The following is a 115,049-nucleotide window of genomic DNA, read 5'->3' on the forward strand; positions in this document are numbered from 1 at the left end:
CGCGTCGACCAGGCGCTCATGGACGACGCCGCCGAGCTCCTCGGCCGCGCCGGCCAGCGGCTGCGGCTGTCCGGCGACCACACGATCGTCGCGCTCGCCGGCGGCACCGGCAGCGGCAAGTCGTCGCTGTTCAACGCCGTCTGCGGGCTCGAGCTGTCCCCCACCGGCCTGCGCCGGCCGATGACCTCCGCCGCGCACGCCTGCGTCTGGGGCCTCGACGGCGCGGGGCCGCTCCTGGACTGGCTCGAGATCGACAAGCGGCACCGCTACGCCCGGGCCAGCGCGCTCGACCAGACGACCGGCGACGGCGCCGGCTCGCTGGAGGGCCTCATCCTGCTGGACCTGCCCGACCACGACTCCATCCGATCCGAGCAGGTCGCCGAGGTCGACCGGTACGTCGGCATCGCCGACCTGCTGATCTGGGTGCTCGACCCGCAGAAGTACGCCGACTTCGCCGTGCACCGGCGCTACCTCGAGCCGCTGGCCGGGCACGACGGCGTGAGCCTCATCGTCCTCAACCAGGTCGACCGCCTCGCGCCCGAAGAGATCGACGAGTGCGTCAAGGACCTGCGGCGCCTGCTGGAGGCCGAGGGCCTGCGCGACCCCCGCATCCTGACGACCTCGGCCAAGTCCGACGCCGGGATCGACGACTTCCGCGAGGTCGTCGCGGACACCGTGGCCGCGCGGCGGGCCCGCACCGAGCGGCTCATCGCCGACCTGGACCGGCTCATCCAGCGGTTCGAAGGCGCCTTCGGCGACATCGAGCCGCCCACCACGGTCGACGCCAAGCGCACCGCCGCCCTCGTCGAGGCGCTCGTGGACGCCGCCGGCATCCCGGCCGTGGCCGAGGCGATGGAGAGCGCGTACGAGCTCCGCGCCCTCGACTACGTCGGCTGGCCGCTCGCCCGCCTCGCCGCCCGGCTGCGCAGCGATCCGCTGCGCCGCATGCGCCTCGTCGAGCTCCGCGACGAGCTGCGCTCGGCGTTCACCACCCCCGTCAACGCCCAGCAGGCCCACGTCGACAACGCTCTGCAGGACGTCGCCGAGGACGTCGTACGCGACCTGCCGGCCTCCTGGCGGCGGTCGGTACGCGAGGCCGGCCGCTCCAACGCCGAGGAGCTCCCCGAGGCCCTCGGCACCTCGCTCCGCGACGTCGTCCCCGCGTTCAACCAGGTGCCGGCCTGGTGGTGGGCGGTACGCGTCTGGCAGTACCTCCTGCTCGTCGTCGCCGCCGTCGGCCTCGTCTGGCTCGGCGCGATCGGCGCCTTCGCCGGGCTGAAGCTGGCCCACGCGCCGACCCGCCTCCTCGGCGAGGCGGACGTCGCACCGTACGTCGGGCTGGTGTTCGTGTGCGTCCTCGGCCTCGGCGCGCTGACCGCCCTGGCCGCCCGGAACATGATCGCCATGACGTCGGTGAAGCACAGCGAGCGGATGGAGCAGCAGATGCGCGAGGGCGTCGTCACCGCCGCCCGCGAGCTCGTCATCGGGCCCATCGAGCAGGAGCTCGCCGTGTACGCGCGGTTCCGCGACGAGGCGGGCCACGCGATCCGCGACGTCGCGCCCTAGGGGTGGCACGGGGAGTTATCCACAGTTCACAGAGGGGCCTGGTGGGCGGGGTCTCGGATCCTCGACGGTGGGTGTGACGGCGGCGGCGTAGGGCCGCCGCGCACGCATCCGAGGAGCCTTCGTGAACGACGCGCTGATCACCGTCATCGGTTTCGTGGCAGCCGAGCCCCACTTCGAGGTCCTGTCCAGCGGCACCGCCCTGATGTCGCTCCGCATCGGCAGCACCCCGCGCCGCTTCGACCGCGACCTCGGCCAATGGCGCGACGAGGATCCGATGTTCCTGACCGTGACCTGCTGGCGGTCCCTGGCCACCAACCTCCAGGAGGTCGACCTCAAACGCGGCGATCCGGTCATCGTCACGGGCCGGCTCCGCCTCCGGGAGTACGCCAAGGACGGACAGACGCGCTTCTCCGCCCAGATCGAGGCGACCACCGTCGGCCACGACCTCAGCCGCGGCGTCGCCCGGCTTCAGCGGTCCCAGCGCTCCGCCGTCAACCTCGCGGAGGACCGCCGCCAGGCCGACGACCTCGCCGACCGCTGGATCGAGTCGGAGGAGCGCGCCGACGGCACCGAGGAGCTCACGCCCCAGGCCGCCGGAGGAGCCGACGACTCCGACGAGACCACCGAGCCGGCCGCGTTCCGGGTGGTGGCCTGATGCGCCCGGCCGGCGTCTCCTGGGCCCGCACCGTGCAGCGCGCCGCGCCGCGGCCCGGGTAGACCGACCGGGAGCCTGGCACAGGGCGGAGCGCCATCCCGACGCACCGCCCTGTGCAGGTCCCCGCCGGGTGCCGTCAGGGGATGAGGATGGTCTTGCCGCTCGCGCGGCCGGCCTCGGCGTCGCGGTGCACCGCCGGGAGCTCGGCGAGCGGACGGGCCGCCGTGATGTCCACGCGCACCGCGCCGCTGTCGACGAGGGCGACGAGCCGGGCCAGCTGGGCGGGGTCATTGCGGGTGACGAAGTGCGTCCCCGTCACGCCGGTTCCCGCCGGCGGCTCCACAGGGCCGGTGATCGACACCAGCGCACCGCCAGGCCGGACGACCCGGCAGAGTGCCTCCACGGCCTCGGCCGGTATCGGTACGAGGTTGAACACCAGATCCACCAGGTGGTCGAGCGCTTCGTGCGGCGAGGCGCGCGTGTAGTCGATGATCTGTTCGGCGCCGTAGCCGCGGACCCGGTCCGCGCTCCGGGGCCCGGCGGTGGCGATCACGTGTGCGCCGGCGTGACGGGCGAGTTGGACGGCGAACATCCCCACGCCGCCCCCCGCTCCGTTGATGAGGATCCCGGTACCCGGTGCGAGGTCCGCGTGTTCGAACAGCCCCTGCCAGGCGGTGAGACCGGCGACCGGGATCGCCGCCGCGTGGGCGAGCGGTATGGCGGCAGGCGCGCGCACCAGCCCGCCGGCCGGAGCCGTGAGGTAGTCGGCCGCCGCGCCGCCCTCGTCGACACGGCCGACGACGTGATCGCCGACGTCGAGGCCTTCGGCGCCGTCTCCGAGCCCGACCACCGTTCCGGAGGCCTCGGACCCGAGGGTGAACGGCAGATGCAACGGGACGACGTCCCGCATGAAGCCGTTCCGGAAGCCGACGTCCGAAGGGTTGAACCCGGCCGCGGCCACCCGGACCAGCACCTCACCCGGTCCAGGGACGGGACGGGCCATCGGCTCATGGCGGATCACCTCGGGCCCGCCGAAGGCATGGACACGCGCGGCCATCATCGTCGCGTTCGCGTTCGCGTTCGCGTCCGGGTCCTGGCGCGCGTCCGAGTCAGCGTTCGCGTTCGGGTCCGCGGACTGCGGCCTCGATGCCGGTGCTGCTGTCATGAGCCGTCCTGTCTCAACCGATGCTTCGACCGCCGCGTCCCGTACAGGGGTGGCGATCCTCGAGTGACTCGACGGTACGAGCGGCGTGTGAGACGGCCAATGCGTGTTCGTCTCGGATCCCTACGAGATCGTCTCGTGGGAGCCGTCGTTAGCATCCGGTGGATGGACGTGCTGAGCGATGTGATCGCCGTGATGCGCACCGGTGCGCCCCGATCGGCCTGGGTGGAGTGGCAGGCGCCGTGGGGACAGCGGTTTCGGACGGTGCCGGGAGCGGCGGGCTTCCAGATCGTCCTGCGCGGGCTCTGCTGGTTGATCCCAGAAGACGGGGATCCCGTACCGCTGTCCGCCGGCGATGTGGTGTTCCTGCCGCACGGAGGGTCGCACGGTCTGGCCGACGTGCCCTCCACGCCCTTGGCCGAGCACACCTGCGATCCGCAGGACGACTCCCGGTTCGAACGCAGGTACGCGGCCCCGCCCGCGGGAAGGCGCGGAGACTCACCGACCACGGTGACGTTGTGCGGGGCGTACCAGCTCGACGCCGCTCGCGTCCACCCACTGTTGAGCGATCTGCCGCCGCTGCTGCACCTGCCCGCCCGGCTCGGACGTCATCCCCGACTGCGCGCCGCGGTCGACCTGCTCGGCGCGGAGCTGGAGGAGCCACGGCCGGGGACCGACGCCCTCGTGCCCGCACTGCTGGACACCCTGCTCGTCTACATCCTGCGGGCCTGGTTCACCGAGCAGCCGGTGCGCGGCGGAACCACCGGGTGGGCGGCGGCCCTCGCCGACCCGGCCATCAGCACCGCCCTGGAGGCGATCCATCGCGAGCCCGCGTATCCCTGGACCGTCGCCGAGCTGGGCGCGCGGGCCGGGCTGTCGCGGGCCGCCTTTTCCCGGCGCTTCACGGCCCTGGTCGGGCGGCCGCCCCTGGCGTACCTGACCTGGTGGCGGTTGACCACCGCGATGCGGCTGCTGCGCAGCTCAGACGCCCCGCTGCACGCCGTGGCCCGACAGGTCGGGTACACCTCGGAGTTCGCCTTCGCCAACGCGTTCAAACGCGAGTTCGACGTCGCCCCCGGACGCTACCGGCGCGACGGCCGCTCGGGAACGCCGAGCGGCCGTCGCCTCGGTCGACGTCAGCCGGAGCGGATCGGATAGACGTGGACGCCGGCCTGGTCGCTGTTCGTGGACGTGTGCGACAGGCCCTTCGGTGCGGTGTCGAGGAAGGACCCGGGCACGCGGGATCCGGGGACCTCGAGGTACGTGCCGGGATCGCCCGAGCCGTTGGCGTAGCCGACGCCGGCCGAGGTGCCGCCCAGACCGCTGTGGCCTCCGCTGAGATCGCCGCTCTCCCAGCGCAACTGCTGGTAGCGGAACACGATGTCGAACGCTCCGTCGCCGGCGTCGCCCCGGTCGACGAGGTAGAGCTCGAAGGAGTTCAGCGGGTCGGCGTGGGTGTCGTAGTAGCCGACCCCGTCGTACAGCACGCAGAAGGCCCGCCGTCCCTGCACCGTGCCCATCCCGTACCGGACCGGCTGCGTTCCCCGGGCCCGGGTGTCGACGTCGGCCCACCACGGCGCGATGATCGGCTCCGTCATGTCCTTGAAGGGCTCGGGGGTGAAGTCGGAGAACGCCCTCTCACCGAAGCTGACGTTGCCGTTGTTGTTCACCCAGAGCTCGGAGAACCGCCGCCCCTTGAAGTTCAACGTGAACGGCAGGCTCACCTTCGGCCCGGACTGGTCGTCGTTCGGCACCACCCGGTTGGCGTCGCAGCTCACATCGGCCTGATCGCCGTCGACCTGCAGCTCGTACCGGCCGGTGAAGCCGCCCGAGTCGAACACCCGGACCTCGTACCGCCCCGATTCGCGGAGCCCGGTGAAGCCCACCGAACCGCACCCCGGTCCGCGGGTACGGCCGAGCGGCCGGCCGCTGGGCGCGACCAGCGTGATCGCGAAGGTGCCGTGACCGGGGCAGGCACCCGGCGTGGTGATCCGCACCGACTGCCCGGCCTTGAGGTCGACGAGATAGCGGTCGGTGGCGTACGGCTTGTCCAGTGACCCCGACACCCGGTGGCCGAGTTGGAGCTGAGCGGTGTTCTCGATCGGGCCGCCCAGCGCGGAGAGGTCGACCGTGGACCGCATTCGCTGGGCGACGACCGCCGCGTTGTCGGCGAACCGCAGGTCACCGGCGAGGGCGACGTCCAGGACGCACTGCTCCAGCGCGGCGCCGGGCGCCACGCCCTCGTCCCGGCAGGTCTTCTCCGCCGCGGCCCGGACGGCCGCCGGAAGGTCGGCCACCGACGCCCGCTTCGGCGGCTCGATCGGCAGCGCGCCATCCTGCGGAATCGTGCTGCGGAAGAACGATGTGTTCCCCTGTACCCGCCAGCTCGCGCCGAACTTCCCGTACAGCTGCTGGAAGTCGAGCGGGTCCTTGACCGGCGTGCCGTCCCGGGCGGTGAGGTCGTTGGTCGGATCGCTGTCGGCGTTGCCGAGCAGGCCCCGCACCTTCCCCCACCGGCTCTTGGCCAGCGTCAGGAACGCGTTGTCTGCGATCCAGCGACCGGCCATCAGTTCGGTGCCGTCCGGCCACCGGACCACCGCTCCGCGTACCTTGCCGAACGTGAGCATGGCGCCGCCGGGCAGCTTGGTCGTCACCCCTTCCTTGAGCGGGAGTCGCCTGCCGTCGAGGGTGGCCACCTGCGGATCCAGCGGCTCGGAGGTCGTGTCGTCGCCGAAGGCGATCACCGAGCCGCCCACCCGCGCGGCCACGCCACGGTTGACCGACATCGACGTCGACCTGTGCGGCAGCCGGGTGTAGCGCCCCTGGACCATGAAGTTGTCGGTGGTCGACTCGGCCAGCACGTAGTCGCCCGCGCCCTGGAAGTCGACCGAACCGCCGTCGAAGCTGATGAGGTGCGGGTCGCCGTACGATCCGCCCGTGGCCGGGGGCAGCGGTCCCTCGTCCCGGGTGGTGCCACCGTCGCTGCCGCCACCGCCGCTGCCCGGCGGCACACCGCCCGGCGGCAGGTCGCACTTGTCGGGCCCGGCGCCCTTGGTGGCCTTGAGCTGAGCCTTACAGGAGTTCTGGCAGGCGTCGCCCTCCCCGTCACCGTCCTGGTCGGCCTGGTCCGGGTTGGCGACCTCGGGGCAGTTGTCGAGCTTGAAGGTAGCCCCCGACCACGGCTGGGCGTCCGGTACGCCGTCCCTGTCCCTGTCGTTGTCGGGGTAAAGCCGGCTGATGTCGCGCTTGATCGTGGGGAGTTCGTCGTTGACGCGGAAGAGGAAGGGCTTACCGGCCACGGCGCCAGGAGGGCCGCCCGGCTGCGGAGTCGCCTCGAGCCTGCTGAGCCCGATCGTGGCGCCCGCCTGGGCCGACCATGAGCCGGGGTTGCCGTCACAGAAGTCGACCGAATCGAGCACCTCGAGAGTGGGCTTGGTGATGAGATCCACACGCTTCCGCACGCCCCGGTCGGTGACCTCGGGCACGAACCGGATGGGGCCGGTGAAGTTCCGCTCATCCGGGAAGGTCGTCGGTCCCGGAGGAAGGGTGACCTGCCCGGGCCCACCGGCGATGACCCCTGGAACCCTGGTCGCGTCCGACCATTCGATCTGCACGTCCTTGCTGATCTCGCCGAAGTCCGAGAACTGCTTGGTGGTCGGCGTCTGCGGGGCCGCGAGCGCCGGCGGCGCGGCTTTGATCGCGTTGATCACCTTCGTGATCGCGTCGTCGATCGCGAACCTGGTCTCCACCGCGTCGCGGAACTGGGCGAGCGCGCCGGCGTCGGTGACCTCGACCCGGTCGTGGTTGCGCAGTCCGCCCAAGATGAATCTTCTGAGCATTTCGGTCGACGTCGGGCTGGGGTCCGGTGGCTGGTTGCTCGTGGCGTCCAGGTACGGCAACAGCGCGGACGTCAGCCACTGCCTGGCGAGCCGGACCTCGGACGGAGTGAACGGCTTGCACCAGTACTTCGGGTAGTCCGGCAGGTCTTCCCGCACCTCGAGGCCCCGCAGCCGATCGAGCTGGAACGTCAGTTCCGTCCCGACGACCTTGGTGCGCGGCGTCGTCACGGTCATGCGATCGGGATCGAGGCCCCTGATCATCGTCTTCGCCGGATCCAGCCCGACGACGCCTGGCTCGACGGCCACGGTGATCGGCTTGGCGAAGCGCAGGCCGCTCGGCGACAGATCGAGGACGCCCGTGCCGAACGCGTCTTTCGTCCCGGTGGCCTTCAGCGGGGTCAGGTTCAGGCTGGTCGACGTGCGCACCGCTCCCGCCGGAACGGTCACCCGCCATCCCTTCCCGGTGTACGAACCGCCGCCCGGACCGACCCGTACGGGCTTGGCGAGGTTCTGCACGGGCGTGTCGATGACCTGGCCGCGCCCGGCGGCCAACCGGGCGACCGCCAGGCCGGCGAGGCGTCCCGGCGCGCGGACCGAGACGGCGAGGCTGCCGTCGGGCAGCCCGGTGAGGGTGTACCGGCCGTTGCCGTCGGTCTTCGCGGTCCGGGATCCGTAGCTCGCCGTGGCGCCGGCGACCGGTTTGTGCGTGCCGGCGTCCAGGACCCGGCCGGTCACCTTCCCGCGGGCCTTGCCCGATCGCTGCTGTACCGTGACCCGCTTGGTCAGGCGCCGCTCACCGGAGTACGCCGTGACCGTCAGGCGGTTGCGGCGGGAGGGGCGCAGCAGCACCTCCACCGAGAACGTGCCCTGCCGCCCGGTGACGGCCATGGCTGGGAGGACGCCTCCGCCGACCACGACGACGCTCCGAGCGGCGGCGCGCCCGCGAAGCGTGACGCTGCCGGACCGCGTCCTATGGGGTGCGGACACCGTGAATCCGGTGTGCACGCGGGCCGCGGGACGTGCGGCCGGCGCCGCCTCCGCGGCGGGTGGTGCCAGGCCGAACGCCATGGCGATCGCCGCGGTGACCGCCGTCGCCCGGACGGCCGCCCACCCGACGATCGACGGCCGGGTTCGCCGATTACGCATTTAGCAACTCCCCGCTAAAACCGTAAATGATTGACTAATCGGACGTTATTAACGCCGCATGCCCGTTTGCGTAAACAACGCCACAGAAATGCCGATGCTAGCCAGTGTCGCGGGATTCGGTAGGTGAAATTATCGATATTCGTAACCGAAGCTCCCTGAGTGACTTCGAGGTGATCGCCCGACCACGGGAGCGGGCGGACCTGCGCGGAGTGGGGCATGCTGGGGCGTCAGCGCACTGGTCCGCCGCCCTTGACTCTCACGCTAAGAGTTGTGGCGATAACCCCGGTATCCCAAGTTTTGGGGGGTAGGCAGGCGGAAACTCCGGAAAGCGCGAGTTGCGGCCGGTCGGCCACCGACCAAAAAGGCGAGCGAGAGCCGCGCCAAGGGCATCTGCTGATCCCGGCTCGACTCAGCCGTTCTGAGGCGCCATCGCGGGCCGTCGGAGCGAGCGGAACGCCGGGAGAGGGCGGAACGCCGGGAGAGACCGGCACGCCGGGAGAGAGCTGCGTTGCCAACGCCTGCCCGGCGGGCGGTTTCGTCCACCGGGCTGAGGCGGCGTGTCGTACGGCGCCGACCGGAGAGTGTCCGGCCGGAGTTGCTCGTCAGGGGGTTGGCCGCAAGCGGACAGGACCCCGTGGCGGTGCCGCGTGGGCAGGGGAAGGGGACGTGGTGGTCGTCAGATCCAGGAGATGCCGCGCATCGTGCGTTCCTTCCGAGATGGCGCGTCCGCCGACGTGGGGAGTCGGCGGTGCGAGCACGTCAGGTGCGGCTCGGCGCGGTGCCCACCGACCCGGGTGGCCGCCGCCCGCCACCGGGCGCCCTAAGAAGGTACCGAATTTGTTGCCCACTCCGCACACATTGCAACTATCCTATTACTGAACGTGATTCGATCAAGAGTGCGCACGAGCCGCCGTCCTGCGTCGCGGGGGCCGCCCTGACGGGCGGTCACGGCCTGACCCGTAGGGGGATGAATGACGGCACTGCAAGCCTCCGGCGACGGAGGCGGTGACGTCGCCGCGATCCCGCGGCGATGGCCGTTGCTGGAGCAGCCGCCACTGCTCGCCCCGTACGTCTTCGTGGTCGTCGCGCTGCACGCCGTGCTGATCGCCCTCGCGGCGACGCACACGACATGGTGCGCCCGAGCGCTGATCGTGTTCGGGGCGCTGTTGACCTGCGGGGCTATCAGCATCGAGGCGTCGCGGCGGCTCGGCATGCCGGCCGGTGTCTCGCGTGACCTGCTGTCGGCGTGGTGGCTGCCCGCGGCGCTGCTGCTGCCGCCGGTGTACGCGCTGCTGATGCCGATCCCGTTGCAGGTCCTGCTGCAGCTGCGGGTGCGCCGCACCATGCTGCATCGCCGGGCGATCGTCACGGCCGCCCACGGGCTCGCCGGCGCCGCCGCCTCCGTGGCGTTCCATGCCGTCATCCCGCACCCGCTCCGCGACGCGCACCAGTGGCTCATCGACCTCAACGCCATGATCCCCTCGGTGGTCGTGTGCGCCGTGCTCTTCACCCTGATCAACACGGCGATCGTCGTCGTCGCGGTGCACATCGCCAATCCCGAGTTGTGCTGGCGCGACGCCCTGTGGGACCGCGAGATCCTCCTGCTCGACACGGTCGAGGTGTGCGTCGGGATCCTCATCACCATCTCCTGCGCGCTCACCCCGCTGCTGCTGTTGATCGCGCTGCCTCCGGTGATGCTGCTCCAGCGCAGCCTGATCCATCACCAGCTGCGGAACGCCGCGCGGCACGACTCCAAGACCGGCCTGCTGAACGCCGCGACCTGGCAGCTCGAGGCGGACACCGAGATCACCCGGGCCGTCCGCACCGACGAGTCGATCGCCCTCCTCCTGATCGACATCGACCATTTCAAACGGGTCAACGACGCGTACGGGCACCTGACCGGCGATCAGGTGCTGCACGGGGTGGCGACCACTCTGGTCCAGCAACTGCGGGAGTACGACGTCGTGGGCCGGTTCGGCGGGGAGGAGTTCGCCGTGCTGCTCCCGCACGCCGACATGCTGGAGGCCTGCCGGGTGGCCGAACGGCTCCGCAGTCGCGTGGGCCGGATGTGCGTGCCCGCCGACGACGCGACCGTAACGGTGACCATCTCGATCGGGGTGGCCCTGTTCCGCACGCACGGACACGACCTGATCGAGCTGCTCGCGTCCGCGGATCTGGCGCTATACCGGGCCAAGGAGTCCGGCCGCAACCGGATCTGCCTGCCGGCGACGAAGAAGACCGGCGAGCGTCGCCAGATCACGGCGAGGCCATCCCCCCGAAGGCTCTAGTCTTGAGGACATGCCGGAGTACATCTATACGATGCAGCGCGTGCGCAAGGCGCACGGCGACAAGGTGATTCTGGACGACGTCACGCTGAGCTTCCTGCCCGGAGCCAAGATCGGTGTCGTCGGGCCCAACGGCGCCGGTAAGTCCACGCTGCTGCGGATGATGGCCGGCCTCGAGCAGCCCTCCAACGGCGAGGCCCGGCTCATGCCCGGGTTCACCGTCGGCATCCTCGCGCAGGAGCCGCCGCTCAACGAGGAGAAGACCGTCCTCGGCAACGTCGAGGAGGGCGTCGCCGAGACCAAGGCGATGCTCGACCGGTTCAACGAGATCGCCGAGAAGATGGCGACCGACTACTCCGACGAGCTGCTCGAGGAGATGGGCAAGCTGCAGGAGCAGCTCGACCACCGCAACGCCTGGGACCTCGACAGCCAGCTCGAGCAGGCGATGGACGCGCTGCGGTGCCCGCCGGGCGACGCCGACGTGACCAAGCTGTCCGGTGGTGAGCGGCGCCGTGTCGCGCTCTGCAAGCTGCTGCTGGAGGCGCCCGACCTCCTGCTGCTCGACGAGCCCACCAACCACCTCGACGCCGAGAGTGTGCAGTGGCTGGAGCAGTACCTCGAGAAGTACGCCGGCACCGTGCTGGCGGTCACCCACGACCGCTACTTCCTGGACAGGGTCGCCGGCTGGATCTGCGAGGTCGACCGGGGCCGTCTCGTCGGCTACGAGGGCAACTACTCCACCTACCTGGAGAAGAAGGCCGAGCGCCTCAAGGTCGAGGGCCAGAAGGACGCCAAGAAGAAGAAGCGCCTGGAGCAGGAGCTCGAGTGGGTCCGCTCCAACCCGAAGGCCCGCCAGACCAAGAGCAAGGCCCGTCTCCAGCGCTACGAGGAGATGGCGGCCGAGGCGGCCAAGTACCGCAAGCTGGACTTCGAGGAGATTCAGATCCCGCCGGGCCCGCGCCTGGGCACCACGGTGATCGTCGCCGAGCACCTCACCAAGGGCTTCGACGATCGTCTCCTGATGGAGGACCTGTCCTTCAACCTGCCGCCCAACGGCATCGTCGGCGTGATCGGCCCGAACGGCGTCGGTAAGACGACGCTGTTCCGGATGATCGTCAACGCGGCCGGCTCGGGTGCGCCCGACGGCGTCACCGCGGACGAGAAGCCGGACGAGGGCAGCCTCAAGGTCGGCGACACCGTCAAGATCTCCTACGTCGACCAGAGCCGGGGCGGCATCGACCCGAAAAAGAACGTCTGGCAGGTCGTCTCCGACGGCCTCGACCACATCAAGGTCGGCCAGGTGGAGATGCCGAGCCGCGCGTACGTCGCGGCGTTCGGCTTCAAGGGCCCGGACCAGCAGAAGCCGGCCGGCGTGCTGTCCGGCGGTGAGCGCAACCGCCTCAACCTCGCACTCACCCTCAAGCAGGGCGGCAACGTGCTGCTCCTCGACGAGCCCACCAACGACCTCGACGTCGAGACGCTGAGCTCGCTGGAGAACGCCCTGCTGGAGTTCCCCGGCTGCGCCGTGATCACCTCGCACGACCGGTGGTTCCTCGACCGCATCGCCACCCACATCCTGGCGTGGGAAGAGGGCTCGAACTGGTTCTGGTTCGAGGGCAACTTCGCCGACTACGAGAAGAACAAGATCGAGCGGCTCGGCGCCGAGGCGGCCCGCCCGCACCGCGTCACCCACCGCAAGCTGACCCGCTGAGCGGGTAGACGAAAAGCAGCCCTCCCCCGCTAAAGGGGAGGGCTGCTTTTTCGTGATCTACGGGAGACCCCACGGCGGGGCGGGTGCGGCGGTCACCGGCGCGACCCGGGTGTCCGGCCGCGTGCCCGCCGGGTAGATGAGCGCCTCGTCGCCCTTGTGCAGCTCGATCTCCAGGACACCGCCGCTCTCGTGCCACTTGGCGGCCTTACCGTTGCGGAGCACCTCGTACGGGCCGGTCATGCCGCCGGGGATCAGCCGCAGGGGTTCGCCGGCCAGGCTGCGGATGCTGATGAAGGCCGTCCGGCCGGCGCGCCGTACGGCGGTGACGAGGAACGCGCCCTCCGCGCGCAGGTCCTGCATCGCCACGTCCGTCCAGCCGGACGGGATCGCGGGGAAGACCCGGAGCGTGCCGCCCCAGCTCTGCAGCAGCATGTCGTGCAGTGACTGGGCACCCGACAGCGGAGTCTCCATCACCGGACCGGACTCGGCGTACATCGTGTTCGGCTTTACGTACGTGGTCAGGAGCGTGCTCAGGTTGGTGAGGGCGGAGTCGCCGTCGCCCAGCAGCGCGTTCATGGACGCGGCTCCGGTGAACGTGTAGCCCTGCTGCGCGCCCGGCAGCCCCAGCCAGTGGGCGAGCGAGCGTTTCAGCAGGTCCCGGTTGGCCGGGTCGGTGACGTCCAGCACGTGCAGCGGATGGAACCACAGCATGTGCGAGAAGTGCCGATGGCTGGTGGTGAGCTGAACGTCGGCGCCGATCCACAGCCCGTCGTCGCCCTGCGGCGGCGGGACGAGACGCTTCAGGACGTCGTGCCACTTGGGGATCAGCGGATCGTTGATCTTCAGGCGCGCCGCCGCCTCCAGCAGGGCCTGACAGCCCCAGGTGAGCAGGGCCAGGTCGTAGTTGCAGTCCCGGGTGGTGGCGTACTCGGGGGAGTACGTCGCCGGCAGGTGGAGGCGGCCGTCCGCACCCTCCGTCAGGAAGTGCAGGTAATAGTTGATCGCGCGGCGCAGCAGCGGGAACAGCATCGTCCGCAGCAGCGAGTCGTCCATGGTGTGCCGGTAACGCATCCAGACGTCGTGCAGCGCCCAGGGCAGGTTGCCGACCTCGGGCACGCCGTAGTCGCCGCTCGGCACCTGCCCGGGGACGCCGAACGCGTCCGACAGGAGATCCTCCTGCGTGACCCGGCCGATCCCGGCCGAGTCGGACCGGTACTGCTCGGCCGTGTTGGCGACGAGGTTGTCGCGGTACCGGTCGAGCGAGCGGGTGAGCGAGTCGAGCTCGGTATGGCCGGTCGCGTTGATCAGCCAGTACTCCAGCTGAACGTTGAGGTTCCACCAGGTGCCGGGCCACGGCGTCGGTTGCAGCCACTGCGCCGCCGTGCCGATCACCGGCCGGTCGACGCGTGTCGCGCAGGCCATCTTGTACAGCTGGATCCAGTAGAAGGCCTGCAGCCGGGCGTCCGGCAGCGACAGGAAGCTCTTCGGGTAGAAGCGGTGCCACCAGCGGCGGTGCTCGCGGGTCAGCTCGTCGAGGGGCGCGGCCCGCTTCAGCCGCTGGGCGGCGACCTCCGTGGCGGTCCGGTCGGGGAAGGTGTGGGCGACGGTGGCGAGCAGCGTATGCCCGTCGACGTGCCATGCCGTCGTCGTCCGGCCGCCCGCGACCAGGTCCTGGTCGCAGTGGTCGGCCGCGAGCACCGGGTCGGGGTTGTCCTTCAGCCCGGCCGGGCGCGGCTTGGAAGCCAGCCGGGGCGACACCGCCGGGAAGGGCGTGAAGCTCCAGGCCACGGTCTCCCCGCCCGTCGGCGCCGCGTCGATGACCAGCAGGTCGCGGGTCGCGTGGACGAACGACCGCAGCGTGACCGTGCCGGCCGTCGTGGTGATCGTTCCGGAGAGCTCGGCGTCCCAGAGGGAGAGCCGCAGGTCGACCCCTGTGACGTCGCCGGTGGTCTCCAGGGTCAGGTACCCGATGCGCAGCCTCGAGTGCCCGAACAGGGCGCCGACACCGTCCTGGTGATCGCGAACGCGGCTGTCGCCGAGTTCGAACGTGAGGCGCTGCCGGGTCGGATGGCGGTAGGCGGCCGCGCCGAAGGCGCCGTTGCCCAGGAACGGCCCTTCGTAGAAGGTGCCGGGCATGCGCTTCCAGCTCAGGTCGGATCCGGCGAGGAACGCGGCCCACTCCCGCTCGGTCCGCATCCCTCGCGGCGCCGAGGCGGCGGCCGTTGTGGACCCGGTGGGGAGGGCGTCGGCCGTCGCGGACCCCAAAGCGGTCGTGCCGATCGCGGTGCTGCCGATGGCGGTGGTGCGGAGAAAAGTGCGGCGAGAGGGAGAGGACACGGCGGGCTCCAGGAGGTCGGATGACATAGAGGGAACACGTCGCCGTATGCAACGTCAAGGGGTGGATTGGGTCTTTGAGCCATAAAGAGGTCGGACCTATCGGCCGATGACTCTTGGTCGGCGACACTCCCGAGCCCCCTGAAGGCCGCCCCGCGCGCACCACGCGGTGACCGGACCGGGAGACTGGTGCCGCTCCCGCAGCCTCACGAGATGGATGACCGATGACCCAGCCCGCCGTCGACTCCGGTCACGTCGGACCGTCGAGCGCGCATGTGCATGAGTTCCACGTCCGCTTCAGCGACATCGACTCGCTGGGGCATGTGAACAACTGCCGATACCTGACCTACCTCGAGGACGCACGGGTGGCGATGTTCTTCACCGACCCGCAGCGGGAGGGCCGCCGTCCGCTGCGCGGCATCGTCGTGGCGCGGCACGAGATCGACTACCGGCGGCCGTTGCTGCTGCGGCCCGAACCGGTCCGGGTGGAGACCCGGGTGACCGAGATCCGCGCCGCCAGCTTCGGCCTGGCGTACGAGGTGCGGGACGACGAGCACGTGTACGCGTGGGCCACCTCGGTCATCGTCGGCTACGACCTGAAGGCGGACCGGACCCGGCGGTTCGACGAGCGCGAGCGCGCCTTCCTGCAGGCGTACGCCACGGTCACCTGACGGCCGTTTGGCGAACGGAACACCGGCGGCCGCCGCGGAAAGAGACGCGGTGGCCGCCGGTGTCCGGGTCCGTGGTCAGGCGTCGCGCCGGTGGATGAGGACCATCGCCGCCGTCAGCGCCACGGCCGGGTACACGGCGATCACGAGGAACGCGTGTGTCATCGACGGAGCGCCGTGCTCCACGTGGAGGGACACGAGCCGCCGGATCGCGTTGCCGGGCAGGGCCTGCTCGATGTCGATCACCCACTGGGCGCTGCCGTGGATGAGCTGCGGCGCGAGGAAGAGCAGCGCGACCAGCACGCCGATCGCCGCGGCCGCGTGCCGCAGGAGCACGCCGAGGCCCGCTCCGACCAGGGCGACCGCGACCAGGTAGAACGTCGCCGCGACGATCGAGCGCACGGCACCCGGATCGGTGATCGACAGGCCGATGTGCCGCCGGGCGAAAATCGCCTGGCCGGCCAGAAAGGTCGTCGTCGCGGTGACGGCTCCGATGGGCACGCTGACCGCTGTGATCACCGCGGCCTTGGCCGCCAGCACCGTACGCCGGCCGGGCACCGCCGTGAACGTCGTGCGGATCAGGCCGCTGGAGTACTCGCCGGTCACGGTCAGGACACCGAGCGTCGCGACGATGAGCTGGGCGATCATGAAGCCGATGTAGGGATCGGCCAGCGGGTCGACGCCGGCGCGCTGGGCCGCTGACATCCGCGGCCATTCGCCGACGTCGGAGTCGGCCATGATGACGCCCACGGCCACGGCGGACGCGAACGCGCACGCCAGTACCCACGCGGTGGAGCGCAGCGAACGCAGCTTGATCCACTCGGCCGCGACGACGTCGGTGAAGCGGGACGGGCGCGTCCTCGCGCCGGTCGGCAGGCTGACGGTGGTCATCGGAGCGTGCTTCCCTCCTGCTCGGCCCCGGCGCGGTACTCGACGCTGCCGGCGGTGAGTTCCATGAAGGCCTCCTCGAGGGAGGCGTTGCGCGGGGCGAGTTCATGGACCGCGACGCGGTGTTCCAGCGCGAGGTCGCCGATCCGCGCGGCCGTGAGGCCGGTGACCTCCACGGCGCCGTCGTCGCCCGGCTCGACCCGGGCTCCCGCGCCGATCAGCACCCGGGCGAGCTCGCCGCCGTACGGTGTCCGCACCCGGACATGACGGCGCGAGGCGCGTTGGACGAACTCCGTCACGCCCATGTCGGCGATCAGGCGTCCCCGGCCGATGACGATGAGGTGGTCGGCGGTGTGCTCCATCTCGCTCATCAGATGGCTGGAGACGAGGACGGTGCGGCCCTCGCCGGCGAGCCGCCGGAACAGGTTCCTGATCCAGCGGATGCCTTCCGGGTCGAGTCCGTTGACCGGCTCGTCGAAGATGAGGATTTCCGGGTCGCCGAGCAGGGCGGCTGCGACGCCGAGGCGCTGCTTCATCCCCAGGCTGAACCCGCCGACCCGCTTGCGCGCGACGGTGGTCAGCCCGACCTCGTCGAGGGCCTCGGGCACCCGGTTCGCCGGGATGCCGTTGCTGCGGGCGAGCGCGGCGAGGTGCCGGTCCGCCGTCCGCCCCGCGGGCACGGCGGTGGCGTTCAGCAACGCCCCGACGCGCAGCAGCGGCCGGTGCAGCGTGCGGAACGGGCGACCGCAGACGGTGGCCGAGCCGCTCGTCGGCGCGTCGAGGCCGAGGATCAGCCGCAGCGTGGTGGACTTGCCGGCGCCGTTCGGGCCGAGGAATCCGGTGACCCGGCCCGGACGCACCTCCATGGACAGAGCGTCGACGGCGGTCGTCCCGCCGTACCGCTTGGTGAGCGCAGTTGTCTTGATCATGCCTTCCCCTGAGTTCGACGTGCCCTCCACGGTGCGGCAGGTCCCCGCGCCACCGCGTCGGGCCGTGGACCGCATTCGCGTGCTCGCCTGTGGCAGGGGAGATCGGCGTCCGTTCAGCCTGGAGGCGGAGTCGGCGGCTCAGCCTGGAGACGGACGACCGGGACACCGTCGGCGGGTTACGGTCGGCGCGTGGACCAACGGCCTCCGTTCACCCGGCGGCTGACCTTCGCGCACTGGGTCGGCCTCGACGTAGTGGTCGCGCTGCTGCTCACGGTCGCCCTGGTGTCGAGCGCGTGGGACGTGCGGCCGTACTTCGGCGTGCCGATGGTGATCGGCGTCGGGCTGGCCTGCGCGATCGCCGCGACGGTGGCGATCCGGCGGTGGCGGCCCGTCCTCGCGCTCGCGATGGCCGTCGGCGGGAGTGTGGCGTCGGCGTTCCTCGGGTTCTCCAAGGACCCGATGGTCGCCCTCGCGCTCATCGTGTACATGGTGGCGCTGCTCAGGCCGGCCCGGACGGCGGCGGTCGCGCTCGTCGTCGTCGAGGTCGCGATGGCCGTCGACGCGGTCGCCGTTCGCGCCGCCATACCGTTCACCGGTCCGAACTCCCTCACCTCTCAGGTGGTCGCGACCGGCGTCGTCCAGCTCGCGGCGTGGTGCGCGGGCGTCGCGATGCGCCAGGCCCGCGCGTACGGTGAGGGACTGCGTGAACAGGCCGAGCGGCAGGCGCAGATCAAGGTGGAGCAGGCCCGGCGTGCGATCAGCGAGGAACGCCTGCGCATCGCCCGGGAGCTGCACGACGCGGTCGCGCACAGCATGAGCGTCATCGCGGTGCAGGCCGGGGTGGGACACTACGTGATCGGAACCCGCCCCGACGAGGCGGCCAAGGCGCTCGCCGCGATCGAGACGACCAGCCGCGCCGTGCTGCAGGAGATGCGCGGACTCCTCGGTGTACTCCGCGACGAGACGCCCGACGGTGACGTGGCGCCGCCCGCGCGGGGCGTCGCCGACCTGCCCGCACTGGCCGAGCAGACCGGGCGCGCGGGCGTGCGCGTGGACCTTCAGGTCCGTGGGCGGCCCCGCGACCTGCCGTCCGGGATCGGCCTGACGGCGTACCGGATCGTCCAGGAGGCACTGACGAACGTGGTGAAGCACGCCAGAACCGACAGCGGCCGCGTCCTGCTCACCTACGGCGCGGAGGACCTGTGCATCGAGGTGACCGATGATGGAGCCGGGTGTGACGGGTCCGGCGGCGGACACGGACTGATCGGGATGCGCGAGCGGGTGGCGGCGTACGGCGGGGAGTTCAGCGCGAGACCACTGCCGCTGCGCGGGTTCCGGGTGGCGGTCCGCCTGCCCATCGGTACGCCGGAGTGAGCGTCCGCGTGGTCGTCGCGGACGACCAGGTGCTGGTCCGGGCGGGCTTCCGGGTGCTGGTGGAGACCGCACCCGACCTGTCGGTGGTGGGGGAGGCCGGTACGGGCGTGGAGGCGGTGGAGCTGATCCGCCGGGAGCGGCCCGACGTGGTCCTCATGGACATCCAGATGCCCGAGCTGGACGGGATCGAGGCGACCAGGCGGGTGCTCGCCGGGCCCGACCCGGTCGCCGTGCGGGTCCTGATCCTCACGACGTTCGACCTCGACCGGTACGTGTACGCCGCGCTGCGGGCGGGCGCCAGCGGGTTCCTGCTCAAGGACACGCCCCCCGCGGACCTGCTCGCCGCGATCCGGGTGATCGCGGCGGGAGAGGCGCTGCTCGCTCCGAGCGTGACCCGGCGGCTCATCGCCGAGTTCACCCGCCGGCCCGCGATCCACGACCACCGTGCGCTCGACGAGGTGACCGACCGGGAGCGCGAGGTGCTCCTGCTGGTGGGCCGGGGCCTTTCCAACGCCGAGATCGCCGAGCACCTGCACGTGTCGATCGCGACCGCGAAGTCCCACGTGAGCAGGCTGCTCATGAAGCTTCAAGCACGAGACCGGGCGCAGTTGGTCATCGTCGCGTACGAGTCCGGTCTCATGGGGTGACGGCCGGCGTACGGCGGGTCCGATCGCGGCCGTCCATGGCGTTCGGCCGGGTGGCGACAGTTCCGTAACGAAGCAAGCGTAGATCGCATTTCTGACCCCTTTGACCCCTACTGTCACGGTTGCATTCTCGCGATCCGACACAAAAGGGGTAGGAATGCGCAACCTCTCTCGAGGAATGCTGGCGCTGCTGCTCGCCGCCGGGCTGGGCGGTGTCGGCGGCGCCGCGCACGCGGCGGCGCCCGTACGGGCGGCGGGCGACGACGTCCTTGCCAAGCTCAAGGCGATTCCCGGTATGACGGTGGCGGAGAAGACCTCCACCCTGACGGGATACCGCTGGTTCTGGCTGAACTACCGGCAGCCCGTCGACCACCGGCACCCGGAACGCGGCTGGTTCGAGCAGCGCGTGCTGCTGGAGCACAAGTCCGCCGACCTGCCGATGGTCCTCTACACCAGCGGCTACAACACGCCGGAGACGATGTTCCTGTCGGAGCCGACGGCGCTCGTCGGCGGCAATCAGATCTCGGTGGAGTACCGCTTCTTCACGCCGTCCCGGCCCGAGCCGGCGGTGTGGAAGAAGGACACGATCTGGCAGGCCGCCACCGACGAACACCGGTTGATCAAGGCTCTCAAGACCATCTACCACGGCAAGTGGATCTCGACCGGGGCGAGTAAGGGCGGTATGACCGCGACTTACCACAAGCGTTTCTACCCCTCGGACGTCGACGGCACGGTCGCCTACGTCGCGCCGAATGACGTCAACAACAAGGACGACAGCGCGTACGACCGGTTCTTCAAGAAGGTCGGCACCGACCCCAAGTGCCGGACCAATCTGGAGAGCCTGCAGCGCGAACTGCTCAAGCGCCGCCCGCAGATGCTGGCGCGGATGAGCGCCGACGCCAAGAAGGCCGGCAACACCTGGAAGATCATCAAGACCGTCGACCGGGCCTTCGAGAACTCGGTGATGGACTTCGAGTGGGCGTTCTGGCAGTACCACCTGCAGTCGGAGTGCAAGGACATCCCGGCGACGACCGCCTCGACCGACGCCATCTACTCCTACTTCGACAAGATCTCCGGCGCGCTGACCTACACCGACCAGGGTCTCGAGCCGTACATCCCGTACTACTACCAGGCGGGCACGCAGCTCGGCTGGCCGTCGCCGAAGTTCACGCACCTGCACCCGCTGCTGCGCTACGAGAGCACCTACCAGCCGCGGACGTACGTCCCGGCGGACATCCCGATGCGGTTCGACCCGTCGGCGATGAAGGACATCGACCGCTGGGTCCGCACCCGTGCGACCCACATGGCGTTCATCTACGGCCAGAACGACCCATGGGGCGCCGAGCCGTTCCGCGTCGGCCCGGGCAGCCGCGACTCCAGGGTGTACGTCGCGCCGGGCATGAACCACAGCGCCCACCTGATCGCCGCGCTGCCCGACGCGCAGCGTGCGCGGGTGACCGCCGACCTGCTCCGCTGGGCCGGCGTCTCCTCGGCGCAGGCGAGGACCCTCACGGTCCCGCAGGTCGCCGAGGACCCGATGCTGGCGCAGCGCCCGCCGCTGTAACGCGTCACCCGTCGCCCTGAGCACCGCGCTCGGGCGGCCCGGCGGGCCCCGTCGCCGATCCGGCGGCGGGGCCTTCGCATGTCGATGATCGTCTCATATTTCAAGACGCTAGTATCAGAATATGAGCAGACGGTGGTCGGTCCTCGTTGTCGGGTTGTTCGCCATGGTCGCCGGGTGCGCCTACCAGTACGGCCTGCCGTACCTCATCCCCGCCCTCCGGGCGGACGCCGGAATCTCCCTGAGCCAGGCCGCGACGCTGATCTCCTGCCCGGTGGCGGGGCTCCTCGTCTCCCTCGCCCTGTGGGGCGTGGCCGCGGACCGCTGGGGCGAGCGGGTCGTCCTCGCCACCGGCCTGACCGTGGCCGGCGGAGCGCTGCTGGCCGCCGCCACCGTCCACCACCTGGTCGCGCTCGGAGCGTGCTTCTTCGTCGCCGGAGCCGGTGGCGCGTCCATCCACGCCGCCAGCGGCCGGCTCATCCTCGGCTGGTTCGCCGCCCACGAGCGCGGCCTGGCCATGGGCGTACGCCAGACCGGACAGCCGCTGGGCGTCGGCCTCGCGGCGCTCGTCCTGCCGCCGCTCGCGGCGGGCGCCGGACTCGCGGGCGGCCTGGTGTTCCTCGCCTGCTGCTGTCTCGCCGCCGCGCTGCTGGTGGCGCTCATCGTCCGCGACCCCACACGTACGGGAGGGCACGAACCGCACGGCGGGCACTCCCCGTACGGTACGCCGGTGCTGTGGCGGATCCACGCGGCGAGCGCGCTGCTCGTGGTGCCGCAGTTCGCGGTGTCGGCGTTCGCCCTCGTCTACCTGGTGGACGCGCGGGGCTGGGACGCCGCGACCGCCTGGCTGCTGGCGGCCGCGCAGGTCGGCGGCGCCGCGGCGCGGCTGGCCGTCGGCCACTGGTCGGATCGCGCGGGCAGCAGGCTGCGGCCGATGCGCCTCCTCGCGTCCGGGATCGGCGTCGTCATGCTCGCGCTCACCGTGGGCGCGCTGACGGGCTGGGGCGGCGCCTCCGTCGTGCTCGTCGTCGCGGCGGTGATCACAGTGACCACCAACGGGCTGGCCTACACCGCCGTGGCGGAGTACGCCGGGCGCGCCTGGGCCGGCCGGGCGCTCGGCATCCAGAACACCGGGCAGAACCTGCTCGCGGCGGCGACCCCGCCCGTGCTCGGGTCTCTCGTCGGCGGCTCCGACTACGGGACGGCCTTCGCCGTCGCGGTCGCGTTTCCCGTCGTCGCGGCCCTGCTGATCCCCGTACGGTCCGAACGCGCACCGGACCGCTCGGCGACACCGGAACCGACCCGCGCGCAGAGCTGACCGGCGCGGAGCCGGCTGCAGCCGGGGGCGTTGATCAGGCTGTTGGCCGCCATGACGAGGTAGTCCCAGAGCATGGTCTCGAGCGGCTCGGGCAGCTCGAGCTCGTCGACGGCGTCGCGCATGTGGCCGAGCCAGGCGTCGTGCTCGGCCTTGCCGATGCGGAACGGCACGTGCCGCATGCGCAGCCGCGGATGGCCGCGCCGCTCGCCGTACGTGCGCGGACCGCCCCAGTACTGGATCAGGAACAGCCGGAGACGCTCCTCAGCCGGTCCCAGATCCTCTTCGGGATAGAGCGGACGCAGCACGGGGTCCGCGGCCACCCCCTGGTAGAACCGGTGCACCAAGCGGCGGAAGGTCTCCTCGCCGCCGACGGCTTCGTAGAAAGTGACCTCTTGTGCCATGACGGGCCCCAGCCTACGCGGCCGAGGTGTCCTCCTTGAACGTCGCGACGGCGACGCCGGCCGAGTCGAAGGCCTTCTTGACGCGTTCGCGCAGCTCCCGGGCCGTGTCGGCCTGCTTGCCCGGTGCCGTCTTGCAGACGACGCGGACGACGATCGCCTCCCCGGAGAGTGCCTGGACGCCCCAGACCGTCGGGTCCTCCAGGATGATCTCGTCCCACGGCGGCTCGGCCGCCAGCGCCGACGCCGTCTCGGTCAGGATCGTACGGACCTTGTCGAGGTCGACGTCGTACTCGACCGGGACGTCGAGGACCACGCGGGCCCAGTTCTGCGACTCGTTGCCGACCCGTTTGATCTCCCCGTTGGGGACGTACCAGACGATGCCGTTGACGTCGCGCAGGCGGGTCGTGCGCAGGGTGACCGCCTCCACCGTGCCCTTGGCGGTGCCGACGTCGATGACGTCCCCGACGCCGTACTGGTCCTCCAACAGCATGAACATGCCGGTGAGGAAGTCCTTCACGAGGTTCTGGGCGCCGAAGGCGACGGCGACGCCGATGATGCTCGCGCTGGCCAGGAACGGCGTGAGGTCGAGCCCGAGGTAACCGAGCACGGTGAGGGCCGCAGCGCCGAGGATGATCATCGAGGAGATGCTCCGCAGCACCGACCCCATCGTCTCGGCCCGCTGCCGGCGCCGTTCGCTGACCAGCACGGGGCTGCCGTCGAAGATCGTGCGGGTCCTCTCGCGGAGCCGCTCCGACATCGTGCCCTCGGCCATCCGCAGGGTGATCTTCGTGATCAGCTTGTGCGTGAGCCTGCGCAGCACCAGCGCGATCACGATCGTGAGGATGAGCTTCACGGTCCACGTGATCGGGCTCGTCCCGTCGAGCCACTGGTGGTACCACCTGGCGACGTGCTCGTTGTGCGTGATCTGGAACGTCCAGCGGCAACCCGTGCTGGGCGTGGCCGGGCTGGTCGTGTTGGTCGCGGTGGCGCCGTCCGTGCAGGCTTTGAGGAGGTCTTCCCTGGAAGCGCTCTTGAACGGCAGCAAGCCCGTCAGTGTGTGACGCGCGAACACGAGACATCCTCCCAGGTGGTCCCCCTAAGCTGGGCGACCACGTTGACCGGCGAACCTACCCGATGGATGGTAGGCGACGGTGGGACGTCCCTCATGCGATCTTGGTGAACGGGCCCCGCGGAGCCGGTCAGTCCGCGCCACTGGCAACAGGCTCCGCGGGGGGACTAGCTAGGCGCTGTGCGCCTCCAGGACCCGGGCCACCTTCACGGCCGCGCCGCACGGGTCGTCGACCTCGTGCATCGGCTCGCCCCACGACCACCAGAAGTACCAGGACCGCTGGTCGATCGTGCCGGGCGCCGGCGCGCACATGACGTTCTCGGACAGGCTCGCCGCGTCCGGGTTGACGACCCGGCAGAACGCCGGGCCGGAGCGGCTGCGGACCACGCGGGCCACCAGGCCGCGTTGGCCTAATTCACGGACCAGACCTTCGAGATATCCCAGTCGACGTTCGTCGAACACGTGTTCCTCCCTCACCAACTGAACTCACCTCGCTACGCGGTGCGAGAATCGCAAGCCGTCGACGGACGGTCAAGGTCGGGGCTGAGGGCCTGGAGACCATCTTCTGTCCACATGGGTAGAGGTTTTTCCACTGACGTTGGATCTTTTTCTGCTCCGGTATGGGGAGAGGGACCGTATCGCTTGCGTTTCTGACTGATTCGGTTGGCGTATCGCGATGCCAGAGTTACGCTGCGTACGCGAGATTTCATCTCCGTGGCCATGAGTTATCCGGTCGGACCTTTCCCCCCAAGGAGGCCGGGAAGTGACAGATCCCCCTCAAACGGAAGTGCCGGATCCCCGTAAAAAGGATCCACCTCGCAAAGAAGCCGATACTGCACGTTGTATCCGTGCTCGTGGGCTGGCACAGGGTCATGCGCCGCCCGACATTGCGAGGGAAATTCACGATCAATGCGGGCCGATCTTCGGAACGAGTCAGATCAAAGCCCAGCGACTCGCGCACGGCATCGCGCTGTCCGATGTCGTCGCGCAGGTCAGAGCGCTTTACGAGCTGGAGGGAAAAATCCGCCCCAAGCTCGGTGAGACGCTGCTGTCGGCGTACGAGAGCGGCTATAAGCGCCCGGGCCCCGAATATCTGCACTACCTGTGCAGCGTCTACCGCGTCGAGCCACCGGACCTCGGCTTTCAAGGGCCGTGCGTCTGCGGCCACCGGCACGAACGCCCACGGGCCGGCGGTCAGGACCCGTCGGCCCGCGAGCCCGACAGTGTGATCAGGCCGCGCGCCGTCATGACCGACAGCAGCGAGTGGGTGACCAATTTCGAACGTACCTCCGGTCCGCGCATCTCCCGGGTCCACTACCGCGCCGAAGACCCGGGCGGCAAGGACGGAGACGAGGAGGACATAGTGCTTCGTCGGACTCTTCTACAACTCCTGGCCGGAGCAGGCGTGGTGCTCGACGGCCAGATCCTGGGGGCGGTGGACGGCATCCGCCGCCGGATGGACGACACCCTCGTCAACGCGACGGTGTCGCCGACCATGCTCGATCAGTGGGAGGAGACCGTACAGGGATACGGGCAGCAGTACATGTCGACGCCGCCGCTGCGGTTGCTCTGCGACGTCCTGCTGGACTTCAGCGAGGTCCGCCGCATGTGCGAGCAACGGCAGCCGATCGAGCTCCAGGAACGGCTGTGCCGCATCGCGGCGCAGCTGTCCGGTATGGCCGGCGTCATCATGATCGACCTCGGCGACCACCGTCTCTCCCGCTCCTTCTTCCGGACCGCCCGCACGGCCGCCGACGAGACCGGCGACCGCGCGCTGCGCGCCTGGGTCAGCGTGCGCGAGTCGCTGGTGCCGATGTACTACGGAGACCCGCGCGAGGCCCTGCACCTGGCGCGCCGGGCGCAGGACCTGGCCGGTCGCGCGCCCAGCGTGGCCGGCGCGATGGCGCCCATCGTCGAGGCACGCGCCCTCGGCATGCTCGTCAAGCGGGGGCGGGCCGAGGCGGTGCCCAGCGCGAAACGCGCGCTGGCCCGCGGCCAGGCGGTCTTCTCCCAGCTCGGAAAGGACCAGGTCAGGGACACCGCCTTCGGCTACACCGAACGCCAGCTCGCCTTCCACATGGGCGACACCTACACCAACCTCGGCGACCACGGGAACGCCGAGGAGACCCTCCGGAAGGCACTGACCCTCTATCCCTCCACCGAAGAGCTCGACCGCACCCTGATCTGGCTCGACCGGGCGTCGTGCCGGCTCCAGGAAGGAGAACCCGAAGAGGCGTTGCGCACCGCGAAGGAGACCATCCTCGCGGTGTCCGCGGCGCACCGTACCGACATCGTGATCCACCGGGCCCGCCAGCTCGCCAGCGCCGTGGTCGCGCAGTACGGCGACATCCGGGCGGCCCGCGAGTTCCGTGACGCGCTGGCCGCACCGGCGACGGCGGGGATCACCAGGAAGCAGGCCTGACCGGTGGGCCGTCCACCGGTCATCGCCTCGGCGCTGGCCCGGCGGCTCTGCGCCGAACCCCCCGTCTGGGAGTTCGCGGGCCTCCGCATCCGGCGCTACACGCCCCGCGATCATCGGGCGGTGTTCGCCCTCCACCAGGAATGCCTGTTCCAGGTGGGGCTGCGCCCCGGCGACGGCGTGTACTACGACGACGACTTCACCAACATCGAGGAGGTCTACCTCCGAGGCCGCGGCGAGTTCCTCGTCGGGGAGGTGGGCGGGCAGGTCGCGGCACTCGGCGGGCTCCGGCGCGTCGACGACCTGACCGCCGAGATGGTCCGCCTCCGCGTCCGTCCCGACCTGCAGGGCCGCGGATACGGCGCGGCGCTCGTCACCGTCCTGGAACAGCGCGCCGCCGAGCTCGGCTGCCGCCGGCTCCGGGCCGACACCACCGTCAAGCAACGCGTCGCGATCGCCCTCTACCGCTCGTACGGCTGGCGGGAGATCGCGCGCGAGGCGACGGGAGACACCGTCACCGTCTACTACGAGAAACGACTGGGATAGGGGGCCGTGAGCGGCGGCGGTGCCGGTTTCGCCGCCGCTCACGACACACCGGCCGATCGGAGTCGACGGTGAGCGGACCGCTCAGCTCACGGCGGACGCGGCAGGCCGCGTCCGCCGTGAGCGTGGCGGGGCCGGACGCGTTCATCCGGACGCGGTGCCGCCCCGCAGGTAGGCGAGCACCGCCAAGACTCTGCGGTGCGTGTCCTCCGCCGGGGGCAGGTCGAGTTTGGTGAGGATGCTGCCGACGTGCTTGCCGACGGTCGCCTCGGAGACGACGAGGATCCGCGCGATGGCGGTGTTCGAGTGGCCCTCGGCGATGAGGCCGAGCACCTCCCGTTCGCGCGCCGACAGCCTCGACAGCGGATCGCGCTGCCGGCGCAGCAACTGGCGCACGACCTGCGGATCGACCACGGTCCCGCCGTCCGTCACCCGGCGCAGCGCGCCGACGAACTCCTCGACGTCGACCACCCGGTCCTTGAGGAGATACCCCACCCCACGGCCGTCTCCCGAGTCGAGCAGGTCGGCCGCGTAACTGAGCTCGACGTACTGACTCAGCGCCACCACGGGCAGGCCCGGGTGGGCGCGGCGCAGCGCGACGGCCGCGCGCAGGCCCTCGTCGCTGAACCCGGGAGGCATCCGGATGTCGGTCACCACCAGGTCCGGGCGGTGCTCGGCCACGGAGGCCACGAGCGCGTCCGCGTCACCGGCCGTGGCCACGACCTCGAAGCCGAACCGGTCGAGCAGCCCGGCCAGCCCTTCCCGCAACAGCACCCCGTCCTCGGCGAGGACCACCCGGATCGTTACCGCAGGTCGCACGGAAGCTCCACATGGACGACGGTCGGCCCGCCCACCGGGCTCGACAGGAGCATTCTGCCGTCGATCACGGCCACCCGGTCCGCCAGGCCCGTCAGCCCGCTCCCGGCGCGCGGGTCGGCTCCGCCGTCCCCGTCGTCGCGGATCTCCACGGTGAGCAGGCCGGCCTCCCGCCGTACGGTGACGGCCGCCTCCGAGGCGCCGCTGTGCTTGGCGACGTTGGTGAGCGCCTCCGAGACGACGAAGTAGGCGGTGCCCTCGACGTGGGCCGGCAGGCGGTCCGGCAGTTCGGCGTCGACCGTCGCCGGGATGGGGGACCGGTCCGCGATCTCGCGCAGCGCGGCGGCCAGCCCCCGGTCCGTGAGCACGCGCGGGTGGATGCCGCGGATCAGCTCCCGGAGCTCCGTCATCAGCCGTTTGGCCTCGTCGTGGGCCTCGGCCACGCTCCGGGCGGCGGGCGAGTCGGGCGGGACGTCCAGCCGGGCCAGGCCGAGCTGCAGGGTGAGGCTCAGGAGGCGCTGCTGCGCGCCGTCGTGCAGATCGCGTTCGATGCGCCGCCGCTCCGCCTCGAACGCGTCGACCAGCCGGGCGCGCGACCGCGACACCTCGACGAGCTCGGCGCGCAGCCGCTCGTCGGGCCCATGCCGCAGCAGCGAGCGCGCCACGGCCGCGTGGGCACCGGCGACCACCGCGAGCACGTACGGGAGGGCGGGGAGCAGCGCCAGACCGGCGAGCGCGTACGGGAGGGCCTGCCACGGGTCGTCGACGCTGGTGAACCCGAGCGCCACGGTGCCGTGGCGCGCCAGCAGCGGACTGGCGAGGAACGCGCCGACCAGCAGCGCGAACAGCAGCAGCGCCAGGGACAATACCGGGGCGAGGGCGACGAACAGGCAGAGGTAGCCCAGCTCGCGCCAGGTCGCCGCCTCGGTGTACCGGGTCCGCAGCCACGACCACGGGCCGCGGGCCGTACGGTGCCCGGACGCCACGGGCCGTATGTCCACGAGGCGCAGCCGTCGGCGTTCCAGCTCGGCCAGCGGAACGGCGATCAGCGGGCCGGCGCTGGCGACGAGCACCACGCCGAGGAGGGCGAACAGCGCGACCGCGACCGGTGCGGGATGGGCGTCCGCCGCCCGCCGCGCCGCGACCACCCACGGCACGGCGAACACACCCACCGGCACGGCCGCCACGGCCAACGGCAGGGCCGCCGTCAGTAGGTACGCCAGGCACCGCCACGGCCAGCCGCCGACCAGGAAACGACGCCGGAACATCGCCTCGAACGCGGTGCGGGGCACAGGGGACACGCACGTACGGTAACCGCGCCCCGGCACTGTTCGGGCGGAGATACGCCCTGGCCCTGACCGCACCGTTCGGGCGGAGATGGGGCCTGGCCCTACCTGGATCCGGTGGCCCGCCGTGATGTCCGGAGTGCGGGCCGGGTGGTTCCGTGGCCGCGGAACTGATCGATCGACGGAAGGTTCGCCACGTGGTCACGGCACACAGGAGGGGAGTGGCGGCGTTCCTACTGATCGCGTTCGGCGTCACTTGGGCGTATCTGTTCACCGCCCGGCTCGCGCTGGGACTGTCCCTCGTGAACCCGCTCGTACAGCTCCCGATGGGCTTCGCCCCCGCGATCGCCGCGGTGATCGTACGCCGCTGGATCACGCGGGAGGGGTTCGCCGACGCGGGCCTGGCTCCGCGGTGGAGGAAGGCCTGGCCTTCCTTTCTCGTGGCGTGGCTCGCACCGCCGGTGTTCGTCGCCGTCGGCGTCGGCGCGGCGGCGGTCGTCGGACTCTGGCACCTCGACCTGTCCCCGCTGAACCGCGTCGTCTCCGGCCTCCCGGGCTGGGCGGTCCCGCTCGTGCTGATGGCGGTCGCGGTCGTGCTCACGCCGGTGTACTGGGGCGAGGAGTTCGGCTGGACGAGCTACCTGCGGCCGCGGCTGTTCCCCGACCGGCCCGTCGCGTCCGTGCTGACGACGGGTCTGATCTGGGCGGTCTGGCACTACCCGCTGGCGGTCCTCGGCTACGTCCGCTACGGCCACCTCGCCGTCGGCCTTGCCGTCTGGACGGTGTCCTTCATCTTCCAGGAGGTGCTGCTCGCCTGGCTCTGGTCCCGCAGCGGCGGCGTCTGGGCCCCGAGCCTGGCGCACGCGGGGAACAACATGGTCCTGTCCCTGCTGACCGGGCAGCTGCTGTCCGCGGACGGGCTGGGCGCCACGGCCAGCACGGCGATCATGTCCGTGCCGATCGTCGCCGTCGGCGGCTGGATCCTCCTGACGGGCCGTCTCCCCGCGAGCCGCCCGGCGGCGCCCGCTCGCCCGGTGCGTGCCAAGGCGCACCACTGACGGCGGCGCCGTCCGCCGGGAGAGCTTCCGCCCGCGTCACGGGGGATTCGATAATCGGGTGATGGTGCGATTGGGATCGATCGTGATGGGCGTGTCGGACGTACGGCGGGCCATGGAGTTCTGGGGCCGGGCGCTGGATTACGTGCCGCGCGAGGAGCCGACGGAGACGTGGGGGGTGCTCACGCCGGCGTCCGACGACGGACCGCGAATTTCGCTCGGGCTGTCCGAGACGCCGGCACAGGACCGGCCGCGGGTGCACCTCGACCTGTACACCGCCGACCAGGCCGGCGAGGTCGACCGGCTGGTCGGCCTCGGCGTGTCGCACGTGGACTGGCAGGACTATCCGGAGGACGCGGACTTCGTCGTACTCGCGGACACGGAGGGGCAACCGCTTCTGCGTGATCGCCCACGGCTGACCCGGCGGGGGTAGGGCCAGGCATACCTCGGGTTGGTGTCCTGGGCTGATGTTCCCGGCTCCTCCGAACGATGAGATCTCCTCATGACGGAGGGACAGGCGATCGGACCGGCGCGGCCGGCCGCGCCCGCGGTGGAGTTGCGCGAGGTCAGCAGGGAGTACGGGCGCGGGGACGCGAAGGTCCGGGCGCTCGACGGAGTGAACATCGGCTTTCCCGCCGGGTCGTGGACGGCCGTGATGGGGCCGTCGGGGTCGGGGAAGTCGACCCTGCTGCACTGCGCGGCCGGGCTGGAGAAGGCGAGCGGCGGGCGGGTCCTGCTGAGGGGGCAGGACATCACCTCCGCGCCCGACAGCGCCCTCACCGCCCTGCGGCGGCACACCGTCGGGTTCGTCTTCCAGACCTTCAACCTGGTCGGCTCGCTCACCGCGGAGCAGAACGTCGCGCTCCCGCTGAAGCTCGCGCGGCGCACGGTCTCCCGCCAGGCCGTACGCGAGGTGCTGGAGGCCGTCGGCCTGGGGGACCGGCTGCGCCACCGGCCCCGGGAGCTCTCGGGCGGGCAGCAGCAGCGGGTGGCGATCGCGCGGGCGATGGTGACACGGCCCGCGGTGCTGTTCGCCGACGAGCCGACCGGCGCGCTGGACTCGGCGTCGGCCCGTACGGTGCTCGAGCTGCTGCGGACCATGGTCGACTCGGCCGGACAGACGATCGTCATGGTCACCCACGATCCCGCCGCGGCGGCGCGGGCCGACGCGGTGGTGTTCCTGTCGGACGGCAGGATCGTCGACCGGGCGTTGCGCCCGTCGGCCCGGGAGGTCGCCGACCGGCTCGCGCGGCTGGAGGGCTGAGCATGCCGGGGATCGCCTTCAGTAACTTCCGGGAGCACCGGCGCCTGTTCACCGGCGCCATCCTGGCCGTCGCCCTGGGCGTCGCGTTGATGCAGTCCTCACTGTCGGTGATGGCGGCGGTGTCCGAGGCCCGGATCCCGGCGGGGCTGTCCGGCCAGGCCCGGGAGCGGATCCAGGACGCCTACGCGGGGGCCGCGACGCTGCTCGGCATGACGGTCATGCTCGCGGGGTTCCTCGCGCTGTTCATCGTCGGCTCGACGTTCGCCTTCACCGTCGCTCAGCGCCGCCGCGAACTCGCCCTGCTGCGGCTGGCCGGCGCGAGCCGTCCGCAGATCGTCATGCTGCTGGTCGCGGAGGCCGCGCTGCTCGGCACGGCCGGTGCGACGGCCGGGGTGCTGCTGGGGGTGCCGGGCACGTGGGCGCAGTCCTGGCTGCTGGTGGCGTTCGGATTCCTGCCCGGCGGGGTCTCCCCCGACCTGAACGGCGGGATCATGCTGGCGTCCGCCTGCGTCGGGCTCACCGTGGCGCTGCTCGGCGTGCTGACGGCCGCGCGCCGGGCCGCTCTGGTACGGCCGCTGGAGGCGCTGCGGGACACCGGGCGCGCGGCCCGCGTCATGACCGTGGCCCGCTGGGTGTTCGGTCTGTCCTCGCTGGCGTTCGTGATCTGGCTGGTCGCCGCCGCGCAGACCGGCCGCGTCGACGTTCTGGGCGCGATGCTGATCGCGATGACCGTCTCGGTCGTCGGCGCCGTGGCCCTGAGCCTGCTCAGCCCCCTGGTCGTGCCGCTCGTGGGCGGCCTCCTCGGCCTCGCCGTGCGCCGCAGCACCTTCGGTGAGATCGCCCAGGCCAACCTGCGCGACAGCGTACGACGCAGCGCGTCGACCGCCGCGCCGCTGATCGTGCTGGTGTCGCTCGTGGTCGGCCTCATGGGCACCCTCGCGTCGCTGGGCAGGATGGCGGGCGAGGAACAGAAGCGCATCGTCGCCGGCGATCTGGTCGTCGACTCCACCGGCGCGGAGGCGCCCCGCGTCGCGTCCGTTCCCGGGGTCGCCGTCGCGTCACCGCAGGCCACCGTCCCGATCGCCGTGACGGTCGGGCACGGCGCGTACCGGCGGACCTACTACTCGGGGATCGTCGCGGTGGATCCGGCGGCGTACCAGCGGACGTACCGGCGGCCGCCCCGCTCCGGCTCGCTGGCGGCCCTGCGGGGGCGGACGATCGCGGTGGGGCCGGGCCTGAGCGAGGAGGGCCTGCGGCGCGGGGGCGTGGCGGTCGCCCGGATCGGCGAGCGGCGGGTACGGCTGCGGATCGTCGCCGTCATGGCCCCCGTGCTCGAGAACGGCGCGGACGGCTTCATCCTGCCGCGCGAACTGATCCCGGAGGACGTCATCGCCAAGGCGCCGACCCGGACGGTGGTCCAGGTGGCCCCCGGCACCGCGCCGTCGGCCGTCGCCGAGCGGATCCGCGCGGCGCGGATCGGAACGGTCCGCACTGTGGCGAAGTGGGCCGACGCCGAGGCCGACGAGCAGCAGAAGGGCAACGAGGCGATCTTCGCGGTGCTCGTCGGCCTCGGCGGCCTGTACGCGGCCGTCGCCGTCGTCAACGCGGTGGTCATCGCCGGTGCCGAACGCAAGGTCGAGTTCGCGGTCGTCCGCCTCACCGGGATGAGCCGGCCGCAGGTCGTACGGATGGCGCTGATCGAGGCGGCGGCGGTCACCGCGATCGGGCTATTCCTCGGCCTCCTGGTCGCGGCCGGGGCACTGGCGGGGATCGGCGCGGCGGCCGTCCGGGCCGTCGGCACGCCCCTGGTCGCGGTGCCGTGGGAACTACTGGGCCTGCTGGTGCCCGGCGCGTTCATCGTGACCGGTGTGGCCAGTGCGTGGAGCACGCTGTCGGCGACCCGGGTGCCGCCGGTGACGCTGGCGACCGCTCGGGAGTAAGGGCGGTGGGCGTGCGTCAACGGCGCTCAGCCGCAAGTGGCGCTGTGAGCTGCCCGTCGGCGGGGCTCAGCGCAGGTGGCGCTGTGATCCGTCCGTCAGCGGGGCTCAGGTGGCGATGTGACCTGCCCGTCGGCGGGGCTCAGCCGCAGCAGCCGCCTCCGCAGCAGCCCCCGCCGCCGCTGGGCGGGGTCGCGGTGCCGCCGCCGGTGACGGCGACCGTGGACAGCAGCTTCACCGTGTCCTCATGGCCGTCGGGGCATGCGGCCGGCGCGGACGCCTCGGCCATCGGGCGGGACACTTCGAACGTTGCGCCACAGGCGCGGCAGCGGAAGTCGTAGCGTGGCACGGCCATAGCGTACGACGTCACCGCCCGAACGCCGCAACCCGATCGCGATCAGGCGGGTTCAGGCGGCGGGTTCCGTGACGTACGGCGCCCACTGAGGGTCGCCGTCGTTGACCAGGCCGATGAGCCGCCAGTGCGCCCCGCGCGGAACGGCCGGGACGACGCGCGACTTCCACCCGATCTCTTCTAGTAGCTTGTCGGCCTTGCGGTGGTTGCAAGGCATGCAGGAGGCGACGCAGTTCTCCCAGATGTGCATTCCGCCGCGGCTGCGCGGGATGACGTGGTCGATCGTCTCCGCGCGGAGACCGCAGTAGGCACACCGGAAGTTGTCGCGCCGCATGAGGGCCGCCCGGGTGAGCGGCACCCGTTGTCGGTAAGGGATGCGGACGTAGCGCAGAAGTCGGATCACCGACGGCATCTCGACGACGACCGAGGCCGAATGCAGCTGGGCGCCGGATATGTCATGATGCACGATCTCGGCCTTCTCCCGGAGGACCAGGCAGACCGCACGCCGCAGCGGAAGGGTTGTCAGGGGTTCGTACGTCGCGTTGAGCAGTAGGACCTGTCTCATCAGACGGCCTCCGTGCGGCAAGCGCCGGCCGCCTCACAGGCCACGCTCCAGCGTGCCTCGGCATGAGGCATAACGATCTTTCTCACCAGCGCACCCGACACGAGGACCTCCTCACGGGTGATACCCGAGTTGGAATTCAGTGTGGCTGCTGAGATGCTGATCCCGCTACCCCATATCCGTGGTATTCGCTGGAAGCGGGCCCGTGAAGGCGGCCGGACGGCTCAGTGCCCCGGGTGACGCCCTTCCGTCTCGGCCCCGGCGTGTGACGCGGCCTCCTCACCCGGCCGCTCGCGCCACGTCATCCTGGCGTCGAGACGAAGCGGGCCGCCCTTGAGGCTCCCCGAGGTCTTGACCCAGCCCGTACGTTTGTCGCCCGCGCCCATCGTCTCGTACCGGCAGACGATGGTCTCGTGCTCCGTGGCGCAGGGCTTCGACTGCCCCAGGATCTTGTGACCGGACGTGATCTTCTGCGTCGCGACGACGTCATCGGCCGGCCGGGATCCCTCGTTCACCACGGTCCAGCGCCAGATGACCCCGGAACCGCCCTGGGCCTCCTCCGGCCGGTCATAGACCAGCCGCGGGCCCGCCGCCTGCGCCCGGTGCCCTCCCTGCGCCTCGCGAGAGTGCTGCGCGCCCTCGTGCGACGCCGCACGGGGCGCTTCGGTCGCTCGCGGCTCGTGCCCCTCATGCGAACCAGGGGTCCCGTGCTGCTGGGCCTCACGAGTCCCGTGACCTGGCAGCTGGGCCGCGTGCTGTTGGGCCGCTCGCGCCTGCTGGGCCTCGTGAGCCTGCTGAGCCTGGCGCTGTTGGGCGGCCTGCTGCGCCTGGCGCTGTTGGGCGGCCTGCTGAGCCAGGTGCTGTTGGGCCGCTCGGGCCTGCTGGGCCTGCTGGGCCTGCTGTGCCGGGTGCTGCTGTGCCGCTCGTGCCTGTTGGGCCTGCTGCTGTTGGGCGGGTCGCACCTGGGCCTCATGGGCCCGCTGAGCCGGCTGTTGCTGGGCGGCGTGCGACGGCTCCGCGGAGTGCTGTGTTCGATGCGCCGGCCGCTCGGCGCGCTGCGACTCCTGTGGTGACGCGGCCGGGTGCGGCTTTGGTGCGAGCGCCTGCGCGGACGAGCCGGCCGACGCGCCGGCCACCAGAGCGACCGCGGCCAGCGCCGGTGCGGCGACCAGAGCCGTACGGCGGCCGTACCGGCTCGTGCGTGCGGCCGTTCTGTGCGGGTCGATCGTGTCTTCCATTGTTCCCCCCGAGTGACGTGGAAAGACGCGCCCCACATCTTTCTCGGTGCGACGACCGGGGGGAAACCGCCACGCCCGGCGCGGGCCGGTACGGCGACCTCGTTAAAGTGCGGTCATGAGCCGACCGCAGTACCCGTCCGCGCATCGTCAGGACATCGTCGAGGAGATCCACGGTCATCGGGTCGCCGATCCTTACCGATGGCTTGAGGATCCGAACGCCGACGACACCAAGAAATGGCTGACGGCCCAGGACGAGCTGTTCCACCGCGAGGTCGACGACCTGCCCGGCCGGGACCGCCTCCGGGCGCGGGTGCGCGAGCTGCTCGGCGCCGGGAGCGTCGGCGCTCCGGTCTGGCGGGGCGAACGCCGTTTCTTCATGCGGCGCACCGCCGAGCAGGAGCACGCCGTCCTCTACACCGTCGACCCCGGCGAGACGAGCGAGCGGGCACTGATCGACCCGATGGCGCTCGACTCGACCCACACGACGACGCTCGACTCCTGGCAGCCGGACAAGGAGGGGCGCCTGCTGGCGTACCAGCTGTCCCACGGCGGCGACGAGGAGTCCAAGCTGTACGTGATGGACGTCGCCACCGGCGAGACGATCGAGGGGCCGATCGACCGCTGCCGCTACACGCCGATCGCCTGGCTGCCGGGCGGCGACGCGTACTACTACGTCCGCCGGCTCGCCGCCGACCAGGTTCCCGCCGGGGAGGAGCAGTACCACCGCCGCGTCTACCTGCACCGGGTGGGGACCGACCCCGAGACCGACGACGTGATGATCTTCGGTGACGGCCGGGAGAAGACCAACTACTACGGCGTCGGCGTCAGCCGCGACGGCCGCTGGCTCACTCTCTCCTCCTCGCAGGGCACCGCGCCGCGCAACGACCTGTGGATCGCCGACCTGAGCACCTCCCCGCTCGAGACCCCGGAGCTGCGGGTCGTCCAGGAGGGCGTCGACGCCGAGACCGGCGTACACGTCGGGCGTGACGGGCGCGCGTACGTCTTCACCGACCGGGACGCCCCCCGCGCCCGGCTGTGCGTGGCAGACCCGTCCGATCTGTCGCCCGGCACCTGGCGCGACCTGATCCCCGAGGACTCCGAGGCGGTCCTGTCGGACTTCGCGATCCTCGACGACCTCGACCGGCCCATCCTCCTCGCCGGGTGGACCCGCCACGCGATCAGTGAGATCACCATCCACGACCTGGTGACCGGCGAGCGGATCGGCGAGGTCCCCGTTCCGGGCCTCGGCACGATCGGCGGGATCACCGATCGTCCCGACGGCGGTCACGAGGCGTGGTTCTCCTACGTCGACCACACGACCCCGACGTCCATCCACCACTTCGACGCCAGGACCGGCGAGACGAAGCTGTGGGCGTCCGCGCCCGGCACGGTCGACGTGCCCGACGTCGAGGCGCGCCAGGTGACCTACGCGTCGAAGGACGGCACCGAGGTGCGCATGCTCGTCGTCGCCCGGGCCGACGCGGTGCCCGGCGACGGCACGCCCCGGCCGACGATCCTCTACGGCTACGGCGGTTTCAACGTCCCGCTCACGCCCGCGTACTCGGCCGGGACCCTCGCCTGGGTGGAGGCCGGCGGCGTCTACGTCGTCGCCAACCTGCGCGGCGGCTCGGAGGAGGGCGAGGAATGGCACCGCGCCGGCATGCTGGGCAAGAAGCAGAACGTCTTCGACGACTTCCACGCCGCGGCCGAGAAGCTCATCGCCGACGGATGGACCACCGCGGACCAACTCGCGATCTCCGGCGGATCCAACGGCGGCCTGCTCGTCGGCGCGGCGATCACCCAGCGGCCCGACCTGTACGCCGCGGCGGTGTGCTCGGCGCCGCTGCTGGACATGGTGCGGTACGAGAGGTTCGGCCTCGGCCAGACGTGGAACGTCGAGTACGGCTCGGCTGAGGACCCGGAGCAGTTCGGCTGGCTGTACGCCTACTCCCCGTACCACCACGTGCGTGAGGGCGTCGCCTACCCGGCGACCCTCTTCACGATCTTCGAGAGCGACACCCGTGTCGACCCGTTGCACGCCCGCAAGATGTGCGCGGCGCTGCAGCACGCGACCACCGACGATGGCGGCCCCATCCTCCTGCGCAACGAGGCCGAGGTCGGGCACGGCGCCCGCGCGGTCAGCCGCTCGATCGAGCTGAGCGTCGACACCCTGTCGTTCATGGCCGCCCACACCGGCCTGACAGTGGACGAGGAACTGCGGCGCGCATGAGCGAGCGTAGCGAGCGAATCGAGAACACAGCGCGCCCGGCCGCTCCTCCGACGAAGGAGGCCACTTGACCGAGGGAACCAGAAGCACAGCGCGCTCGGAGGAAGGAGGTCACTTGACCGCTCTCGAACGCGTGCTGCCCCTGCTCGACACGCCGCCCACCGAGCCGGATGCGTCGCGCGGCTACCTCGATCTCCTCGGCGAGGAGCCGCGGCCGCACGACACGCTCGCGCAGCGGCTCATGCGCTCCGGATTCCTCCCGAAGATCTACGAGGACGTGTGGCGGCCGGTGCTGTTCGGGCTGTCGAAGGGGCCGCTCGGGCCGAGCCTGGACGAGGAGTACGCCCTCGCCCGCGACTGGCTGGACCTCGCCGCCGTCCCGGACGGCACCGTGCTCGACGTGGCCTGCGGCCCGGGCAACGTCACCCGCGCACTGGCCGCCGGGATGACGGGGCACGGGCTCGTCGTCGGCATCGACGCCTCCTCGACCATGCTCGACCGGGCGGTGACCGAGACGGTCCGGCCGACCGGCCGGGGCGAGAACGGCGCCGCCGACGTCGCCTATGTCCGCGGCGACGCGACGGACCTGCCGTTCCTCGACGGCGCGTTCGACGCGGTGTGCTGCTTCGGCGGGCTTTACCTCTTCGCGGACCCCTGGTCCGCGATCGACGGCATCGCCCGCGTGCTCAAGCCGGGCGGCCGGGTCGTGTTCCTCACGACCCGGAGGCCGGAGATCCCGCTCGTCGGTCCGGGCAGCGCCGTGCTCGGGCGGCTGACGGGCATCCGGATGTTCGGCGCCGACGACCTCTGCCAAGCCCTGCGGGCCCGCGGCTTCACGGCCCTGCGCCAGCGCGCGTACGGCCTGATGCAGTTCGTCGCCGGCACCCGCGCCTGAGATGCCCGAACCGCCACCGCCTCCGGTCTCCTTTCGGTCGGCCGCCCTCACACGGCCGCGGACCGACTGCGATGAGGACGAGAACGCGGCGTACGCGGGATGGCGTCTCTTCGCCGTCGTCGAGGGCTCGTGTTCCCTCGGCCTGAGGGGAGGACGCGTGGCCGCGACGGTCGTCGACGCCCTGCGGCCCCTCGACGGACCGGAGCCGCTTGGCGAGCCGGGGGAGGCGCTCACCGGCGCGTTCACGGCGGCGAGCCGGGCGCTGCGGGTCCTCTGCGACGAACACTCGTCGGCGGGCGCCGCCTCGTTGACCGTCGCCGTCTGGTCGGGTGGCCGCTTCACCATCGCGCACGTCGGCCGCTCGCGTGGGTATCTGTTGCGCGATCACGTACTCGTGCGGATCACGAAGGATCACACCCTCGCGGCGCTACGCGTCGAGGCGGGCGAGATGCCCCCGCGGCAGGCGGCCGAGAGCCGGGACCGGCGCCTTCTCGTGAGATGGCTCGACGGGCGTGCCGGCCATTCCCCTGACGTGTCGCCGTACGACGTCCATGCCGGGGACCGGATCCTGCTGTGCACCTCGGGTCTCGAGACGGTCGACGCGCCGGCGCTCCAACGTGTCCTCGGCGATGTGCGAGATCCCGCGACGACCGTGGCGGAGCTCATGGATCGGGCCGATGACGCCGGGCGCACGGACGACGTCGCCTGCGTCGTCGTGGACGTGCCGACCGGGATCGAGTGATCCGGCGGGCGGGTGGCGCCCGCCGGATCCGTACGCGTCAGCCGCCGAGCTGGGAGATGTCGCGGGCCGCGCCGGTGGAGGCGGAGGTGGCCATCGCGGCGTAGGCCTGCAGGGCGGCGCTCACCGGGCGGTGCCGGTCGCGGGGCCGGTGGGAGCCCAGCTCCTTCAGGAGGCGCTCGCGGCGGGTCTTGAGCTCGTCGGCGGGCACGTCGAGGCGCAGCTCCCGGCGCGGGATGTCGATGACGATGCGGTCGCCGTCCTCGACGAGGGCGATGTCACCGCCCGCGGCCGCCTCCGGGGAGGCGTGGCCGATGGACAGGCCGCTGGTGCCGCCGGAGAAGCGCCCGTCGGTGATCAGCGCGCAGGCCTTGCCGAGCCCACGGCCCTTGAGGAACGACGTGGGGTAGAGCATCTCCTGCATGCCGGGGCCGCCCTTGGGGCCCTCGTAGCGGATGACGACGACGTCACCGGGCTTGACCTTCTTGCCGAGGATGCCCTCGACCGCGTCCTCCTGGCTCTCGAAGACGACCGCGGGGCCTTCGAAGGTCCACAGCTCCTCCTCGACGCCGGCGGTCTTGACGACGGCGCCGTCGACGGCCAGGTTGCCGTACAGCACGGCGAGGCCGCCGTCCTTGGTGTAGGCGTGCTCGGCGTCGCGGATGCAGCCCTGCTCGCGGTCGAGGTCGAGCTCCTCCCAGCGGTTGTCCTGGCTGTACGGCCTGGTCGTTCGGACCCCGCCCGGCGCGGCGTGGAACATCTGCACCGCCTCCGGCCGGACGCCGGGGGAGCGGACGTCGTACGCCTCGAGGAACTCGCCCAGCGACGCGCCGTGGATCGTGTGGACCGTGCGGTTGAGCAGCCCGGCCCGGTCGAGCTCGCCGAGGATGGCGGGGATGCCGCCGGCCCGGTGAACGTCCTCGATGTGGTACTTGGCGGTGGCCGGGGCGACCTTGCAGACGCAGGGCACCCGGCGCGACAGCTCGTCGATCTCCTTCAGGCCGAAGTCGACGCCGGCCTCGCGGGCCGCGGCGAGCAGGTGCAGGATCGTGTTGGTCGATCCGCCCATCGCCACGTCGAGCGCCATGGCGTTCTCGAACGCGTCGCGGGTCGCGATGTTCAGCGGCAGCACCGACTCGTCGTCGTCGCGGTAGTAGCGGTTCGCGATCTCGACGACGCGGCGGCCGGCGTCCTCGAACAGCGTCTTGCGGTCGGCGTGGGTGGCGAGGATCGTGCCGTTGCCGGGGAGGGACAGGCCGATCGCCTCGGTGAGGCAGTTCATCGAGTTGGCGGTGAACATGCCCGAGCAGGACCCGCAGGTCGGGCAGGCGTTCTCCTCCATCTGGGCGAGGGTCTCGTCGGAGACGGACTCGTCCGCGGCGGCGATCATCGGGTCGATCAGGTCGAGCTTGGTCGTGCCGTCCACCGGCTTGCCCGCCTCCATCGGCCCACCGGAGACGAACACGGTCGGGATGTTGAGCCGCATGGCCGCGATGAGCATGCCCGGCGTGATCTTGTCGCAGTTCGAGACGCAGATCAGGGCGTCGGCGCAGTGCGCGTTGACCATGTACTCGACCGAGTCGGCGATCAGCTCCCGCGACGGCAGGGAGTAGAGCATGCCGCCGTGGCCCATGGCGATGCCGTCGTCGACGGCGATCGTGTTGAACTCGCGCGGGATGCCGCCCGCCTCCTTGACCGCGGCGGCGACGACCTGGCCGACCTCGCGCAGGTGGACGTGGCCGGGGACGAACTCGGTGAAGCTGTTGGCGACCGCGATGATGGGCTTGCCGAAGTCCTCACGCGCTACGCCGGTGGCCCGAAGAAGGGCCCTGGCTCCCGCCATGTTCCTGCCGTGCGTGACCGTTCGTGACCTCAGCGGGGGCATCTGCCTCTCCCATCGATTCGTGCTCAGACTTCGATCGTATGGGGTCGGCGGCGCGCATGAGACGCCGGTCTCATGTTACGAGACGTCGACCCCAGGATCCGGGCACGCGAGGGGAGGCCCCGGCCGGTCAGGAGCCGGGGTACTTCGGGGGCAGCACGCGCTCGGCGGCGTTGAAGATGCGCTCGACGTCGACCGCGGTGAGGATCTTGGGCCGGCGCCGCAGGTAGTTGCGCGCCCGCCCGCCCGAGTAGACGTCGACGTTGCGCACCATCAGCACCTTCCAGGAGATCGCCGGGCCGTAGATGGCCAGTGACGGCTGCACGGGCACCTCGTACCCGAGCTCCGCACTGATCAGCTTGCTGGCCTGGTCGGACTCCCAGCGGGCCTCGTCCAGCCGCTCCTTCTTGTTGAACGGCCCGAGGAACAGCTTGCGGTGCGACAGCGCGCGCACGGGGAGCCGCTTGTCCCACTTCTCCGAGTCGACGGCGTACACGCCGGTGGGCCCGATCACCAGGTGATCGATCTGCCCGTCGCTCACGCCGTCCTCGTCACGGGGAACGGCCCGGGCGTGGAGGGTGCGATAACCGGCCTTCTCCATGCCGCGCAGCTGCCGCTCGGTCCTGCGCTCGGCGACCGACGGTTTGCGCCAGGCCTCCACGCTGGAATGCTGTCTCGATCGTCGGACGACATCGACGATCACGGTGAGCACCGCTACGGCGAGACCGATCCGGATCTCGAAGACGATCGCGAACAGCAGGCCGAGGACGGCGGCCGCGCCGATCCGGATCATCCAGCGTTGGATCTGCGGATCGCTGATCCGGGCGCCGATCGCCTGCTCCTTACGCCGCCTGGGCGGGCGCTCCTGGTCAGGACGTCCGGCCGAGCCGTCTTCGCCGGGCAGCTCGAACGGGCGTTCTTCGTCAGGGTGCTCGCGTGTGGACGTCTGAGTGGACTCGCCTCGCTCCACACTGGCCATTGTTGACACTCCGTGCTCGATTGACGGCAGCACATGATCTTCCCGTGCGAAGCGTAACCAGAGCCCGAGCGGAGTGCATAGTCGTGTCCGGTTGATACTTTTGTCCCCGCCCTTGAGCGGTTCGGTGGCATCCTACCAGGGTAGATAAATTCCATCCCCCGCTGCGCCGCTGCAACTTTCGGTGGGCGTACCGTTTTCACTTGTGACGCATATTCACCATCTCAGCATGCGGGACCAGGCGGCCGCGATCCGGAGCCGCGAACTCTCACCCGTCGACGTCGTCGAGCATTACCTCGAGCGCATCGACCGCCTGGGGGACCAGGTCGGCGCCTACGTCACCGTCACCGCCGATCTGGCACGTGACCAGGCCAAGGCCGCGGAACGGGCGGTGATGGCGGGCGACGGTGCGCCGCTGCTCGGCGTTCCCCTCCCGGTCAAGGACCTCAACATGGTCAAGGGCGTACGGGCGACGCTCGGCTCGGCGGCCTATGACGACTTCACGGCATTCGGCGACGACAACGTCGTCGCTTTTCTGCGTGAGGCGGGCACGATTCTTCTGGGGAAGACCAATACGCCGGAATTCGGACTGCCCTGTTATACCGAGAACGCCGTCGCACCGCCCGCGCGCACACCCTGGGACGTCGAACGCTCCGCGGGAGGCTCCAGCGGGGGCGCCGCCGCCGCGGTCGCCGCCGGGCTCGCCCCGGCCGCGCACGGCAGCGACGGGGGCGGGTCCATCCGGATCCCGGCCAGCGTCTGCGGCCTGTTCGGGATCAAGCCGACGCGCGGCCGCATCAGCCAGGGACCCTTCGTCCCCGACCTCGTCGGCCTCGCGACCAGCGGGCCCATCGCCCGGACCGTACGGGACGCCGCCCTCCTCCTCGACGTCATGGCCGGGAACGCTCCAGGCGACATGTACCGCGCGGCGCCGCCCGAGGGGACCTTCCTCGAAGCCGCCGACCGGGCGCCGGGACGGCTGCGCGTCGGCCGCAGCGCGGTGCCCCCGGTGCCGGGCGCCGAGGTCCACCCCGACTGCCTCGCCGCCTACGAGGACGCCGGCACGCTGCTGGCGGATCTCGGCCACGAGGTCGAGGACATCGACCCGCCGTGGAACGGCGAGCTGATGCCGCACTTCGAGACCCTCTGGGCGGCGATGGCCACCCTCACCCCGGTCCCGCCCGACCGCGAGGACCGGCTGCGCCCGCTCACCCGATGGCTGCGCGAACGCGGCCAGGCGATCAGCGCGTACGAACTGCTGCGCGCCCAGGCGACGCTGCAGGCGGCCGTACGGGGACGGCTGCCCGTCCTCGAAGGCTACGACGTGATCCTGCACCCGACCCTCGCGCAGCCGCCCGTCCCCATCGGATACTTCGAGGAGGTCGACCCCGCGGAGAACTTCGAGCGGCAGAAGCGCTTCACCCCGTTCACCTCGGTCTACAACGTCACCGGCCAGCCCGCGGTGAACGTCCCGCTGCACTGGACCGACGGCGGCCTGCCGATCGGCGTCATGCTGGTCGGCCGGGGCGGCGACGAGGCGACGCTGATCGCGCTGTCGGCGCAGCTGGAGGAGGCCCGCCCGTGGGCGGACCGCCGTCCGCCGATTTGGGACTGATCCCCCCGGGCATAGCGACGTGGCAGGAACCGGACACGGGACCGAGGACAGGGGACGTCGTGGGCGAGGACATCGAGAATCTGAACGCGCTGGCCGCCGCGTACGGCGTCGAGACCTCCTATACGGACTGGCGCGGCCGGCCGACGTCCCCGTCACGACGATCAGTGCCGTCCTCACCGCCCTGGGCGCGGACGTCTCCTCGCCGGAGGCCGTACGCCGCGAGCTGGAGCGGATCGAGGCCGAACGCCGCGCCCGGCTCCTCCCGCCGACCGCCGTCGTCTTCGCGGGCGAGGACCTGCTCGCGGCGGACGACGCCGAGGTATGGATCGAGCTCGCGACCGGCGGCGAGCTGCCCCTGGACCCGGCCGGACCCGCGTCGTCGGCCTCGGCGTCTCCGGGAGGTGCGGAGGCGGGAGGGGCGGACGGTCCGCTCGCGAGCGAGGCGGAGGCGTCGGCGGACGGTCGGGAGACGGCGTCTGGAACTGAAGGTCCGCCGCCAGCCGCTCCGGCGGGTGATGCTTCGGCAGGCCTGGGGCGGCCATTCGCCGCGTCGCCGGGTGACGCCTCGGCGGCGGAATCGGTGGCGGGGCCGGCGGGCGGCCGGGAAATGGCATCCGGGGCCGAAGGGGCGTCATCCGTCGCTCCGGCGGGTTGGGGGCAGCCGTCCGCCGAGTCGGTGGCTGACGCTCCGGCGGATCGGGGGCAGCCGCCCGCCGCGTCGGCGGGTGACGCTCTGGCGGGCCTGGGACGGCCGTTCGCCGTCTCGGAGGGTGATGCTTCGGCGGGCCTGGAACGGCCGCTCGCCGCGTTGGCGGGTGATGCTCCGGCAGGGCGGCCGCCTGCGACGTCGGCGGAGGTGGCCGGGTTCCGCGCGGCGTACCGGCTGCCGCCGGAGACGCCGCTCGGGTGGCATCGGGTACGGGCCCGGCGCGGCGGCCGGGAGGAGGTCGCGCCGCTGCTCGTCGCGCCGTCGCGGGCCCCGGACCCCGGCGAGCGCTCCTGGGGTCTGATGGCCCAGCTGTACTCCGTACGGTCGAGCCGCTCGTGGGGGATCGGCGACCTCGCCGACCTGCGGGAGCTGGCGACGTGGAGCGGCGGCGCGCTCGGGGCGGGGTTCGTCTTGGTCAACCCGCTGCACGCGGGAGAGCCGGCCCCGCCGATCCGGCCGTCGCCGTACCTGCCGATGAGTCGCCGCTTCACCAACCCCCTGTATCTCCGGCCCGAGGAGGTGCCCGAGTACGCCGCGGCCGTCCCCGAGACGCGACGCCGGATCGAGGAACTGGCCGCGCCGGAGAGGGCCCGGTCCCGTACGACCGGCGAGATCGACCGCGATGCGGCGTGGACGGCCAAGCGGGCGGCGCTGGAGCTCCTCGCCGAGGTGCCGCTCGGCCCGGAGCGCGCGGCGGCGTACGCCGCGTTCCGGGAGCGCCAGGGCGAGGCGCTGACCGTGTTCGCGACCTGGTGCGCCCTGGCGGAGGAGCACGGGGCCTACTGGCCGTCCTGGCCGGCCGACCTGCGTGACCCTCGCTCGGCGGCGGTCGCCGTCGAGCGCGAGCGGCGCGCCGACCGTGTGGAGTTCCACCGCCGGCTGCAGTGGTGGCTGGACGAGCAGCTCGGCGCGGCGCAGGACGCGGCTCGCGAGGCGGGCATGGGGCTGGGAATCGTTCACGACCTGGCCGTCGGGGTCGACCCCGGTGGGGCGGACGCGTGGGCGTACCAGGACCTGTTCGCGGCGGGGATGAGCGTGGGCGCGCCGCCGGACGAGTTCAACCAGCGCGGCCAGGACTGGGGTCAGCCGCCCTGGCACCCGAAGCGGCTCGCGGCGGCGGGCTACGCGCCGTACCGCGACATGCTCCGCCATGTGCTCCGGCACGCCGGCGGGCTCCGCCTCGACCACGCGATGCAGGTGTTCCGGCTCTGGTGGGTGCCGCGAGGCGCCTCCCCGGCCGACGGGACGTACGTCTCCTACCCGTACGGCGACCTGCTGGGCGTGCTGCTGTTCGAGGCGCACGAGGCCGGAGCGGTGGTGATCGGCGAGGACCTCGGCACCGTGGCGGACTACATGCGTGACGTCTTCGCCGAGCGCGGGGTGCTCGGCACGTCGATGGCGTGGTTCGAACGCGACGAGAGCGGCGCGCCGCTGCCGCCGGAGGAGTGGCGGGAGCCGTGCCTCGCGACCGTGGGCACCCACGACATGCCGCCGATCGAGGGCTACCTGGGCGGCGACCACATCGCACTGCGCGAGCGCCTGGGCCTGCTCACCCGGCCCGCGGAAGAGGAGTACGCCGAACTGGACCCGTCGCTGCGGGAGTGGAGAAGGCTGCTGACCTCGCTCGGCCTGGACACGGCCGACATGACGGCGGCGCTGCACGCCTTCCTCGCGCGGACGCCGGCGAGGCTGGTCGGCGTGTCGCTGGCGGACGCGGTCGGCGAGCGACGCACGCAGAACCAGCCGGGCACGGTCGATGAGTACCCGAACTGGCGGATCCCCCTCGCGGACGCCGCCGGCCACCCGGTGCTCCTCGACGACCTTCCCCGCCACCCGCGGCTGATGACGGCTCTCGGCCCGGTGCTCGGCTGACCGTCACCCGTGCGGGCGGGCGGTGGAGTCCTTTGACGGCTCTCGGCCCGGTGCTCGGCTGACCGTCACCGCGCGAGTGGCTGGGGGCCTATCGCTCCAGGATGTCCACGATGCGCTCGGCGACGTCGTACAGCAGCGTGTCGGGCAGGATCGGGCGCCCGGCCGCGGCGGAGAACACCTCGGGCAGGCCCGGCAGGCAGTAGACGGTGCTGGGCTCGGCCACGGCCCGGCCGAGCGGCTGGTTGCCGACCGACCTGCGGGTGCGTGACCAGGCCTCCTCGACCTCCTCCTTGCTCGGCACGCCGAAGCCGTGCCCGACGGGCGCGGCGTGGCGCAGGCGTACGAGCGCGCCGTCGGAGAACTCCTGCGCGAGCCGGCAGCGGGCGGACAGGGCGTCCAGCACGTCGGGGGACAGGCGCGTGACCACGTCGCAGGGAGTGCGGCACGACGCGGCGCAGCGGCCGAGGGCGGACGCCAGCGTGCTGTGCTGGCGGTCGAGGTAGGCGCGCCAGCCGGGACCGGGCTCTCCGGCCACGCGCAGTGCGCGTTCGGCGGCGGACTGCTCGGGGCGCGTCAGGTCGCACTCACGGGGCTTGCCCGGCTCGGGCATCACGCCGAACCGGCTGCCGGCGCCGCCGACCGCCGCGGGCAGCAGCGCCGGGTCGCCGGCGTGACCCAGGACCGGCTCCCAGGCCAGGAGCGGGAGGTATTCGGCGGCGATGTGCACCGCGGCGACCAGACCCGCCATCTCCTGGCGCAGCCACCGCGCCTCGATCACCTCGAGCAGCAGCCCGTACGCGGGGCGGAGCGTCCGCAGCGCCCCGCGGGTGCGCTCCTTGGCGGACTGCGGCATCCTGCTGGCCCGGGCCCGGCCCAGCAGATCGTCGGGCACCTTGTGGGCGTCGACGACCGGGTCTCCGGTGCGTTCGGGCACGCCGAAGTCCTCCGCGTCCAGGTCGATCAGCCGTTGCCCGAACGAGCACAGCAGCCGGACCTCGGCGGTGACGTCCGGTCGCAGACCCGCCGCCCCTGCCTCGCACAACGCGGCGAGGTCTCCGAAGGCGTAGCGCCGGGCGAGTGTCGTGAGTACTTCGCGTGCCGTCTCCACCCGTTCACTCTGCCACGCGTCGCCGACAACCGCCGCCCGCGCCCGTACGACCCGGGGCGCGGCAGGCGGATCTGTGTCCGGCTGCCCGACGCCCAGAGCGCGCTACGAACAAGACCCACCGGACACACCCCAGCCCGCCCGCACGCGACGGCTTCACGCGTATTCGCTCAGGACGTGCTCGACCATTGTCACGAGGGCGTGCTTGGCGGACTCGCGGCTCCGGACGTCGCAGAGGATCAGCGGCACGTGCTCGTCGAGGTCGAGGGCGATCCGGACGTCGTCCGGGTGCTTGCGTTCCGCGCCGTCGAACTGGTTGACCGCCACGATGAACGGAGTGCCCCGATTCTCGAAGTAGTCGATGGCGGGGAAGCAATCGGCGAGGCGGCGGACGTCGGCGAGGACGACGGCTCCGACCGCTCCGTGGGCGAGTTCGTCCCACATGAACCAGAACCGCTGCTGCCCCGGCGTGCCGAACAGGTAGAGGATCAGGTTGTCGGCGAGAGTGATGCGGCCGAAGTCCATGGCGACGGTGGTCGTGGTCTTGGCGTCCACGCCCTCCGTGTCATCGACGCCGATCCCGCGGTCGGAGAGGACCTCTTCGGTGCGCAGTGGACGGATCTCGCTGATGGCGCCGACGAGCGTGGTCTTGCCGACCCCGAATCCGCCGGCGATGAGGATCTTCGCCGTGATCGGCCGTGCGGGGTCCGAGGTCTGGGGCGACACGGCCCTCCCGGAACCGGCCGTGTCAGAAGGCGCGTAGTCCATGCAGCAGTTTCCTCAGTACGAATTCGTCCGGCCGTCGGCCGGTCGGAGTGGGCTCAAGGACTTTGACCAGGCGTTCGTCGCGCAGATCGTCGAGAAGGACACGGACCACGTCGACGGGGAGATCCATCTCCGACGCCAGGTCGGCCAGGGCGATCGGCTGCCGGCAGAGGACGAGCAGGCGGCGATGTTCGGGGCTCAGCCGCAGCCGCACGTACTCCCGGGCATCGGTCGCCTCGATGACGGCGATGAGGTCGATCGGCTCACCGCGAGGCCGGGTCCGTCCACGCGTGAGTGTGTAGGGGCGGACGATCGGTCCCGCGTCCTGGTCCAGCCATCGGTGTTCCGGCGAGCTCATACGGGGCTCATCCCACGCCGGAACCCCGGCCGGGCAGGCGGGGCTCGACCGGCAGCCCATCGCCGAGCCGTTCGGCGAGCTCCGTCATCTCGAACGCGACGACGCCCGCGTCGGCGTCGGCGTCGGCCAGCGCGGCGAGGCAGGCGTCCTCACCGACGGGCAGCACGAACAGGAACACCGAGTCCATCTCGATGACGGTCTGCATCAGCTCGCCGCCCTCGAAGTGCCGGCAGGCGCCGCGGGCCAGCCCCTGGACGCCGGCCACCAGGGCGGCCAGATGCTCGGCGTCCTCGCGCTCCATGCCGGACGATCCCGTGACGACGAGACCGTCCCGGGACAAGAGCACCGCGCGGTTCACCGCCCCGACCCTGCGGACCAGGTCATCGACCAGCCGGCGCACGTCGCCTGCCGTGTGCGTCTGTGCCATCACTCACCTTCGTGGTCGCCCGGCGCGGGGGTACCGCCGTCCGAGGTGTCCTTCGCGGGATCTTCGGCCCGCCCGCGACGCCAGCCGTTCTGCATCGACGACATGATGGAGCGCGCCCGTTCCGGGGACCGGCCGCCGCCCGAACCCGGCCCGCCGCCCGACGCCGGCCGACTGCTGGAGACCGGCCGACGGTCGTCCGAGGCCGGCCGGACGGTGCCCGGCCGGACGGTGTCCGAGGCCGCTCGGTCGCCGCGGGACGCGGTGGGGGCCGGGCCGCCGAGCTCGGGCGGCAGGCTGGCCTGCCGGATGCGGCGCGGCATCCCGGCGTGCGTTCCGGCGGTCGGCACGCCCGCGTGGTCCGCGTTCACCGCACCGCCCCGATCAGCGGTGCCGCCTCGGCCGGTCTCCGGGTACACCGGTCCGGGCGCGGGCGAGCGGGCCGGCCCGTGGAACCCGACCGGTGTCCCCTCGATGACAGGCTCGACGGGCACGTCCCCGGCCGGAAGCTCGAGGGGCCTGTCTCCGGCAGGGAGTTCGGCGGGAGCGTCCGTACCAAGGGGCTCGGCGGGAGTGTCCGCGAGGGGCTCGACTCTCTTCAGCCGGCGCCGTGATCCGCCGCGCCGTGGCCCGGTCTGCTCCAACGGGTCGTACCGGTCCTCCAGCGGCCGTACGACGGAGTCTCCCAGGAGCGTCGCCGCACTTGCGATTTTCTTGCCGCCATGCCGTTCAAGGCCGTCGGCCGCCCCGTCCCCGCCATGATCGTTGACCATATCGTGCGCCGGGGCCTCGTGCTCGGCGACGACAAGGCCGTGCGGCAGGAGCGCGATCGCCGTGAGACCGCCGTACGGGTTGGGCGCCAGGGAGACCTTGATGCCGTGGCGCGCGGCCAGGATGCCGACGACGAACAGGCCGAGCTGGTCGCCGTCGGCCACTCCGGGCTCCGGAGGTTTCGCGAGCCGTTCGTTGATCGCCGCGAGCTTCTCCGCGTTCATGGCGAGCCCGCGGTCGACGACCTCGATCACGAATCCGTTCCCCGCGAGCCCGGCGCCGACCTCGACGGGGGAGGTGGGCGGGGAGAAGGAGACGGCGTTCTCCACCAGCTCGGCCACCAGGTGGATGACGTCGGCGACGGCCGCGCCGACGATCGATTCGCCCGCCATCGTGACGACCTCGACGCGGGTGTAGTCCTCGATCTCTCCGATGGCCCCGCGGAGTACGTCCAGCACGGTCACCGGGTGGCGCCAGCCTCGGCCCGGGGCCCCGCCGGAGAGGATGATCAGGCCTTCGGCGTGCCCGGCGCATGCGCGTCGTGAGGTGGTCGAGCCGGAACAGGTCCTCGAGCGAGTCCGGGTCCGCGGCTTTGCGCTCGAGCGCGTCGAGCATCGCCAGCTGGCGGTGCAGCAGTGCCTGGTTGCGCCGTGCGAGGTTGAGGAACACCTTGTTGACCGCCTTGCGGAGCGCGGCCTGGCCGACGGCGGCCTCGATGGCGGTGCGCTGGGTCGTCGAGAAGGCCTCGGCGACGTTGGCGACCTCGGCGGTCCGGCCGATGTCCAGCGGAAGCGCCTCATCGGCGACGTTCACGTCGTCCCCTCGCCGTAGCCGGCCGACGATGTCGGGCAGACGCCGGTCCGCGAGGTCGCTCACGGCCTTCTGGAGGCCGACGAGCTCCCGCGTCATCCGCCGGCCGAAGCGGAGCATGAGGAAGGCCGACAGGAGGACGGCCGCCAGGCCGACGCCTCCGACGAGCGCGAGACGCCTGATGAGGGTGTCGCCGAGGTCCTTGGATCTGCGGGCGACGACCGGCCGGGCCTGGTCGATGGCCGTGTTCATCCAGCCGATGAACGTGTCGGCGGTGGAGTGCCAGGCGACCGAGTCCATCTTCAACGGTCTCCTGCCGCCGGGGCTCACGAGGATCCGGTCCTCCATCGCCTTGAAGTCGGTGTAGGCCGCGGAGTCCAGCAGTCGCCGGAACGGCGCACCGACCTCGGGGTCGAACTGGGAGAGCCCGTCCTTCTCCAGGTAGCGCTGCTCGATCACCATGGTGGCGAAGACGCCGTGCTCCGCCCTGCTCATCCGGCCGCCCGCCAGGAGCACTCCGGTGACGAGCGTGAGCTCCCGGGCGGCCAGCTCCTGGGCGCGCGAGAGTTCGATCACCTGGTACGCCTGCCGGTAGATCGTCGGATCGCTGACGGCGACGACCAGATACGAGAGCTCGAACTGCGCGTCGTACACGGCGTCGTACGCGTTCAACGCGGCCAGCCTGTCCATCGCGCCGGAGTCGATGGCGGACCTGATGGTCTGCAGCTCGCCGGTCTTGTCCAGGAGTGCGGCGAGACGCTGCTTCATCTGGGCGGTCAGCGTACGGCGGAACGATCCGGAGCCGGTCGTCCGCACGAATCGAGCGACGGAGGCGTCCGTCTGCTGGCGTTGCGCGTCCAAGGCGGCGCGCGAGGCCCTGCGGCCGCCGCTCAACCAGACGATCGCCTGGAGTCGCTCTTGCGCGAGGTCGATCGACAAGGGCTGGATGGCGCCGCCGTACCGCCGGTTGATGATGTCGAGATTGCGCTTCTCGATGGCGTCGTGAGCGGTGTTCTGCGCGGCGAATCCCCACAATGCCGCCAGAGACGCCAGCGGGACGACGAGCAGGCCGAGGATGGCGAACCGGATCGACCGTCTGCGCGTCCTCATTACGCCGAAGTCCGTTCGGCCCGGAGGGCCGGGCGGGTGTGACAGTCCGTCATAGCGCCATCTTTCACGTCTAATAGCAACAAGTAAGACGAAACCACCGCAACGTTAGTGCGGTAGTTACAAATCCGTACTCCGTTTCCGGGATCTTGTTCTGCTCTCGGTGGGATCATGGCGACGGACCGCGATGACCCCGGTCCACGCGCCTCGGGATGGACAAGGAGATCCGTTGGAGGAGTTCGATCACATCGTCGTGGGGGCGGGGTCTGCCGGATGCGTGCTCGCGAACCGGCTGTCCGAGGATCCCGGCACCCGCGTCCTCCTGCTCAAGGCCGGCGGGCGGGACCGCCACCCGCTGATCCGCGTGCCGAAGGGGTTCGGCAGGCTGATGGACCACCCGCGCGCCGTGTGGCACCACCCGATCCGTCCCATCGGTCCGTCCGGGCGCGTGGAGGACTGGGTGCGCGGCCGGACGCTGGGCGGATCCAGTTCGATCAACGGCACGGTGTACAACCGTGGGAACCGGGCCGACTACGACGAACTCGAGAGCCTGGGCAACCCGGGCTGGGGCTGGGACTCCATCCTCCCGATCTTCAAGCGCATCGAGGACAACACGTTCGGGCCCACGGAGACCCGCGGGGCCGACGGGCCGCTGAAGATCTCCACGGCGGCCGAGTCCGAACCGCTGTGTGAGGAGGTGATGGCCGCCGCCGGCGAACTCGGCTGGACGCGCGAGGAGGACCTCAACGAGAGCGACGACGAGCGCATCGGCTACGCCATGTCCACCACCGAGGACGGCCGCCGCGTCAGTGCGGCACGGGCGTTCCTCCACTCCGTCGAGGATCGTCCGAACCTCACGGTCGCCGTCGACACCCTGGCGGTCCGCGTCCTGACGGACAAGGGCCGGGCGGTCGGCGTGCGGACGCGGCAGAAGGGGCGGACGGTCGACTACACAGCGGCCGCCGAAGTGATCGTGTCCGCCGGCAGCATCGCGACGCCGAAGCTCCTGCAGCTGTCGGGGATCGGCCCCGCCGCCACGCTGCGGTCGGCAGGCGTCGACGTTCTCGTCGACAGCCCCAACGTCGGGGCGCGGATGCGGGAGCACCGCTGCTTCAAACTACAGTTCCGGCTCACCGAAGACCTCGGGTACAACCGGTTGCTGAGCACGCCGCCCCGGCAGGCGGTGGCGGGCGTGAAGTACCTCATGACCCGGGGCGGGCCGCTCGCCGTCCCGGCGTACGACGTGATCGGCTTCTTCAAGACGCGCCCCGAACTGGACCGCCCGGACGCGCAATTCCTGTTCGCGCCCTTCTCCGCGGCCCCGCAGGTCCCCGGAAGGGCGCTCCGGCTCGAACGGGAGCCTGGCATGAGCGCGCTCGGCCACATCCTGCGGCCCGACAGCGAGGGCAGCGTCACGATCACCGCCGCGGACCCGGAGGCACCGCTCGACATCGACGCGGGTTATCTCACCTCCGAGCACGACCGCCGGGTCTTCGTGGAGATCGTCCGTGAGATGCGGGAGTTGTTCGCGCAGGACCCCATCGCACGGCGGGTCAAGGCCGAGATCAATCCCGGCCCGGCCGTCCAGGACGAGCAGGACATCATCGACGCGGCGCTCGATCAGGGCTACTGCGGTTATCACGCGATCGGTACCTGCGCGATGGGGCCGAACGACGACGACGTCGTGGACGCGCGCCTGCGCGTCCGTGGCGTGGAGGGCCTGCGGGTCGTCGACTGCTCGGTGCTGCCCGTCATGGTCTCGGGCAATCTCAACGGGCCGATCATGGCAATGGCCTGGCGGGCGGCGGACATGATCTTGGAAGATGGCTGACCACGACGATGATCCGTGCAACGAGCCGGGCGACGAACCGGCGGAGAACGGCAGGAAGAGGAGAATGCTAGTGACGCCCCAGCGGGCTGATTCGGCCGGCACTCTCGACTGGCTGATCGACGGGCTGGTCGAACGCGTGCCCGAGGTGAGACGAGCGGCGGTGCTGTCCACGGACGGTCTGCTGATGGGCGCCTCCGCCGGGCTCACCCACGCCGACGCCGAATACCTCTCGGCGCTGGCGGCCGGCTTCCAGAGCCTCGCCCAGGGCGCGCGACGTCAGTTCGATGGCGGTAATGTCCAGCAGACCATCATCGAGATGCGGGACGCCTTCCTGTTCGTCACCGCGGCCGGTGATGGCGCCTGCCTGGCCGTTCTCAGCGACACGGATGTCGACCCCGGAGTGATCACCTATGAGATGGCCGTCCTCGTGAAACGCGTCGGCGAGCACATCTCATCGCGGCCCCGCCAGGGCACGCACTAAAGCGAAGGCGCGTACTCAGATGCAGATGGGAACCCAACTCGCGGTCAAGGTGCTGGTCGCGGGCGGATTCGGCGCTGGCAAGACCACCATGGTCAACACGGTCAGTGAGATCCAGACGCTGCGCACCGAGGAGATGCTCACCTCGCAGAGCGTCGGCGTCGACGACACCTCCGGCGTGGAGCAGAAGACCACCACGACCGTCGCGATGGACTTCGGCCGTATCACCCTCGGCGACGGACTGGTCCTCTACGTGTTCGGCACCCCGGGACAGAAGCGGTTCTGGTTCATGTGGGACGAACTGGCCGTGGGCGCGATCGGCGCGGTCGTCCTCGCCGACACCCGGCGGCTGGCCGACTGCTTCTCCTCGATCGACTTCTTCGAGCGGCGCGGCATGCCGTTCATCGTCGGGCTGAACCGCTTCGAGGGCGCGCCCCAGCCCGACATCGAGGCCGTCAGGAGCGCGCTCGACCTCGAATCCCACGTACCAGTGATCGCCTGCGACGCCCGGGAGAGGGAGTCGGTCAAGCAGGTGCTCATCACGCTCGTCGAGCACGTCCTTGGCACCCGGCAGCGCCAGCGCTCGACCGCCCTCTACTGAGAGGTACCGAAAAGGCCCGGCCGGAGACCGGCCGGGCCTTTGTCGTCCCGGGCCCCGGGGGGCCCGGTCCGTCTCACTCGCTCGCGCGGTCCTTCTCCCGGGCACGCAGGGCGCGGGCCACGCCGTCGCGGCCCTCGACGAGGAGCCGGCGCAGGGCCGGCGGCGGGTTCTCCGCGTCGATGTAGGCCGTGGTCCGGTCGATGGTGGCCGGCGCGATCACCAGGAACGGGTAGGCGCTCTCGGCGAACGTGCTGGCCATGTCGCTGGACCAGGACGACCAGACGCGGCCGACCTCGGCGAAGTACTTCTCGACGTACGGCTCGAGCAGCGAGATGTCGTCGGTGTCGACGAAACCGCCGAGCGTGGCGCGGTAGACGGCGTTGGGCAGCTCGCCCCCGATGATCCGCTCCCACGCCGCGGCCTTGGCCTCCGGCGTCGGGACCGCGGCCTGGCCGGCGGCCGCCTGCCGCTCGCCCGCGGCGGTCGGGTCGCGGCGCAGCTCCGCGGCGATCTCGTCCGAGCCGAGGACACCCCGGACGACGAGGCGCCGCAGCAGGGACCAGCGCAGGTCCGTGTCGACCACCAGGCCCTCGAGGACCGTCGAACCGTCGAGCAGGCCGTGGACGTACGCGACGTGCTCGTCGGAGGTGGCGACCGAGACGAACGCCTGGGTGTAGGTGAGCTGCCAGTCCGAGCCGGGCTCGGCCTCGGTCATCAGCGTGTGCAGCGCGTCGGCCAGCAGGCGGTAGCCGGTGTCGCGCCACGCCGGGTCGGCGTACTGCGAGGTCGCCAGGCGGGCCTGGCGGAGCAGCGTCTGCGCCACCGAGATGTCGGTGACGCCGCGGATGCCGGACAGCACCAGCCGGACGTAGTCGCGGGCGGCGAGCTCGGCGTCACGGCACATGTCCCACGCCGCCGACCAGCACAGCGCCCGCGGCAGACCATCGGTGATCTCGCCGATCCCGTCGACGAGCGTGCGCAGCGAGTGCTCGTCGAGCCGGACCTTGGCGTACGTCAGGTCGTCGTCATTGACCAGCACCAGGTCGGGACGCCGCTCGCCGGCCAGCTCGGCGACCTCCGTACGGCCGCCCACGATGTCGAGCTCGACCCGCCTGCGGCGGACGATGCCCTCGTCCGTCCGGTCGTACAGGCCGATCGCCACCCGGTGCGAGCGGAGCGTCGGGTGGTTCTCCGGCGCCTCCTGCAGGACCGCGAAGGAGGTGAACCGGCCCTCGCCGTCGACCTCGTACGACGGGCGCAGCGTGTTGACGCCGGCCGTCTCCAGCCACTCCTTGGACCAGGAGGTCAGGTCGCGGCCCGAGGTCTCCTCGAGGGCGTCGAGCAGGTCGGACAGCGAGGTGTTGCCCCACGCGTGCCGGTCGAAGTAGCTGCGGACGCCGCTGATGAAGTTGTCGCGTCCGACGTAGGCGACGAGCTGCTTGAGGACGCTCGCGCCCTTGGCGTACGTGATGCCGTCGAAGTTGACCTCCACCGCCCGGATGTCGGGGATGTCGGCGGAGATCGGGTGGGTGGACGGCAGCTGGTCCTGGCGGTACGCCCAGGCCTTCCACAGGTTCGCGAAGGTCGTCCAGGCGCCCTTCCACCGCGTGGCCTCGGACTGGCAGAGCACGCTCATGTACGTCGCGAACGACTCGTTCAGCCACAGGTCGTCCCACCAGCGCATGGTGACGAGGTCGCCGAACCACATGTGCGCCATCTCGTGCAGGATCGTCTCGGCGCGGCGCTCGTAGGCGGCGTCGGTGACCCGCGACCGGAAGACGTAGTCCTCGAGGAACGTCACGCAGCCGGCGTTCTCCATCGCGCCGGCGTTGAACTCCGGCACGAACAGCTGGTCGTACTTGTCGAACGGGTACGGCCGCGCGAAGACCTTGCGGAAGAAGTCGAAGCCCTGCTTGGTGACCTCGAAGATCGCCTCGGGGTCGAAGTGCTCGGCGAGGCTGGCCCGGCAGTAGGCGCCGAGCGCGATCCGCTGGTCGTCGGCGGCGTACTCGTCGCGCGCCACGTGGTACGGACCGGCGACCAGGGCGGTGATGTACGTGGAGATGCCCGGAGTCGCCGGGAAGTGCCAGCGGCCGTCCTCGGACCGGTCGGGCGCGTTGTTCGTGATGACCTGCCAGTGCCCGGGCGCGGTCACGCTCAGCTCGAACTTCGCCTTCAGGTCGGGCTGGTCGAAGCAGGCGTACATGCGGTGGGCGTCGCAGGTCTCGAACTGCGTGTAGAGGTACACCTCCTGGTCGACGGGGTCGACGAAGCGGTGGAGTCCCTCCCCGGTCCGGGAGTAGGCGTTGTCGGAGACCACGCGCAGCTCGTTCTCGGCGGCGAGCCGGGGGAGCGGGACGCGGCCCTTGTCCGGGTCGTACGATCCGGGGTCGAGCGGCTGACCGTTGAGGGTGATCTCGCGGACGGTCGCGCCGTGCAGGTCGACGAAGCTGGCCGCGCCCGGCTCGGCGCACCCGAACCTGATGGTGGTGTCCGAGACGAACGTCTCCGCCCCCGCCGTCAGGTCGAGGTCGACGTTGTACGACTCGACGGTCAGCAGCCGAGCGCGGTCACGCGCCTCGTCGCGCGTCAGATTGCCAGCCAAGTGAACTCCTCGCCTCGTATCACGACGTCATTGTCTTCCCACCGTACGGCCCGATACCCGGCCGTACGACCGGCGGAGCCGTGTCAAGTCACATCTAACCGCGAGATGATGATCATGCCCCGGGATCTGGGAGAACTCTCATGTTGGAATGCTGACCGAAATGCCTTGGTTGCCGGGTAAAGGGCACGGCGTCGACGTGACGGCCGGGGCCCGGCAGACGGTCCGGCGGCCTCGGTGCGAGGTCTTCCGGCCATTCGGCGGCGGTCCGCGAGGACGCGCCGGGAGATCAGGGAGGTTGCGGTGACCGACACCGAACGCACACCGGTGGATTTCTGGTTCGACCCGAAGTGCCCTTGGGCCTGGATGACATCGCGGTGGATCCTCGAGGTCGAGCGGCTCCGGCCGATCGAGGTTCGGTGGCACGTCATGAGCCTGTCCGTGCTCAATGAGGGCCGCGACCTCTCGGAGAAGTACCAAGAGCTCATGAAGCAGGCGTGGGGGCCGGTCCGGGTGGCCATCGCGGCCGAGAAGAAGTACGGGTCGCAGGTGCTCGGCCCGCTCTACACCGAGCTTGGCACCCGCATCCACAACGAGCGGCGATCCGACACCCGCCAGGTCATCGAGGACGCCCTCGAGGCGGCGGGCCTGGACCGCGCCCTCGTGAACGCCGCCGACACGGACGAGTACGACGAGGCGCTGCGCGCCTCGCACGCCGACGGCATGGACCGGGTCGGCTACGAGGTCGGCACGCCGGTGATCTCCGTGGAGGGGGCGTCGTTCTTCGGCCCCGTCGTGTCGCCGATCCCGCGCGGGGAGGCCGCCGCGAAGCTCTGGGACGGCGTCCGCCTCGTCGCGGGAACGGACGGCTTCTTCGAGCTCAAGCGGAGCCGCACCCGGGACCCGATCTTCGACTGACGTCGCCGACGCACTGATCGTCCACTCCGGTCGCCCGCACCGGGTCGGCCGAGTGGACGATCCGCCAGGGCCGGTGCGGCGAGCCTGCCGGCGGCCCGAGGGGCAGGCGGAGCGGCATATCCGTCCCTCCAGAGCGAGACGCGAGGTGGTGACCGCGCCGGTCACTCGTCAGCGAAGAAGATCTCTCGTGCTTCGCGGACGGCGTAGAACACGAGGAGGTATCCGGCCAGGGGATCAGACCACCACCAGCCAAGTCCGGCGTTGAGGACCAGGCCGACAAGGACCGCGGCCGCAAGAACGCCATCGATCAAGGTGACGCGTCCCTCGGTGCGCAGCACCGGATTGTCCAGGGCCGCACCGGTGCGGGCTTTGCCGGCGGCGAGGGCGAACATCGCCAGTGCGGTGATGGAGGTCCAGGCGATACCTGGCAGTGAGTGGCGAGGGTGGTAGCCGGCCACCAGCACCCAGGTGGACTGGATGAGCAGGTAGACCGCCAGCGCGGCGAACGCCCCACCGATCAAGCGCAGGGCCCGGCGCGTACGGGCCTCACCGGTCCCCGACAGCTCCCAGATCACTACGGTCGATGCGCCGATCTCGATGAGAGAGTCCAGCCCGAACCCGGCGAGTGCGACCGATCGGGCCGACCATGCGGCGACTCCGAGCACGACAATGCCGATCACGTTCCAGCACAGCGTGGCGTACTCCAGAGCGAAGCCACGGCGAAGCAATGCGGCGCGAGCCGAGTCGTTCACAGCGGTCACCAGCGGATTGTCTCAGGACGGCCATGCGTCAGCGTCGGCGTCAGTGACGGCAACGGTCGGCCGCCGTGCTCTTGAGGAGCGTCGCGTGCCGAGTCCGGCGTCACCTCCGCGAGGGGCGCGTCACCGGGCGTCGGGCGCGGTGGGTCCGGAGGTCTGAGGTGTGTCGGACACCGGGCGAACGGTTCAGTCGGTGAGCGGCATCGTCATCGTCGGGTTCACCGGACGGGCGTCGGGCCGGAAACGGCTGACCGCCGTGCCCATGCAGAAGAACTCGACCGCGTGCTCGCCCCATATCCAGTCGTCCTCCGAGACTGTGACGCCGACGACGCCGTCACCGCTCACCTGCTGGCACTCGTACTGCAGGCGGGCCATCGCGAGCTCGCGGGCGTCGTAGATCGCCTGGGTGTAGATCCCGAGCTCGGTGTTCTGCCCGGCGGCCTGGAGCACCTGGCGGAACGACATGTGGGCGACGTGGTAGACGCAGGTGCCCAGCACCATGGCGCGGGGCGCCCAGCCGTGCTGGACGAGGGTCCAGAAGTCCTGACCGGACAGGTGCGACGTGAAGGGCCGGCCCGCGGGGGTGCGCAGGGCGCGGTCGCCGCGGATGGCCGTGCCGACCGCGACGAACTCCATGACGTCGGCGGACAGCGCGTACCTCCGTGACCGGATCTCGACGCCGATCACGCCGTCGGCCCCGAGGACGTCGGCTTCCGATTCCATGCGCGCCATGGCCAGCTCTCGCGCGTTGTACATGGCCTGAGTCAGGACGGGGAGCTCCTGGCTGACCTTCCACCGGGTCGGCTGCGTCCCGATGTGGTAGATGCACGTGCCCATCACGAGGCCGAGCGGCTCGAACCCCGCCTGGGTGGTGAGCACGAACTCGTTCACCGACAGGTCGGAGGTGAAACAGCGGTGGCCCTGCGTTGAGGCGGCGAGGCGGGACTGCGCGGACTCCGGCAGTGGCTGTGCCTGCTGTGACTCGGGGGTACTCACGATAGCCGAGCGTAGGGGCCCGAGATCGGCCAGTACATAGGCGGATGACTAGGACAAAGAGGTCTTTACCTTCGGGGGCCGGGCGTGGCGTCCCCGAAGGCGTCGGCTCCGGGCCCCTGCGGCTCAGGCGTCGCTGTCCTGCAGGGCGGCGGACCAGCGCTGCTCGATGCGGCCGAACTTCCAGACCGCCAGGGCCCCCACCCAGATCACCAGCAGCAGGCCGGTGACCACGAAACCCGCCGTGTTGAGGTCCAGGGCGGCGATCCAGTCCCAGAACGCCCCGTGCAGCCCGAACCGGTCCTGGGCGACCTGCAGCAGCTCGGTGCCGCCGATGACGAGGGCGAACGCCACCGAGATCCCGGTCAGGACGATGTTGTAGAAGATCTTGCGGACCGGGTTGGAGAACGCCCAGCCGTACGCGAAGTTCATGAACGTGCCGTCGATGCTGTCCCACAGCGACATGCCGGCCGCGAAGATGATCGGCAGGCAGAGGATCGCGTACCAGGGAAGCGAGCTCGCGGTCGCGGCGGAGCCGGCCAGGGCCAGCAGGCCCACCTCGGTGGCGGTGTCGAAGCCCAGCCCGAACAGGAAGCCCAGCGGGTACATCTGCCATGGCTTGGTGATCGCCCTGGTGAAGCGGCCGAGGAAGCGGTTCATGAAGCCGCGGTTGTTCAGATGTTCTTCCAGCGCCGCCTCGTCGTAGGCGCCGCCCCGCATCTCGCGGAACACCTTCAGGATCCCCAGGAGGATCACGAGGTTGATGATCGCGATGATGGCGAGGAATGTTCCGGACACGGTCGGGCCGATCGTCCCGGTGATCTGGTGCAGCCCGGAGTGCTCGTCGGAGACGCCGTTGGACAGCGCCTTGATGCCGAAGCCGAGCAGCAGACAGGCGATGAACACCACCGAGGAGTGCCCGAGCGAGAACCAGAACCCGACCGACACCGGGCGCTGGCCGTCGGACATCAGCTTGCGGGTGGTGTTGTCGATGGCGGCGAGGTGGTCCGCGTCGAACGCGTGCCGCATGCCCAGCGTGTAGGCCGTCAGCGCGATCCCGACGCCGAACATCTTGCCGTCGCCGAGGCGGTAGTGCCCCGGTACGACCAGGAACAGCAGGATCCCCCAGCCGACCACGTGCAGCAGCGCCACGAAGCCGGTCATCCCGGCGAGGCGTCCCCACTCCGCCCGCCCAAGGCGGGTGCGCGTCGCGGACTGCACCGTCGTCATGGATTCTCCTCGCTCGGGTCCGTGGCCTACCGCCATTGAATCCTTGTTGCAAAGTACTTGCAACAGTGGGGTGGCATCGAGACCACCGCCGTACGAGCGCGGCGGCTACGACCTGGAGGAGTTCCTGGAGGTCAGAGCCCTACGCTTCGGAGGGCTCTCGATTCCGGAGTGGACTCGCGGCCGGGAGTTCCGGCGCGACGCGAGGCCCCGGCCGTACGCCCGGCGGCGCCGACCTGACAGACTTTGCGCCATGCGCGTCTATCTCGGTTCCGACCACGCGGGGTACGAACTGAAGCAGCACCTGATCGGGTGGCTCGCCGAGCAGGGGCACGAGGCGGTCGACTGCGGCCCGAAGGAGTACGACGGGCAGGACGACTACCCGCCGTTCGTCATGGACGCGGCGGCACGGACCGCCGCCGACCCCGGCTCGCTCGGCGTCGTCATCGGCGGCTCCGGCAACGGCGAGGCGATCGCCGCGAACAAGGTCCCCGGCGTGCGCGCCGCGCTGGCCTGGAACGACGAGACCGCCCGGCTCGGCCGGGAGCACAACGACGCGAACGTCGTCAGCGTCGGTGCGCGGATGCACACGATCGACGAGGCCACCCGGTTCGTCGGGATCTTCGTCGACACGCCGTTCTCCGGCGAGGAGCGCCACGTCCGGCGTATCGCCATGCTGACGGCCTACGAGCAGACGGGGGAGCTTCCCCGCCTGCCGGACTGACACATCTCAGAGCCGCGCGGCGGCGCGGCGCTTGGCCAGCCGCCGCTTCTCTCCCCTCCGGGGCTTGACCGGCTCGGGCGCGGCGGCCGGAGGGCTCGGCGCCTCGTCCTCCGTACGGACGCGTGAGACATCGCGGGCCCGCATCGCCGCGTCGACCGTGAGACGCATGCCCTGTCCCATCCGCCACCTCCGAAAGATCCGATGATCTTTTAGGTCTTCCCCCCGATACCCGGCCGGAAAACACGCGCAGGGCGGACGGCCGTTCCCCGGGGGCGATGCGCGGCGCCGACGGGCGATCCAGCGGTTTTCGGACGGCCGAGACCTCGATCCGGCCCAGTGGCTCTGAGCGCGGACCAGGCGATGCTCGATACAGTGCCCGCATCATGCTTAGCCGCCTGGTCCAGCTCCTGCCGCTGAGGGTCCGTCGCTTCCTGCGCCGGATCCCCGTTCTCGTGCGGTTGTACCAGTGGCTTCAGCGCGGTCAGCTCATGCAGGACCGCAACGCCCTGATCGCCCTGGTCACCGTCACGGTGGTCATCGGGATCTCCGCGCCCGCGTCGCAGACCTGGTTCTCGCCCAGCGCGGTCGTCCTGACCGTGCTGGCCGGCGGTCTCATGCTGCGCGTCCGCAGCCTCGGCGTCCTTCTCGGCGTGGTCGCCGCCGCGCTGCTGTACGACGCGATCGCCATGGGGTTCTCGCGCGTCGGCCCGGGCGTCATCGCGACGATCATCGTCACGGCCGTCCTGGCGACGGTGCTGGCCCGCAGCCGTGAACAGCTCGGCGTGAAGGGGTTGCGCGGCGAGCAGATGCTGCTCGAGCTGCGCGACCGGCTCCGCCGCCACGGGGAGATGCCGAGTCTCCCGTCCGGCTGGGATTCGGCGGTGGTGCTGCTCCAGGCGGGCGGCTCGTCGTTCGGCGGTGACTTCTTCGTCTCGGTCTGCGACGAGCAGACGCTCGAGGTGGCGCTGGTGGACGTGTCCGGGAAGGGCGTCGACGCCGGCACCCGCGCGCTGATGCTGTCCGGCGCGTTCGGCGGGCTGCTCGGGTCGGTGGACTCGGAGCGGTTCCTGCCGGCCTGCAACGCCTACCTGCAGCGCCAGCGATGGGACGAGGGGTTCGTCACCGCCGTCCACCTCACCATCAATCTGGAGACCGGCGAGTACACCGTCGCGTCGGCCGGCCATCCGCCCGCCGTGCAGTTCAACGCGGGCAGCGGCACTTGGCGGGTCAGCTCCGCCAAGGGCGTCGTGCTCGGCGTCGTTCCCGAGATGAGCTCCGAACCCGAGCACGGCGTGCTCGGCCCGGGCGACGCGCTGCTGCTCTACACCGACGGCCTCGTCGAGGCGCCGGGACGCGACCTGGACGCCGGCATCGACCGGCTGCTCGGGGCCGTCGAGGGCCTCGTGCCCAGCGGCTTCAAAGAGGGGGCGACCGAGCTCGTCACCGAGATGGCCGCCGCCCGCGACGACGACTGCGCACTGGTCCTGATCTGGCGGAAGTGACGGCTCACAGGCCGTGTCGCCACGTCACCGCGCCCGGCACCTGGCAGGCTGCGAGTATGAGCACTGTCACACTGCAACCGGTCGATGAGAACCTGTTGCCGAGGCTGCTCGACCTGGCGGCCGTCGACACCGAGCCGCACGAGGTGATGCCGAGCCTCCCCGGAGCGCCGCGGTGGACGGACGCGCGCCGGGCCGCCTTCCGCGAATATCACCGGCCGGCGGACGGGGCGGCCTACGCGGTGCTGGTCGACGGGCAGCTCGTCGGCGCGGCGCGGATCATCCCCGCCGAGGCGCCCGGCGCCGTACAGGCGACCATCTGGCTGGGCCGCTCCGCTCGCGGGAAGGGCTACAGCACCGAAGCGTTCCGGCTGCTGATCGACGAGGCGCGGACCCACGGCGCGCACGCGATCATCGCGGAGACCCATGTCTCGAACGCCGCCGCCGTGGCGGCCCTCCGTACCCTCGGCGCCATGATCTGGGAGGACCCGGACACCGGATCGGTGCACGCCACCCTCCGCGTCGGCCAGGACTGAGGTCAGGGCTGCGCCGGTTCCGTCGTCCCCGCGTGCATCCGGGTCGCCGGGCGCTCGCGCGGCCGCGCTCCGCGTCGGGCAAGACTGAGGTCAGGGGCGCGCCGGTTCCGACGTCCCAGCCCCGATCCGGTCCGCCAGGCGCTCGCGCAGCCGCGTCAGCCGGGCGATCTCCGTATCGAGGGCGTCGAGCCGGCGCTGCGCGATCCCGAGGGGACGCGCGCAGGCTCCCGGCCCTCCGTACGGCGGGAGCGTGTCCCCCACGATCAGATCGAGGCGATCCCGGCAGTCACGTACGTCCGCGACGGTCAGCCCCACCGACAGCAGTTCGCGGATCACGCGGACCCGGGCCACGTCCCGCGGGCCGTACTCGCGCTGCCCGGTCGCGCTGCGCCGCGGCGGCGGCAGCAGGTCGTTCTGCTCGTAGAAGCGCAGTGCGCGGGGCGTCGTCCCCGCCGCTGCCGCCGCGTCGCCGATCCGCATTCGTCCTCCGCTCCTAAAGGGCCACCACGACGGTGCCCAGATGCCGCCCGGTCATTGTCTCGTGCAATGCCCGGGGTGCCTGCTCGATGCCCTCGACGCGGACGTACGGGAAGGCGATGGCGCCGGATCGCAGCCACCCGGCGAACCGGTCGATCCACTCCGGCTGCACCTCCGGGTCGCCCATAGCGCTGTACCCGCGCATCGTGATCTGCTTGAGGATCAGATGGTAGGAGTCCAGCTCCACAGGCGCCGTGGTGCCGGAGCCGTCCTTCGCCAGCTGCCCCGACAGCGCACCGACCAGCACGAACCTCGCACCCGTACGGGCCGCCGCGACCGCGGCGCGCAGGTCCTCGCCACCGACGTTGTCGAAGAGGACGTCGATGCCACCGGGCGCCGCCGCGGCCAGCTGCTCGGCCAGAGGCCCCTCCCCGCGGACGAGGGCCGCGTCGTAACCCAGCTCGGCGACCATCCGCTTAGCCTTCTCCGGCGACCCGGTGCTGCCGACCACCCGCTCGGCCCCCAGCAGCCGCGCGATCCGCCCGGCCAGCGACCCCACGGACCCGGCTCCGCCGGAGACGAACACGGTGTCGCCCGGCTCGACCTTCGCGCCCCGGGTCAGCGCGCCGTACGCGGTCCGTCCCTGCGCCAGATGCGCGACCGGATCGGGCAGCGCGTCGCCCAGAGGGGCGCAGTCCGCGGCGGCCAGGACGGCGTACTCGCGCCAGCCCAGCCAGTGGGAGACCAGGTCGCCGGGCCGCAGGCCGCTGCCGTCCGGGGCGGTGACGACCTCGCCGATCGCCGCCCCGAACAGCGTGTCCCCGGGCAGAATCGGCGGGAACGGCGTTCCCTCCACGCCGCCCCCGAGCAACGTCCGCAGCGCCGCGAACACAAGGAAGAACCGGTTCCGGACGAGCACCTCGCCGTCGCCGGGCACCGGCAGCGGCACCTCGACGACCTCGAAGTCCTCCGCCCGCGGCAGCCCGGACGGAACAGTCGCGAGGCGGACCTCACGGGACGTTTGTGTCATCAGACGCTCCTCGAACGAGTGGATGCGATAAGCCACAAGGCGCCGCGACGCTAACCCTTGACCCATACGTCAGAGGCAAGCCCGCTCGCTGTAGACAGGCAATTAGCTAATTGCCATACTTCCTTCGTGATCGACGTGGAACTGGTCAAGGCGCTGGCCAACGACAAGCGCCTGCTGATCCTGGAGTGGTTGCGGGACCCCGAGCGGCACTTCCCGGCGCAACGCGACGGCGACCTGGTGCGTGACGGCGTGTGTTCGCTGTTCATCGCCGAGAAGCTCGGAGTGAGCCAGCCGACCTGCGGCGGACACCTCAAGATCCTCAGCCAGGCCGGGCTGGTCCACGGCAAGAAGATCAAGCAGTGGGTGTTCTACCAACGCGACGAAGCCCGCATAGCGGAGGCGAAGGAGCTGTTGAGCGGTGACTGGTGACCTGCCGGCCGACGTCGCGGTGCCCGTACCGGCGCCGGACCTGTACGAGCGCCTGATCACGGATCTGGAGAGCGCCGGAGCGCGCTACCGGCTGATCGACCATGCGCCCGAAGGCCGCACCGACCTGGTCAGCGCCCTTCGCGGGCACGACGTCGCATCGGCCGCCAAGTGTCTGATCGTCATGGTCAAAATCGGCAAGAAGCAGACCCGCTACGCCCTGGCCGTGGTGCCCGGTGACGCCCGGCTGGACCTGCAGGCGGTCAGGGCACTCCTGGGCGGGACGTATGTGACCTTCGCGAGCAAGGACAAGGCGGAGGAACTGGCCGGCAGCGTGAGCGGGACCGTCCTTCCGTTCAGCTACAACCCCCGATTGGAGCTCATCGCGGATCCAGCGCTGATCGACGCGCCGGAGCTGTTCTTCAACGCCGCCCGCCTGGACCGCTCGATCGCCTTGGCCACCGACGACTACGTGCGGCTCGCCGCCCCTCGGCTGGCGCCCATCACCACGACATCGTGATCCGCCGTCCCGGCCGGCCCGCGACACCGCCCCATCGTCCCGGTCCGCAGCGCCGTAGTAATGATCGAAAAGCCGGCGTCAACGCCACCGGCGACCGTCCCCTGCTCCGGGCTCTGGTCCGATGGAGTCGGCGCTGAAGATTGATGACGTGAGCGGAGTCATCGTGCCAAGCCTGAATAGCCGCTTCCCGTTCCCTACCTGGTCGCTCCCTGCCCGGAGACGGTCCGCTGACGGTCGGCCTCGCGAGCGAGCACGGTGATCATGTCGTTGACCGCGGCGTCGCCGTGCCGCTGCTTGAGTCTGAGCAGGACGCCTTTGCGGCTGGCTTCGGCGAGCATGCCGGTGAGAGCGACGCAGGGGACCTCGCGACCGGCCGTGTAGTCCTCGTGAACGGCCTGGGCGACCTTCTGGAGATCCGCGTACGGCGCCGCTTCCAGGAGGACCATGCGCGATGCGTCTTTGAGATCCATACGCGGATCCTAGAGCGACGCCGTCGTCGGGGTCATGGATACTGCCGCCATGCCGCACCCCCGGGAGCGAGCCATCACCCACGTTACGTCGCTGGCGATCGGCGAGCCGGTAGATCCGCCGGTGCGGGTGACGTTGCACTTCCACCCTGACCGACTCGTGGCAGGGGTGCCGATCCTGGACCTTATGGCCCGTGACGGGTTGTACCGGTCGCAGTTCGAGACCGGGACCAGCAACGGGGGTCTGACGGCTCACCCTGGCGGTGATCGCTGGCGGTGGGAGAGCCGGATCTTCGCCGGGGCCTATGACGACGGGCCGGCGGCCGACCGGCCCAAGTACGGGTCGTTGAACTTCCGTCGACGCCTGGTCGGCGGCTCACCACGCTTCGGCTCGGCCTACCTGCGCCTGGCCGAGCACACTCTGGCCCGTACCACGTTCTGTTACCCGGACAGCTTCTTCCAGCCCCAGCACTTCGGCGTGGTGTCGAGACTGTCGACGCTGATCGCGTTGGCCGAGGCCGACGATAAGGACTTGCTGGACGACTACATCGAAGCCCACGTACACGGTGTGGTCGACTTCAGCCGGGACGCCGAAGCCCTGGTGCTCGACCCCTGCTATCGCGACACATCGATCGAGAAGGCGGCCCTGCGACTGCCCTGCCCGGTCGAGTGGCATGGCGGCTTCACCCTGACCACGGCGGAACTGCGCCGATATCCGGAGTACCGGGGCCCGGAGTTCGTAGACCTTGGTGCGTCTCTCGCCCAGGCTGGTCGTCTCGATCCACGAATCCTGGGCGACGCCTCTCGCACCGGCCGATATGACGAGCAAGCCCTCAAGCGTGTCTGGCATTGCGTGGCGAGATTCGGCAGCCCCGAGATGCACGCATAGCCATGTACCGCGGACGGATCGACGATCGAAGGCCCAGGTTCCGGAACCTGGGCCTTCCTGGTCGGAGCGGTGGTCGGTGACGTCGGCGTGAGGCTCAGCCCGGTGATGTCAGCGTGAAGCGGAGCGCGGCGGGGAGTGGTGCGTCGAGCCCGGGAGAAGCGACCCGTACGCCGTCCGAGGCGGCCGTGGCGCTGAGCGGGCCGCCGTCCAGGCGGGCCGCGGTGGCCGGGTCGAGCAGGCCCGGCCGGGTCTTGAGCAGCGCCTCGCCGCCCGGCGCGCCGGCGACGAACGCGTAGGCGTGCCGGTCGTCGCGGGTCCAGCGGATCCAGGGTGGGCCCTCTCCATCGGCGGTCTCGCCGCCGGGAACCGCGTCGCCGGGCTCCAGGGGCCTGGTCGCGTGGACGGCGGCGGCGTGGTGCGTCATCCAGGACGCGATGCCCTCCAGGACGGCGCGCTGCTCTGCCGGCAGGGTGCCGTCGGCCTTGGGGCCGACGTTGAGGAGCAGGTTGCCGCCGCGCGAGACCACGTCCACGAGCAGCCGCACCGCGCCCGCCGTGTCGAGCAGGTGTTCGGGGCCCTCGTTGCGGTTGTAGCCGAAGGACAGGCCGACGCCCCGGCAGTTCTCCCAGGCGGAGGCCGTCTCATTCTCGCGGCCCGCCTGGTACTCGCTGGTCAGGTAGTCGGCGTGGGTGCCGTCCCAGCGGTCGTTGACCACACCTTCCGGGACGGCGGCGTAGTAGTCGGCGAACAGGCCCGGCAGGTCGGCCATGCCCAGGTCAGGCCAGCCGATGTCGTTCCACAACACGTCCGGCCGGTAGCGGTCGATCAGGTCGCGCACCTGGCGCAGTGCGTAGGCGGCGTAGGCGGCCTCGTGGGGACGGCCGTAGTCGTCGATCAGGTCCTCGTGGCGGATCACGGCACGGCGTCCGGCGTACCAGTCGAGACCGCCGGAGTAGTACACGCCGAAGCGCAGTCCTCGGGCGCGTACGGCGTCCGCCAGGTCGGCGACCAGGTCGCGGCGCGGGCCGCGGTGGACGGTGTTGCGGGTGCGGGTGCGGGTGCCCGGCGCGTCCCACAGCGCGATGCCGTCGTGGTGCTTGGTGGTCGGCACGACGTAGCGGGCACCGGCGCGGGCGAACAGGTCCGCCCAGTCACCCGGGTCGAACGACTCGGCCCGCCACAGATCGAGGAAGTCGTCGTACGGGCGGCCCCCGTACACCGCGCGATGGTGCGCCCAGGCGGGGCTGCCCTCGATCTGGCTGGTGTTCCAGTACCACTCGGCGTACGGGTTGTGCGCGAACCACACCTCGGGATCGGTGGCGCCCAGCTCGCCGGTCGGCTCCGCCCAGGCGGGTACCGAGTATGCGCCCCAGTGGACGAAGACGCCGAACTTGGCATCGGTGAACCACGCCGGGACCGGCCGGCCGGTCAGGACGTGCGAGTCGTCGGTCATGGCACACCTCGGATGAGACATCGGACTACTTATCGGACACAACCCTAGAATCGGCCCACCTCACGACGCTATAGGGGACATACATCCGATCTCGGGCCTTCCGCGACCTAACCCTCCGGGTAGAAGAGGAACAGCGTGCAGCCGGTCGTCGTCTGCGGGACGTGCGAGGACCCTGCGGGCGCGTGGATGAAGGAGCCGGCGGGGTAGTCCCGCTCGCCGTCGTTGAAGACGCCGGAGACCACGAAGACCTCCTCAGGGCCGGGTTCGTGGACGTCGACGCCCTGCCAGCACGTGTTCGCGTCCATCTCCAGCACATAGGCCTTCGCGCCATTGTCGCCACTCCACAACGGGCGCAGGCGGATGCCCGGGAAGAGGTCGCGGACCGGGGCGTCCTGGACGGCGGACCACACACAGGCAGGCGCGTTCTGCTCTGTCGTCATGGGGTCAGCCTTGCGGTCGGCCGTTGCTCAGCCGAGTGTCAGGAAAGACATCATGCGTTACTTTCCTGCCATGCATCGCGTAGTGGCGCTCGTCCGCCCACCGCAATCGACCTTCGAACTCGCCTGCGCGGCCCAGGTGTTCGGGATCGAGCGGCCAGAACTGCCGACGCGGTACGCCTTCGGCGTGTGCGCGGAGCGCCCCGGCCCGGTCGCGACGCGCGCCGCGTACGACATGCTCGTGACCGACGGGCTGGACGCACTCGACCGAGCGGACACCGTGGTCGTCCCCGGCTGGCTGCCCACCGAGGAGCCCCCCTCACCCGCGGTCGTACGGGCGTTGGGCCGCGCGCATTCCCGCGGAGCGCGGATGGTCAGCATCTGCTCCGGCGCGTTCGCGCTGGCGCACGCCGGCCTGCTGGACGGACGACGGGCGACCACCCACTGGGCGCTGGCGGACGAGCTCGCCGCGCGCTTCCCGCACGTCCGGGTCGACTCGGACGTGCTGTACGTGGACGACGGTGACGTGGCCACCAGCGCGGGCGCGGGGGCCGGCATCGACCTGTGCATGCACCTGGTCCGCAGCGACCAGGGCGCCCGGTACGCCGCACATATCGTACGGACCATGGTCATGCCGCCCCACCGCGAGGGCGGGCAGCTGCAGTACTCGGCGCCGCCGCACCCCGCCCAGATCGACGGCACGCTCGCGCCGTTGTTGGAGTGGGTCACCGGGCGACTCGGCGAACCGGTGACCACCGAGAGCCTGGCCGCGTACGCGGGCGTCTCAACGCGTACCCTCGCCCGACGGTTCGCCGATCAGCTCGGCACCAGCCCGGGGAAGTGGCTGCTCGCCCAGCGGATCGCCACGGCCCGGGACCTGCTGGAGTCCTCCGACCTCCCCTTGGACGCCGTCGCCCGCCGCGTCGGGCTCTCCTCGGCCGCCAATCTCCGCAGGCGCTTCATCAACGCCCTGGGCACAACACCGGGCGCTTACCGCCGGGCGTTCCGAGCCGAGCCACGATGAAAGGCCGGGTCAGAAGCCGCGGACGCGGGTGAGGTGGATGCGGACCGGAATTGCGCCAAGTCGGGCCTGTGCCCGGCTCCACCGATGCGGCCTGGCCGAAGAACGCGGGCCGGGTCGTACGGGCGCCATCCGGCGGGTATGTCCCTGAACAGGGACTCTGTGAGGAGGCGTGACATGGCGCTGTTCGTGGCCCTCATCCTTGTCGCGGTCGCACTTGGTATCACCGGGTGGGTGGTGAAAGGCCTCTTCTTCCTGCTGATCATCGGGATCTTGGTCTTCCTTGCCGACTTGGTGTTCGGCGGAATCCGGATCGGCCGCCGCCACGGCGGCCCCCACGCCCAACACTGACTCGTTGGGCCCCGGCGAACGCGGACCGGTCAGGCCACCTCGTTCCCCTGTTCGGCCGCCCGAGCGGCCCGTCTTCGGGCCGCCTTGATCTGGCACGAACGCTCGAGAGGACTGGTTAGAGACCGCTAGGAGGCGGGCAGATCGGCGAGGATCGAGCGCAGGATCCTGGCGCGCCGCCGCTCGTCGGCGTCCTGCCAGGCGTGCCCACAAGCCGGGCAGCGCCAGTTCGGGTCATCGGGACGGACCTCGCAGCCTCGGTCGGAGGCCTCCACCAACCCCAGATCCAGCGCGCGCATCGTGGCCGATCCGGGGAAATGGAGCCCGCGGACCAGGGGCACCGGCACTTGGGCGCAGCGCGGACACGGCGGTGGTGACGGGGGCGGCGGAGGCGGAGGCAGCTTGCGGTGGGGGAGCATGAAGGCGTACGCGCGCTGCTTGGCACAGCCCCGGCACCTGCCGGTGAACAGGGAGACCAGGTGGTCGTCGGCTTCGCTGAGGTGATTGCTCCACCGGCTGCGGAACTCTCCGCACGCGCAGGTCCTGTGGGCGACGTCGGTGAGGGCGTCGATGTTGGAGTCGTGAGCCTTCTCGATCGGCGGCATCCGGAAGGCGTCGGGGCCGTCGGCGTCAGCGTCCGGGGCGTCGGCATCAGCGAAGCCGTAACGCCTCAGAAGATGCCACGGCGACGACTCGGTGATCTCCCCCGACAGACCGCATTCGATGCAGGCGCCCGGTCCGCCCTGGCCGCCGTGGCACCAGCAGCGCCCATAGCTGCCGGTTTCCGTGCTGCGGCCGGTGCCGTCACAGTCGAGGCAGGCTGCCCAACCGCGGCACTCGCGGCACAGCACCCCGTAGACCGTGCTGAGGGTGTGTCGGGGCTGCCGCAACTGCCGCCCAGTCGTGAACACCACTGGCGTCCAGCCGGTGAACGTCAGGACTCCAGGTCCGGCACCCGCATCGATGCTGGTCTTGAAGTCGTCTCGTCTGGCCTTCGCCCAGCCCGTGCCCGGCTCGCGCCCGTGCCGGGGCTCGTGAGCCTCCCACCCCGCCGCTCTGAAGGCGTCCACGACATCGTCGATGTCGGGAGAAGCCGGGCGGTCGTCCCCGCCAACAGCGACCAGGAAGAGAAAGCGATGACCGACCGGTTCGGGATCATGGAGGCGCACCGGGTCGGTCCACTGGCGGATCATCACCGGGCGGCGATCCGAGTAGAGCGTGGCACCGATCTCCAGCAGCGTGTTCCTCAGCCACACGGCCTCCTCGCAGTCGAACCCGACCTGCATGGCGCCACCTCGCCGTGCCAGGCGATACCCCTGGCCAGATATGTAGACATTCGTGTCTGAGTAAACGCTAGCTGATGCGGCTGGTGGAGCCCGCGCAGTCCTCGCCGGCGGCCTGATCTGGCACGCATCGGGCACGAACGCTCATCGGGGCCGGTGAGCAGTCGAAGGCCCAGGTCCCGGGATCCCGGATGACCTGGGCCTTCGTGGTTGGAGCGGGCGACGGGAATCGAACCCGCGTAGCCAGTTTGGAAGACTGGGGCTCTACCATTGAGCTACGCCCGCGTGCGCCGGAGAGGGGCGGACGAGCGCCCACCTCACAACGTCCCTCGCGTAGCGTACCGGTTCCCGAGACCCTCTTGTGCACGCATTCCGGGTGACCGTGTCCACGGTCCGGCGGCGGGTGTCAGCGTCGTTGCGTGTGCTTGCGGCGCCGTCGCCGGTCGCGGGCGGGTGGCCGGGTCGTGCCCTCGTCGGCGAACAGCTGGGCGAACTGCGCGGGCAGTCTCCGGAACAGCCGGGGCGTGCCGAGCGTCAGGACGTACCCCCAGAGGATCATCAGGTTGCGGCACCGGTCGTGCACCTCGGCGTCGCCGACGTTGACGATCGCCAGGACGAACAGGGTCAGCTCCCCGAGAAGGAGGAGCGCTCCCCAGCCGGCCAACCCGACCAGGCCCCAGATCGCGACGGACGCCGGCACGCGGAGGCCGGCGAGGCCCAGGCCCTCGTGTCGTGTCTCGGACAGCCACCATCCGGTCCCGCTCGCTCCGAAGACCGCGCCTGCGACGTACAGCACGCTGCGGGGCCGCCGGGGGCTCTGCCGGGCGTGCCGGTGACGCACGGGCGAGGGTGCGCCGTCTCCGCGCGGCGCCGGCGAAATTCTCTCATCCATGGTGGCCGCCGATGGTCGTACGCGGCCCGCCTGGGCCGGAAGCACCAAACCGCCGACCGGCCGGCCGCCGGTGGCGTACGGTAGGACGCGATGGCAAGCTGTGACCGCCGTGAGGCCTGCTCAATGGCGGCAGAACACGCGAAATAGCCATTTCAGAGACTCCCGCGAGCCTTGTCTGTTTCCCCAAACCGGCAGGTTCGATGGAGGAGGGGGCCGCCCGCGTCTACCGCCGGCTGCGCCAACAGTCCCCGGTCGGGAGATGGGGGCGGCCCTGATGCCTTTCTGTTGTACGGCGTCCGCGGACGCCGGTGACGTTCTTCGCCCGCCGTCGTCTCGGCGAGTGGAAACCCGCCGTGGCCGCCGACGAAAAAATGATCTAGAGCGTCCTCGGGACGCCGTTCTTCATTACTCCCGGTGACGTCCGAGAGGCGCTGAATCCCCGTCGGCGACGGGCCTCCGGGCCTCCCGAACGTGTGACATGTGCAATAGAGTAGCTGATCAGAGCCGCATTGCGGCCATGCATGACGCATTAATTGATCGCACTATTAATAAGATCACTTTTCGCACTGAGACGATTACTGACCGTGAATATCGGCTGGTCGCAATCCGGGCGAACCGTCTCAGTGGAGAGGTGGAGGCGTCACGGAAAGCCGCTAGGGCGCATTCCTGAATTAGCGCTATATCCGAATTAAGGGGATATTTTCCGGGTCGCTCGGCGCGTCGCGGCGCGCCACGCTCCCGGCGCGCTCCGGATCGAGCCCGGCGTGTTTCGCGGCCGTCACCGTACGTGAGAAGCGTCCGGCAGCCGGGAACGGCCGCTTTTCGGTACACTCGATGACTCACGGGCTGTAGCGCAGCTTGGTAGCGCACTGCGTTTGGGTCGCAGGGGTCGGGAGTTCGAATCTCCCCAGCCCGACATTCCGTTCGCGTCAGACAGAACCCCCGGGGCCGAGCCCCGGGGGTTCTGCCTTGCGCCTGCTCACCTGCCGTAGACGCCGACGAGGGTGCCGGCCGCGATCACCTTGTCCTCGAGCGCCTCGTCCAGATCACCGGCCGAGAACCCCTCCGGCAGGCCGGACGGCTCGGCCAGGGCTCGCAGCCCGAAGAAGTACCGGTGCGGCGGGTCACCGGGAGGCGGATGCGGACCGCCGTACCCGAGGCGTCCGTAGTCGTTGCGTCCCCGGATCGCCTCGGGCGGCACGTCGCCCGCCTCCAGTCCCTCGGTCTCCGGCGGGATGGCCGCGAGCAGCCAGTGGACGAACGTGCCGACCGGGGCATCGGGGTCCTCGCAGGTGAGGACGAGTTCGACGGCCTCCTCGGGCACCTCCGACCACCGGAGCGGCGGAGACACGTCCCCGGCCTCGTGAGAGTGCTCCTTCGGGACCTTCGCGTGGTCGTCGAACGCGGGGCTTCGTAGCGTGATCTCATCCATGGGGGCGTCCTGCCCGCTCCAAGCCGTGACCCACCGCGTACGAGCGGCCGATTCTCCCGGGAACTCCCGGGCTTCGAGCGTCGGGCGACGGGGAATCGCTACAGACGGAATCGCGGAAGATGCGACGTCATGACGAGAATCGGGGGATCTCTAATGGCTCACTGTGATGTCTGCGGCAATGAGTACGACAAGGCGTTCACCGTCATCACGGCGGACGGGGTCTCACGGATGTTCGACAGCATCGAGTGCGCCGCCCACGCGATCGCTCCGGTCTGCGCCCACTGCGGATGCCGGGTTCTCGGGCACGGCGCCGAGGCGGACGACCGGATCTTCTGTGGCGCGGCGTGTGCCCGTGCGGTCGGCGTCGAGCACGCCCGGGCCTGAAGCCTTCAGTGCCTTTCACTCGAAGAACCGAACCTCAAAGGTGCCGCCCGCTCGAAGCGCAGACCACGTCCAGGCCCGAGCCGGCCTCCGTCAGGCCGCCTCGGGCAGGCGGCGCCCGGAGATGAGTTCCGGCCTGATGGCGATGTAGTAGTCGTGCTCGTTCGGCGTCCAGGTGCGGAGCGGAAGGTCGCGCAGGTGCGAGATCTCGCCGTTCTCCGACACGACGCGCGCGTGCCCGACGATCACCACCGACCAGCCGGTGTGGATGGCAGGGTCGAATTCGTCGACCTCGAACGCCACTACGGCGTTGCGGGCCGCCGCGGCCAGTTTGGACCCGGACGACGTCCGGATGACCACCTCGCCGCGGGCGACGACGAAGTTGACCGGCTGGATCGCCGGCAGCGCACGGTCCGTGAACACGATCCGGCCGAGAGGCGCCGCGGAGATCAATCGGCGGCACTCCTCTTCTGACAGGATCTCCAGGCCTCCGGAGTCGTACACGGCCGCCGTCCTAACAGGATCCAGGGTCCAGGGGTGCTAGGTGCCTTCACCTACGACGCTAACGACAACGGACGCGGGCGCGGCGGGGGCGAAGATCCTCGGATCCTGGGACCAAGGTCCCTGCGATCACGGACCACCGGCCCGCTGCGGCACGTCAGCCGGCGTTGACGACGGGGATCTTCGTGTTACAAGCTCTGCGAACCATTCCGAGTCGGATGGCACGCGGGAGGGGCGGCGGTCCCGGGGCGAACCGCTCGCGCACCGCCCGACGCTCCGGAGGAGGCCCCTGTGTTCGTCGGGATCGATGTGGGCACGTCCGTCGTCAAGGCTTCCGCGTTCGACGAGGACGGCACCGTGACCTCGGTGGTGTCCGAACCGACGCGTCTGGACGTCCGCGACGGGCGCGTCGAACAGGACGTCGACGAGGTGTACGACGCGGTCGGCACGGTCCTGGGCGCGCTGACCGCCGACGCCGTGCCTGCGTTCGTCGGCCTCACCGGCCAGGGGGACGGGGTCTGGCTCGTCGACGAGCACGCCCGCCCCGTACGCCGGGCCCTGTCCTGGATGGACGGGCGGGCCGTCGACGTCGTCGCGGAGTGGACGGCCGACGGGATCGCCGAGAAGGTCTTCCGGCGCACCGGGAACACGATGTTCCCCGGCTGCCCCGCGCCCGCCCTGGCCTGGCTCGACCGCCACGAGCCGGAGGCGCTGGACGCCGCCGCCACCGCCGGCTACTGCAAGGACGTCGTCTTCCAGCGCTTCACGGGCGTACGGGCGACGGACGTCTCCGACGCCTCTGTGCCGTTCCTCGACCCGCGGACCCGGACGTACGACGAGGGCGCGATCGCCGCGTGCGGGCTCGGCCACCGGCGGGACCTGCTCGCGCCGATCGGCGATCCGCTGCCGGTGGGGGAGAGCGCCGCCTTCGGCCTGCGCCCGGGCACCCCGGTCGCCGGCGGCCCGTTCGACCTGCCGGCCTGCGCGATCGGCGCCGGCGTCACCGAACACGGCGACGGCCTGCTCATCATCGGGACGACGCTCGCCTGCCAGGTCGTGGTCGACTCACTGGACCTGTCCGGGGATCCGACCGGGTTCCACCTGGCGATGCCCGCGCCCGGCCGGTGGCTGCGCGCCATGCCCGCGATGGTGGGCACCGCCGCGCTGGACTGGGTCCTGGCGACGACCGGGGTCCGCCACGATGAGGTGTCCGACCTGCTCGGGCAGTCCCCGCCCGGCGCGCACGGCGTCGGCGTGCTGCCGTACTTCGCGCCGTCGGGGGAGCGCGCGCCGTTCGTCGAGCCGCGGGCGCGGGCCGAACTGTCCGGAATCAGCCTGGAGACCACCCGCGCGGACCTCGTCCGGGCGACCTGTGAGGGCATCGCGTACGCCGCGCGGCACTGCCTGGAGGCCGCGGGGCTCACCGGCGACCTCGCGGTGTGCGGCGGCGGCACGAAGAGCGACGCGTGGCTGCGGCTGTTCGCCGACGTCCTCGGCCGCCCGCTGCGCATCGCCGGAGGCGAGGTCGGGGCGCGCGGCGCCGTGCTGGCCGCCGCCGACCGCTTCGGCGTCGGGCTGGACGTCGCCGCCTGGACCCGGCCCACGGGCGTCCGTGAACCCGACCCCGGCCGTTCCGCGTTCTACGCCGAGGGCTACGCGGCCTACCTGGAGCGGGTGTCGGAGGCCCGCGAGCGCTGGGCGGGCCGAGGAGACAGGCCTACGACCCGCCGCAGGTCCGCTTGAGCTCGGTGGTGGCGCTGATCAGCTCGGAGGAGTCGACGCCGGAGCCGGTGCCGTCGGCCGCCGCTCGTACCTGCCCACCGAGCCGGTCGAGGGCGCCGGCCGCTTTGTCCGCGGACTTCTTCAGCTTGCCGTCGGTGCTCGCGGCCTGGTGGCGGAGGGTCGCGGCGCCGGAGGTGTACGCCTGCGCGACGCGGGCCGGATTATCGACCTGGCCCATCGCCTGCTGCCTGATGTCGGCGAGCGTCCTCTCCAGCCGGCCGCACGCCTTCTTGTCCACGCCGCCGCAACCGGCGGTGGTCAGGGCCAGCACTGCGATCAGGCATGCGCCGACGACCCGCGTCTCGAGCATCGGAGCATCATGGCATGACATTTGCCAATCCGTGGCTGATCCCTGGACTCCACGGTGGAGATCCCCGAGCTGAACGCCTCGAAGACGGCCCGTCGTGCTTCCGGCAGAAGCGCCCTTTCGCAATACTTGGGCCCGCATTGCCGCCCCGACTGTCCGCAGACGTGCTCGAACGCCATAGACTTGGCGCGCGAAGGCGCGCGGTGCCCGCATTCGGCGTGCCCGCGTCCGGCTGGAGAGAACGCAGCCGCCCACGACATCCAACGTGAAATCCGTGCCGCGGCCGGATCAAGGAGACCGCCCCAGTGAAGACCGATGTTGAGGAGCTGAGCCCGACCCGGGTCAAGCTCACCGTCGAGGTGCCTTTCGACGAGCTGAAGCCCAACCTCGACAAGGCGTACAAGGAGCTCTCGCAGCAGGTTCGCCTGAAGGGCTTCCGCCCGGGCAAGGTGCCGGCTCGCCTGATCGACCAGTACGTCGGGCGAGGCGCGGTCCTGCAGGAGGCGGTCAACGACGCGCTGCCGGACCTGTACGGCCGCGCGGTCCAGGAGAGCGAGGTCTTCGCCCTCGGCCAGCCCGACGTGGAGATCACCGAGCTGGAGGACAACGCGCAGTTCGCGTTCACCGCCGAGGTCGACATCCGGCCGAAGTTCGAGGTGCCGGAGTACGACGGCCTGGAGATCACCGTCGACTCGGTCGACGTGACCGAAGAGGAGATCGACGAGACGATCTCCAACCTCCGTGAGCGGTTCGCGACGTTGACGAACGCCGACCGTCCCGCGCAGGAGGGTGACTTCGCCTCCATCGACCTCGCCGCGAAGATCGACGGCGAGGACGTCGAGGACGCCCGGACCAGCGGCTACTCGTACGAGGTCGGCAGCAACTCCTCGATCGACGGGCTGGACGAGCAGCTGACCGGCATGAACGCCGAGGAGTCGAAGACCTTCACCTCCACCCTGGTCGGCGGCGAGCGCGCCGGCGAGGAGGCCGAGGTCACGGTCACCGTGCAGAGCGTGAAGATCAAGGAGCTGCCCGAGCTCGACGACGAGTTCGCCCAGCTCGCCAGCGAGTTCGACACGATCGATGAGCTCCGTGCGGACGTCCGCAAGCGCCTGGAGGGCCAGAAGCGCGCCCAGCAGCTCGGCCAGGCGCGCGACAAGGCGCTCGAGGCGCTCATGGACAAGATCGACATCCCGCTCCCGGACAGCGTGATCGAGGCCGAGATCGAGCGCCGCAACGAGCAGCTCGACCAGCAGCTGCAGATGTACGGCCTGGACCGGGAGAAGTACCTCGAGCAGCAGGAGCAGAGCGCCGAGGAGTACGACGAGGAGCTCGCGAAGGACGCCCGTGACGCGGTCAAGGGCGGCTTCATCCTCGACCAGCTCGCCCTCCAGGAGGAGCTGACCGTCGAGAACGAGGAGCTCACCGAGTACGTCGTCTCCAACGCCCTGCAGATGGGCGTGCAGCCCGACGTCCTGGCCCGGCACCTGACCGAGAACAACCAGATCCCGGCCGTCGTGTCCGAGGTCCTGCGCAGCAAGGCCCTCAACCTCGTCGTCGAGCACGTCAAGGCCGCCGACGAGAACGGCAACGAGGTCGACCTGGCGGCGCTGCAGCGCCAGCTCTCCGGCGAGACCGAGGACGACGCCGAGGCCGAGAGCGCGGAGGCCGTCGAGGCCGCCGCCGACGAGGCCGGTGAGAAGGCCGAGTCGGAAAGCGAGAAGACGGACGCCTGATCGGTCCGAATCCCTGGACGGGCCGGTGCCATGGGCACCGGCCCGTCCGTATTCCCGTAACCGGCCTCCACGCCGACAGCGAACAAGCCACCCTCGCGGCTTAAGCCCCCGCTCCAGCGCGTTAATGTCGCAATCAACCGACCACGAACAACGAACCGGAGCAGGTGACGCAGTGACCACGCCTCCGACCTTCGACCGTCCGGCGCGCGTAGATGCGCGTACGGCCGAGGCGCCCCTTCTGCCGTTGGGAGACCAGCTTTATCAGCGGCTGCTGCGCGAGCGCATTGTCTTCCTCGGTCAGCAGGTCGACGACGACATCTCCAACCGCATCTGCTCGGAGCTGCTGCTGCTGGCGGCCGAGGATTCCCGGCGCGACATCTACCTTTACGTCAACTCGCCGGGCGGCTCGGTGACCGCCGGCATGGCGATCTACGACATGATGCAGTACGTCCCGAACGACGTCGCGACGGTCGGCATGGGCCTGGCCGCCTCGATGGGGCAGTTCCTGCTCTGCGCCGGCACGGCGGGCAAGCGCTACGCCCTGCCGCACGCGCGGATCATGATGCACCAGCCGTCGGGCGGCATCGGCGGTACGGCCGCCGACATCAGGATCCAGGCCGAGCAGATGCTGTACGTGAAGACGACGCTCGCCGAGCGCATCGCCTTCCACACCGGTCAGCCGATCGAGCAGATCCAGACCGACTCCGACCGCGACCGCTGGTTCACCGCGGAAGAGGCGAAGGACTACGGCTTCATCGACCACGTCGTGCACAACGCCAACCAGGTCGCCTCGGAAGGCGCGGTGTCATGACTTTCGACCCGAGGGGACTGAACACCGTGAGCCAGGAGATCCGGGCGGGCCTGCAGCCCGCGGAGAGCCGCTACATCATCCCGTCCTTCGTCGAGCGCACCACGTACGGCGTCAAGGAGATGAATCCGTACAACAAGCTCTTCGAGGAGCGGATCATCTTCCTGGGCGTGCAGATCGACGACGCCTCGGCCAACGACGTGATGGCGCAGCTGTTCACGCTCGAGTCGATCGACCCCGAGCGTGACATCAGCATCTACATCAACTCCCCGGGTGGCTCGTATACCGCCATGACGGCGATCTACGACACGATGCAGTTCGTCCGGTGCGACATCCAGACGGTCTGCATCGGCCAGGCCGCGTCGGCGGCGGCGGTGCTGCTGGCGGCCGGGACTCCCGGCAAGCGCGCCGCGCTGCCGCACTCGCGGATCCTGATCCACCAGCCGGCCACCGAGGGCGGCTACGGCCAGGCGAGCGACATCGAGATCCAGGCGAACGAGATCCTCCGGATCCGCGAGGAGATGGAGACCATTCTGGCCAAGCACAGCGGCCAGGACGTGGAGAAGGTTCGCCGCGACATCGAGCGCGACCGCTTCCTGACCGCCGCGGAGGCCAAGGAGTACGGTCTGGTCGATGACATCATCGCCAGCCGCAAGAAGCGCGCTTCCGAGGTAGTGTCGTCATAAGCGGACCTGTGGGTGATCCGACGGTGTCCGCCAGATCGACCATGCCAGAGGGCTCACTCACGGTCCAGGAGACGGTAACGTCGAGACACAACGTCGAGAGCCTCAGCACGCTCCCTCGCCCCGCTCTCAGCGGGTGAGCGGCCCCACGAAAAGGAGACAGGGTGGCACGCATCGGCGACGGTGGTGACCTGCTCAAGTGCTCGTTCTGTGGCAAGAGCCAGAAGCAGGTCAAGAAGCTCATCGCGGGTCCGGGCGTGTACATCTGCGACGAGTGCATCGATCTTTGTAACGAGATCATCGAGGAGGAGCTCTCCGAGTCCTCCGATCTCAAGTGGGACAACCTGCCGAAGCCACGGGAGATCTTCGAGTTCCTGGACTCGTACGTGATCGGGCAGGACAAGGCGAAAAAGGCCCTGTCCGTGGCGGTGTACAACCACTACAAGCGGATCCAGTCGGGCAGCGGCGGCAGGGACGAGGGCGTAGAGCTCGCCAAGTCGAACATCCTGCTGCTGGGCCCGACCGGTTCCGGAAAGACGCTCCTCGCGCAGACGCTCGCCAAACTGCTCAATGTTCCGTTCGCCATCGCCGACGCGACCGCCCTGACAGAGGCCGGTTACGTCGGGGAGGACGTCGAGAACATCCTGCTGAAGCTGATCCAGGCCGCCGACTACGACGTCAAGAAGGCCGAGACCGGCATCATCTACATCGACGAGGTGGACAAGGTCGCTCGCAAGAGCGAGAACCCCTCGATCACGCGGGACGTCTCGGGGGAGGGCGTCCAGCAGGCGTTGCTGAAGATCCTGGAGGGCACGACCGCGAGCGTTCCGCCGCAGGGCGGCCGCAAGCATCCCCACCAGGAGTTCATCCAGATCGACACGACGAACGTGCTGTTCATCTGCGGCGGCGCGTTCGCCGGCCTGGAGAAGATCGTCGAGCAGCGCGTCGGCAAGCAGGGCATCGGGTTCAACGCGGTCCTGCGCACCAAGGACGACGGTGACGACACCGCCGACCTGTTCGCCGACGTCATGCCCGAGGACCTCCTCAAGTTCGGCATGATCCCCGAGTTCGTCGGCCGGCTGCCGGTGATCACGAGCGTGCACAACCTCGACCGTGAGGCGCTGATCAGCATTCTCACCGAGCCGCGCAACGCCCTGGTCAAGCAGTACCACCGGCTGTTCGAGCTCGACGGGGTCGACCTGGAGTTCACCGACGACGCCCTCGAGGCCATCGCCGACCAGGCGATCCTGCGCGGCACCGGCGCCCGTGGCCTGCGCGCCATCATGGAGGAGGTCCTCCTCTCCGTGATGTACGAGGTGCCGAGCCGCGCCGACGTCGCCCGCGTCGTGATCACCCGCGAGGCGGTCCTCGAGCACGTCAACCCGACGCTGGTCCCGCGCGAGCGTGCCAAGCGCGAGCCGCGCGAGAAGTCGGCCTGATCGGGCTCACCGGCGGCCGGGCACGCCCCGCGCCCTGGTGACTGCAGCAAGGCCCGACCGCCTCTCCGTCTTGCGGAGAGGCGGCCTCGGACCGTACCCGTGCCGCGAGGGGCTGCCGCGCGTCATGCTGAAAGATCCGGATCTGCGGGGTGCGGCCACAGGACCGCCCGAACGTCTCTAGACCTTTTCCTCGTGACTTCGCGTGCTGACCTGCCGACTCAATACACCCCGGCCGACGTCGAGGGGCGACTTTGCGAACGCTGGATCGACGGCGGCCAATTCACCCCGGACGCCGTACCCGGCAAGCCGCATTTCTCGATCGTCATCCCGCCGCCGAACGTCACGGGTTCGCTGCACGTCGGCCACGCGCTGGACCACTCGATCCAGGACGCGCTGATCCGCTGGCAGCGGATGCGGGGCGTCGCGACGTTGTGGCTGCCCGGCATGGACCATCAACTGGTGCCCGAGCTGCCTAACGGCGCTCTCCGACATCGAGGTCGAGCACTCGGACGACGAGGGCGAGCTCGTCTCCATCCGCTACGGCGAGGGCGACGCGTCGATCGTCGTCGCGACCACGCGCGCCGAGACCATGCTCGGCGACACCGCTGTGGCCGTGCACCCCGACGACGAGCGCTACGCCCACCTGGTCGGCACCGAGATCGAACTCCCGCTGAACGGCCGCCGCATCCCGATCGTCGCCGACGCGCACGTCGACCCGGCGTTCGGCACCGGCGCCGTCAAGGTGACGCCCGCCCACGACCCGAACGACTTCGAGATCGGCCGCCGGCACGACCTGCCCTCCATCACGGTGATGGACGAGCGCGGTGTGATCACCGCGCACGGCCCGTTCCTGGGACTGGACCGGCTCGAGGCGCGCCCGGCGGTCGTCGCCGCGCTCCGCGAGCAGGGCCGGATCGTCGCCGAGAGGCGCCCGTACGTCCACGCGGTCGGCCACCGCTCGCGCTGCAAGACGGTGGTCGAGCCACGGGTGTCGCTGCAGTGGTTCGTCAAGGTCGCGCCGCTGGCCAAGGCCGCCGGCGACGCCGTCCGCGACGGCCGGGTCCGGATCGTGCCGGAGGAGATGGCCCCGCGCTACTTCGAGTGGGTCGACAACATGCACGACTGGTGCATCAGCCGCCAGCTGTGGTGGGGCCACCGCATCCCGGTCTGGTACGGCCCCGACGGCGAGACGATCTGCGTCGGACCCGGCGAGGAGGCGCCGGCGGGCTGGACGCAGGACACCGACGTGCTCGACACGTGGTTCTCTTCGGGGCTGTGGCCGTTCTCCACGCTGGGCTGGCCCGACGACACCCCCGAGCTGCGAGCGTTCTACCCGACGTCCGTGCTGGTCACCGGGTACGACATCCTGTTCTTCTGGGTCGCCCGGATGATGATGTTCGGCCTGTACGCCATGGACGGCGTCGAGCCGTTCAAGGTCATCGCGCTGCACGGCATGGTGCGTGACCAGTACGGCAAGAAGATGTCCAAGTCGTTCGGCAACGTCGTCGACCCGCTCGGCTGGATCGACCGGTACGGCGCGGACGCGACCCGCTTCACGCTCCTGCGCGGCGCCAACCCCGGCAGCGACGTCGCGGTCAGCGAGGAGTGGGCGCAGGGCTCCCGCAACTTCTGCAACAGGCTCTGGAACGCCACCCGGTTCGCCCTCATCAACGGCGCGACCAGCCCGGCCGGCGGCGTCGGCGTGGTCGGCGAGGGACTGCCCGCGGACCTGACGGTCGCCGACCGCTGGATCGTCTCCCGCCTCTCGTCGGTGGTCTCCGACGTGGAGGCGCACTTCGAGCGGTTCGAGTTCGCCAAGGCGTGCGAGACGCTGTACCACTTCGCCTGGGACGAGTTCTGCGACTGGTACGTCGAGCTGTCCAAGGTGCCGGGGATGAGCACCGACGCCTCCGCCGTCCTCGGGCACGTGCTCGACGTCCTGCTGCGCCTCCTGCACTCGCTGACGCCCTTCGTCACCGAGAAGCTGTGGACGGCCCTGACCGGCGGCGAGACGATCGCCGCGGCGTCCTGGCCGCGGCCCGGCACGTTCTCCGACCCCGGTGCCGAGGCGGAGATCGCCGGGTTCCAGCGGCTCGTCACCGAGGTCCGCCGCTTCCGCGCCGACCAGGGCCTCAAGCCGGGCCAGCGGGTCGCGGCCGCGCTGGAGGGCATCGACCCCGCGTACGAGGAGGCGGCCCGGACCCTCCTGCGCCTCACGCCCCCGGAGGACGGCTTCAGCCCGACGGCGTCCCTGCCCGTCGACGGTGTCACCGTCCGCCTGGACACCCCGCGGCGTGATCGACGTCGCGGCGGAGCGCGCACGCCTGGAGAAGGATCTCGCGGCGGCCCGCAAGGAGATCGCCCAGGCCGAGGGGAAGCTCGGCAACGAGCAGTTCATGGCGAAGGCACCGGAGAAGGTCGTCGCCAAGACCCACAGCCGCCTCAAGCAGGCCCGCGCCGACGTGACCCGACTCGAGGCCCAGCTGGCCGCTCTGCCGTCCGCCTGAACGCCCTGCGGGCCCTTCGCGGCCCGCTCACACCGCGCCGAGGCCGGCTCACCCTGACCGCCAGGTCGGGATGAGCCGGCCTCATCCGCGTGTCGCCTCGGGCGACGGCCTGAGCCTGACCACCGGCCGCGGCGAGACCGTGGCGCTGCCGGCACCGAACGGCGCCGGGAAGTCCACCACCATCAACAGACTGCTCGGGTTGCGCCTGGCCGTGGACTGACGTCCCGGGGCGTGGCCTCCGGTGGCGGTCCGGTCTCGGGGTGAGATCTCAGCCGGCGTCGGTCGGTGAAGTACGCGGCGGGGTTCGTCGGTGACCTTGTTGTCCATCCACAGGCTCATGCCATAGCCGAGCGGGTGGTCGGGGTAGAGCGCCGGCAGGTCGCTCTCGGTGGAAACGAAGTCCCGTCGAACGTCCAGCGGCCGCAGTTCCTCGCCCCTGCGCAGCAGCGGCCCCCGCAGGGTCGCGGGAACGGCGGCGTCGAAGGCCTGCCAGTCGATCCGCCCTTCGTCGTCCCCGGGATCGAAGACGTCGGGGACGTCGATGAGGGGACGCAGATCGAGGTGGTGGGTGAGACGACCGCCTTCGATCACCCAGAGATCGCTCGTTGTCGACGTGGTCGATCCGGGTGCTCTCGACGCGATCCGCATCCTCAGCGTCGAAGAAGAACTACGAATGCGGGGCGAACCGTCGGTCTGGCGGAGCTGGAGTGGCGATCTACCCCGCTCGGCGGGTGTTGGAGCCACATGACACCCGGTCACATGACACCCGGCCACATGACACCCGGCCGCGTGACCGGCTGGTCGCCGGGGAGGGGGCAGATGCCACTCGCCGTCGTGCAACGGCCCGTTCTGTACGGGATGGCGGTGCCGATGATGTTTTTCGTGCCGACGGTTTCGTCTGCTGGTTACAGGGGAACAAGAGAGGCAACGAGTCTGACCTGTACTTCCATACGTGCTGGCGGCGGGATTTGACCTTGCTGCCGCAGACACGTAGAGTTCTTCTTGCCCGCAAGGGAGCGGGACGCCGAGAGGCGGCCGGCCCCGCGGAAGACACTCCACGAAGCTTCGTGACAGAGCAATCTGGTGCGAGGTGTCTTGGATGTCCAATCCGGTCGAGTACGTGACGCCATCTGGTGGCGCGGTCGCCGGGACCTTCTCAGTAACAGTTTCAGGAGTTTTCGGACTTCGGGTGCTGTGCATTGGGGAGGGGCCGAGAAGTACCCCCGAGTCGGTCGATTCGACAAAGGGAAACGGATCGGTAAGATTGAGGAAACAAGCCCCAGACGGGAGCTGGAAACAGTCTCCTAGACGGTGTGTGTCCGTTTCTTGAGAACTCAACAGTGTGCTAAAAGCCAGTGCCTTTTGGTCCTCGCTTGGCTGGGCTGATCTTTCGGGGTTGGTCTGGTCGGGTTTGGATTCCTTTGGCAAGTATGATTCTTGCCGGGATTTTCTTCAAGGTTTGGCGACTGCTCATGAGGGTGGTTGTCGTTTGGCCTTAACGGAGAGTTTGATCCTGGCTCAGGACGAACGCTGGCGGCGTGCTTAACACATGCAAGTCGAGCGGAAAGGCCCTTCGGGGTACTCGAGCGGCGAACGGGTGAGTAACACGTGAGTAACCTGCCCCTAGCTCTGGGATAAGCCCGGGAAACTGGGTCTAATACCGGATATCACACACTTTTGCATGATGGTGTGTTGAAAGTTTTTCGGCTGGGGATGGGCTCGCGGCCTATCAGCTTGTTGGTGGGGTGATGGCCTACCAAGGCGACGACGGGTAGCCGGCCTGAGAGGGCGACCGGCCACACTGGGACTGAGACACGGCCCAGACTCCTACGGGAGGCAGCAGTGGGGAATATTGCGCAATGGGCGGAAGCCTGACGCAGCGACGCCGCGTGGGGGATGAAGGCCTTCGGGTTGTAAACCTCTTTCACCACCGACGAAGCTAACGTGACGGTAGGTGGGGAAGAAGCGCCGGCTAACTACGTGCCAGCAGCCGCGGTAATACGTAGGGCGCAAGCGTTGTCCGGAATTATTGGGCGTAAAGAGCTCGTAGGCGGTCTGTCACGTCTGCCGTGAAAACCCGAGGCTTAACCTCGGGCCTGCGGTGGATACGGGCAGACTAGAGGTAGGTAGGGGAGAATGGAATTCCCGGTGTAGCGGTGAAATGCGCAGATATCGGGAGGAACACCGGTGGCGAAGGCGGTTCTCTGGGCCTTACCTGACGCTGAGGAGCGAAAGCGTGGGGAGCGAACAGGATTAGATACCCTGGTAGTCCACGCCGTAAACGTTGGGCGCTAGGTGTGGGGTCTTTCCACGGATTCCGTGCCGTAGCTAACGCATTAAGCGCCCCGCCTGGGGAGTACGGCCGCAAGGCTAAAACTCAAAGGAATTGACGGGGGCCCGCACAAGCGGCGGAGCATGTTGCTTAATTCGACGCAACGCGAAGAACCTTACCAAGGTTTGACATCACCGGAAAACTCGCAGAGATGCGGGGTCCTTTTGGGCCGGTGACAGGTGGTGCATGGCTGTCGTCAGCTCGTGTCGTGAGATGTTGGGTTAAGTCCCGCAACGAGCGCAACCCTCGTTCCATGTTGCCAGCAACACCTTCGGGTGGTTGGGGACTCATGGGAGACTGCCGGGGTCAACTCGGAGGAAGGTGGGGATGACGTCAAGTCATCATGCCCCTTATGTCTTGGGCTGCAAACATGCTACAATGGCCGGTACAGAGGGCTGCGAAACCGTGAGGTGGAGCGAATCCCTAAAAGCCGGTCTCAGTTCGGATTGGGGTCTGCAACTCGACCCCATGAAGTCGGAGTCGCTAGTAATCGCAGATCAGCAACGCTGCGGTGAATACGTTCCCGGGCCTTGTACACACCGCCCGTCACGTCACGAAAGTCGGCAACACCCGAAGCCCGTGGCCCAACCCTTGTGGGGGGAGCGGTCGAAGGTGGGGCCGGCGATTGGGACGAAGTCGTAACAAGGTAGCCGTACCGGAAGGTGCGGCTGGATCACCTCCTTTCTAAGGAGCAGTTACTGGCCGCATCCACCACTGTGGTGGGGGTGTCGGTCCAGGCGGCTTTCACTATCACGGGCGAATGTCTCGTGGGTGGGCCTGCTCACTAGTGGAGCACTGGCTATTCAGACCGGCCGGTCACGGCCGCCTGCTAGTACCGCCCGGGTTTCCTGGGAGTGGGAACGCGAGCTGGTTGGGGTCGTCTGGTTTGGGCACACTGTTGGGTCCTGAGGGAACGGGCGTTCACGCGCTTGGGCTTCTCAGGCGGGGTCCCGGGTTCCGGGGCCCTCGCACACAGGCTGATCTGGTCGCCATACCACACCGTTGTTCCTCGTTGAGGATCTGCTGGTGGTTTGGTGGTGGCTGGGGGTTGGTTCTGTCCGTGTTTTGAGAACTGCATAGTGGACGCGAGCATCTTTGTTCTTGTCGAGTGTGTTCAAGTTTTTTAGGGCACACGGTGGATGCCTTGGTACCAGGAGCCGATGAAGGACGTGGGAGCCTGCGATATGCCCCGGGGAGTTGGCAACCGAGCGTTGATCCGGGGATTTCCGAATGGGGAAACCTAGCACCTGTCATGGGGTGTTGCCTCCGTCTGAATTGATAGGGCGGTTGGTGGTAACGCGGGGAAGTGAAACATCTCAGTACCCGCAGGAAGAGAAAACAATAGTGATTCCCTGAGTAGTGGTGAGCGAAAGGGGATGAGGCTAAACCATGCGCGTGTGATAGCCGGCGGGTGTTGCGTGTGTGGGGTTGTGGGAGTGCCTTTGTTCCGGCCGCCGCTGGGACGTGGAGTCAAAAAACAACAGGATAGTCGAATGATCTGGGATGGTCGACCGTAGTCGGTGAGAGTCCGGTAGGCGAAATCTTGTTGTCTTCATTAGGTGTTTCCCGAGTAGCACGGGGCCCGTGAAATCTCGTGTGAATCTGCCAGGACCACCTGGTAAGCCTGAATACTCCCTGGTGACCGATAGCGGACTAGTACCGTGAGGGAAAGGTGAAAAGTGCCCCGGTGAGGGGTCGTGAAAGAGTACCTGAAACCGTGTGCTTACAAGCCGTCAGAGCTCCCGCATCTCTTTGGGGGTGTGGTGTGATGGCGTGCCTTTTGAAGAATGAGCCTGCGAGTTATGGTGTGTGGCGAGGTTAACCCGTGTGGGGGAGCCGTAGCGAAAGCGAGTCTGAATAGGGCGTTTTTAGTCGCATGCTGTAGACCCGAAGCGGAGTGATCTACCCATGGGCAGGTTGAAGCGCGGGTAAGACCGTGTGGAGGACCGAACCCACCAGGGTTGAAAACCTGGGGGATGACCTGTGGGTAGGGGTGAAAGGCCAATCAAACTCCGTGATAGCTGGTTCTCCCCGAAATGCATTTAGGTGCAGCGTTGCGTGTTTCTTGCCGGAGGTAGAGCTACTGGATGGCCTAGGGGGCCGACAAGCTTACTGAAGTCAGCCAAACTCCGAATGCCGGTAAGTGAAGCGTGGCAGTGAGACTGCGGGCGATAAGGTTCGTAGTCGAGAGGGAAACAGCCCAGATCACCGGCTAAGGCCCCTAAGCGTGTGCTAAGTGGTAAAGGATGTGGAGTTGCCGTGACAACCAGGAGGTTGGCTTAGAAGCAGCCACCCTTGAAAGAGTGCGTAATAGCTCACTGGTCAAGTGATTCCGCGCCGACAATGTAGCGGGGCTCAAGCACACCGCCGAAGCCGTGGCATCCCAGCGATACCCAGGCACCGTAAGGTGTCCAGGGGTTGGGATGGGTAGGGGAGCGTCGTGTGGGCTGTGAAGCGGCAGCGTGAGCTAGTCGTGGAGACCACACGAGTGAGAATGCAGGCATGAGTAGCGAATGAGGGGTGAGAAACCCCTCCGCCGGATGACCAAGGGTTCCTGGGGCAGGCTAATCCGCCCAGGGTAAGTCGGGACCTAAGGCGAGGCCGCGAGGCGTAGTCGATGGACAACGGGTTGATATTCCCGTACCCGCTGACACGCGCCCATGCTGAACCCACTGACACTAACCGTTCCAATCGTTGCTTGGTTCCTTCGGGGACCTTGTGACGGGCGGCCGGGACCTGAGGTGGTAGTAGGCAAGTGATGGGGTGACGCAGGAGGGTAGCTCAGCCCAGGCGATGGTTGTTCCTGGGGTAAACATGTAGGGCGTGTCATAGGTAAATCCGTGGCACATGTGCCTGAGATGTGATGCCGAGCCGATTTAGGCGAAGTGAGTGATCCCATGCTGTCGAGAAAAGCCTCTAGCGAGTGTGTCGGCGGCCCGTACCCTAAACCGACTCAGGTGGTCAGGTAGAGAATACCGAGGCGATCGGGTGAACTGTGGTTAAGGAACTCGGCAAATTGCCCCCGTAACTTTGGGAGAAGGGGGGCCCCTGCTGGTGACCGAACTGGCTTCGTGAGCTGGTGGGGGTCGCAGATACCAGGGGGAAGCGACTGTTTACTAAAAACACAGGTCCGTGCGAAGTCGTAAGACGCTGTATACGGACTGACGCCTGCCCGGTGCCGGAACGTTAAGGGGACCGGTTAGTCCTTCGGGGCGAAGCTGAGAACCTAAGCGCCGGTAAACGGCGGTGGTAACTATAACCATCCTAAGGTAGCGAAATTCCTTGTCGGGTAAGTTCCGACCTGCACGAATGGCGTAACGACTTCCCCACTGTCTCAACCACAGGCCCGGTGAAATTGCACTACGAGTAAAGATGCTCGTTACGCGCAGCAGGACGGAAAGACCCCGGGACCTTCACTATAGCTTGGCATTGGCGTTTGGAGCGTCTTGTGTAGGATAGGTGGGAGACTGTGAAGCCATCACGCCAGTGGTGGTGGAGTCGTTGGTGAAATACCACTCTGGTCGTTTCGAGCGTCTAACCCGCGCCCGTGTATCCGGGTGGGGGACAGTGCCTGGTGGGTAGTTTAACTGGGGCGGTTGCCTCCCAAAGAGTAACGGAGGCGCCCAAAGGTTCCCTCAGCCTGGTTGGCAATCAGGTGTCGAGTGCAAGGGCACAAGGGAGCTTGACTGTGAGACAGACATGTCGAGCAGGTGCGAAAGCAGGGCCTAGTGATCCGGCACCACCGTGTGGATGGGGTGTCGCTCAACGGCTAAAAGGTACCCCGGGGATAACAGGCTGATCTTGCCCAAGAGTCCATATCGACGGCAAGGTTTGGCACCTCGATGTCGGCTCGTCGCATCCTGGGGCTGGAGTAGGTCCCAAGGGTTGGGCTGTTCGCCCATTAAAGCGGCACGCGAGCTGGGTTTAGAACGTCGCGAGACAGTTCGGTCCCTATCCGCTGTGCGCGCAGGAGACTTGCGAGGGTCTGTCCCTAGTACGAGAGGACCGGGACGGACGAACCTCTGGTGTGCCAGTTGTACCGCCAGGTGCATGGCTGGTTGGCTACGTTCGGTCGGGATAACCGCTGAAAGCATCTAAGCGGGAAGCCTTCCTCTAGATGAGGTCTCCCAACCCTTTGTGGTTGTAAGGCCCCCAGCTAGACGACTGGGTTGATAGGCCGGAGATGGAAGCACCGCAAGGTGTGGAGTTGACCGGTACTAATAGGCCGAGTGGCTTGACACACACTTTCGTTCAAGAGCTGCGTTAAGCAAGAGATGTTCGCGTTCACTATGCGGTTCCCGGGACACGGCCGGGAACATCCCCCGGAATCCCGTAAGGCGTTTCGGTGGTTTTGGCGAAGGGGAAACACCCGGTCCCATTCCGAACCCGGAAGTTAAGCCCTTCAGCGCCGATGGTACTGCACTGGAGACGGTGTGGGAGAGTAGGACACCGCCGGACATTCACATATATCAGGAAAGCCCGCCAGGCCACACGCCGGCGGGCTTTCCTGCGTTTCCGGACCTTTTCCGCGGCAACGGATAGGGGAACTGGTGACCGAGGAGTCCTCGGCCGGTGATGTCACCGGTTGGTTGGCCCGGAATGCCGTGCCGCTACGCGGCCTTGTCGCCGGCGCCCCCACGACGGACCTTCAGCCCCTGACAGACGTCCTTCAGGACGTGCGCGTGGTCGGACTCGGCGAGGCCACCCACGGGACCCGGGAGTTCTTTCAGCTCAAGCACCGCCTGCTGGAGTTCCTGGTCACCGAGCTGGGGTTCTCGGTGTTCGCCATGGAGGCGAGCGCGTCCGCCGGGCCGGCCGTCGACGCCTACGTCCGTCACGGCGTAGGGAACGCCGCGGAGGTGCTCACGGGGCTCGGCTTCTGGACGTGGCGCACCGAGGAGGTGCTCGCCATGATCGAGTGGATGCGCGCCTACAACCAGGGTCGGCCGGAGAACGACAAGGTCGGCTTCGTGGGGATCGACCCACAGCAGTGCGGTGCCTCCATCAAGGTCCTCGGGGCGTTCCTGCGCGACACGGCCCCGGAGCGTGCCGCCGCCCTGCGCGCCGCGCTCGGCGTCCTCGGCAGGGCCTATCCCGGATCGCACCCCGATCCGGAACGACGCCTCGTACGCGAGGCCGAGGACCTCCTTGAGTTCGTCCGCACGCAGGACCCCGGCGCCACCGAGGCGATGCGGCACGCCGCCATCCTCGTGAGGGCCGCCGACCTGGTGACCCGCGTACGGCGGCATGCGGATCCGGAACAGACGGTCTTCGCCGCGCGTGACCGGTACATGGCCGACGCGGTGGGGGCCCTGCTGGACGACCCGTCCGTACGGGTCGCGCTGTGGGCGCACAACGGACACGTCGCGAAGCGCCGCTTCGCCGGCGGGGTGCCGACGATGGGGAGTCACCTGCGCGCGCGGTACGGCGACGCGTACTACGCGCTGGGCCTGCTCTTCGGCCGTGGTGACTTCCGGGCCCGCCGGGGATGGCCCGGTCCATGGCAGAGCAGAAGGGGCCGCGAGCCCGTGCCCAACACCGTCGACTCCGCTCCCTCAGCGACCCTCGAGGCACAACTCGCGGCCGCGCAGCCAGGTGATCACCTCGTCGACCTGCGTGCGACCGCCGACGCACCGGAGGCGGTCCGTACGTGGGCGCGAGACCGCTACCCGTCCCGGACGTTCGGTGCCCTCGTGCCCCGCTGGAGCTACCGGTTCGCCTTCGGCCAGGTCGAACCGGCCGAGGACTACGACGGACTGGCCTACGTGGCGGTCTCGAGCTCCTCCCGGCCGGTCCCACCCGCCTGAACCACGCCGGACCGCGTAGCACCGTGCGCGCCCCGACGGCCGCGTGACACCTCGCCTGCCGAGCGGCGCGGTGCCACGGGCCTCGACGGTCAGGAGGCCTTGGGCCGGAGGGTGTCGACCGCGGTCCGTAGCTCCTCGACGCGCTGTTCGAGCGTTGCCACCACCTTGGCGGCCTCCTCGTCCTGGGCTGCGAACGGGGCGAGTGTGCCGAGCTGCTCCTCCACCGCCGCGACGCGCCGCTGGAGCTCTGCGGCGAGCTCCTCGGACGGCGCCGCCGCGAACTGCGTGCGCAACAGCTCCGACTGCTCGCGCAGCTGCTGGTTCTTCCGGTAGAGCTCCACGAAGACCGAGACCTTCGTCCGCAGCACCCACGGGTCGAACGGCTTGGAGATGTAGTCGACCGCCCCCGCGGCGTACCCCCGGAACGCGTAGTCCGGATCCGCGTCCGCGGCGGTCAGGAAGATGATCGGGACCTCGCGCGTCTTCCGGCGCCGTTTGATCGCGCGGGCGATCTCGAAGCCGTCCATTCCGGGCATGACGATATCGAGAAGGATCACCGCGAACTCGTTCGTCAGCAAGGCTCGTAGAGCCTCTTCCCCCGAACGCGCACGCATCATGTTCTGATCAAGTGAAGAGAGGATCGCTTCAAGCGCGACGAGGTTCTCCTCTCGGTCGTCGACCAGAAGAATGTTCGCCTTCTCGGCCACGGGTGTCAGCCCTCCATCAGTTGCGTGGCCGACTCAGCCACGCTCTCATGATGTCAAGAAGGTGGTCGGCGTCGACAGGCTTGGGTACATAGTCCGATGCGCCCGACTCGATGCTCTTCTCTCGATCGCCCTTCATGGCCTTGGCCGTGAGGGCGATGATCGGCAGGTCGGCGAACTGCGGCATCCGCCGGATGGCCTCGGTCGTGGCGTAGCCGTCGAGCTCGGGCATCATCACGTCCATGAGGACCAGGTCGACGTCCTCGTTGCGGTCGAGTGTGTCGATGCCCTCACGGCCGTTCTCGGCGTACAGCACCTCGATACCGTACTGCTCGAGCACACAGGTCAGCGCGAAGATGTTGCGCACGTCGTCGTCGACGATGAGGATCTTGCGGCCGGACAGCACCTCGTCGTCGATCGGCGTCGCCTCGAACGCGTCGTCCGCTGCGGGAGGCTCGAACGACGCCTCGAACGTCGCCTCGACGGCCGTGGCCGGCCGCGGCAGGCCAGGCTGCGGCCGGCGCCTCTCCTTCTCCCGTACGGGCGTGGAGGAGCCCTCGCGGCCCTCGAGGTAGCGGGCCGGCATGAAGAACGTGAACGTGCTGCCCTCGCCGGGGCGGCTGGCCACGTGGATCTCTCCGCCGAGCAGTTGGGCGATGTCGCGGCTGATGGACAGCCCGAGGCCGGTGCCGCCGTACCGCCGGCTAGTCGTGCCGTCGGCCTGCTGGAAGGCCTCGAAGATCGCCCGCAGGTTGTGGTCGTCGATGCCGATGCCGGTGTCAGTGACCGCGAACCCGAGGACGTCGGGCGTACGGGCCAGGACCGGGTCGGTGAACTCCACTCCCTCCGCCCGCCGGATGGTCAGCCGCACCTCGCCGGAGGAGGTGAACTTCACCGCGTTCGACAGGAGGTTGCGCAGCACCTGCTGGAGCCGCTGCTCGTCGGTGAAGAGGTGCTCGGGCAGGCCGGGCTCGGCGTACACGTCGAAGCTCAGGCCCTTGTCGACGGCCAGCGGCCGGAAGTTCGCGTCGACGAAGTCGACGACGTCGGCGAGGGCCACCTGCTGTGGGACGAGGTCCATCTTTCCCGCCTCGACCTTGGACAGGTCGAGGATGTCGTTGATCAGCCGGAGCAGGTCGCTGCCCGATTCGTAGATCGTCTTGATCAGCTCGACCTGCTTGGGCGTGAGGTTCTTGTCCGGGTTTCCGGCCAGGAGCTTGGCCAGCACCAGCAGGCTGTTGAGCGGCGTTCGCAGCTCGTGCGACATGTTGGTGAGGAACTCGGACTTGTAGCGGGAGGACTGGGCGAGCTGTTCGGCGCGCTCCTCCAGGGTGCGGCGGGCCTGCTCGATCTGGAAGTTCTGCATCTCGATCGCGCGGTTCTGCTTGGCCAGCAGCGCCGCCTTCTCTTCCAGCTCGGCGTTGGACCGGCGCAGCTCCTCCTGCTGGCGCTGCAGCTCACTGGAACGGTCCTGTAGCTCCCCGGTGAGCCGCTGGGACTCGCCCAGCAGGGCCTCGGTACGGGAGTTGGCGGTGATCGTGTTGATCGTCACACCGATCGTCTCGACGAACTGGTCGAAGAACGCCAGGTGGACCTCGCTGAACGGGCTGAACGAGGCCAGCTCGATAGCGCCGAGCACGCGGTTCTCGAACAGGATCGGCAGCACGATCAGGTTGACCGGCGACGCCTGGCCCAGGCCCGTACCGATCTTGATGTAGCCGGGTGGCAGGTCGTGGATCAGGATCGGCCTGTGCTGCAGGGCGGCCTGCCCCACGAGGCTGTCGCCGAAGTGGAACCGCACACTGTCGATCTTGTCCTGGCTGAGGCCGTACCCGGTCTTGAGCACGAGCTCGGGCTCGCCGTCCTCGGGCTCCTCCACCAGGTAGAACGCGCCGTACTGGGCGGAGGACAGCGGCGTGACCTCGCTCATGATCAGTCGGGCGACCTCCATGAGGTCACGGTGGCCCTGCATCAGCCCGGCGATGCGGGCGAGGTTGGTCTTCAGCCAGTCCTGCTGCTGGTTGGCGCGGGTGGTCTCGCGGAGGTTCGCCACCATCAGGTTGACGTTGTCCTTGAGCTCGGCGACCTCGCCGCGGGCCTCGACCGAGACCGATCCGGTGAGGTCGCCGCGCGCGACCGCGCTCGCCACCGACGCGATCGCGCGGACCTGCGTGGTCAGGTTGCTGGCGAGCTCGTTGACGCTTTCGGTGAGGCGCTTCCACGTGCCGGACACGCCCTCGACCTCGGCCTGGCCGCCGAGGCGGCCCTCGCTGCCCACCTCACGCGCGACACGCGTGACCTCACCGGCGAACGCCGACAGCTGATCCACCATCGTGTTGATCGTCGTCTTCAGCTCGAGGATCTCGCCCTGGGCGTCGACGTCGATCTTCTTGGTGAGGTCGCCGTTGGCGACGGACGTGGTGACCTGGGCGATGTTGCGGACCTGGCTGGTCAGGTTGTCCGCCATGGAGTTGACGTTGTCGGTGAGGTCCTTCCAGACCCCGCTGACCCCGCCGACCTTGGCGCGCCCACCCAGGCGGCCCTCCGTACCGACCTCACGGGCGACCCGCGTCACCTCGTCGGCGAACGAGGACAGCCGGTCGACCATGGTGTTGAGAGTGTCCTTGAGCTGGAGGATCTCGCCCTGGGCGTCGACGGTGATCTTCTTGGACAGGTCGCCGCCCGCGACGGACGTGGCGACCTGCGCGATGTTGCGGACCTGGCCGGTGAGGTTGCCGGCCATGGAGTTGACGTTGTCGGTGAGGTCCTTCCAGACCCCGCTGACGCCGCTGACGCGGGCCTGACCTCCGAGGCGGCCCTCCGTGCCCACCTCGCGGGCCACCCGGGTGACCTCGTTCGCGAAGGCCGACAGCTGGTCGACCATCGTGTTGAGGGTGTCCTTGAGCTGGAGGATCTCGCCCTGGGCGTCAACGGTGATCTTCTTGGACAGGTCGCCGTTGGCCACTGACGTGGCGACCTGCGCGATGTTCCGAACCTGGCCGGTGAGGTTCCCCGCCATGGAGTTGACGTTGTCGGTGAGGTCCTTCCAGACCCCGCTGACGCCGCTGACGCGGGCCTGGCCGCCCAGGCGGCCCTCCGTGCCCACCTCGCGGGCCACCCGGGTCACCTCGTCCGCGAACGAGGAGAGCTGGTCGACCATCGTGTTGACGGTCTCCTTGAGCTCCAGCAGCTCACCCGTCGCCTCGACCGTCACCTTGCGCGTCAGGTCGCCGCGCGCGACCGCCGTGGTGACGAGGGCGATGTCGCGGACCTGCCCGGTCAGCCGGCTCGCCATCGCGTTGACCGCCCCGGTGACGTCGCGCCATCGGCCGGACATCTCCCGCGGCGTGGCCTGCCCGCCCAGCCGGCCCTCCGCGCCGACCTCCCGGGCCAGCTGCGTCACCTCTGCCGCGAACTCGTCGAGGTGCTCCACCATCCGGTTGACGCCCGAGCCCATGCGCAGCAGCTCGCCGCGCCAGGGGCGGGTGCCGGTATCGAGCTCGATGCGCTGGCTCAGGTCGCCGTCCGCGACCGCGTCGACGACCCGCGCCATCGCGGTCGTCGACTGAACGAGCGTGTCGATCAGCGCGTTGGCGGAGGCGTTGCCCGTCGCCCAGGCGCCCTCGCCGTCCGCTCTCAGCCGCTCGTCGATCCGGCCCTCGTGGCGAACCTCACGCTGGACGCGTACGAGCTCGCCGGTCAGATGCGACGCGCGTTCCTGAACCTCGTTGAAGACACCGGCGATCTCAGCCAGGATGTCGTCACCCGAGGGATCGAGTCGCACGTCGAAGTCGCCGTCGCGCAGAGCGCTGAGCGCGTCGAGCACCGACCGTAGCTCGGTCTCCGCGTATCGGGCGCGGGTCGGCGCATGGGACGTGCCTCGAGGCATTGATTTCCTCCTAGCCTTCCCGCGGGTATGTACAGTCCACCCAGGGGGTCTGCCACGATGGCAGCGTCCTGCATCCCCGAGACGAATCCAAGTGGCCGTGGAGAAGAACGCAAAGACGTACACGACCTTCCCGCCGGAGGTCGCCTCTGTCGCGGCCGCTCGGCGTTTTGTCGGAGGGACACTTCGTGGCTGGGGCGTCGATGACGTGGATGACGCCATGCTACTCACCAGCGAACTGGTTACGAACGCTATCGTCCATGCGGGCACCGAGGTAGAGGTGGTCTGCGAGCTCGTCGGCGGACAGGTCAGGATCGAGGTGCACGACCGGCATCAGGCCCGGCGCGTGCCGGTGCCCGGCGATCAGGTGAGCGGCCGCGGCCTGCTGTTCCCCGAGACGCTCGCGACCTCCTGGGGCGTGACGTACGGCCAGGGCAGTAAGAACGTCTGGTTCACCGTGCCCGGCATCGGCGCCGCGGAGCACCCGCCGCCGCCCCCGTCCCCCGAGGAGATCGTCTCAGCGCCGCAGGCCGCCCGCCCCACCGTCGACCAGCTCGCCCAGCGCACCGCGCAGGCCGCCCAGGACATTCTCGGCGCGGACTGCGTCTACGTCCTGCTCGCCGACGACGACGCCGAGCTCAGCCTCCGGGCCACCGCGGGCGTACGGCCCGAGGGCGCCGCGCTGGAGATCGGCCTCGAGGGCGCCCCGGTCGGCGGCCGGGGGGTCTACGCCGACCTGGGCGGCAGCCCGTACAACCTCCCCGCCCTGCAGGCAGCCGGGATCCGGTCGCTCGTCACCGCGCCGTTCACGGTCGACGGGCGGGCGATCGGACTGCTGATCGCGGCCTCTCGCGACCCGGGGCACTTCATCGAAGAGGACGTCGAGCGCCTCCAGGAGATCGCCGACCGGCAGGCGCCGTCGATGGAGCGCGCCCGCCTCATGGAGCTGGAGCGCGCCCGCCGGGGCTGGCTCGGGTTCCTCGCCGAGGCGAGCAGCATGCTGGCCGGCACCCTCGACCAGCAGATGACCATGGCCCTCGTCGCCCAGCTGATCGTGCCGCGCCTGGCCACCTGGTGCGCGGTGTTCACGGTCCGCGACACCGGCCTGGCGTCCCCGGCGTACGCCTGGCACGCCGACGAGACCATGGTCGCCGATCTGCGCACCCTGCTCGAGCAGCTGCCGCCCGCGGCACCGCCCGCCGAGCCCGGGCCGTGGGAGGGGTTCGTGATCGCGCCGTCCGGCGACCTGCCCGAGACCGCGCACCGCGTCACCGGCGACGTCGCCCACGTCTTCCCGCTGCTCGCGCGGGGCCGCAAGATCGGCATGCTGGTCGTCGGCGGCCCGAAGGGCGCCCGCTTCACCCGCGACGCGCTCGAGCTGACCGAGGACCTCGCGGGCCGGGCCGCCCTCGCCATCGACAACGCCCGGCTGTACGAGGAGCAGGCGGACATGAGCCGCACGCTCCAGCGCAGCCTCCTCCCGCCCGAGATCCCGACGGTCCCCGGCCTGGACGTCGCCGTCGTGTACGAACCGGCGGGCGAGCACAGCGAGGTCGGCGGCGACTTCTACGACGTCTTCGACGTCGGCACCCGCTGGCGTTTCGCCATCGGCGACGTGTGCGGCACCGGCCCGGAGGCCGCGGCCGTCACCGGCCTCGCACGGCAGGCCCTGCGCATCCTCGGCCGCGAGAACCACTCCATCCCCGAGGTCCTCGAACGCCTCAACGCGCTGATCCTGGAAGAGGGCACCCGCGCTCGGTTCCTCACCCTCCTGCACGGCGAGCTGGAGGATCTCGGCGAAGGCCGGTTCCGCGTGACGTACGCCACGGCCGGGCACCCGCCGCCGCTGTTCCTGAGTCCGAGCGGCGTCGTGAAGTCCGAGGAGGAGTCCGACCTGATGCTGGGCGTCTTCCCGGACGCGACGTTCACCGTGCGGACGGAGATCCTCAAGCCGGGGTACCTCCTGATGGGCTTCACCGACGGGGTGACCGAGCGGCGGCGCGGCAAGCAGCTCCTCGGCGACGACGGCGGGCTGGAACGCATCCTCGAGGGCTGCGTCGACCTCAACGCCGGCACCGTGGGGGCCAAGGTCATGCGCGCGGTCCGCGGCTTCTCCGTCGAGCCCTCCCACGACGACATGGCCCTGATCGTCCTGCGCGTCGAGGAGTGAGCCGGGTCAGTTCCGGTGCAGACCCTCGCGAATCGTGATCTCGACGGGGGAGTAGGCGCCGTCGGTGCGCTCCAGCGCGTACGGGACGGCGGGGTGCAGCGGCGGCTGCGCCATGAACCGGGGCCGGCGCCCGTGGTGCGGCTGCCCGGCGTGCACGAGGAACGGGTGGCACAGGTAGACGTCGCCGGGCCGCCCCGTCGCGTACGCGAGCGGACGGTGCGCCGAGGCCGCCTCCACCCGCGCGGCGACCTCGAAGATCGAGACGCCCTCTTCGCCGTACGGCTCGAGGACCGGCGGCACGTCCAGGTGCGAGCCGACGCGGATCCGGGTCGGCGAGTCGGCCTCCCCGACCTCGCTGAACAGGAACAGCATCAGCAGCGCGCGGTCCTTCGACCGCAGGTTCGCGTGCGCCCACGAGACGCCGTCGCCCGAGTAGCTCGACTCGATGTGCCAGCCCGCGTCGTCCGGCTCCTCCTCGTGCGGGAACCGCAGCGGGAACGTCCCCAGCGACCGGCGCGGCACCCAGCGCCCCGGCCCGACCAGCCGGTCGAACGCGTCGTGCAGGACCGGCGTGTTCGCCGCCTCGACGAACGGCTCGGCCGCCATGTCCCCGACCCGGTGCACCGGCTTCACCCACGTCGCGGGGTCGTCGGGGTCGAACCCGGTCTCCGCCCACAGCAGCGCCGCGCAATCCCGCGCCGTACGGTCCGGGAACGCCTGCTCGATCTTCACGAACCCGTCCCGTACGAACCGGTCGACCATCGCGTCAGCCATGAGACGGCATTCTGGCCATGGCGGGGATGGAATGGCATCCGGTTTTCCGGGCAGCCGTTCGTACCGTGCCGGTGCCCTGGCGCGTGCCGCGTTCTCGGCATCGGACCCCGGGAGCATCCGAGTACCGCGCAGTACCATCCGACCCATGACGGGTAACGCGTTCCTGGCGTACATGGGCGTGGTGGTGTTGATCACTGCCACACCGGGACCCGATACGGCGCTGGTCCTGCGCAACGCGGTACGGCACGGCTGGTCGGCCGGTGTGCGTACCGGCACGGGGAGCGCCGCCGGACTCCTGCTGTGGGGCCTGGCCGCCTCCCTGGGGATCGCCGCCGTGCTGGCGGCCTCCGCGGAGGTCTTCGTCGTCGTCCGGCTCGCCGGCGCGGTGTACCTCTGCTACCTGGGAGTCCGCATGATCTGGCGGGCCGTCCGGGACCGTGCCAGGCCCGCGATCGGCCCCGACGCCCGGCCGGAGGTCTCGACGAGGACGCTCTTCCGGCAGGGACTGATCACCAATCTGCTCAATCCCAAGGCGGCGGCGTTCTTCACGGCGCTGCTTCCCCAGTTCGTGACTGCGCACGGAGTGGCCGCCACGCCGGTCATCATCGGCCTCGCGCTGATCGCGGCGACGGCGAACCTGACCGGCCAGTGCGTCTACGCCGCGGCCGCCCATCGCACGACCCGCCTGATCGGACGCCGCTACTTCGAACCGGTCCTCGACGGCGTCGTCGGAGCCGTCCTGACCGCGCTCGGCTGCCGACTGATGCTCACCAGCCGCCCCTGACCGGCCGGGCCGGGGATCAGAGGTCGAAGAGGCGTTCCGTGTCCGCGTCGGCGAGATCGAGCAGCCGGCCGACGAAGTACACCGTTCCGAGCGCGAGAACCCGCCGGCCGAGGTCGGCGAGGTGTCTGCGGCTCAGCTCCGTGTCGTCGACGACGTGCCCGGGTACCGGGTGCGTGAAGCTCAGGTGCTGATGGCTCGGCATCCGCACGTAGGTCACGGGCAGGCCGGCCAGCGCGGCGGCGACGCCGGCGACGTCCTTGTGGTCCGGCAGGCAGGCGAGGACGTGATCGATGCGGTCCCAGCGGCGGTACGCCTCGGCGAGGGCGGTCGCGGCGCCGGACCGGTCGATCGCCGAGTCGACGAGCAGCGTGGTGTCCGTACCGGCGACGTGGTGCCAGGACAGGCGGCCGGGCAGGCGTACGGAGGCGAGGACCCGGTTCAACCGGTCCGGGGAGGACCGGGGGCGTCCGATCGCCTCGAGGAGGCGGTCGGCGGCGACGAGGCCCAGCTCGGCGTTCCGGCGTCCATGGCCGGTCGGCATCAGGTCGGCCGGGATGCCGCTCGCGGCGATCACTTCCGGCTTCACGCGGCCGCCGGTACGGTCCGCGACGGTCGAGACGATCGCCTCGGTCACCGCCGGGCTCTGCGGGAGTGAGAGGACGGCGGACGCGGCGGCGGTCACGACGCCGGCCTTGTCCTTCGCGATCTCGGCGGGGGAGTCGCCGAGCACGCCGACGTGCTCGGCGAAGACCTCGGTGATCGCGAGGACGTCCGGCGGGAAGAGGCTCACCTCATCGGAGATCCCGCCCATGCCCGCCTCCAGCACGATCACGTCGGCCCCGGCGGCCTGGGCGTGCAGCACGCCGGCCAGCGTGAACAGGCCGCTCGGCGACAGGTAGCCCTCGCCGCTCCGGATCTCCGGCAGGGAGGCCGTCGCGTCACGGATGCGCCGGCCGAGCCGGTCCAGGGCGTCGGCGGAGATCGCCGTGCCGTCGACCCGGATGCGTTCCCGGTCCCCGCGCAGGGCCGGGCTGGTGACCGTGACCACGCGGCATCCGGCGGCGGCGAGACACGCGGAGGCGTACGTCGCGGCCGTGCCCTTGCCCTTCGACCCCACCACCGCGAGCACCGGCGCTCCTGCGACGTCCAGGCCGAGTGCGCGGGCGAGCAGGCGCGCACGCCCGACGCTGCGCCGGGCTCCCGGCCCGCGCCGATCCCACTCCGCGTAGAAGGCCTCCGTCACGTCTCGACGATAGCCAGGCTTGTCGGTGCCTTCCCCTACGGTGGCCGGCCGTGACGCCTTCCGAAGCGCCGTCGTCTCGCCGGGACGGGCTGCCCCGCACCTACATCGTCTGGCTGTCCGGGGTGCTGGCCTCCATGCTCGGCGACGCGGTCCTCTACTTCGCGCTGGGCTGGACGGCGTCCGCCCACGGCGGGTCCGTCGCCGCACTGGTGCTGACCGCGATCAACCTGCCACGAGCGTCGCTGCTGCTGATCGGCGGCGCCGTCGGGGACCGGTTCGGCGTCCGGAAGATCATGTTGATCGGCGACAGCACGATGATCGCCGTGACGGTGCTGCTGGCCCTGGTCGCCTTCCGATGGGGGACGACGACCTGGCTGCTGATCACCGCGGGACTGCTGATCGGGGCGGTGGACGCCTTCTATCTGCCGGCATCCGGATCCATGCCCAGACGACTGGTCGGATCGGACAGACTGCCGAAGGCTCTCGCCCTGCGACAGACGGGCGGTCAGGTGGTCGCCCTGGCGGGTGGTTCACTGGGCGGCCTCATCGTCGCAGCCGTGGATCTCCCAGGAGCCGCGCTCTTCGACGCGGCGACCTTCGGGATCGTCTTCTGGGTGTTGACGACGATCCGGCCGACCCAGGAGCTCCCGGCATCCGCCACTCGGAAGGGCACCCTCCGGGACGTCGCCGACGGGCTCCAGGTCGCATGGCGAAACCCGGTCCTCCGCGCCGCCCTCCTCCTGGTGGCGGCTGCGGCCGGAGCGTTGCTGCCCGTCATTTCGCTGCTGATGCCCCTTCTCGCCCGCCACCACGGATGGGGACCGGACGCGGCTGGCCTCCTCGCGGCGACGCAGAGCCTCGGGATCATCGGCGTCGCCGTCCTCGTCGCGGGCAGAGGCGGCGGCGAGCGGCCAGGCCGGACCGCGGCCCTCGGGCTGATCGTCGGCGGCTGCGGAACGGCTCTCCTCGGCCTTTCACCGTCGCCGATCGTGGCGGCGGGCGGCTCTCTGGTCATCGGGCTCGGGTCCGGCCTGTTCAGCACCCACATCGCACCTCTTGTGCTCGCCACGACTCCCGACTCCCACCTGTCACGTCTGCAGGCACTGCTGACCCTGGTCCAGAGCACCGCCCTGCTGGTGATGAACAACGCCCTGGGCAACCTCGCGGCGGCCACGGGTCCCGCACTTCCCCTGACTCTCTGCGCTGCCGCCGTCACGCTCACGGGGCTGGGCGGCCTGTGCTCCCCACACCTGCGCCGGACGACCGCCCAGGTCACAGCACCCGTTCCTCACGCACAGCCCGCACAGTGACGCGCCGCGGCGGGCTACGGGGCCGGGGCGGCGGCGGGGGGAGCCGGGCGTTAGTAGGCTGCTGGCGTGAGTGCGACCAGGTATGAGGAGGCCGTCAAGGGCATCAGGGCCCGGGGGGTCGAATGGGACATCGATCCGACACTGGACCGGATGCGTGATCTGGCGGACGTTCTCGGGTCGCCGCAGCGGGCGTACCCCGTCATCCACATCACCGGGACGAACGGCAAGTCGAGCACGGCCCGGATGATCGAGGCGCTGATGCGCGAGCGGGGGCTGCGGGTCGGCCTGTACACCAGCCCCGAGCTGCATTCGATGCGAGAGCGGATCACGATCGACGGCGCGCCGGTGAGCGAGCAGCGGTTCGCCGAGCTGTACGAGGACGTCCTGCCGTTTCTGGAGATGACCGACGCGAAGCACGACGTGAAGGTGTCGTTCTTCGAGACGCTGACCGCGATGGCGTACGCCGCGTTCGCGGACGCGCCGGTCGACGTCGCCGTCGTCGAGGTCGGCATGGGCGGCACCTGGGACGCCACGAACGTCGCCGACGGGGCGGTGGCGGTGGTCACCCCGATCGGCCTCGACCACACCCGCTGGCTCGGCGCCACGGTGGAGGAGATCGCGGCGGAGAAGTCCGGGATCATCAAGCCCGGCGCGATCGCCGTCCTCGCCCAGCAGCCGGTCGGGGCCGCGCAGGTGCTGATGCGGCGCGCCGACGAGGTCGGCGCGACCGTCGCGCGTGAGGGGCTGGAGTTCGGCGTGCTGGGCCGTGAGCTGGCGGTCGGCGGGCAACTGGTCCGGCTGCAGGGGCTGCACGGCGTGTACGACGAGGTGTTCCTGCCGTTCTTCGGCGCGCACCAGGCGAGCAACGCGGCGTGCGCGCTGGCGGCGGTGGAGGCGTTCGCGCGCGGCCGCGCCACGGGCGAGTCGGAGACCGACAGCGACCAGCTCGATCCGGAGCTGGTGCGGCAGGCGTTCGTGAACGCCACCTCGCCGGGCCGGCTGGAGGTCGTACGGACCGGGCCGACGGTGCTGGTCGACGCCGCGCACAACCCGGCCGGCATGGCCGCGAGCGTCTCCGCGCTGACGGAGGAGTTCGGGTTCACCCGGCTGGTCGGCGTCCTGGCGGTGATGGCAGACAAGGACGTGGCCGGCGTGCTCGAGGAGCTCGAGCCGGTGCTGGACGAGGTGATCGTCACCCGCAACTCCTCTCCCCGGGGCATGCCCGCGAACGAGCTGGCGGAGGTGGCGCGCGACGTCTTCGGCGAGGACCGGGTGCACCTGGTGCCCCGGCTGGACGACGCCATCGACCAGGGCATCACGCTGGCCGACGAGTCGGGGGAGTTCGCCGGCGCGGGCCTGCTCATCACCGGGTCGGTCACGACGGCGGGCGACGCCCGCGTCCTCCTGAGGGCGGCCGAGTGACCGCCCGCACGGCGGCGGTGGCCGTCGTCCGTGTCGTTCAGGCGGGTGACGCATGAGGCGGCTGTGCGCGGTCATGCTCACCCTGCAGGCGGTGGTGACGTTGCTGGCGATCCCGGTGGCGATCTCGGTGGTGCACGCGGACGCGACCACGGCCGGGACCGTGGGAGGCGTGTTGGCCGTCGCCGGGCTGCTGATCGCCGGGCTGCTGCGGTACCAGTGGGCCTACATCGCGGGCACCTTGCTCCAAGTTCTAGTGATAGCGACCGGTTTCGTGGTTCCGGTGATGTTCTTCCTCGGTGTCATATTCGGTGCGCTGTGGGTGGCGTCGATTTGGGTCGGTCGCCGGGTGGAAGGGGCGCAGCCGCGCTAATCTCGCGGGTGGCCTTTTCCCATCCTCCCGCCTTTTCAATCCGGTTAAACGCCAAAAAATCGACATTTAACATAAAGCGACCATCCGGATGGCGGCGGGAACGACGATCTCCTGAGGAGATTCCGGATGCCCACGCCCCCCGGGAAACGCGACGCCGCGGGATTCACCGTGCGGCTCGTCGTCATCGCCACGGCGCTCCCCGCCGCCGTGGTCGCCCTGCCCGACACGGCCTCCTACGTGATGCCGCAGGCGGTGCGCGACCTCGGCCTGTCGAACGGCGAGGCGGCCGGGTTCGTCCGCGCCTGCGGCCTGGCGCTGCCCGCCTTACTGCTCGTCACCCCGGCGGCGGCCGCGATCGTCCGCCGGGTGCCCGCCTGGCTCGTGCTCTTCGCCGGGCTGGCCGTCCTGCTCGCCGCCCAGGCGCTCTCGGCGCACGCCACGTCGATCGCCCTGATCGGCGCCGTGCGCGTGGCCGAAGGGGCGGGCGGCGGGGTCGTCCTGCCCGCGACGCTCGCGCTCGCCCGGGAGCGGCGGGAGTGCCGGGCGGCGCCCGCCGTGTGGGCCGGCACCCTCGTGGCGTCGCTCCTGCTCGCCACGCCGCTCGCGCTGGCCGTGACGGCCGCGTCGAACCCGGACGGGGTGGACTGGCGGGCGATCCTCCGCCCGTACTGGTGGCTGGGCGCGATCGCGCTGGTCGGCGCCGCGCTGCTCGGCCTGCTGCGGACGCGATCGGGCCACAAGCACGTCCCGCCGTCCCCGTCGCGCGGGGAGCGCGTCCAGTTGCTGCTGCCCGCCGTCCCGGCCGCGGGGTTCGCGTTCCTCGCGGTGGTCACGACCTACGACTGGTCGCCGGGCGCGCAACTGCTCCTGGCGGCGTGCGGGATCGCCGGGTTGCTCGGCCTGGCCGTCGTCGGCTCGCGCGACGCGGTCACCGGCAGCCCGCTCGGCTACGCCGTCGTCATGCTGGCCGCCGGTCTGCTGACCATGCCGGTGACCGGTCCGCTGGCCGGGCTGGTCGGCGGCCGGGCCGTGCCCCTGACGGCCTTCGTGGCGGGAGGGGCGGGCGCGCTGGTCGCCGCGCTGCCGGCCGGCGCGCTCGGGCGGGGCGCCGGCCGCGGCGCGGTGCTGTGCGGGTACGGCCTCGGCATCGTCGCGATCTTCCTGCTCCTCACCATGGGCGCGACGGCGAACCAGTGGACCCTGCTGGTGCCCCTGTGCGCCCTGGGGGCGGGAACGGGCCTGGCGGTCGGGGCCGCGCTGGGCCACACCGACCTCGGCCCGGGCCTGTTCGGCCTGTCGCTGTGCTTTCCCGCGGTGCTCGGCGGTCATCTCGTCGTGGGGCCGCTGCAGGTCGCCAAGGTCGGCGCCGTCACCAAGGCCGGTGGGGGACCGATGGCGGCGCTGTACGCACTCACCGCGGCGTACCGGCTGTGGCTCGTGGCGGCCGGCGTCCTCCTGGTGATCCTCGCGGCCGTGACCGCGTGGGTGAGCCGCAGCCGTGCGCAACCATCGGCCGCCGGCCCCGCCGATCCGGACGGAGCCGCCCTGCCCGCCAGGTAAGATCGCACCGATATGCGGCGGCCCGGCCGTGGCGACCTGCGGTAACACGGCCAGCCGGCGATCTCTCGCCGCGGCCCGCGCAAACAGGCAACCAAGGAGAATCATCCGTGTCCGAACGCAGTCTTGTCCTCGTCAAGCCCGACGGCGTACGCCGCGGCCTCGTCGGCGACGTCATCGCGCGCATCGAGCGCAAGGGCCTCAAGATCGTCGCCCTCGAGCTCCGCACGCTGGACCGCGAGGTCGCCGAGACGCACTACGAGGAGCACCGCGAGAGGCCGTTCTTCGGCTCGCTCGTCGAGTTCATCACCGGCGGTCCGCTCGTCGCCATGGTGGTCGAGGGGCCGCGCGCGGTCGAGGCGTTCCGGGCCCTGGCCGGCGCGACCGACCCGGTCGCCTCCGCCCCGGGAACCATCCGTGGCGATCATGCGTTGGAGATCCAGGAGAACATCGTCCACGGCTCCGACTCCGCCGCCTCGGCGGAGCGCGAGATCAAGCTGTTCTTCCCCGACCTTTTCTGACATTGGTCGCATAACCGCGCGGGCCCGACGACGTCGGCCCGCGCGTTTGTTTTCCCAGGTAACAAACCCGACCGGCCGGCCTGACCCGGATCACGACGCGCGGGGCTGGGTCTGCGTCAACCGGGATCTCTCGCGTTACCATGAGAATGCGTTCCGCACGCCCGCCAATCCGGAAGGGCTCCCTTTCTTCATGGGTAACAAGCTGTCGTTCCTGGGCCGTGACATGGCAGTCGATCTGGGTACGGCGAACACCCTGGTCTATGTGCGCGGTCGGGGCATCGTTCTGAACGAGCCGTCGGTCGTGGCGATCAACACCAACACGGGCAAGATCGTGGCGGTGGGCATCGAGGCCAAGCGGATGATCGGCCGTACTCCTGGCAACATCGTCGCGGTGCGTCCGCTCAAGGACGGTGTCATCGCCGACTTCGACGTCACCGAACGCATGCTGCGCTACTTCATCCAGAAGGTGCACAAACGCAGACATTTCGCCAAACCGCGGATCGTTGTGGCCGTGCCCAGCGGCATCACCGGTGTTGAGCAGCGCGCCGTGAAGGAGGCCGGCTACCAGGCCGGCGCGGCGGGTGTACATCATCGAGGAGCCCATGGCCGCCGCGATCGGCGCGGGGCTGCCCGTCCACGAGCCGACGGGCAACATGGTCGTCGACATCGGCGGCGGCACCACCGAGGTTGCGATCATCTCCCTTGGCGGCATCGTGACCAGCCAGTCGATCCGGGTGGGCGGCGACGAACTCGACCAGGCGATCATCTCCTACGCCAAGAAGGAGTACTCCCTGATGCTCGGGGAGCGCACCGCCGAGGAGATCAAGATGGCCATCGGCTCGGCGTACCCCTTCGGCGACGAGCCCCATGCGGAGATCCGCGGGCGCGACCTCGTCAGCGGCCTGCCCAAGACGATCGTGATCTCCGCCGAGGAGATCCGCCGCGCCATCGAGGAGCCGGTCAACTCGGTCGTCGACGCCGTCAAGACCACGCTCGACAAGTGCCCGCCCGAGCTGTCCGGCGACATCATGGACCGCGGCATCGCCCTCACCGGTGGCGGCGCCCTCCTGAAGAACATCGACGAACGGCTCCGGGAAGAGACCGGCATGCCGATACATATGGTCGACAACCCACTCGACTCGGTCGTCCTCGGATCCGGGAAGTGCGTCGAGGACTTCGAGGCACTGCGACAGGTCCTCGTGCCCGAACCACGACGTTAGGGAATCTGCCGGTGAACGACACCCGGCGAACCCGCGCCGTCCTCGGGATCCTGCTGCTGATCTCCTTGGCCATGATCACCGTCGACTACCGCGGGGGCGATCATTCGCCGCTGCGCGGGCTGCGCTCCTTCGGTGAGGCGATCTTCGGGCCGATCGAGGGCGCGGCGGCCGCCGTCGTGACCCCGGTCGGGCACGCGTTCGACACCGTCCTCGGCAGCCCGGACGCGCACCGGCGCATCAACCGGCTCGAACGCGAGAACCAGCGGCTCCGCGAACAACTCCGCTCCCAGCAGATCGACAAGACCCGCGCCGATCAACTCAACCGGCTGCTCGGCACCGCCGGACTCGGCCGCTACCGCATCGTCGCCGCCCAGGTCATCTCGGCCGGCGAGGGCGTCGAGGAGACCGTCTCCATCGACGCGGGCAGTACGGACGGCGTCCGCACGGACATGTCGGTGATCACCGGAGACGGCCTGGTCGGGCGGATCACGCAGGTCGGGCCCACGACCTCGACCGTGCTGCTGGCCACCGACGCGGCGTCGGCGGTCGGCGGCCGGCTCGAGGGATCGGGCGAGATCGGCGTCGTCCGGGGCACCGGCCGGCGCAGCGGCTCGTCCCTCACCTTCGAGCTCCTGGACTCCACCGTGGAGGTCAAGCCGGGCCAGCGGATCGTCTCCTTCGGCTCGCAGGGCGACCGGCCGTACGTCCCCGGGGTGCCGATCGGCACCGTCACGCGGATCGAGCGGACGCCCGGCTCACTCACCCGCACCGCCATCGTCAGCCCGTACACGCACTTCACCGGCCTCGACGTCGTCGGCGTCGTCGTCGCGCCGCCGAAGAAGAACCCCCGTGACGCGGTGCTGCCGCCGAAACCGACCGCCTCCGCCTCCGCGCCGGCTCCGCCGCCCAAGGCGTCCAGTCCGCCGCCGTCGTCGCCGCCGGCCGCGCCGAGCGCCCAGTCGTCCGAGTCCACCGAGTCCACCGAACCCACCGACTCACCGAGGCCGCGCAGGTCTCGCACGCCGCGAGGTTGATCCATGTCGCGCAACGTCCAGGCCACGATCGTCATCGCCGCCGCGCTGCTGCTGCAGGTGACGGTCGCCAACCGGCTGCCGCTGCCCGGCTCGGTCAGCCCCGACCTCGTGCTCTTGGCCGTGGTGGCGCTCGCGCTGGTCAACGGCTCGATGACGGGCCTGGTCACCGGATTCTTCGCCGGGCTGACCACCGACATCGTGCCGCCCGCCGACCACACGATCGGGCGCTACGCGTTCGTCTACTGCCTGATCGGCTACATCTGCGGCCTGGCGGCCGACGAGATGGAGCGATCACCCGTGCTGCCGTTCGTCGCGGTGGCCGCCGGCGCGCTCGCCGGATCGGTCCTGTACGCCATGGTGGGGATGATGCTCGGCGACCCGCGCACCCGCTGGCCGGTGGTCTCCCACCTGCTGCCGATCCAGGTGCTGTACGACGTGATCGCCAGCCCGTTCGTGGTCTGGGTCGTGCTGCGTCTGACCCGGAGGGCCGAACACGAGCGCGGCCCCGGCGGACTAGACGCGGTTCCCGGCTTCTACCGGGCACGATAGGAGGGAAGAGAATTGGGCCCGCGCTCGCACGTACGGCTCGTCGTGCTGCACGTGCTCGTCATGTCACTGCTGCTGTCGCTCGGCGGGCGGCTCTGGTACCTGCAGGTGATGAACGGCGCGCACTACAAGAAGGTCGCCGCCGACAACCGCATCCGCGACATCGTCGTGCCCGCGGTCCGGGGCCAGATCCTCGACGACGTCGGACGGCCGCTCGTACGCAACCGGACCGCCCTGGTCGTCTCCGTCGACCGGACGGCGCTCGCCCGCCAGGACGACGGCGGCAAGGAGACGCTGCGGCGTCTGGCGACCCTGCTCGGCACGCCGTACGAGCAGATCGCGCTGAAGATCCGGCTGTGCGGCCCGGGGATCAAACGGCCCTGCTGGTCCGGCTCCCCGTACCAGCCCATTCCGATCGACGACCGCGTCGACTCCCGCAAGGCCCTGCAGATCATGGAGCGCCAGGAGGACTTCCCCGGCGTGACCGCCCAGCTCGAGCCGGTGCGCGACTATCCCCGCACCGACGGCGCCACCGCCGCGCAGGCCCTCGGATACCTCCAGCCGATCACCCAGGACGAGCTGAACAGGCGCAAGGGCCTGAAGGTCACCGGGTTCAGCGGTGTCGACCTGATCGGCCGCGACGGCCTGGAGGCGATCTACGACAGCGACCTGCGCGGCGCCCCAGGCGACCGCAAGGTCCTCGTCGACAGCCGCGGGCGCGTCACCGGCATCGCCTCCGAACAGCCCCCGGTCGGCGGCGGCACCCTCGTCACCAGCATCGACGCCAAGGTGCAGGGCATCGTCGAGGCGGCCCTGGGCCAAGCGGTCAAGGACGCCCGCCACCGCGGCACGCCGGCCGACTCGGCCGCGAGCGTGGTCCTGGACGTCCGCACCGGGCGCGTCATCGCGCTCGCCAGCCTCCCGACCTACGACCCCACCGTCTGGACGGGCGGCATCTCCCAGGACGAGTACGACGGGCTGCTCAGCAAGGCGCACGGCCAGCCGCTGATCTCCCGGGCCACCGACGGTCAGTTCGCGCCCGGATCGACGTTCAAGATCTCCTCGCTGCCGGCCGCCGTCAAGGACGGCTACTCCCTGCACGGCATCTACCCCTGCCCGTCCTCGTACATGGTCGGCGCCCGGGCGTTCCGCAACTTCGAGGGCGAGTCGGGCGGGGACATCAGCCTGCACCAGGCGCTCGTCATGTCCTGCGACACGATCTTCTACCGGTTCGCCTACGAGGAATGGCAGCGCGACGGCGCCATACACCCGGTGAAGAACCCCAAAGACCCCATGATGAAGATGGCCAGGGCGTACGGCTTCGGCAAGCGCACCGGCATCGACCTGCCCGGCGAGGCCTCGGGCCGCATCCCGGACCGTGGCTGGAAGCTCGGCTACTGGAACGACACCAAGAAGACCGACTGCAAGCGCGCCAAGACCGGCTATCCGGAGGTCGCCAAGACCGACCCGGCACGGGCGGCGTACCTCAAGGCGATCTCCTCGGAGAACTGCGTCGACGGGTACGTCTTCCGCGCCGGTGACGCCGCCAACTTCTCCGTCGGCCAGGGCGACGTGCTGGTCACGCCGCTGCAGCTCGCCCGGGCGTACGCCGCGCTCGCCAACGGCGGCACGCTGTGGAGCCCGCGCGTCGGCAAGGCCGTCCTGGCGCCGGACGGCTCCGTCGCCCGCCGCATCGACCCGGTGAAGGCCGCACGTCTGCCGGTCGACCCGAAGGTGCTCGCCTACATCAGGAGCGCGCTCACCGAGGTGCCCAAATCGGGTACCGCCGCCGGCGCCTTCACCGGCTTCCCCTTCGACAAGCTGGCCGTCGCCGGCAAGACCGGCACCGCCGAGGTGTACGGCAAGAAGGACACGTCGTGGTTCGCGTCGTTCGCCCCGGCGAAGAAGCCGCGCTACGTCGTCGTGGCCATGGTTACCCAGGCCGGCACGGGCGCCACCACGGCCGCGCCGGCCGTCCGGCAGATCTGGGAGGGCATGTACGGCCTCGGGAAGGACCAGAGCGCCGCGCTGCCCGACGGCAACGTCCCGGACCGCCTGCCGGCCCTCTCACCCGACGGCACGGTCGCGGCCCCACCGGGCTTCACGGCCACCTCGAAGGCGGAGAACGAACAACCCGTGAAGCCCAAGAAGTCCCCGAAGGGCGAGCAACCCGCCGCGGGCCGGGAGCCCGTCGAGGCGCACCACCGGAGGCGCCGATGAGCGGGGTGAGGTGGCGGCGTGATCAGTGAGTACGGCCCAGCGCTCGGCCGGCGGCGGTCCCTGCCGGCCCGGCTGCTGGCCTCCCCCGCGCGGCGTCTCGACTGGATGCTGATCCTCGCGGTCCTCGCCCTGTCGCTGATCGGCTCCCTCCTGGTCTTCTCGGCGACCCGCGCGGCCGGGCCGGCGCCGAAGGCTTCCTGGCCAAGCACATCCTCAACGTCGCGATCGGGCTCGTCCTCGGCGGCGTCACGACGGCCCTGGACTACCGGCTGCTGCGCGCGTACGCGCCGATCGTCTACGCCGCCGCCTGCGTCGGCCTGGCCATCGTGCTGACACCTCTCGGGGCCACGGTCAACGGCTCCCACTCCTGGATCGTGGTCGGCGGCGGGTTCCAGATCCAGCCGTCGGAGTTCGCGAAGGTCGGCATGGTCGTCCTGCTCGCGATGATCCTCGGCGAGCCGCGCGACGGAGAGGTCGGCCCGGGGCGGCGCGACATCCTGCTCGCCCTGGCACTCGCGGCACTGCCCGCCGGCCTCGTCATGCTGCAGCCCGACCTCGGCACCACCCTGGTCTTCGGCACCGTGATCATCGGCGTGCTCGCGATGTCCGGAGCGCCGAAGCGGTGGGTCGGCGGCCTGGTCGGTTCAGGGGCCGCGCTCGCCCTGGCCGTCTGGTGGTTCCACCTGCTGAAGCCGTACCAGGTCAACCGGTTCACCGCCTTCGCCGACCCGACGGCCGACCCGCAGGGCGCCGGGTACAACGCCCAGCAGGCCCGCATCGCCGTCGGCTCCGGCGGCGTCTTCGGCAACGGCCTGTTCCACGGCGAGCAGACCACCGGTCACTTCGTCCCGGAGCAGCACACCGACTTCATCTTCACGGTGGCGGGGGAGGAGCTCGGGTTCGTCGGCGCCGCGCTGATCATCGCCCTGCTGGGCGTGGTCCTGTGGCGCGGGCTGCGCATCGCCCGCGAGGCCGCCGACCTGTTCGGCGGGCTCGTCGCGACCGGCGTCGTGTGCTGGCTGGCGTTCCAGACGTTCGAGAACATCGGCATGACCGTCGGCATCATGCCGATCACCGGCCTGCCCCTGCCCTTCGTGTCGTACGGCGGCTCGTCGGCCTTCGCCGACTTCATCGCCGTCGGCCTGCTCCAAACCGTCCACCTACGCCACAACCCGTACGAGTGATCCGAGCGGCCCACGTATTTCGCCTGTGAGTTCTCAACGGCCGTCTGGATGCCTCGTGTGCCCGGGCGGTCCGGTGGCGGGTAATCGGTCTGGGGGATGGGCCTGCGCCGGTAGGGTGAGGGGAATCCCATACCTGTTCCCGGAGGCTTTCCGTCATGGCCGTCGAGTCGCTCTTCGCCCGCCTGGAGCCGCTGCTCCCCAAGGTGCAAAAGCCGATTCAGTATGTCGGCGGGGAGCTGAACTCCACCGTCAAGGACTGGGATTCCACCGACGTGCGCTGGGCGCTGATGTACCCCGACGCGTACGAGGTGGGTCAGCCCAACCAGGGCGTGCAGATCCTGTACGAGGTGCTGAACGAGCGCGAGGGCGTGCTGGCCGAGCGCACTTACAGCGTGTGGCCGGACCTCGAGGCGCTGATGCGCGAGCACGGCATCCCGCAGTTCACGGTCGACGCGCACCGGCCGGTGGGCGCGTTCGACGTGCTGGGGGTGAGCTTCTCCACCGAGCTCGGCTATACCAACCTGCTGACCGCCCTGGACCTGGCCGGGATCCCGCTGCGGGCGACCGATCGCTCCGACGAGCATCCGATCGTGATGGCCGGCGGGCACGCGGCGTTCAACCCCGAGCCGATCGCCGACTTCCTCGACGCGGCGGTGCTGGGCGACGGCGAGGAGATCGTCCTGGCGGTCACCGAGGTGATCCGCGAGTGGAAGGGCGAGGGGAGTCCCGGCGGGCGAGACGAGCTGCTGATGCGGCTGGCGCGGTCCGGCGGCGTCTACGTCCCGAAGTTCTACGACGTGAGCTACCTGCCGGACGGCCGGATCCAGCGCGTCGCGCCGGGCCGTCCGGGCGTGCCGTGGCGGGTGGCGAAGCACACGGTCATGGACCTCGACAGCTGGCCGTACCCGAAGAAGCCCCTCGTCCCGCTGGCCGAGACGGTGCACGAGCGCTACAGCGTCGAGATCTTCCGCGGCTGCACGCGCGGCTGCCGCTTCTGCCAGGCCGGGATGATCACCCGGCCGGTGCGCGAGCGTTCGATCACGACGATCGGGAAGATGGTCGAGACCGGGCTGAAGGAGTCCGGCTTCCAGGAGGTCGGCCTGCTCAGCCTGTCCAGCGCCGACCACTCTGAGATCGCCGACGTCGCCAAGGGACTGGGCGACCGCTACGAGGGCACGAACACGTCGTTGTCACTGCCGTCGACCCGCGTGGACGCCTTCAACATCACCCTCGCCAACGAGTTCTCCCGCGGCGGGCGCCGGTCCGGCCTGACGTTCGCCCCGGAGGGCGGGTCCGAGCGGATGCGCAAGGTCATCAACAAGATGGTCAGCGAGGACGACCTGATCCGCACGGTCACGACGGCGTACGAGAACGGCTGGCGGCAGGTCAAGCTGTACTTCATGTGCGGGCTGCCCACCGAGGAGGACGAGGACGTCCTCGCGATCGCCGACATGGCCCGGCGGGTCATCCAGGCGGGCCGGCAGGCCACCGGCCGGCGTGACATCCGCTGCACCGTGTCGATCGGCGGGTTCGTCCCGAAGCCGCACACGCCGTTCCAGTGGGCCGCGCAGTGCGACCACGAGACCGTCGACCGCCGCCTGCGCGCGCTCAAGGACGCGCTGCGCCGCGACAAGGAGTACGGCCGGGCGATCGGCCTGCGCTACCACGACGGCCAGCCGTCGATCATCGAGGGCCTGCTGTC

The 115,049-nt window shown here is 70.2% G+C and carries 94 protein-coding genes, 2 tRNA genes, 3 rRNA genes and 6 pseudogenes (2 of these 105 running past the window's edge); 63 read left to right on the top strand and 42 right to left on the bottom strand.

Features of this window, described 5'->3' with window-relative positions; all coding sequences use genetic code 11:
• A protein-coding gene (locus tag ACYVF7_RS14255) for a P-loop NTPase family protein (protein ID WP_460339679.1) crosses the window boundary here: on the top strand, window positions 1–1,566 show its 3' portion. 165 nt of this gene lie to the left of the window's left edge; only the last 1,566 of its 1,731 coding nucleotides appear in the window; the start codon falls outside the window, past its left edge; the stop codon is at window positions 1,564–1,566.
• 121 nt (window positions 1,567–1,687) lie between these two features.
• Window positions 1,688–2,221, top strand: a complete 534-nt coding sequence (locus ACYVF7_RS14260; protein ID WP_460339681.1) for a single-stranded DNA-binding protein — start codon at window positions 1,688–1,690, stop codon at window positions 2,219–2,221.
• Window positions 2,222–2,357: 136 nt separating this feature from the next.
• Here ACYVF7_RS14260 and ACYVF7_RS14265 read toward each other — a convergent pair whose 3' ends face one another.
• A complete protein-coding gene (locus ACYVF7_RS14265) occupies window positions 2,358–3,386 on the bottom strand; it encodes an NADP-dependent oxidoreductase (protein ID WP_460339683.1) in 1,029 nt (342 codons plus the stop codon).
• Between the two features lie 162 nt (window positions 3,387–3,548).
• On the opposite strand from ACYVF7_RS14265, the gene ACYVF7_RS14270 reads away from it, so the two are divergent.
• The gene (locus tag ACYVF7_RS14270) at window positions 3,549–4,541 is read left to right on the top strand and encodes an AraC family transcriptional regulator (protein ID WP_460339685.1); all 993 of its coding nucleotides are present in this window, start codon (window positions 3,549–3,551) and stop codon (window positions 4,539–4,541) included.
• On the opposite strand, the gene ACYVF7_RS14275 is transcribed toward ACYVF7_RS14270, so the two are convergent.
• Window positions 4,520–8,368, bottom strand: coding sequence for a nidogen-like domain-containing protein (locus ACYVF7_RS14275; protein ID WP_460339687.1), 3,849 nt, complete (start codon window positions 8,366–8,368; stop codon window positions 4,520–4,522). The two genes, ACYVF7_RS14270 and ACYVF7_RS14275, sit on opposite strands and share 22 nt — an antisense overlap.
• A 971-nt stretch (window positions 8,369–9,339) precedes the next feature.
• Here ACYVF7_RS14275 and ACYVF7_RS14280 point away from each other — a divergent pair.
• Window positions 9,340–10,656, top strand: a complete 1,317-nt coding sequence (locus ACYVF7_RS14280; RefSeq protein WP_460339688.1) for a GGDEF domain-containing protein — start codon at window positions 9,340–9,342, stop codon at window positions 10,654–10,656.
• Between the two features lie 10 nt (window positions 10,657–10,666).
• Window positions 10,667–12,364: an energy-dependent translational throttle protein EttA gene (gene ettA / locus ACYVF7_RS14285; protein WP_460339690.1), complete on the top strand. Its 1,698-nt coding sequence runs from the start codon at window positions 10,667–10,669 to the stop codon at window positions 12,362–12,364.
• A 57-nt stretch (window positions 12,365–12,421) separates the two neighbouring features.
• Here ettA and ACYVF7_RS14290 read toward each other — a convergent pair whose 3' ends face one another.
• Window positions 12,422–14,701: a glycosyl hydrolase family 95 catalytic domain-containing protein gene (locus ACYVF7_RS14290; RefSeq protein ID WP_460339692.1), complete on the bottom strand. Its 2,280-nt coding sequence runs from the start codon at window positions 14,699–14,701 to the stop codon at window positions 12,422–12,424.
• Window positions 14,702–14,922: 221 nt separating this feature from the next.
• Here ACYVF7_RS14290 and ACYVF7_RS14295 point away from each other — a divergent pair, with 221 nt between their 5' ends.
• A complete protein-coding gene (locus ACYVF7_RS14295) occupies window positions 14,923–15,369 on the top strand; it encodes an acyl-CoA thioesterase (protein WP_460339694.1) in 447 nt (148 codons plus the stop codon).
• 75 nt (window positions 15,370–15,444) lie between these two features.
• Here the strand turns inward: ACYVF7_RS14295 and ACYVF7_RS14300 are convergent, their stop codons facing one another.
• On the bottom strand, window positions 15,445–16,257 hold the full coding sequence (locus ACYVF7_RS14300; RefSeq protein WP_460339695.1) for an ABC transporter permease subunit: 813 nt from the start codon (window positions 16,255–16,257) through the stop codon (window positions 15,445–15,447).
• A complete protein-coding gene (locus tag ACYVF7_RS14305) occupies window positions 16,254–17,183 on the bottom strand; it encodes an ATP-binding cassette domain-containing protein (protein WP_460339697.1) in 930 nt (309 codons plus the stop codon). Before ACYVF7_RS14305 ends, ACYVF7_RS14300 begins: the two co-directional genes overlap by 4 nt.
• A gap of 189 nt (window positions 17,184–17,372) precedes the next feature.
• On the opposite strand from ACYVF7_RS14305, the gene ACYVF7_RS14310 reads away from it, so the two are divergent.
• The 4 genes and pseudogenes from ACYVF7_RS14310 to ACYVF7_RS14325 all read left to right on the top strand — a co-directional run.
• Entirely contained in the window at window positions 17,373–18,557 is a 1,185-nt protein-coding gene (locus ACYVF7_RS14310; RefSeq protein WP_460339699.1) for a sensor histidine kinase, read from the top strand.
• Window positions 18,554–19,204 (top strand): response regulator, encoded by a 651-nt coding sequence (locus ACYVF7_RS14315; RefSeq protein ID WP_460339701.1) that lies wholly within the window; start codon window positions 18,554–18,556, stop codon window positions 19,202–19,204. Before ACYVF7_RS14310 ends, ACYVF7_RS14315 begins: the two co-directional genes overlap by 4 nt.
• Window positions 19,205–19,358: 154 nt before the next feature.
• Window positions 19,359–20,765: a S28 family serine protease gene (locus ACYVF7_RS14320; protein WP_460339703.1), complete on the top strand. Its 1,407-nt coding sequence runs from the start codon at window positions 19,359–19,361 to the stop codon at window positions 20,763–20,765.
• Between the two features lie 163 nt (window positions 20,766–20,928).
• Window positions 20,929–21,912 (top strand): annotated as a pseudogene (locus ACYVF7_RS14325) (MFS transporter); the annotation flags it as partial.
• Between the two features lie 44 nt (window positions 21,913–21,956).
• Here the strand turns inward: ACYVF7_RS14325 and ACYVF7_RS14330 are convergent.
• The 3 genes from ACYVF7_RS14330 to ACYVF7_RS14340 all read right to left on the bottom strand — a co-directional run bounded on the left by ACYVF7_RS14330 (window position 21,957) and on the right by ACYVF7_RS14340 (window position 24,012).
• On the bottom strand, window positions 21,957–22,481 hold the full coding sequence (locus ACYVF7_RS14330; RefSeq protein WP_460339705.1) for a globin: 525 nt from the start codon (window positions 22,479–22,481) through the stop codon (window positions 21,957–21,959).
• Between the two features lie 13 nt (window positions 22,482–22,494).
• A complete protein-coding gene (locus tag ACYVF7_RS14335) occupies window positions 22,495–23,553 on the bottom strand; it encodes a mechanosensitive ion channel family protein (RefSeq protein WP_460339707.1) in 1,059 nt (352 codons plus the stop codon).
• Between the two features lie 168 nt (window positions 23,554–23,721).
• Window positions 23,722–24,012: a hypothetical protein gene (locus tag ACYVF7_RS14340; RefSeq protein ID WP_460339709.1), complete on the bottom strand. Its 291-nt coding sequence runs from the start codon at window positions 24,010–24,012 to the stop codon at window positions 23,722–23,724.
• A gap of 784 nt (window positions 24,013–24,796) precedes the next feature.
• Here ACYVF7_RS14340 and ACYVF7_RS14345 point away from each other — a divergent pair.
• On the top strand, window positions 24,797–25,972 hold the full coding sequence (locus tag ACYVF7_RS14345) for an XRE family transcriptional regulator (RefSeq protein ID WP_460339711.1): 1,176 nt from the start codon (window positions 24,797–24,799) through the stop codon (window positions 25,970–25,972).
• A 3-nt stretch (window positions 25,973–25,975) separates the two neighbouring features.
• A complete protein-coding gene (locus tag ACYVF7_RS14350; protein ID WP_460339713.1) occupies window positions 25,976–26,515 on the top strand; it encodes a GNAT family N-acetyltransferase in 540 nt (179 codons plus the stop codon).
• 141 nt (window positions 26,516–26,656) lie between these two features.
• Here ACYVF7_RS14350 and ACYVF7_RS14355 read toward each other — a convergent pair whose 3' ends face one another.
• Window positions 26,657–27,331: a response regulator transcription factor gene (locus ACYVF7_RS14355; protein ID WP_460339715.1), complete on the bottom strand. Its 675-nt coding sequence runs from the start codon at window positions 27,329–27,331 to the stop codon at window positions 26,657–26,659.
• Entirely contained in the window at window positions 27,316–28,629 is a 1,314-nt protein-coding gene (locus tag ACYVF7_RS14360; protein ID WP_460339717.1) for a sensor histidine kinase, read from the bottom strand. Before ACYVF7_RS14360 ends, ACYVF7_RS14355 begins: the two co-directional genes overlap by 16 nt.
• 206 nt (window positions 28,630–28,835) lie before the next feature.
• Here ACYVF7_RS14360 and ACYVF7_RS14365 point away from each other — a divergent pair, with 206 nt between their 5' ends.
• The 4 genes from ACYVF7_RS14365 to ACYVF7_RS14380 all read left to right on the top strand — a co-directional run bounded on the left by ACYVF7_RS14365 (window position 28,836) and on the right by ACYVF7_RS14380 (window position 32,873).
• Window positions 28,836–29,672 carry a CPBP family intramembrane glutamic endopeptidase gene (locus tag ACYVF7_RS14365; RefSeq protein WP_460339719.1) on the top strand — a complete coding sequence of 279 codons (837 nt, stop codon included), beginning with the start codon at window positions 28,836–28,838 and terminating at the stop codon, window positions 29,670–29,672.
• Between the two features lie 61 nt (window positions 29,673–29,733).
• Window positions 29,734–30,102, top strand: a complete 369-nt coding sequence (locus ACYVF7_RS14370) for a VOC family protein (protein ID WP_460339721.1) — start codon at window positions 29,734–29,736, stop codon at window positions 30,100–30,102.
• Window positions 30,103–30,171: 69 nt separating this feature from the next.
• Entirely contained in the window at window positions 30,172–30,933 is a 762-nt protein-coding gene (locus tag ACYVF7_RS14375; protein WP_460339723.1) for an ABC transporter ATP-binding protein, read from the top strand.
• Window positions 30,934–30,935: 2 nt separating this feature from the next.
• The gene (locus tag ACYVF7_RS14380; protein ID WP_460339725.1) at window positions 30,936–32,873 is read left to right on the top strand and encodes an FtsX-like permease family protein; all 1,938 of its coding nucleotides are present in this window, start codon (window positions 30,936–30,938) and stop codon (window positions 32,871–32,873) included.
• Between the two features lie 139 nt (window positions 32,874–33,012).
• Here the strand turns inward: ACYVF7_RS14380 and ACYVF7_RS14385 are convergent, their stop codons facing one another.
• The 3 genes from ACYVF7_RS14385 to ACYVF7_RS14395 form a co-directional block, all read right to left on the bottom strand.
• On the bottom strand, window positions 33,013–33,219 hold the full coding sequence (locus ACYVF7_RS14385) for an FmdB family zinc ribbon protein (RefSeq protein WP_460339727.1): 207 nt from the start codon (window positions 33,217–33,219) through the stop codon (window positions 33,013–33,015).
• Window positions 33,220–33,277: 58 nt separating this feature from the next.
• A complete protein-coding gene (locus ACYVF7_RS14390) occupies window positions 33,278–33,787 on the bottom strand; it encodes an HNH endonuclease (protein ID WP_460339729.1) in 510 nt (169 codons plus the stop codon).
• Between the two features lie 221 nt (window positions 33,788–34,008).
• Entirely contained in the window at window positions 34,009–34,299 is a 291-nt protein-coding gene (locus ACYVF7_RS14395) for a hypothetical protein (RefSeq protein WP_460339731.1), read from the bottom strand.
• 174 nt (window positions 34,300–34,473) lie between these two features.
• Here ACYVF7_RS14395 and ACYVF7_RS14400 point away from each other — a divergent pair, with 174 nt between their 5' ends.
• The 4 genes from ACYVF7_RS14400 to ACYVF7_RS14415 all read left to right on the top strand — a co-directional run bounded on the left by ACYVF7_RS14400 (window position 34,474) and on the right by ACYVF7_RS14415 (window position 38,886).
• Complete coding sequence (locus tag ACYVF7_RS14400) at window positions 34,474–34,857, top strand: hypothetical protein (protein ID WP_460339733.1); 384 nt, start codon at window positions 34,474–34,476, stop codon at window positions 34,855–34,857.
• A gap of 280 nt (window positions 34,858–35,137) precedes the next feature.
• Window positions 35,138–37,252, top strand: a complete 2,115-nt coding sequence (locus ACYVF7_RS14405) for a prolyl oligopeptidase family serine peptidase (RefSeq protein ID WP_460339735.1) — start codon at window positions 35,138–35,140, stop codon at window positions 37,250–37,252.
• A 112-nt stretch (window positions 37,253–37,364) separates the two neighbouring features.
• Window positions 37,365–38,144, top strand: a complete 780-nt coding sequence (locus ACYVF7_RS14410; protein WP_460339736.1) for a class I SAM-dependent methyltransferase — start codon at window positions 37,365–37,367, stop codon at window positions 38,142–38,144.
• Between the two features lie 157 nt (window positions 38,145–38,301).
• Window positions 38,302–38,886: a PP2C family protein-serine/threonine phosphatase gene (locus tag ACYVF7_RS14415; protein WP_460339738.1), complete on the top strand. Its 585-nt coding sequence runs from the start codon at window positions 38,302–38,304 to the stop codon at window positions 38,884–38,886.
• A gap of 37 nt (window positions 38,887–38,923) precedes the next feature.
• On the opposite strand, the gene ilvD is transcribed toward ACYVF7_RS14415, so the two are convergent.
• Both ilvD and ACYVF7_RS14425 read right to left on the bottom strand, forming a co-directional pair.
• Entirely contained in the window at window positions 38,924–40,768 is a 1,845-nt protein-coding gene (gene ilvD / locus ACYVF7_RS14420; RefSeq protein WP_460339739.1) for a dihydroxy-acid dehydratase, read from the bottom strand.
• A gap of 127 nt (window positions 40,769–40,895) precedes the next feature.
• Window positions 40,896–41,744: a nuclease-related domain-containing protein gene (locus tag ACYVF7_RS14425; RefSeq protein ID WP_433174577.1), complete on the bottom strand. Its 849-nt coding sequence runs from the start codon at window positions 41,742–41,744 to the stop codon at window positions 40,896–40,898.
• 202 nt (window positions 41,745–41,946) lie between these two features.
• Here ACYVF7_RS14425 and ACYVF7_RS14430 point away from each other — a divergent pair, with 202 nt between their 5' ends.
• Both ACYVF7_RS14430 and malQ read left to right on the top strand, forming a co-directional pair.
• Entirely contained in the window at window positions 41,947–43,356 is a 1,410-nt protein-coding gene (locus ACYVF7_RS14430; protein ID WP_460339742.1) for an amidase, read from the top strand.
• Between the two features lie 19 nt (window positions 43,357–43,375).
• Window positions 43,376–45,937, top strand: coding sequence for a 4-alpha-glucanotransferase (malQ, locus tag ACYVF7_RS14435; RefSeq protein WP_460339743.1), 2,562 nt, complete (start codon window positions 43,376–43,378; stop codon window positions 45,935–45,937).
• A gap of 88 nt (window positions 45,938–46,025) precedes the next feature.
• Here the strand turns inward: malQ and ACYVF7_RS14440 are convergent, their stop codons facing one another.
• The 5 genes from ACYVF7_RS14440 to ACYVF7_RS14460 form a co-directional block, all read right to left on the bottom strand.
• Window positions 46,026–47,045 (bottom strand): hypothetical protein, encoded by a 1,020-nt coding sequence (locus tag ACYVF7_RS14440; RefSeq protein WP_460339745.1) that lies wholly within the window; start codon window positions 47,043–47,045, stop codon window positions 46,026–46,028.
• Between the two features lie 153 nt (window positions 47,046–47,198).
• Window positions 47,199–47,810 carry a GTP-binding protein gene (locus tag ACYVF7_RS14445; protein ID WP_460339747.1) on the bottom strand — a complete coding sequence of 204 codons (612 nt, stop codon included), beginning with the start codon at window positions 47,808–47,810 and terminating at the stop codon, window positions 47,199–47,201.
• Window positions 47,791–48,165: a DUF742 domain-containing protein gene (locus tag ACYVF7_RS14450; protein ID WP_460339749.1), complete on the bottom strand. Its 375-nt coding sequence runs from the start codon at window positions 48,163–48,165 to the stop codon at window positions 47,791–47,793. The genes ACYVF7_RS14445 and ACYVF7_RS14450 overlap by 20 nt, the downstream gene beginning before the upstream one ends.
• A gap of 7 nt (window positions 48,166–48,172) precedes the next feature.
• Window positions 48,173–48,592, bottom strand: coding sequence for a roadblock/LC7 domain-containing protein (locus tag ACYVF7_RS14455; RefSeq protein WP_460339751.1), 420 nt, complete (start codon window positions 48,590–48,592; stop codon window positions 48,173–48,175).
• Window positions 48,592–49,824 (bottom strand): sensor histidine kinase, encoded by a 1,233-nt coding sequence (locus tag ACYVF7_RS14460; RefSeq protein WP_460339753.1) that lies wholly within the window; start codon window positions 49,822–49,824, stop codon window positions 48,592–48,594. Before ACYVF7_RS14460 ends, ACYVF7_RS14455 begins: the two co-directional genes overlap by 1 nt.
• An 82-nt stretch (window positions 49,825–49,906) precedes the next feature.
• Between ACYVF7_RS14460 and ACYVF7_RS14465 the strand changes: the two genes are divergently transcribed.
• Window positions 49,907–50,191, top strand: a complete 285-nt coding sequence (locus tag ACYVF7_RS14465; RefSeq protein ID WP_460358623.1) for a hypothetical protein — start codon at window positions 49,907–49,909, stop codon at window positions 50,189–50,191.
• 181 nt (window positions 50,192–50,372) lie between these two features.
• Window positions 50,373–50,537 (top strand): hypothetical protein, encoded by a 165-nt coding sequence (locus tag ACYVF7_RS14470; protein ID WP_460358624.1) that lies wholly within the window; start codon window positions 50,373–50,375, stop codon window positions 50,535–50,537.
• On the opposite strand, the pseudogene ACYVF7_RS14475 reads toward ACYVF7_RS14470, so the two are convergent.
• A pseudogene (locus ACYVF7_RS14475) lies at window positions 50,462–51,280 on the bottom strand (nitrate- and nitrite sensing domain-containing protein); the annotation flags it as partial. The gene ACYVF7_RS14470 and the pseudogene ACYVF7_RS14475 sit on opposite strands and share 76 nt — an antisense overlap.
• Window positions 51,281–51,506: 226 nt before the next feature.
• On the opposite strand from ACYVF7_RS14475, the gene ACYVF7_RS14480 reads away from it, so the two are divergent.
• The 3 genes from ACYVF7_RS14480 (at window position 51,507) to ACYVF7_RS14490 (ending at window position 54,187) form a co-directional block, all read left to right on the top strand.
• Window positions 51,507–53,108: a GMC family oxidoreductase gene (locus tag ACYVF7_RS14480; RefSeq protein WP_460339755.1), complete on the top strand. Its 1,602-nt coding sequence runs from the start codon at window positions 51,507–51,509 to the stop codon at window positions 53,106–53,108.
• Window positions 53,109–53,178: 70 nt separating this feature from the next.
• Complete coding sequence (locus tag ACYVF7_RS14485; RefSeq protein WP_460339757.1) at window positions 53,179–53,589, top strand: roadblock/LC7 domain-containing protein; 411 nt, start codon at window positions 53,179–53,181, stop codon at window positions 53,587–53,589.
• A 25-nt stretch (window positions 53,590–53,614) separates the two neighbouring features.
• Window positions 53,615–54,187 carry a GTP-binding protein gene (locus tag ACYVF7_RS14490; protein WP_460339759.1) on the top strand — a complete coding sequence of 191 codons (573 nt, stop codon included), beginning with the start codon at window positions 53,615–53,617 and terminating at the stop codon, window positions 54,185–54,187.
• A 73-nt stretch (window positions 54,188–54,260) separates the two neighbouring features.
• Here the strand turns inward: ACYVF7_RS14490 and pepN are convergent, their stop codons facing one another.
• Window positions 54,261–56,792, bottom strand: coding sequence for an aminopeptidase N (gene pepN, locus ACYVF7_RS14495; protein ID WP_460339761.1), 2,532 nt, complete (start codon window positions 56,790–56,792; stop codon window positions 54,261–54,263).
• 300 nt (window positions 56,793–57,092) lie between these two features.
• Between pepN and ACYVF7_RS14500 the strand changes: the two genes are divergently transcribed.
• Window positions 57,093–57,707 (top strand): mycothiol-dependent nitroreductase Rv2466c family protein, encoded by a 615-nt coding sequence (locus ACYVF7_RS14500; protein ID WP_460339763.1) that lies wholly within the window; start codon window positions 57,093–57,095, stop codon window positions 57,705–57,707.
• A 161-nt stretch (window positions 57,708–57,868) separates the two neighbouring features.
• Here the strand turns inward: ACYVF7_RS14500 and ACYVF7_RS14505 are convergent, their stop codons facing one another.
• From ACYVF7_RS14505 to nicT, 3 genes are all read right to left on the bottom strand, one after another.
• Entirely contained in the window at window positions 57,869–58,468 is a 600-nt protein-coding gene (locus ACYVF7_RS14505) for a cation transporter (protein WP_460339765.1), read from the bottom strand.
• Window positions 58,469–58,651: 183 nt separating this feature from the next.
• Complete coding sequence (locus tag ACYVF7_RS14510) at window positions 58,652–59,461, bottom strand: heavy metal-binding domain-containing protein (protein WP_460339767.1); 810 nt, start codon at window positions 59,459–59,461, stop codon at window positions 58,652–58,654.
• A 123-nt stretch (window positions 59,462–59,584) separates the two neighbouring features.
• Entirely contained in the window at window positions 59,585–60,688 is a 1,104-nt protein-coding gene (gene nicT / locus ACYVF7_RS14515) for a Nickel transporter NicT (protein WP_460339769.1), read from the bottom strand.
• A gap of 250 nt (window positions 60,689–60,938) precedes the next feature.
• Between nicT and ACYVF7_RS14520 the strand changes: the two genes are divergently transcribed.
• Window positions 60,939–61,409, top strand: a complete 471-nt coding sequence (locus tag ACYVF7_RS14520) for a ribose-5-phosphate isomerase (protein ID WP_460357917.1) — start codon at window positions 60,939–60,941, stop codon at window positions 61,407–61,409.
• A gap of 6 nt (window positions 61,410–61,415) precedes the next feature.
• Here ACYVF7_RS14520 and ACYVF7_RS14525 read toward each other — a convergent pair whose 3' ends face one another.
• Complete coding sequence (locus tag ACYVF7_RS14525; RefSeq protein WP_460339771.1) at window positions 61,416–61,589, bottom strand: hypothetical protein; 174 nt, start codon at window positions 61,587–61,589, stop codon at window positions 61,416–61,418.
• A 203-nt stretch (window positions 61,590–61,792) separates the two neighbouring features.
• Between ACYVF7_RS14525 and ACYVF7_RS14530 the strand changes: the two genes are divergently transcribed.
• Together ACYVF7_RS14530 and ACYVF7_RS14535 are read left to right on the top strand one after the other, a co-directional pair.
• Window positions 61,793–62,911 (top strand): PP2C family protein-serine/threonine phosphatase, encoded by a 1,119-nt coding sequence (locus ACYVF7_RS14530; protein ID WP_460339773.1) that lies wholly within the window; start codon window positions 61,793–61,795, stop codon window positions 62,909–62,911.
• 56 nt (window positions 62,912–62,967) lie between these two features.
• Window positions 62,968–63,444 (top strand): GNAT family N-acetyltransferase, encoded by a 477-nt coding sequence (locus ACYVF7_RS14535; protein WP_460339774.1) that lies wholly within the window; start codon window positions 62,968–62,970, stop codon window positions 63,442–63,444.
• Between the two features lie 90 nt (window positions 63,445–63,534).
• Here the strand turns inward: ACYVF7_RS14535 and ACYVF7_RS14540 are convergent, their stop codons facing one another.
• Together ACYVF7_RS14540 and ACYVF7_RS14545 are read right to left on the bottom strand one after the other, a co-directional pair.
• Window positions 63,535–63,924, bottom strand: coding sequence for a MerR family transcriptional regulator (locus tag ACYVF7_RS14540; protein WP_460339775.1), 390 nt, complete (start codon window positions 63,922–63,924; stop codon window positions 63,535–63,537).
• 13 nt (window positions 63,925–63,937) lie between these two features.
• A complete protein-coding gene (locus ACYVF7_RS14545) occupies window positions 63,938–64,951 on the bottom strand; it encodes an MDR family NADP-dependent oxidoreductase (protein ID WP_460339777.1) in 1,014 nt (337 codons plus the stop codon).
• A 126-nt stretch (window positions 64,952–65,077) separates the two neighbouring features.
• On the opposite strand from ACYVF7_RS14545, the gene ACYVF7_RS14550 reads away from it, so the two are divergent.
• Window positions 65,078–65,380 (top strand): ArsR/SmtB family transcription factor, encoded by a 303-nt coding sequence (locus ACYVF7_RS14550; protein ID WP_460339779.1) that lies wholly within the window; start codon window positions 65,078–65,080, stop codon window positions 65,378–65,380.
• A complete protein-coding gene (locus ACYVF7_RS14555; RefSeq protein ID WP_460339781.1) occupies window positions 65,370–65,897 on the top strand; it encodes a YbaK/prolyl-tRNA synthetase associated domain-containing protein in 528 nt (175 codons plus the stop codon). Before ACYVF7_RS14550 ends, ACYVF7_RS14555 begins: the two co-directional genes overlap by 11 nt.
• Before the next feature lie 194 nt (window positions 65,898–66,091).
• On the opposite strand, the gene ACYVF7_RS14560 is transcribed toward ACYVF7_RS14555, so the two are convergent.
• Window positions 66,092–66,367 (bottom strand): hypothetical protein, encoded by a 276-nt coding sequence (locus ACYVF7_RS14560; protein ID WP_460339783.1) that lies wholly within the window; start codon window positions 66,365–66,367, stop codon window positions 66,092–66,094.
• A 49-nt stretch (window positions 66,368–66,416) separates the two neighbouring features.
• Here ACYVF7_RS14560 and ACYVF7_RS14565 point away from each other — a divergent pair, with 49 nt between their 5' ends.
• Entirely contained in the window at window positions 66,417–67,253 is an 837-nt protein-coding gene (locus ACYVF7_RS14565) for a DUF3626 domain-containing protein (RefSeq protein WP_460339785.1), read from the top strand.
• 94 nt (window positions 67,254–67,347) lie between these two features.
• Here the strand turns inward: ACYVF7_RS14565 and ACYVF7_RS14570 are convergent, their stop codons facing one another.
• Both ACYVF7_RS14570 and ACYVF7_RS14575 read right to left on the bottom strand, forming a co-directional pair.
• Window positions 67,348–68,706, bottom strand: coding sequence for an alpha-L-fucosidase (locus ACYVF7_RS14570; protein ID WP_460339787.1), 1,359 nt, complete (start codon window positions 68,704–68,706; stop codon window positions 67,348–67,350).
• 107 nt (window positions 68,707–68,813) lie between these two features.
• Entirely contained in the window at window positions 68,814–69,146 is a 333-nt protein-coding gene (locus ACYVF7_RS14575; RefSeq protein WP_460339789.1) for a cupin domain-containing protein, read from the bottom strand.
• 70 nt (window positions 69,147–69,216) lie between these two features.
• Here ACYVF7_RS14575 and ACYVF7_RS14580 point away from each other — a divergent pair, with 70 nt between their 5' ends.
• Complete coding sequence (locus ACYVF7_RS14580; protein WP_460339791.1) at window positions 69,217–70,167, top strand: helix-turn-helix domain-containing protein; 951 nt, start codon at window positions 69,217–69,219, stop codon at window positions 70,165–70,167.
• 174 nt (window positions 70,168–70,341) lie between these two features.
• On the top strand, window positions 70,342–70,515 hold the full coding sequence (locus ACYVF7_RS14585) for a hypothetical protein (RefSeq protein WP_460339793.1): 174 nt from the start codon (window positions 70,342–70,344) through the stop codon (window positions 70,513–70,515).
• A gap of 125 nt (window positions 70,516–70,640) precedes the next feature.
• On the opposite strand, the gene ACYVF7_RS14590 is transcribed toward ACYVF7_RS14585, so the two are convergent.
• The 3 genes from ACYVF7_RS14590 to ACYVF7_RS14600 all read right to left on the bottom strand — a co-directional run bounded on the left by ACYVF7_RS14590 (window position 70,641) and on the right by ACYVF7_RS14600 (window position 72,687).
• On the bottom strand, window positions 70,641–71,798 hold the full coding sequence (locus ACYVF7_RS14590; RefSeq protein ID WP_460339795.1) for a hypothetical protein: 1,158 nt from the start codon (window positions 71,796–71,798) through the stop codon (window positions 70,641–70,643).
• Between the two features lie 208 nt (window positions 71,799–72,006).
• Window positions 72,007–72,080: transfer RNA gene (locus ACYVF7_RS14595), tRNA-Gly, on the bottom strand.
• Between the two features lie 121 nt (window positions 72,081–72,201).
• Window positions 72,202–72,687 (bottom strand): hypothetical protein, encoded by a 486-nt coding sequence (locus ACYVF7_RS14600; RefSeq protein ID WP_460339796.1) that lies wholly within the window; start codon window positions 72,685–72,687, stop codon window positions 72,202–72,204.
• An 842-nt stretch (window positions 72,688–73,529) separates the two neighbouring features.
• Here ACYVF7_RS14600 and ACYVF7_RS14605 point away from each other — a divergent pair.
• Window positions 73,530–73,603, top strand: a tRNA-Pro gene (locus tag ACYVF7_RS14605).
• Window positions 73,604–73,666: 63 nt separating this feature from the next.
• On the opposite strand, the gene ACYVF7_RS14610 is transcribed toward ACYVF7_RS14605, so the two are convergent.
• Window positions 73,667–74,119 carry a YbhB/YbcL family Raf kinase inhibitor-like protein gene (locus ACYVF7_RS14610; protein ID WP_460339798.1) on the bottom strand — a complete coding sequence of 151 codons (453 nt, stop codon included), beginning with the start codon at window positions 74,117–74,119 and terminating at the stop codon, window positions 73,667–73,669.
• A 153-nt stretch (window positions 74,120–74,272) separates the two neighbouring features.
• On the opposite strand from ACYVF7_RS14610, the gene ACYVF7_RS14615 reads away from it, so the two are divergent.
• Entirely contained in the window at window positions 74,273–74,503 is a 231-nt protein-coding gene (locus ACYVF7_RS14615; protein ID WP_460339800.1) for a hypothetical protein, read from the top strand.
• 90 nt (window positions 74,504–74,593) lie between these two features.
• On the opposite strand, the gene ACYVF7_RS14620 is transcribed toward ACYVF7_RS14615, so the two are convergent.
• The gene (locus tag ACYVF7_RS14620) at window positions 74,594–75,004 is read right to left on the bottom strand and encodes a pyridoxamine 5'-phosphate oxidase family protein (protein ID WP_460339802.1); all 411 of its coding nucleotides are present in this window, start codon (window positions 75,002–75,004) and stop codon (window positions 74,594–74,596) included.
• A 288-nt stretch (window positions 75,005–75,292) separates the two neighbouring features.
• On the opposite strand from ACYVF7_RS14620, the gene ACYVF7_RS14625 reads away from it, so the two are divergent.
• The gene (locus ACYVF7_RS14625) at window positions 75,293–76,744 is read left to right on the top strand and encodes an FGGY family carbohydrate kinase (protein WP_460339805.1); all 1,452 of its coding nucleotides are present in this window, start codon (window positions 75,293–75,295) and stop codon (window positions 76,742–76,744) included.
• Here the strand turns inward: ACYVF7_RS14625 and ACYVF7_RS14630 are convergent.
• Window positions 76,719–77,093, bottom strand: a complete 375-nt coding sequence (locus ACYVF7_RS14630; RefSeq protein ID WP_460339806.1) for a hypothetical protein — start codon at window positions 77,091–77,093, stop codon at window positions 76,719–76,721. The genes ACYVF7_RS14625 and ACYVF7_RS14630 overlap by 26 nt on opposite strands.
• Before the next feature lie 302 nt (window positions 77,094–77,395).
• Here ACYVF7_RS14630 and tig point away from each other — a divergent pair, with 302 nt between their 5' ends.
• The 7 genes and pseudogenes from tig to ACYVF7_RS14665 all read left to right on the top strand — a co-directional run bounded on the left by tig (window position 77,396) and on the right by ACYVF7_RS14665 (window position 84,263).
• Window positions 77,396–78,826 (top strand): trigger factor, encoded by a 1,431-nt coding sequence (gene tig, locus ACYVF7_RS14635; protein ID WP_460339808.1) that lies wholly within the window; start codon window positions 77,396–77,398, stop codon window positions 78,824–78,826.
• Window positions 78,827–78,998: 172 nt separating this feature from the next.
• Window positions 78,999–79,637: an ATP-dependent Clp protease proteolytic subunit gene (locus ACYVF7_RS14640; protein ID WP_433174532.1), complete on the top strand. Its 639-nt coding sequence runs from the start codon at window positions 78,999–79,001 to the stop codon at window positions 79,635–79,637.
• Window positions 79,634–80,320, top strand: a complete 687-nt coding sequence (locus ACYVF7_RS14645) for an ATP-dependent Clp protease proteolytic subunit (protein ID WP_460339810.1) — start codon at window positions 79,634–79,636, stop codon at window positions 80,318–80,320. The genes ACYVF7_RS14640 and ACYVF7_RS14645 overlap by 4 nt, the downstream gene beginning before the upstream one ends.
• Before the next feature lie 161 nt (window positions 80,321–80,481).
• A complete protein-coding gene (gene clpX / locus ACYVF7_RS14650; protein WP_460339812.1) occupies window positions 80,482–81,756 on the top strand; it encodes an ATP-dependent Clp protease ATP-binding subunit ClpX in 1,275 nt (424 codons plus the stop codon).
• Window positions 81,757–81,948: 192 nt separating this feature from the next.
• A pseudogene (locus tag ACYVF7_RS14655) lies at window positions 81,949–82,144 on the top strand (class I tRNA ligase family protein); the annotation flags it as partial.
• Window positions 82,145–82,246: 102 nt separating this feature from the next.
• Window positions 82,247–83,887: pseudogene (locus ACYVF7_RS14660) on the top strand (valine--tRNA ligase); the annotation flags it as partial.
• Between the two features lie 163 nt (window positions 83,888–84,050).
• Window positions 84,051–84,263 carry a hypothetical protein gene (locus tag ACYVF7_RS14665; protein ID WP_460357919.1) on the top strand — a complete coding sequence of 71 codons (213 nt, stop codon included), beginning with the start codon at window positions 84,051–84,053 and terminating at the stop codon, window positions 84,261–84,263.
• Window positions 84,264–84,344: 81 nt separating this feature from the next.
• Here ACYVF7_RS14665 and ACYVF7_RS14670 read toward each other — a convergent pair whose 3' ends face one another.
• Complete coding sequence (locus tag ACYVF7_RS14670; RefSeq protein WP_460339814.1) at window positions 84,345–84,854, bottom strand: hypothetical protein; 510 nt, start codon at window positions 84,852–84,854, stop codon at window positions 84,345–84,347.
• Between the two features lie 904 nt (window positions 84,855–85,758).
• On the opposite strand from ACYVF7_RS14670, the gene ACYVF7_RS14675 reads away from it, so the two are divergent.
• From ACYVF7_RS14675 to ACYVF7_RS14690, 4 genes are all read left to right on the top strand, one after another.
• Window positions 85,759–87,279: ribosomal RNA gene (locus ACYVF7_RS14675) — 16S ribosomal RNA — on the top strand.
• 428 nt (window positions 87,280–87,707) lie between these two features.
• A 23S ribosomal RNA gene (locus tag ACYVF7_RS14680) occupies window positions 87,708–90,837 on the top strand.
• A gap of 99 nt (window positions 90,838–90,936) precedes the next feature.
• A 5S ribosomal RNA gene (rrf, locus tag ACYVF7_RS14685) occupies window positions 90,937–91,053 on the top strand.
• The 16S, 23S and 5S rRNA genes sit together here, the layout of an rRNA operon.
• Before the next feature lie 218 nt (window positions 91,054–91,271).
• Window positions 91,272–92,402 carry an erythromycin esterase family protein gene (locus ACYVF7_RS14690; protein ID WP_460339816.1) on the top strand — a complete coding sequence of 377 codons (1,131 nt, stop codon included), beginning with the start codon at window positions 91,272–91,274 and terminating at the stop codon, window positions 92,400–92,402.
• Between the two features lie 89 nt (window positions 92,403–92,491).
• Here the strand turns inward: ACYVF7_RS14690 and ACYVF7_RS14695 are convergent, their stop codons facing one another.
• Both ACYVF7_RS14695 and ACYVF7_RS14700 read right to left on the bottom strand, forming a co-directional pair.
• Entirely contained in the window at window positions 92,492–93,109 is a 618-nt protein-coding gene (locus ACYVF7_RS14695) for a response regulator (RefSeq protein ID WP_460339818.1), read from the bottom strand.
• Window positions 93,110–93,125: 16 nt separating this feature from the next.
• Window positions 93,126–96,995: a HAMP domain-containing protein gene (locus ACYVF7_RS14700; RefSeq protein ID WP_460339820.1), complete on the bottom strand. Its 3,870-nt coding sequence runs from the start codon at window positions 96,993–96,995 to the stop codon at window positions 93,126–93,128.
• Window positions 96,996–97,092: 97 nt separating this feature from the next.
• Between ACYVF7_RS14700 and ACYVF7_RS14705 the strand changes: the two genes are divergently transcribed.
• Window positions 97,093–99,162, top strand: coding sequence for a SpoIIE family protein phosphatase (locus ACYVF7_RS14705; RefSeq protein ID WP_460339822.1), 2,070 nt, complete (start codon window positions 97,093–97,095; stop codon window positions 99,160–99,162).
• A gap of 6 nt (window positions 99,163–99,168) precedes the next feature.
• Here the strand turns inward: ACYVF7_RS14705 and ACYVF7_RS14710 are convergent, their stop codons facing one another.
• On the bottom strand, window positions 99,169–99,936 hold the full coding sequence (locus ACYVF7_RS14710; protein WP_460339824.1) for a phytanoyl-CoA dioxygenase family protein: 768 nt from the start codon (window positions 99,934–99,936) through the stop codon (window positions 99,169–99,171).
• Between the two features lie 145 nt (window positions 99,937–100,081).
• Here ACYVF7_RS14710 and ACYVF7_RS14715 point away from each other — a divergent pair, with 145 nt between their 5' ends.
• The gene (locus ACYVF7_RS14715) at window positions 100,082–100,720 is read left to right on the top strand and encodes a LysE family translocator (protein ID WP_460339825.1); all 639 of its coding nucleotides are present in this window, start codon (window positions 100,082–100,084) and stop codon (window positions 100,718–100,720) included.
• A gap of 16 nt (window positions 100,721–100,736) precedes the next feature.
• Here ACYVF7_RS14715 and ACYVF7_RS14720 read toward each other — a convergent pair whose 3' ends face one another.
• The gene (locus tag ACYVF7_RS14720; protein ID WP_460339827.1) at window positions 100,737–101,963 is read right to left on the bottom strand and encodes a folylpolyglutamate synthase/dihydrofolate synthase family protein; all 1,227 of its coding nucleotides are present in this window, start codon (window positions 101,961–101,963) and stop codon (window positions 100,737–100,739) included.
• Window positions 101,964–102,013: 50 nt separating this feature from the next.
• Between ACYVF7_RS14720 and ACYVF7_RS14725 the strand changes: the two genes are divergently transcribed.
• From ACYVF7_RS14725 to ACYVF7_RS14775, 11 genes and pseudogenes are all read left to right on the top strand, one after another.
• The gene (locus tag ACYVF7_RS14725) at window positions 102,014–103,273 is read left to right on the top strand and encodes an MFS transporter (protein WP_460339829.1); all 1,260 of its coding nucleotides are present in this window, start codon (window positions 102,014–102,016) and stop codon (window positions 103,271–103,273) included.
• A gap of 66 nt (window positions 103,274–103,339) precedes the next feature.
• On the top strand, window positions 103,340–104,695 hold the full coding sequence (locus ACYVF7_RS14730) for a bifunctional folylpolyglutamate synthase/dihydrofolate synthase (RefSeq protein ID WP_460339830.1): 1,356 nt from the start codon (window positions 103,340–103,342) through the stop codon (window positions 104,693–104,695).
• Window positions 104,696–104,747: 52 nt separating this feature from the next.
• Window positions 104,748–105,065 carry a DUF4233 domain-containing protein gene (locus ACYVF7_RS14735; protein WP_460339832.1) on the top strand — a complete coding sequence of 106 codons (318 nt, stop codon included), beginning with the start codon at window positions 104,748–104,750 and terminating at the stop codon, window positions 105,063–105,065.
• A gap of 126 nt (window positions 105,066–105,191) precedes the next feature.
• Window positions 105,192–106,625, top strand: a complete 1,434-nt coding sequence (locus ACYVF7_RS14740; protein WP_460339834.1) for a hypothetical protein — start codon at window positions 105,192–105,194, stop codon at window positions 106,623–106,625.
• A gap of 107 nt (window positions 106,626–106,732) precedes the next feature.
• Window positions 106,733–107,143: a nucleoside-diphosphate kinase gene (ndk, locus tag ACYVF7_RS14745; RefSeq protein WP_345442676.1), complete on the top strand. Its 411-nt coding sequence runs from the start codon at window positions 106,733–106,735 to the stop codon at window positions 107,141–107,143.
• A 190-nt stretch (window positions 107,144–107,333) separates the two neighbouring features.
• Window positions 107,334–108,363, top strand: a pseudogene (locus ACYVF7_RS14750) (rod shape-determining protein).
• Window positions 108,364–108,374: 11 nt separating this feature from the next.
• Window positions 108,375–109,397: a rod shape-determining protein MreC gene (gene mreC / locus ACYVF7_RS14755; protein WP_460339836.1), complete on the top strand. Its 1,023-nt coding sequence runs from the start codon at window positions 108,375–108,377 to the stop codon at window positions 109,395–109,397.
• A 3-nt stretch (window positions 109,398–109,400) separates the two neighbouring features.
• Window positions 109,401–109,946: a rod shape-determining protein MreD gene (gene mreD, locus ACYVF7_RS14760; protein ID WP_460339838.1), complete on the top strand. Its 546-nt coding sequence runs from the start codon at window positions 109,401–109,403 to the stop codon at window positions 109,944–109,946.
• A 12-nt stretch (window positions 109,947–109,958) separates the two neighbouring features.
• Entirely contained in the window at window positions 109,959–112,163 is a 2,205-nt protein-coding gene (gene mrdA, locus ACYVF7_RS14765) for a penicillin-binding protein 2 (protein ID WP_460339840.1), read from the top strand.
• 21 nt (window positions 112,164–112,184) lie between these two features.
• A pseudogene (gene rodA, locus ACYVF7_RS14770) lies at window positions 112,185–113,347 on the top strand (rod shape-determining protein RodA).
• Window positions 113,348–113,502: 155 nt separating this feature from the next.
• Window positions 113,503–115,049, top strand: the 5' portion of a protein-coding gene (locus ACYVF7_RS14775; RefSeq protein WP_460339842.1) for a TIGR03960 family B12-binding radical SAM protein. Its footprint extends 376 nt past the window's final position; the window shows 1,547 of its 1,923 coding nt (coding positions 1–1,547); its start codon is at window positions 113,503–113,505; its stop codon lies beyond the right edge, outside the window.

The organism is Actinoallomurus acanthiterrae (assembly GCF_054775715.1).

Bases quoted from the DNA above. Each gene is read 5' to 3' on its own strand.
- ACYVF7_RS14525 (WP_460339771.1), bottom strand. From the start codon at position 61,589: ATGGGACAGGGCATGCGTCTCACGGTCGACGCGGCGATGCGGGCCCGC.
- ACYVF7_RS14735 (WP_460339832.1), top strand. From the start codon at position 104,748: ATGAGGCGGCTGTGCGCGGTCATGCTCACCCTGCAGGCGGTGGTGACG.
- ACYVF7_RS14305 (WP_460339697.1), bottom strand. From the start codon at position 17,183: ATGATCAAGACAACTGCGCTCACCAAGCGGTACGGCGGGACGACCGCC.
- ACYVF7_RS14570 (WP_460339787.1), bottom strand. From the start codon at position 68,706: ATGACCGACGACTCGCACGTCCTGACCGGCCGGCCGGTCCCGGCGTGG.
- ACYVF7_RS14540 (WP_460339775.1), bottom strand. From the start codon at position 63,924: ATGCGGATCGGCGACGCGGCGGCAGCGGCGGGGACGACGCCCCGCGCA.
- ACYVF7_RS14585 (WP_460339793.1), top strand. From the start codon at position 70,342: ATGGCGCTGTTCGTGGCCCTCATCCTTGTCGCGGTCGCACTTGGTATC.
- ACYVF7_RS14330 (WP_460339705.1), bottom strand. From the start codon at position 22,481: ATGGCACAAGAGGTCACTTTCTACGAAGCCGTCGGCGGCGAGGAGACC.
- ACYVF7_RS14565 (WP_460339785.1), top strand. From the start codon at position 66,417: ATGCCGCACCCCCGGGAGCGAGCCATCACCCACGTTACGTCGCTGGCG.
- ACYVF7_RS14615 (WP_460339800.1), top strand. From the start codon at position 74,273: ATGGCTCACTGTGATGTCTGCGGCAATGAGTACGACAAGGCGTTCACC.
- ACYVF7_RS14400 (WP_460339733.1), top strand. From the start codon at position 34,474: ATGCGAACCAGGGGTCCCGTGCTGCTGGGCCTCACGAGTCCCGTGACC.
- ACYVF7_RS14280 (WP_460339688.1), top strand. From the start codon at position 9,340: ATGACGGCACTGCAAGCCTCCGGCGACGGAGGCGGTGACGTCGCCGCG.
- ACYVF7_RS14700 (WP_460339820.1), bottom strand. From the start codon at position 96,995: ATGCCTCGAGGCACGTCCCATGCGCCGACCCGCGCCCGATACGCGGAG.
- ACYVF7_RS14580 (WP_460339791.1), top strand. From the start codon at position 69,217: ATGCATCGCGTAGTGGCGCTCGTCCGCCCACCGCAATCGACCTTCGAA.
- ACYVF7_RS14390 (WP_460339729.1), bottom strand. From the start codon at position 33,787: ATGAGACAGGTCCTACTGCTCAACGCGACGTACGAACCCCTGACAACC.
- ACYVF7_RS14560 (WP_460339783.1), bottom strand. From the start codon at position 66,367: ATGGATCTCAAAGACGCATCGCGCATGGTCCTCCTGGAAGCGGCGCCG.
- ACYVF7_RS14710 (WP_460339824.1), bottom strand. From the start codon at position 99,936: ATGGCTGACGCGATGGTCGACCGGTTCGTACGGGACGGGTTCGTGAAG.
- ACYVF7_RS14265 (WP_460339683.1), bottom strand. From the start codon at position 3,386: ATGACAGCAGCACCGGCATCGAGGCCGCAGTCCGCGGACCCGAACGCG.
- mreD (WP_460339838.1), top strand. From the start codon at position 109,401: ATGTCGCGCAACGTCCAGGCCACGATCGTCATCGCCGCCGCGCTGCTG.
- ACYVF7_RS14715 (WP_460339825.1), top strand. From the start codon at position 100,082: ATGACGGGTAACGCGTTCCTGGCGTACATGGGCGTGGTGGTGTTGATC.
- ACYVF7_RS14295 (WP_460339694.1), top strand. From the start codon at position 14,923: ATGACCCAGCCCGCCGTCGACTCCGGTCACGTCGGACCGTCGAGCGCG.
- ACYVF7_RS14630 (WP_460339806.1), bottom strand. From the start codon at position 77,093: ATGCTCGAGACGCGGGTCGTCGGCGCATGCCTGATCGCAGTGCTGGCC.
- ACYVF7_RS14445 (WP_460339747.1), bottom strand. From the start codon at position 47,810: ATGGACTACGCGCCTTCTGACACGGCCGGTTCCGGGAGGGCCGTGTCG.
- ACYVF7_RS14405 (WP_460339735.1), top strand. From the start codon at position 35,138: ATGAGCCGACCGCAGTACCCGTCCGCGCATCGTCAGGACATCGTCGAG.
- ACYVF7_RS14300 (WP_460339695.1), bottom strand. From the start codon at position 16,257: ATGACCACCGTCAGCCTGCCGACCGGCGCGAGGACGCGCCCGTCCCGC.
- ACYVF7_RS14275 (WP_460339687.1), bottom strand. From the start codon at position 8,368: ATGCGTAATCGGCGAACCCGGCCGTCGATCGTCGGGTGGGCGGCCGTC.
- ACYVF7_RS14490 (WP_460339759.1), top strand. From the start codon at position 53,615: ATGGGAACCCAACTCGCGGTCAAGGTGCTGGTCGCGGGCGGATTCGGC.
- ACYVF7_RS14425 (WP_433174577.1), bottom strand. From the start codon at position 41,744: ATGGCCAGTGTGGAGCGAGGCGAGTCCACTCAGACGTCCACACGCGAG.
- ACYVF7_RS14375 (WP_460339723.1), top strand. From the start codon at position 30,172: ATGACGGAGGGACAGGCGATCGGACCGGCGCGGCCGGCCGCGCCCGCG.
- ettA (WP_460339690.1), top strand. From the start codon at position 10,667: ATGCCGGAGTACATCTATACGATGCAGCGCGTGCGCAAGGCGCACGGC.
- ACYVF7_RS14530 (WP_460339773.1), top strand. From the start codon at position 61,793: ATGCTTAGCCGCCTGGTCCAGCTCCTGCCGCTGAGGGTCCGTCGCTTC.
- ACYVF7_RS14600 (WP_460339796.1), bottom strand. From the start codon at position 72,687: ATGGATGAGAGAATTTCGCCGGCGCCGCGCGGAGACGGCGCACCCTCG.
- ACYVF7_RS14380 (WP_460339725.1), top strand. From the start codon at position 30,936: ATGCCGGGGATCGCCTTCAGTAACTTCCGGGAGCACCGGCGCCTGTTC.
- ACYVF7_RS14320 (WP_460339703.1), top strand. From the start codon at position 19,359: ATGCGCAACCTCTCTCGAGGAATGCTGGCGCTGCTGCTCGCCGCCGGG.
- ACYVF7_RS14645 (WP_460339810.1), top strand. From the start codon at position 79,634: ATGACTTTCGACCCGAGGGGACTGAACACCGTGAGCCAGGAGATCCGG.
- ACYVF7_RS14575 (WP_460339789.1), bottom strand. From the start codon at position 69,146: ATGACGACAGAGCAGAACGCGCCTGCCTGTGTGTGGTCCGCCGTCCAG.
- ilvD (WP_460339739.1), bottom strand. From the start codon at position 40,768: ATGCCCCCGCTGAGGTCACGAACGGTCACGCACGGCAGGAACATGGCG.
- ACYVF7_RS14740 (WP_460339834.1), top strand. From the start codon at position 105,192: ATGCCCACGCCCCCCGGGAAACGCGACGCCGCGGGATTCACCGTGCGG.
- ACYVF7_RS14520 (WP_460357917.1), top strand. From the start codon at position 60,939: ATGCGCGTCTATCTCGGTTCCGACCACGCGGGGTACGAACTGAAGCAG.
- ACYVF7_RS14545 (WP_460339777.1), bottom strand. From the start codon at position 64,951: ATGACACAAACGTCCCGTGAGGTCCGCCTCGCGACTGTTCCGTCCGGG.
- ACYVF7_RS14535 (WP_460339774.1), top strand. From the start codon at position 62,968: ATGAGCACTGTCACACTGCAACCGGTCGATGAGAACCTGTTGCCGAGG.
- ACYVF7_RS14590 (WP_460339795.1), bottom strand. From the start codon at position 71,798: ATGCAGGTCGGGTTCGACTGCGAGGAGGCCGTGTGGCTGAGGAACACG.
- ACYVF7_RS14450 (WP_460339749.1), bottom strand. From the start codon at position 48,165: ATGAGCTCGCCGGAACACCGATGGCTGGACCAGGACGCGGGACCGATC.
- ACYVF7_RS14270 (WP_460339685.1), top strand. From the start codon at position 3,549: ATGGACGTGCTGAGCGATGTGATCGCCGTGATGCGCACCGGTGCGCCC.
- ACYVF7_RS14345 (WP_460339711.1), top strand. From the start codon at position 24,797: ATGACCGACAGCAGCGAGTGGGTGACCAATTTCGAACGTACCTCCGGT.
- ACYVF7_RS14455 (WP_460339751.1), bottom strand. From the start codon at position 48,592: ATGGCACAGACGCACACGGCAGGCGACGTGCGCCGGCTGGTCGATGAC.
- ACYVF7_RS14610 (WP_460339798.1), bottom strand. From the start codon at position 74,119: ATGGATGAGATCACGCTACGAAGCCCCGCGTTCGACGACCACGCGAAG.
- nicT (WP_460339769.1), bottom strand. From the start codon at position 60,688: ATGACGACGGTGCAGTCCGCGACGCGCACCCGCCTTGGGCGGGCGGAG.
- ACYVF7_RS14370 (WP_460339721.1), top strand. From the start codon at position 29,734: ATGGTGCGATTGGGATCGATCGTGATGGGCGTGTCGGACGTACGGCGG.